Here is an 82,649-nt window from a genome sequence, read left to right as displayed (position 1 = left end):
GTGGGAGGAGGCATGGGAGTCTGAGCGTATGGAGGATGAGCGCCGCCGCGCCGCGCAGGCCGTGCTGGGGGGAGAGCATCGGATGTGTCCTTTTTGTGGTGGATGCGGCTGTCTGGAGTCCACGCAATTTGGCCGCCCTGTCATGTATTGGGTGGCGTGTGGGGGGTGCGGGGCGAGTGCAGGAGCCTACTCCTCTAGGGAGTCCGCGTGGGCTGCCTGGGATCATGGGAGTGCTGTATGACCGCGCGCCTCACCCCCCAGGCCCTGGAGGCCGAGCAGGCCGTGCTGGGCGGCGTGTTCCTTCGTCCGGACGCGCTCAACAGCCTGGTGGACCATGTGGGCCCGGAGGATTTCTATTCTCCGGCCCACGCGGCCATCTTCAAGAGCTTCCTGCGCCTGGCCGAGCAGAGCAAGCCAGTGGACCTGGTCACGGTCACGGAGGCCCTCAAGCAGTCCGGCGACCTGGATAAGGTGGGCGGCCCGGTGTACCTGGCGGAGCTTGCCGACTCCCCGGTGAGCGCGGCCAACGCCCTGTTCCATGCCCGCATCGTACGCGACAAGTCGGTCCTGCGCCGCCTCATCGACGTGTCCAGCGGGATCATCTCGGCCTGCTACGAGGCCCGGGACGTGGACGCCCTGCTGGACGCCTCGGAGAAGCAGATCTTCGAGATCGCCGAGGCGAAGGTCCAAAAGACTTATTGGGCGGCAAAGCCCCTGGTGGACCGGGTCTTTGACCAGTTGGAGGCGCGGTTCGCCTCCAAAAGCGCCGTAACCGGCATCCCGAGCGGCTACCACGCCCTGGACCATATGACCGCCGGGCTCCAACCCTCTGACCTCATCATCGTGGCCGGTCGGCCGAGCATGGGCAAGACGGCCTTCGCCCTGAACCTGGCCCTGCGCGCGGCGGTGAAGTCCGAGGTGGCCACGGCGGTCTTCTCCCTGGAAATGAGCATGGAACAGCTCATGACCCGCCTCCTGGCCTGCCAGGGCCGCGTGGAGTTGGGCCGGATGCGCAGCGGCTTCCTGGACGACGCGGACTGGGCCAAGCTCTCAGAGGCCGCCGACGTGCTCGGCAAGGCCCCCATCTTCATCGACGACACCCCGGCCCTGTCCACCCTGGAGCTGCGCGCCCGCTGCCGACGCCTCAAGGCCGAGCACAAGCTGGGGCTGGTGGTCGTGGACTACCTCCAGCTCATGCGCTCCAGCCGCAACATCGACTCGCGTGAGCAGGAGATTTCGGACATCTCGCGCAACCTGAAGGCCCTGGCCAAGGAGCTGAACATCCCGGTCATCGCCCTGTCGCAGCTCAACCGCAAGGTGGAGGAGCGCACGAACAAGCGCCCCATGCTCTCGGATTTGCGCGAGTCCGGGGCCATCGAACAGGACGCCGACGTGATCGTGTTCCTGTACCGGGACGAGTTCTACAATAAGAAAGACGACAACCCGAAGGCTGGGATCGCCGAGGTCATCATCGGCAAGCAGCGCAACGGCCCCGTGGGCGAGGTGGAGCTGGCCTTCCTGAAGAAGTACACCGCGTTTGAGAACTTGAGCCAAGGTGGGGCGGTGTGAGTGATAACACATCAAGATTATTGGCTTTTTGCCTTCTACTTGCTATAGTCCATGGTCAATGGTCGGTGGTGGCGCTGATCGCCGCGCTCGCGGTGGTTATTCCTGGGGAGTAGTTCGCGCACGCGCGCGTAGCAAAGCTGGTGCCAGAGGCGCGATGTGGGGGTGGGCTCATTCTCAAGTTACTTGCAACAAATTCTCATTTTGACTGTCTGCTCACACCTCCAGAGGAGAACCCTGGTTAGGAATAGGTTAGGAAAATGAAAAAGGGCTTGGAGAGATTTTCTCCAAGCCCTTCATCTTTCTGGTAGCGGGGGCAGGATTTGAACCTACGACCTTCGGGTTATGAGCCCGACGAGCTACCGTACTGCTCCACCCCGCGTCACGTGAGAAAGTGGTAATTAGGCGTGTCGGCCGAGTTTGTCAACTCCATATTTACATCCTGGGCGAAATTCCGTATCCCTGTCCGGTCATGCAGCCCCACATGCTCTCCATCGTCCTGCCGGTCTTCAATGAAGAGGACAACCTGGAACCGCTCCTGGCCGAGATCCGCCAGGCGGCTCCAGGCTTCGGCCGTCCCTGGGAGGTCGTCATGGTGGACGACGCCAGCACGGACGGCAGTCTGGGCGTCATCCAGCGTCTGGCCTCGGCCCAACCCGAGGTGCGCTATCTGGCCTTCGCCGAGAACCGGGGGCAGTCGGCGGCCTTCTGCGCGGGCTTCGACGCAGCCGTCGGCGAGATCATCGTGACCCTGGACGCCGACGGCCAGAACGACCCCGCGGACATCCCGAAGCTGCTCCAGCTGTTCGACGCCGGGGCCGACATGGCCATCGGCTGGCGGCTCAAGCGCCGCGACAGCTTCATGAAGCGCATCGCCTCCAGGATCGGCAATGGAGTGCGCAACCGTCTGACCCGGGAGACCGTGCGCGACACCGGCTGTTCGCTGAAGATCATGCGCGCGGAGATGGCCCGCCGCCTGCCGCGCTTCAAGGGCATGCACCGCTTCCTGCCCACCCTGATGAAGATGCAGGGCGCGCGGGTGGAGGAAGCCCCCGTGAACCACCGGCCGCGTCTCAAGGGCGTCTCCAAGTACGGCACCTGGGACCGGGCCGTGGCCGGACTCTACGACCTGTTCGGCGTACGCTGGCTCCAGAAGCGCAGCTTTCTTTACTCCATCCGCGAAAAGAGCGATTGATCCGGGAGGCCCGATGGCTCTGCCCGAATACTGGTGGCTCCTGGTTCCGGCCTGTCTGGGCCAGGCCCTCTTCTTTCTTCGGCCGGACGCGTTCCGGCGGACCCCCCTGAAGGCCCCGGTCTGGGCTCTCGCCGGACTCTGCTGCGGCGGGGCGGCTGGATTGGCCTATGGCCTGGTTCAGTCCGACCCCGTGCTTCTGGCCGGTCAGCTCATCGTCCTGGCGGGCGTGGCCGTGGGAACGCGCCGGACAGTCCGGCGGGCGGAGGATCGGAAATCGTGAGCGTCAACCGGCGGGATCGCCAGACTTTTCTCAAACCCCTGCTCAAGGGGTTGGCCATGCTGGCCCTCATGGGCCTCGCGGTCTGGGCCTTGCGCTGGGCGGGAGAGCAGGGCGTGCTCAGCGATCGGCAGTGGTTCGACGCCCACATCCGCGACCACGGCGCGGCCGGGGTGCTCCTATACGTGGCCGTCGCCGGGGTGCTCACGGCCCTGGGCGTGCCGCGCCAGTTCCTCTGCTTCATCGGCGGATACATCTACGGCTTCTGGTGGGGATTGGCCCTGGCCACCGTGGGCTCGGGCCTGGGCTGCGGCCTGGCCGTGGGCTTCGCGCGTTTTTTCGCCCGCGATTTCGTGGCCCACCGCTTCAAGGGGAGGGTGGCCAAGGTGGACGCCTTCCTGCGCCGCGACCCGTTGCGCATGGCCCTGATCATCCGGCTGCTGCCATTGGGCAGCAACCTCGTCACCAATCTTCTGGCCGGAGTGAGCAGCATCCCGGTCCGGCCGTTCCTCGCCGGATCGGTGCTGGGCTATCTGCCGCAAACCGCCGTGTTCGCGCTCTTCGGCAGCGGCGTGAACGTCAGCTCCATGGCCCAGATCGGACTCAGCGTGGCCCTGTTCCTGCTGGCCACGATCCTGGGCGTGAGCATGTACCGCCGCCATCGGAGCGAAGTCGCCGAGGCGGTGGAGGAGGGAGAGGGCTAGACGGCGGATGGCGGGCGCAGGCGCGCGGGCAGACGACTCCATACCTGCCAGACGATGAGCGCCACCACGACCCCCAGCAACCAGCCCGCCAGCACGTCGGTCGGATAGTGCTTGCCAAGGTAGACCCGCGACCAGCCCACCAGCAGCGGCAGCAGGCCGAGCCAGGGCCGGGTCCGAGGCCAGAGAAGCATGGCCAGCACGGCCAGGGTCATGGAGTTGGCGGCGTGGGCCGAAGGATAGGAAGAACCGTTTTCCTTGGTCTGGATGAAGTCCGGGGGGCGGGTTTTCCAGTCGCCGTTTTCCTGGTAGAAGGCCCCGGGAAGGGCGTTCAGGGGGCGGACTCGCAGCACACGGTCCTTGATCTGGCCGCAGGCAAGGTCGGAGAGCCCCATGCCCGCCAGGAGCACCAGAAAGAGCGCGATCTGCCGTGGCCCGGCGCGCCGCACGGCCCATGCCAGACAGACGGCCATGAGGACGAACAGCGCCGCCCGCGAGGAAAAGACCGGCAGCGCGACGTCCAGCGCGGGAGAGCGCAGGGTCTGGTTCAGAAGAACGAAAAGGTCCAGGTCGGCGGCCGTGGTATGGAAAAGCATGGTCCCTCGATCTCACGGATGGAATGTCTTTGTATACGGTGCAATGCCGCCGGGGGCAACCGGCTTTGGCGATGACTGAAACTCCCGCCCTCCTGCGGCGGGCCGTGATGCGTGGAGCATGAGCGTGGCGAACGCGCGGTTGGCCGTGGTCATGCCTCGGATGAGCTCCTACGGGGGGGCGGAAGGCTTCGGCCTGCGCCTGGCCGGGGCCCTGGCCGGGGCGGGCCATGCCGTGGACTTCATCTGCGCCCGCCAGGAAGTCGAGGCTCCGCAAGGGGTCCGCGTGATCCGCGTGGGCCGCTTCGGTCCGTTCAAGGCCCTCAAGACCCTCTGGTTCACCCTGGCCGCAGGAGCCGCAATCCGGCGCGGCCGCTACGATCTCGTCTTCGGGCTGGGCAAGACCCTCTCCCAGGACATCCTGCGCATCGGCGGCGGGCCGCTGCCCGTGTTCTGGCGTCTGTCCAAGCTGGCTTGGCGGCCGGGCTGGCCCCGGACCATGAAGATGCTCCGCCGCCGCCTCTCCCCGGCCAACTGGCTCTCCATGGCCATCGAGGCCCGGCAGGCCCGCTCGGCGCGGGTTGTCGTCTGTGTCTCGACCCTGGTGCGGGACTGGCTGCTGGAGGCCCACCCCGAACTGGCCCGAAGCGACGTGCGGGTCATCTACAACCGCCCCGATCTCTCCCGTTTCCACGTCCTGGACGAAGAGGGCCGCGCGCGGCTGCGGGCCCGCGAGGGCCTGGAGCCGGAACAGGTGGTGATCGCCACGGCGGCCACGAATTTCGCCCTCAAGGGCATCGCTCCCCTGTTGCGGGCTCTGGCCCTGTTGCCGGAACGCTTCGTCTTGCGCGTGGCCGGCGGCCGGGGCGCGGGACACTACCTGCAACTGGCCCGCGAACTTGGGGTGGAGGATCGGGTGCGCTTCCTGGGACGGGTGGAGGACATGCCCGGATTCTACAATGCCGCGGACGTCTTTTGCCTGGCCACCTATTACGACGCCTGCTCCAATGCCGTTCTGGAGGCCCTTGCCTGTGGTTGCCGCACGGTTTCCAGCCGTTTCAACGGCAGCGCGGCCTTTTTGCCGTCCGACAAGGTTTTCGATGACCCCGGCGATCACGCCGCCCTGGCCCGCCTGCTGGAGCGGGTGGCTGGGGAGCCCCGTCCCGGGGAGTTCGTCTGGCCCGACGACGTGGCCTGCGGCCTGGACCCCTATCTGGCCCTGACCGACGAATGCCTGCGGGGGAAAAGTCAACAAGGCGCCTGAGCGCCGGCACCCTATGACCCTGGACATCCTGTTTCTGACCCAATCGGGCGAGACGCTCCCCAGCGTCCGCTTCCGCGTCCTGCCGCTGGTGGCCGACGGCTCCGCCCGAGGCCTCGCCGTGGACTGGCGGCCTGTCCCGAAATTTTTCCTCCGCCGACTGTTCTGGCTCGCCCGCCTGCCCCGAAGTACGGTCGTGGTCGTACAGAAGAAGCTCTTCTCGACTCTCGAACTTGCCGTGCTCCGCAAGCGTTGCGACCGGCTGGCCTTCGATTACGACGACGCCCTCTGGGCCGCACATCCCGGCGAGAGCCCCAGCCCGGCCTCGACGCGCCGCCTGCGCAAGGCCCGCAAGCGTTTCGCCCGGATGATCCCGGCGGTGGACGTGGTCCTGGCCGCCAGTGCGCATCTGGCCGGGGAGGCGCGTAAGTTGCGGCCGGAAGTTGTCGTGGCTCCGACGCCCATCGACACCGAGGTCTACACTCCGCCCGCGTCCCGGCCGGCCCCGGCCGACGGCCGCCCCCTGGTGGGCTGGATGGGCGCGGCCTGGGAGCTTTCCGCCCTGGGCGAAGTCTTGAAGAGCCTGGAGCCGCATTCCGAGCGTCTGCGCCTGAACGTGGTGGCCGAACGCCGTTTCGCCGAGAAGTGCAGAACCTTGGCCGACCTTGTCGCCTGGTCACCGGAGGACGAGGTGGCCCTGCTCCGGGAGATGGACATCGGGCTTCACCCCCTGGACGCCGACGAGTACCGGCGGGGCAAGTGCGGCTTCCGGCTTCTCCGCTGCATGGCCTGCGGCGTGGTGCCCGTGGCCTCGGCCGTCGGGGTCAACCTGGAGATTGTGGAGCACGGCCGGGACGGCTTTCTGGTGGAGCGCCCCGAGCAGTGGGCCGAGTACGTGTTGCGCCTGGCCGACGACCCCGGCCTGCGCGCGGACATGGCCCGCCAAGCCCGGGAAAAGGTCGAGCGGCTCTATCGCCGCGGGGTTTTCGCCGAGCACTATTGGGCTGCGTTGGGATTCCTTGATGAGTGAACCAATGCTATTAGATTACAGTGTATTGTGTCGGCAGTGAAAGAATGGAGCGGCCCACGCCGCAGCCGGTTTTTGTTGATCTGATCGGTTTTGGCGGGTATGGCATCCCGGAACCGCTTCCCGGAGCGGGAAATACCGAAAGGAGAGACACCCATGGAACGTGCGCCCGTGGTCCTTCTGGACCGTGACGGCACCATCATCGTCGAGCGGCATTACCTCTCCGATCCCGCGCAGGTGGAGCTTCTGCCCCGCGCGGCCGAGGGTCTTCTGCGTCTCCGCCGGGCCGGGTGCAAGCTGGCCGTGATCACCAACCAGTCCGGCGTGGGCCGGGGCATGTTCAGTCTGGAGACGCTCCAGCGCATCCACGGCCGCATGCTGGAACTTCTCCTGGCCGAGGGCGTGGAGATCGAGGGGATCTTCTTCTGCCCGCATACCCCCGAAGACCGTTGCGACTGCCGCAAACCGCTGCCCGGGCTCATCGAGCAGGCCGCCGAGGCTCTGGGGTTCCGCCCGTCGGAATGCTTCGTCATCGGCGACAAGCCGTGCGACGTGGAGCTGGGACAGGCCGTGGGCGCGCGAACCATCCTGGTCAGGTCGGGATACGGCGCGGCCGTGGAGTCCGCCGGGCAGTGTTCGCCGGATCACGTGGCCGACGATTTGGCCAAGGCCGCGAGGATCATCGAGGAGAGCCTGATCGCCGGGGGCTGTCCCCAATCGTGACCCGAGGCGGGCCGCTTCTTCTCAGACGGCCAGCATTCGGCGGAAGTAGTCCACTGTCTTCACCAAGCCTCGCTCCAGGGGCACGCTCGGGCGCCAGCCCAGAACACCCTCGGCTAGGCCGATGTCCGGCTTGCGCTGCATGGGGTCGTCGTGGGGCAGGGGCTCGAAGACGACCTCCGAGCGCGAACCGGTCATCGAGATGACCTTGCGGGCCAGTTCCAGGATGGTGAACTCCCCGGGATTGCCCAGGTTCACCGGACCCGTGAATTCGTCGCCCGAGCCCATCAGCCGCACCAGTCCGTCCACGAGGTCGTCCACGTAGCAGAAGGAGCGTGTCTGGGAGCCGTCGCCGTAGACCGTGATGGGCTTCCCCTGAAGGGCCTGGACGATGAAGTTGGAGACCACCCGGCCGTCGTTGAGGGCCATGTTCGGGCCGTAGGTGTTGAATATGCGGGCCACCTTGATGCTCAGCCGGTGCTGGCGGTGGTAGTCGAAGAAGAGGGTCTCGGCGCAACGCTTGCCCTCGTCGTAGCAGGCCCGGGGTCCGATGGGGTTGACGTTGCCCCAGTAACTTTCGCGTTGGGGATGCTCGACGGGGTCGCCGTAGACCTCGGAGGTCGAGGCCTGGAGGATTTTGGCCTTGATGCGCTTCGCCAGGCCGAGCATGTTGATGGCCCCATGCACCGAGGTTTTGGTGGTCTGCACCGGGTCGAACTGGTAGTGGATGGGCGAGGCCGGGCAGGCCAAGTTGTAGATTTCGTCCACCTCCACGTAGAGCGGGAAGGTGATGTCGTGGCGCAGCAGCTCGAAGTAGGGGTTGTGCAGCAGCGGAACGACGTTTTCCTTACGCCCGGTGAAAAAGTTGTCCGCGCAAAGCACCTCGCAGCCTTCTTCCAAAAGGCGGGCGCAGAGATGGGATCCGATGAAGCCCGAGCCGCCGGTGACGAGAATCCGTTTGCGCATGGCCGTCCTTCCCATTCGATGGTTGACGCTTTTCGTCAGGCCCGCATATAGAGGAAATCCTTGGGCCGCGCAAGGCGCGCCGGTCTTGACGGTTTGTCTGTACAGGCTTAGACCCATGCCCAGATTGCTCCGCCGCTGAACGGTTTCCGCACGCCAGCGGGCCGGATGGCGAGCACGAGAGGTGAGCGTGAACGTATTCATCACCTACGGCCTGGAAGGGGCCCGGGAGGCCCGGGGCCTGACCGTGGTCATCGACGTGTTCCGTGCCTTCACCACGGCCTGCTTCGTGGCCGCCTCGGGCGGCGAGATCCTGGCCGTCGCCGGAGAGGACGACGCGCGGGCCCTGGCCAAGTCGTTGCCCGGTGCGGCGCTCATGGGCGAACGCGACTGCATCCCCCTGCCGGGGTTCGATTACGGCAACTCTCCGGCCCTGGTGGAAAACGAGGACTTCGGCGGACGCCGGGTGGTCTTCACCACCAGCGCGGGCACCCAGGGCCTGGCCGCCGCCGCGTCGGCCGACGAGATCGTCACCGGCTCCTTCGTCAACGCCCGGGCCGTGGTCGAGCACATCCGCGCGCGCGGGCCCGAGATCGTGACCCTGGTGGCTCTCGGGGAGGCCGGAGTTCTGCCGAGCCCCGAGGACAGCATGTGCGCCATCTACATCAAGAACGAGCTGGACGGCTTCCCCAACAGCTTCAAGACCCTGGCCGGCTATCTGCCGACCGTCCCGAGCGCGGCCAAGTTCCATGACCCGGCGAAGGACTACGCCCCGCCGCGCGACCTGGAACTCTGTCTGGATCTGGATCGCTTCGACTTCGTCCTGCGCGCCGAGCCCGATCCCCGGGGCGGCTTTCTGCTCGTCCGGTCCGCGCCGGGCGCTTCGGCCTGAGGCCGGAACCGGAGACCGCGTGTCCGACCATCCACTGGAAATTCTCATCGTCGACGACACCCCCATGAATCTGGTCGTGCTCGAGCACATGCTCAAGCGCGGGGACATCTCCATCCGCACGGCCCAGGACGGGCAGCAGGCGCTGGAGATGGTCGCGGCGCACGATTTCGCCCTGATCCTCCTGGACGTGCAGATGCCGGGCCTCAATGGCTACGACACCGCCAGGGCCATCAAGGAGTCGCCCCGGGGGGCCGGTGTGCCGATCATTTTCGTCACTTCCATCTTCCAGGACCCGGAGAACGTGCGCCGCGGCTACGAGGTGGGGGCCGTGGACTATCTCTTCCGGCCGGTGGACGCCCAGATGCTGCGGAGCAAGGTCAACGTGTTCATCGACCTGCATCGCCAGAAGGCCCTGCTGGAGGCCGAGATCGCTCAGCGCCGCCGCACCGAGGAAGCCCTTCGCCGGGCCGAGGAGAAATACCGGACCATTTTCGAACGGGCCGTGGAGGGCATCTTCCAGTGCGACATGGAGGGCACCTTCCTGGAGGTCAACCCTGCCACCGCGCGGCTTTTGGGCTACGACACGCCTTCCGAGCTGGTGGGGCGGCCGGGCATGGGCCTGGACATCCTCGTGGACAACGAGGAGCGCCGGACCTACCTGGAGAATCTGCTGCGCGACGGCGTAGTGGCCAACCGTGAGTATCAGATACGGCGCAGCGATGGGGAGCACCTCTGGGTCTCGGAGAGTTCCCGGCTGGTGGAGGGCCCCGATGGCGAACGACTCATCGAGGGTGTGCTCGAGGATACCACCGAGAGCAAGAAGAGCGCCCTGGACCTGCATTACCGGGCCACCTATGACGGTTTGACCAACATCCCCAACCGCCTGCTCTTTTTCGACCGCCTGGAACACGCCCTGGCGAGGGCCAAGCGCTACGGTTATGGTCTGGCCGTGCTCTTTTTGGACCTGGACGGATTCAAATCCGTGAACGACAACTTCGGCCACCGCGCGGGCGACGAACTGCTGCTTCAGACGGCGGGGCGCCTGCGCCGTCGCGTGCGGGCCTCGGACACCCTGGCGCGGCTGGGAGGCGACGAGTTCGGCGTTCTGTTGGAGCGGGTCACGGAGCTGGACAGCGTGACCCAGGCGGCCGAGAACATGATCGCCGCCCTGGCCGAACCCTTCCGGATCGGCGCCGCGGAGTTTCACATCGGCGTCTCCGTCGGGGTGAGCCTCTTCCCCGGCGACGCCGAGGACGCCAGCAGCTTGGTCAGCCGGGCCGACGCGGCCATGTATGCGGCGAAAAAGGGCGGCGGCAACCGTCCGGCGTTCGCCGGTTCGATCCCCTGTTGACGGCCGCATGAGGGAAAAGGGGCAACCCCTTGCCGCGTCCCCCGAATTTCCCCTGATTTCCCCCTCTGATTCTCTGTTTTTCTCCCGTCGTTTTTGAAAAAAAGGGGTTGACGTCCCCTTTGAATTGGGGCAAATAAAAAGCCACTTTTCCAACCACTGTGACTGTGTCTCTTTTCTGATACATTGATGCTACATCCGCAAGGAAGGGTGGCTTATGGTCTTTAATTGGCTGCATCTCGCCATTATTTTGTTCTTGATCGTCGGCATCCTTTTTGCCGCGGGCCCGTTGATTCTGGCGTCGCTTATTTCCCCGAGGGCCAGGGGGGGCGACATGGGCATGCCGTATGAGTGCGGCATGAAGCCTTTCGGCAGTTCCTGGACGCAGTTCGGCGTCAACTACTATGTCTACGCGCTCATTTTCCTGGCCTTCGACGTCGACGTGCTCTATCTCTTCCCGGTGGCCGTCCATTATCACTTGGCCGAGGGTTGGCTTGCCTTTGTCAAGGTCTTCATCTTTTTGACCTTCCTCGGTCTCTCCATCGTCTATTTCTGGGCAAAAGGGGTGTTCACATGGCCGCACAAGATTCGGCTGTAGTCGTCAAGCCGGAGTGCCTCACCGCCGGCGGAGCGCGCATCGATCCGCCGATCATCAAGGTGGAAGCCGTCCAGAACATTCTGGACGTCTGTCGGGCCATGTCCTTGTGGCCCATGACCTTCGGCCTTGCCTGCTGCGCCATTGAAATGATGGCCGTCGGCATGGCCCGCTTCGACATCTCCCGTTTCGGGGCCGAGGTCTTCCGCCCGTCCCCGCGTCAGTCCGACCTCATGATCGTGGCCGGCACCGTGACCAAGAAGATGGCCCCGGCCGTGGTCCGTCTCTATGAGCAGATGCCCGCGCCCAAATACGTCATGGCGCTCGGCAACTGCGCCATCTCCGGCGGCCCGTTCCGGTTCAAGGGCCAGTACGGCATCGTCGAGGGCGTGGACAACCTCATCCCGGTGGACGTCTACGTCCCGGGCTGCCCGCCCCGCCCCGAGGGGCTGCTGGAAGGCCTCTTCGAGATCCAGAAGAAGATGACCGGCCGCCGCTGGTGGCCCAATCCGGTTCAAGGAGCGGTCAAATGATGGAGACCGTGTTCGACCAGTTGTCCACCCAGTGCGTGGCCAAGTGCGACTACGCCAAGACCGGCCTTCACTGGTCCGTTTTCCTGTCCGCCTCCGAGATCGTCCGGGCCGCCAAGTGCCTCTATAAGGAAGAGTGCTTCCTGGAGGACATCACGGCCATCGACGTCAAGGAAGGCTACCTCGTCGTCTACCGCTTCAATCACATGGACCGTCCGTGCCGCGTGGCCCTGCGGGTGCTCGTGTCCCACGCGGACCCCAAGCTGCCGTCCATCGCGAACGTCTTCCATGGCGCGGAATGGCACGAGCGCGAAACCCATGATTTCTACGGCATCGAGTTCAGCGGCAACCCCAACTTGGTGCCCCTGCTTCTGCCCGCGGACCTGGACGCGCATCCCCTTCAGAAGGAGGAGGGAGCCCGCGCCGGGTTAGCGGATCTGCTGACCCCCTGCGAGGTGCTGCGGGCCGAACCGGGTTTCGACCTCCTGACCCCCAAGGCCGAGGAAGAAGGCAAGAAGGCCAAGACCGCCGGCGCCGAGGCGACCGGGGCCTGACAGGCCGAAAGGACCAACGGGAGCGACGATGCGTAACGAAAAACTGGATCTGGTGACGGGTGATTTCTACACCCAGAATTTCCAGAAGGGCGCCCGCGAGAACACGCTCATCCTGAACCTGGGGCCTCAGCACCCGTCCACCCACGGCGTGCTGCGGGTTCTGCTGGAACTGGACGGCGAGTATGTGCTGCGGGCCGAGCCGGTGCTAGGCTATCTGCACCGGATGCACGAGAAGATGGCCGAGGTGAAGACCCTGGTCCAGTACATGCCCAACATGGGGCGCGTGGACTACGGCCATCCCTTGGCCTGGAACTGGGCCTTCGCCGGGGCCGCCGAGCGCCTGGGCGGCATCGAGGTGCCCGAGCGGGCCGAGTTCATCCGGGTCATCTCCACGGAGCTCAACCGCATCACCTCGCACCTGCTCTGGTGGGGCGCCTACATCCTGGACCTCGGCGCGTTCTCTCCAATCATGTACGCCTTTGATGACCGCGAACGGCTCCTGGACATGCTCCAGATCCTCACCGGTTCGCGGTTGACCTACAGCTCCTTCCGCATCGGCGGTGTCTGCGCGGACATCAACGACAAGTTCATCGAGCTCTGCAAGGACTTCATCCCCTACATGCGCGGCCGCCTGCCCATGTACAAGGCGCTCGTCACCGACAACATCATCCTGCGCAAGCGCGTCGAGGAGATCGGCGTCTTCGACCAGGACATGATCCGCCGTTACGGCGCCACCGGCCCGGTGGCCCGCGGTTCGGGGATCGATTACGACGTGCGCCGGGCCGAGCCGTATTCCGTCTATGACCGCTTCGACTGGCAGGTGCCGGTGTACCAGAAGGGCGACGCTATGGCCCGCTACCTGGTGCGTCTGGACGAGATCGAACAGAGCTTGCGCATCGTGGAGCAGGCCCTGGCCCAGCTCCCCGAGGGCAAGATCATCGTGGACAAGGCGCCCAAGTACTCCTGGAAGGCGCCCAAGGGCGAGGCCTGTTTCCCCGTGGAGGGCGGACGCGGCCTGATCGCCGTGCACGTCATCAGCGACGGCGGCAAGACTCCCTACAAGATCAAGCTGCGGGCTCCGGGCTTCTCCAACCTGAGCCTGTTCGCCGAAGCCTCCCGGGGCACGCTGCTGGCCGACTCCGTGGCCATTCTCGGCAGCCTGGACCTGATCATTCCCGAGATCGACAGGTAGGAGCACATGAACGGAATCGCCGTAGAACTCATCCGCATCGTCGTGGGCCTGGTGGTTGTGGCCGCCTTCGTGGGCCTCAGCGCCATAGTGCTTGTCTACGCCGAGCGCAAGATCGCCGGTCATGTGCAGCGCCGCCCAGGCCCGTTCGAGGTCGGGCCGCACGGCATTCTCCAGGCCGTGGCGGACGCGCTCAAACTCATCGGCAAGCAACTCGTCATGCCGACGAACGCTGATCCATTCCTTTATTGGATGGCTCCGGTGCTCGCCTTTTTCCCGGTTCTCCTCCTTTACCTCCCCCTCCCGTTTGGTCCTGTACTTACGGTTTGGGAGGTGAACCTGGGCATCCTGCTCATCCTTGCATTCGCGGGTTTCAACGTCCTGGCCCTGCTTCTGGCCGGATGGGCCTCCAACAACAAATACGGTCTTCTGGGCGCCGGACGCGCCGTGGCCCAGTCCGTGGCCTACGAGATTCCCCTCCTGTTGTCGGTTTTGGCCATCGCTTTTCAGTTTGGCACCCTGAACCTCTCTACCCTTGTAGAACAGCAGGGCTCTTGGCCGTGGCAGTGGAACTTCGTCAAACAGCCTATCGCATTTTTGCTCTACGTGGTCTGCGCCTTTGCTGAAACGAACCGTGCTCCCTTCGACCTCCCCGAGGCCGAGTCCGAACTGACCGCCGGTTTCCATACTGAATATTCAGGTATGGGGTTCGGCATGTTCTTCCTGGCGGAATACGCCAACATGATTGTCGTTTCAGGCGTCTGCGCGGCGCTCTTTTTGGGCGGTTGGAAGGGCCCCGGGGCAGACGGCTTCTGGTGGTATCTGACGAAGGTCTTCGGCATGGTGGCCTTCATGATGTGGGTCCGCTGGACCTATCCCCGCATCCGTTTCGACCAGTTGCTGAACATCAACTGGAAGTGGCTCTTGCCCCTGGCGACCCTCAATCTTCTGGGCACCGCCTTCCTCATGAAGGTCTTCTAGGGCGGTGGAGGCGAAATGAATCCCATCAAGAAATTCTTCCGGTCCATCGCCGATCTCTGGAGCCTCATCGTGGGTCTTCAGATCACCGGCAAGTACTTCTGCCAGAAGCACGTGACCGTGCACTATCCCCGCAAGGAGATCGACCCGGAGATCAACAAGACCTACCGCGGGCACATCGAGCTGGTGGCCAGTCCCAAGGATCCCGCCAAGCCCAAGTGCATCTCCTGCCTGATGTGCGTCTCGGCCTGCCCGAGCGGCTGCATCACCGTGGTCAAGTCCAAGCCGCCCAAGCTCTCCCCCGAGGAGGAGCAGGCCATCAAGGACGCCGAGGCGAGGGGCGAGAAGGTCAAGAAGCCGTCGGCTCCCAAGGAGCCGTCCCAGTGGAAGTACGATTTCAGCCTGTGCAGCCTGTGCGGCACCTGCATCGAGGCCTGCGCGGTTGATTCCATCCGGTTCTCCCACGAGTTGTATGTGGTCGGCACCAGCAGGAACGACTTCAAGTACGATCTGCTGGCCCGGCTCAGGAGCCAGGCCGAGAAGAGCGGCCATCCGGCCGAGTCCAAGCCCGAAGCCGAGACCAAAGAGGCGTAAGATGGAAGTGTTGGCGAAAGTCGCGTTCGCGGTCTACGCCCTGATCATTCTGGGCGGAGCCGTGCTGGCCGTGGGCAGCAGCAGCCTCGTGCGGGCCCTGGTGGGGCTCGTCGTCACGCTCTTCGGCGTGGCGGGCATGTACCTGCTGCTGAACACCCCCTTCATGGCCTTCATGCAGTTGCTCATCTACGTGGGCGCGGTCTGCGTGCTCATCTTCTTCGCCGTGATGCTCACCCGGGCCCACGGCGAGGGCGAGGAGGCCGAACCCGCCCCCGTGAAGCAGTACCTCTATGCGCTGCTGGCCGGTCTGGCCCCGGCGGCGATCCTCTCCTGGCTGCTCATGAAGCATCCTGCGGCCTCCAAGGCCGTGCCGCTGGAGGTGCCCATCGTCGAACTGGGCAAGGGGCTCCTGGAACAGTACTTCCTGGCCTTTGAACTCATTTCCGTGGTGCTTCTGGTGGCCATGTCCGGGGCCGTGCTCCTGGCTTGGGAGAGGAGGGAGAAGAAATGAGCGCCCTGACGCTGTATCAACTTGTCGCCCTCATGCTCCTGGTGGCGGGCCTGTACGGCATCGTCCAGCGCCGGAGCCTAGTTGGCATGCTCATCGCGGTGGAGCTGATGCTCAACGGCGCGGGCCTGTCCATCGTGGCGGCGGCCCAGCTCACCGAGGCCAACGCGGTCCTGGGGCAGCTCGGTACGCTCCTGGTCATGGGTTTGGCGGCGGCCGAGGCCACTCTGGCCCTGGCCATCATCGTAGTGGTTTCGCGCCGCTTCGGCACGACCAAAACCAGCGCAGTCTCCAGCCTGAAGGAATAGCGCCATGACCGCGACAATCGAAAGCGCCAAGCTCCTCATTCCCCTTGCGGTGACCCTGGTGGCGCCCTTCGCCATCTGGTTCAACCGGCGCGACGTGAACAAGCGCGAGGCCATGTCCTTCATCGCCGCCGCGGTGGCCTTCCTGACCATCTGCACGTTCGTTCCCGGGGTGCTCAAGGGCAACATCTACACCTACACGCTGTTCACGATCCTGCCGGGCATCACGGTGAGCTTCGTGGCCGACGGCCTGGGCATGATCTTCGCGCTCATCGCCACGTTCCTCTGGGGCTTCGCCACCAGCTACAACGTGGGCTACATGCGCGGGCTCAACGAGCACGCCCAGACCCGCTACTACTTCTGCTTCGCGGTGGCCATCTTCGGCGCCGTGGGCGTGGCCTTCGCGGCCAACGTGTTCACGCTCTACCTCTTCTACGAGGTGATCACCGTCTTCACGTATCCCCTGGTCGCCCACCACCAGGACGCCGAGGGCTTCGCCGGGGCGCGCAAGTACTTGGTCTACCTCATGGGTACCTCCAAGCTCTTCCTGCTCCCGGCCATGATCATGACCTACGTGCTCTGCGGCACCCTGGACATGAGCCTGGGCAACGTGCTCACTGGCATGTTCCCCGCCGACGTGGTGGCGAAGCATCCGAACCTGGTGCGTCTGACCTACGCCCTGTATATCTGCGGCTTGGCCAAGGCGGCCCTGATGCCGTTCCACAACTGGCTGCCCTCGGCCATGGTCGCGCCCACGCCGGTCTCGGCCTTGCTGCACGCGGTGGCGGTGGTCAAGGCGGGCGTCTTCTCCGTGAGCCGGATCATCCTCTCCGGCTTCGGCGTGCAGACCATGGACGTCCTCGGCCTGGGCCTGCCCACGGCCTATCTGGCCGCGCTGACCATCGTGGCGGCCTCGTTCATCGCCCTGACCAAGGACGACATCAAGGCCCGGCTGGCCTACTCCACGGTGAGCCAGCTCTCCTACGTCATCATCGGCGTGGCCATGCTCACGCCCATGGCCGTGCAGGGCGGCGTCATGCACATCGCCCACCACGCCTTCTCCAAGATCACGCTGTTCTTCGGCGCGGGCGCCATCTACGTGGCCACGCACCTGAAGAAGATCAGCCTCATGAACGGCCTGGGGCGCAAGATGCCTTGGACCTTCGGGGCATTCGGCCTGGCCTCCCTGTCCATGATCGGCATGCCGCCCGTCTGCGGTTTCGTCTCCAAGTGGTATCTGGTCAACGGCACGCTCCAGACCGGGCAGATCGTGCTCCTGGTGGCGCTGCTGATGTCCACGGCGCTCAACGCCGGCTACTTCGTGCCGATCTTCTACCGGGCCTTCTTCAAGGCCCCGGTGGTGGACATCGAGAAATACAAGGAAGCGCCCCTGACCATGGTCGTGCCGCTGTGTTTCACGGCCCTCGTCTCCTTGGTCCTGGGCTTCTATCCGCAACTGTTCCAGGACTTCGTCCGCGTCTTCGGGAACTACTAGGGAGCGGCTATGAACGGTCTCGGCGCATTGTTCGAACGGCTCAAGACCCAGTACAAGGCCTGGCGGAATTTCTTTTTCGTCGTCCTTGCCGGGCTCGTGGGGCTGAACTTCGTGATCAACACCCATGAACCGCACTTCGGTCTGGACAAGTATCCCGGGTTTTTCGCCGGGTTCGGCCTGATCATCGGCCTGGTCATGGTGCTGGTCATGAAGAAGATCGTCCAGCCCCTCATCGCACGCAAAGAGGACCATTATGGCGACATCTAGCTTCATCCATCCCGCGCTGGGCTTCCTGGCCCTGGCCCTGATCCTGCCGGTCCTGCCCGGGCGGCAGTGGAAGTGGCTCCTGCTCCTTCCTCCGGTCATCGCGATCTGGAGCATCTTCACCGTGGAGCCGGGCGTCTACGGCATGGTCCCCTATCTGGGCCAGCAGATGATCTGGGGCCGGGTGGACAAACTCTCCATCGTCTTCGCCCAGGTCTTCGCCATCATGTCGCTCATCGGCATGTTCTACGCCCTGCACGTGGAGGACAAGGCCCAGCACATCGCGGCCTCGCTCTACGTGGCGGGCGGGTTCGGCTGCGTCTTCGCGGGCGACTACCTGACCGTGTTCCTCTTCTGGGAACTTATGAGCATCGGCTCCACGTTCCTGGTCTTCCTGAACCGCACCCGCGAGTCCGTGCTGGCCGGCTTCCGGTACTTCCTGTACCACACCATCGGCGGGCTCTTCCTCCTGGGCGGCATGCTCCTGCGCTACAAGGCCACGGGCACCTTCGCCTTCGAGCACATTCTGCCCACGGGTGCGGCCTACTACGACTGGCTCATCCTCATCGGCTTCTGCGTGAACGCCGCCGTGGTTCCGCTGCACGCCTGGCTGCCCGACGCCTACCCCCGCGGCACCGTCACCGGCTCGGTGTTCATGTGCGCCTTCACCACCAAGACGGCGGTCTACGTCCTGGCGCGCGGCTTCGCGGGCTGGGAGGTGCTGGCCGTGGCCGGTACGATCATGGCGGTCTACGGCGTGCTTTACGCCTGCATCGAGAACAACGCCCGGCGCATCCTCTCCTACCACATCGTTTCCCAGGTGGGATACATGGTGGCGGGCATCGGCATCGGCACGGCCATGACGCTCAACGGCGCGGTGGCCCACGCCTACGCTCACATCCTGTACAAGGGGCTGCTCTTCATGGGCACCGGCTGCCTCCTCTACGCCGCCGGAACGGCCAAGCTGGACAAACTGGGCGGCCTGGTGGCGCGCCTGCCCTGGGTCATGATCCTCTACATGGTGGCGGCCCTCTCGATCTCGGGCATGCCGCTGTTCAACGGCTTCATCTCCAAGACCATGACCATCGCGGGCGCCGCCGAGGCGCATCGCACCATCCTGGCCCTGGGCCTGGAGATCGCGGCGGTGGGCACGTTCATCTCGGTGGGCATCAAGCTGCCGTACTTCGCCTTCTGGGGCCGCAAGCCCACCAACTGGGAAATGAAGCTCAAGCCCATTCCGTGGAACATGTACGCGGGCATGGCGCTGGCCGCCGGTCTGTGCATCGCCCAGGGCCTCTACCCGGAGATGCTCTACCGCTACCTGCCGTACCACGTGGAGCACGCCTACGTGCCCTGGACCGCCTGGCACGTGCTTCAGTCGCTCCTGCTCCTCGGTTTCTCGGGGCTGGCCTTCTACTTCATGCGTGAGATCATCACGCCGCACGCCAAGCTCAACCTGGACCTCGACTACTTCTACCGACTCATCGGCCGGGGCGTCCTCCGGCTGGTGTGCCGCCCCGTGGCCTGGATCGACGACCGCTGGACCGAGGCCTACAGGGTCGCCGGTCTGCGCGGCCTGTTGCTTCTGGCGGCCGGCGCGGTCTGGTTCGACAAGAAGGGCATTGATACGGTGGTGGACGGCTCGGCCTACACGGTGCGCAACATCGGTCGCGCCGGGGCCAAGGTCCAGAACGGCAACCTCCAGGACTACTTGGCCCTGGCCGCCGTGCTGGCGCTGTGTGTGTTCGGACTGGTCTGGTACTTCGGTTAGACCGACAAACGTAACGGAGTCGCTGTGTTGGACTACGGCTATCCGGTTCTGAGCAGTCTGGTCGTCTTCCCGCTTCTGGCCGCCGCGGGCCTGTTCATCATCCGCGGCGAGACGGTTGTGCGGGGATACACATTGGCCGCCTCCCTCTTCGAGATCGTCCTGGCGATCCCGCTCCTGAGCTACAAGTTCAACGCGGACTTTCAGTTCGTGGAGCGCATTTCCTGGGTGTCCCGCTGGGGGCTGGAATACCACTTGGCGGTGGACGGCATCAGCATCCTCATGGTGTGGCTGACGCTCTTCACCCTGCCTCTGTGCGTACTCTGCTCGTGGACCTACATCTCCAAGCGGATCAAGGAATTCCACTTCTGCCTGCTGTTCATGACCGCGGCCTGCGTGGGCGTGTTCACGGCGATGGACCTGGTGCTCTTCTATGTCTTCTGGGAGGCCATGCTCATCCCCATGTACCTGCTCATCGCGGTCTGGGGCGGTGACGAGCGCAAGTACGCCTCGATCAAGTTCTTCCTGTACACCCTGGCGGGCTCGACTCTCCTTCTGGTGGCCATCGTGGCCTTCCGCATCGAGGGCGGCACCTTCTCCATCCCGGCCCTGATGCAGCAGACCTTCAGCTTCCGCTTCCAGTTCTGGTGCTTCCTGGCCATGGCCCTGGCCTTCGCCATCAAGGTGCCCATGTTCCCGTTCCATACCTGGCTCCCGGCGGCGCACGTGCAGGCGCCCTCGGCGGGCTCGGTCATCCTGGCGGCCATCCTGCTCAAGATGGGCACCTACGGCTTCCTGCGTTTCTGCCTGCCCCTGACCCCCGCGGCCAGCGAGTACTTCGCGCCGATGATGATCGCCATCTCCATCGCCTCCATCCTCTACGGCGGCGCGGTGGCCCTGGGGCAGACGGACATCAAGAAACTGGTGGCCTACTCCTCGGTGGGGCACATGGGCTTCGTGACCCTGGGCATCTTCCTCTTCAACCAGCGCGGCGTGGAAGGGGCCCTGTTTCAGATGCTCAACCACGGCATCATCACCGGCGGGCTGTTCATGATGATCGGCACGGTCTATGAGCGCAGCCACAGCCGCGACATCGGAAAGAACCTCGGCCTGGGCAAGTACATGCCGGCCTTCATGTTCTTCTGGGGTCTGTACTCCCTGGCCTCCTTCGGCTTCCCCGGAACCAACGGATTCGTGGGCGAGGCCCTGGTCTTCGTGGGCGCCTTCCAGGCCAGCCTGCCCATAGGCTTCCTGATCGTGCCCGGCGCGCTTCTGGGCGCGGCCTACATGTTCCGCGTCGGCCTCAAGCTGGCCTGGGGCGAACCGTCCTCGGCCAAGACCTGGAGCGACCTGCGCACCCGCGAGTGGATCTACCTGCTCATCCCGGCGGTGATGGTCTTCTACATCGGCTTGGCCCCGGGACTGTTCTTCCGGATGATCGATCCCTCCATCGAAAAGCTGCTGGCCGACTACCACTCGCGCAAGCAGGTGGCCCAGGTCCAGACGGAGCAACCGATGCAAACCGCGGCCCGCGAGCTGATGAACGGCATCGCGGAAGCGAAGAACTAGGGAGTGGCGGACGTGAACTTCAGCCCGACTCTGGTCGTACCGGAACTCTTCCAGTTCATGCTGATCATGGCTCTGTTCATCCAGAGCCTCGGCAACAGGGACTGGGAGCCCCATGTGGAGAAGTGGCTGCCCCTCTTCGCGGGACTGGGTTTCTTCGTGTCCATCGTCTCCTTCAAGGCGAGCGGCGTCATGTTCTATGGCGTCTACAAGCTGGACATGCTCTCCCAGTTCTTCAAGATCGCCATCGCGGCGGGCTTCTTCGTGGCCGTGCTCAACGCCACGCGCCAGCCCACCCTGGAAGGGGAGAAGAGGAGCGACTACTACATGTTCCTGGCCCTTTCGGCCTGGGGCCTGATGCTCCTGTCCTCGGCCACGGAACTCTTCACCATCTACCTGGCCCTGGAGCTTTCCTCCTACAGCCTGTACACGCTCATCCCCCTGCGGGCGACCGATAAGCGCGCCGCCGAGGCCGGCATCAAGTACATCCTCTTCGGAGCGGTGGCCACGGCCCTGGCACTCTACGGCCTGTCCTACGTCCTGGCCGCGCAGCACACCACCTACATCGCCGAACTGGCGGGCAAGTCCTGGGCCTGGGCCGATTCTCCCATGGCCGTCATCGGGCTCTCGCTCTTCCTGGCGGGCATGTTCTACAAGCTGGCCCTGTTCCCGTTCCACTTCTGGTGCCCGGACGTCTATCAGGGGGCCAGCAACGAGACCGCCGCCTTCGTCGCCACCCTGCCCAAGCTCGGCGCGGTGGTCGTCCTGGTGCGCCTGGCCACGCTGCTCAAGCCCGGCCTGGAGATCACCACGACCCTGGCCTGGCTCGGCGCCATCTCCATGACCTTCGGCAACCTCTGCGCCCTGGCCCAGCGGGACGTGAAGCGCATCCTCGGCTTCTCCTCCGTGGCCCACGCGGGCTACGTCATGGTCGGACTCGTGGCCGGCACGGCCCAGGGACTGGCCGCCGCGGCCTTCTATTCCCTGGCCTACGTGGCCATGAATCTGCTGGCCTTCTGGGTCGTCAGCCGGGTGGCCTCCGACGGCCGCAACCTCATGCTGGAAGATTTGAACGGCCTGTACAAGCGCGCCCCGTCCCTGGCCTTCTCCCTGGGCGTGGGAGCCTTCGCCCTGGTGGGCCTGCCGCCGACCGTGGGCTTCATCGGCAAGTTCTTCCTCATCACGGCGGCCTGGGACCACGGCTACAACTGGCTGGTCATCACCCTGGCCGTGAACAGCGCCTTCGCCATCTACTACTACCTCTCCCTGGTGCGCCACGCCTACACCGAGGAGACCGTGATCGAAGGCGCGGCCGTCCCGGACACGAGCGTGTTCAGCGTGGTGGGCGCGGGACTTCTGGCGGCCGTTGTCCTGGTGCTGGGCATGGTTCCGAGTCCGGTCTTCGAGTTCGCCATCGCCGCCGGCGAGGGGCTGCTCAAGTAGCTTCACCGGTACCGCAAACGAAGAGGGGGCCTCGCGGCCCCCTCTTTTTTCGTCCTTTGCCCGGTAGTCAGGCCGAGCGGGCGCAGAAGCGTTCCCAGCCCATGAGCGCGGCGGCTCCGGCGATGGTCGTGCCGTAGAAGATCACCGGCTTGCCGAGGAGAAAACCTCCCAGACTGTCGTTGGTCAGGGTCGAGCCCGTGACCAGGAGCAGGTCGGCCCGGTCCAACGCCTCCCGCGCCGTTTCGGGGCCCTCGATGCGCACGCCGTGGCGTTCCTGCCCCACGTTGTCCGGGTCCAGATCCAGGACGCGCAGGGCGAAGCTCCCGGCCACGGCCTGGACGATCTTGGGCTGATAGCCCACCTGGGTGATCCGCGCTCCGGGATATTTCGCCAGCAGATGGTCACGCAGCAGGGCGGCGCACTCGCCGGGGCCGGAGTCCTTGCAGTGGACCGTGCGGTCGCAACGGCCCAGGGCGCGCAGGGTGGCGTTGCAGGCCGCGATGAGGACCGCCCGCCTGAAATTGTTCTCCAGGGGCATGCGGGCCACGTCCGCCAGGGTGCCGGTGAAGTCGCCGAAACGGTCGGTGAAGGCTTGGCCCCGCGCCCCCCGGAACTCCGCCTCCATAAGCCGCTCCTTGCCCTTCTGCAGCGGGAAGTCGTCGCCCTCGGGATTGCCGATGGCCTCCTCCACGCTCAGGGTCCGGGCGCGTACGGTGATGGGTTCCTCCAGCAGGCCGTTTTCAGCCCAGACCGCCAGGGTCCGGGCGCGGATTTCCTCCAGCAGGCTTGATTTCATGCCTCGCTCCCTGCCGCCCGAACGCGCGGCGGCGTGTTTCCGGCCTTCGTGGCCGTTCCGATCATCGCCTTTGTTCTGGCGCTTTTCCCTGTCCCTGTCTAGGACCGGCCAGCCGCTGAGGCGTTGGTCTCCAAGTCGAAACGTGCTATTGACGGCCCAGGAAGGTGAGCTTCATGCACGAAACCAGTCTCGGCGGCACGCTGCGCGACTACCTCACCGGCGAGGAGATCGAGGAGACCACCTATGAGGAGTTCCGCCAGGCCCTGGCGCGGCTTCTCGTGGAGGAGCGGGGCTATCCCCGTGACCGGCTGCGGGCCAAGGTGGAACTGCCCTACGAGGTGGACGGCGAGGCCTATTCCCGGCGCGTGGATCTGGTGGCCTACGACCCCGAGGACCGTCCCGCGCTCCTGGTCTTCTTCAGCTCCGGCGACGTGGGCTCCTACGAGCGCGAGACCATGGTTGCGGCGCGGCTCTTTCCCGGCGGCCCGGTTCCGCTGGCCCTGGTCACGGACACCATGCAAGCCCAGCTCCTGGGCACGGCATCCGGCGAGGTTCTGGCCTCGGGCATGGCCTCGGTGCCCTCCTGGGGCGACCTTCTGGCCCATACCCGCGACGTGGTCCGCGTTCCACCGACCACGACTCAGCGGGCCAAACTCACGCGCATCTTTCACACCTACTGCGGCTTTCTGTTCGGCGCCTGCTGCTCCGAATCCTGTTCCCTGCCGCCCAAGCGCCGGAGCGGAAGCTGATCCGCCGCTCCCGTCGCCCCGCAAGGAGATCTTCCGCATGAAACGACCGCCCCTCGCCCTGGTTCTGGTCTGCGCCTTGGCTTTGATCTGCCTCCTGGCCGCCTGTTCCAAGGAGGAGCCCGAGAAGAAACCCGAGGTGGATTGGCTGCGGCGCGACTTTCCGGCCGCCGTGGAAGCCGCCCGGGAGACCACGGTGCGCTTGGCCCTGGAGGATGATTCCGAGGCCGCCGCTCATTGGGTGGACACATGGCTGGCCCCGGAACTCAAGCGCCGTCACGGCATCACCCTGGTGCGCGTGAGCGGCGGCGTCGCGCTGGCGCGGACCCTCGCGGCCGAGAAGGCGGCCGGAACCTCGACCGGCGGCGTGGATCTGTTCTGGACCGGCGGGGCGGGCTTCCGCGATCTGAAGCGGGCCGGGGCGCTGTTCGGACCCTTCTCGGACAAGTTGCCCAATGTCCAGGCCTACGTGAACCGCGAGGTGGCCGCCACGGACATGGGGCTGCCCACGGAGGGCTTCGAAGTTCCGGCCGGATGGAATCAGTTCGTCTTCGAGTACGACTCCGCCAGGGTCAAGAACCCGCCGGACACCTTCGCCGGGCTCCTGGACTGGTGCCGGGAGCATCCTGGCCGCTTCACCTACCCCGCGCCTCCGGACCCCGTCGGCTCGGCCTTCCTGCGTCAGACCCTGTGCGCCTTGTCCGGGGGAGGGGAGCAGTACGCCGGGCCGTTCAACGAAGGCTTGTATCGCGACCGCGCGGTCCTGCTCTGGGCCTATCTCGAGGAACTGCGGCCGTTGCTCTGGAACGCGGGCAAGACACAGCCCAAGGACGCTGCGGCCTTGGCCGCGCTTCTGGCCCAGGGGGAGGTGGACTTGGCCGTGTCCCTGAAACCCCTGCACGCCCAGCACGAAATCCTGGCCGGACGCTACAAGGACACGGTGCGCACCTTCGTCCCGCGCGAGGGGTCCGTGTTCGGCCTCAGCTCCACGCTCATTCCCTTCAACGCGCCCAATAAGCCGGGGGCCATGGTCACGGCCGACCTCATCCTTTCGCCCGAGGCCCAGCTCTCCAAGTTCGATCCACGCGTCTGGGGTGATTTTCCGGCGGTGGACGTGACGCTCCTGCCGCAGGAAACCCAGAGTCGGATCGTTGGCACCAAGCTGGGCAAGGCCACGCTGCCGTTCGGCGCGCTCGGCGTCTCGGCCGTGCCGGACATGGCCGGGGAATACGGCCGGGTGCTGGACCAGGATTGGGTCGCGAGGTTCGCGGCCGGAAACTAGTTGAAGATCCGGCGCATGGCCGTGAACAGCGTGCGCAGCCGGTGCGCGTAGGTGTGCTCGGCCAGAATCCTGGCTCGGGCCGCTCGTGCCACGCGCAGCCGCGCGGGTTCGTCAGTCAGCCAGCGTCGCGCCAGCTCGGCGATTTCCCCGGGCTCGCGGAAGAAGACCACCTCCCGTTCCGGCTCGAACAGGGCCGCCACCTGTTCCCGCATATCCGTGAGCAGGAAGCCGCCGCAGGCGGGCACGTCGAAGATCCGCTGGTTGGGTGCGCCCTTCATCTGGGCGCTGGTGCAGTTGAAGTTCACCCGACTGGCCCGGTACAGGGCGGGCAGATCCTCATAGTAGTCCAGGCGTTCGAGCCAGGTCCAGCCCGGGGCGTCGCCCAGGGCCCGTCGCCAGTGCCGGTCGCCGGCAACCGCCGGGTGCAAGGGCAGGAGGCCGCGCAGGCAGCGCAGGCGGTAGAGGCGGCCGGCCTCGCGCAGTACGAGACTCTCGAACCACATGCGCCGATCCGGCTCGGGCAGGGCGTCCACCTGGGCGGCCAGATCGGGGTGCCGGATCTCCAGGTGCCGTCGCACGTCGCCGCCCGGGGATTCCAGGAAGGTTTCCGCCGCGTGGCGGTATCCCAGCAGCAGAGGCCGGGGAAAGCGTCCGGTCTTCAGCCGTTCGCCCACCAGCACGGCCTTCGAGTCGCCCACGAAGGAGGCGTCGAAGTCCCAGCCCGGGCGATGCGGGGCTCCCGGGTGGAAGATGGTCGGGTCCGTGGCCAGGGGCAGCCGCAGGACGTGCGGGAAGCCCTGGGCTTCGAGACGTTCGGCGTCGTCGGAGTCGTGGGCGCAGATGAGCGTCCAGGGTGAGCGGGCCTGCTCGAAGAGCGCCAGGTTCAGGGCGGCGTTGTCCACGAACCAGGACGCGGCGGGCAGGCGCAGCCGTTCCAGCAGGTTGGCCAGGGTTCCGCCCCGGTCGAAGCCGAAGTGGTTCACCGTGAAGAGCATGTCCGGCCGGAACTCGGCGATCGCCGTGAGCAGATCGCGGCCGTAATCGGCCTCTTCCCGGCGGGCGTGCAGGTCGAAGAGCCGGAAGGGCGCGCCCAGGGCGGTCAGGGCGTTGAGCACCTCGCCCATGATGAAGTAACGGCTGCCGAGCACGAGCACCCGGGGCAGGGTGTCGCGGAACTTGGCGTAGGCCATGCGGGCGAAGAAGTCGCCCCCGGCTGGACGCTCCAGGGCCTGGAGCAGGCCGCCGTAGAAGGCGCGGTCCAGGCGCTGGTAGAAGGGCGGGGCCACCGGCAGCAGGGGAGCGCCGTTGTCCCGGCTCCAGGCCCGCAGGCGTTCCAGGATGCCCGACGGTTCGCCCTGGTCCAGCCAGAGCACGCGCGGATCGGCGGCGAAGCGTTCGCGGCAGCCCGTGGCCGCCAGGATGGGAGTCTCCCGGTCCACCACGGCCAAGGGCGCGCGGCCTACGGCCAGGGCCGCCTCGATGCCCACGCCCAGGCCCGCGCCGAGAAAAACCGGCAGTCCGTGGGCCTGAAGGGCCTTGAGGACGAAGGACCGCTCGGCCTCCGGCCCGCCCCGGCCCCAGAGATGCCGGGTCTTGCCGTCCTGGCGCACGGCCACGTCCGTCAGGCGGCCGTTCTGGAAGAGGGGAGTCGCGTCGTAGGGTCCGGGCATGGACGCATGCTAGGGCAAAGGCCGTCCGGGCTCAAGCCGCCCGGTCAGTTCTCCCGAAGCCAGGAGTCCCAGATGGCCGCCAATTCCCGTTCCTGGCGCTCGGGCGTGTAGGCCGCGGCGGTGCGGATTCCGGCCTCGATCATGGCCCCGGCGCGGGGATCGTCGCGTTGGAGCATGTCCACGGCCGCGCCGAGTTTGCGGACGCAGTCCGGCACATCCTCCTGGCCGCACCACAGCCCGTTGTCCGGCCGGGCGTATTCCCGGCCGCCCAGGCCGTGGAAGCCCGTCACCAGGCAGCCCGAGGCCAGGGCCTCCAGGCCCGGCAGCCCCAGTCCCTCCAGGCGGCCGAGACAGAGGAACAGGGCGGACTCGCTGAGCAGGGCGGCGGCTTCCTCTTCGCTTACGCCGTCGATCTCCAGCCATGGCACGTGGCGCAGCAGGGGATGGCGCAGGCGGAAGAGGTCGCGGATCAGGGCCGCCACCTCGGGCATGCGCCGGGGCATGCAGGCGATCCGGAGCTTCTTGGGCCGGGGATGGAAGAGCGGGTCCACGGCGTCGGGCGCGAGGCGGGCCTCGCTCAGGCCCAGAAAGTCCGTGGCGAACTCCAGGAGCAGTTCGGAGGCGCAGAGCGCCCGACGCACGGGCAGACGCTCCCAGGCCAGGGGGTCGGAGAGGCCCTGGAAGGCCAGGGACCAGCTTTGCAGGAAGACCACGCAGCGCAGGCCCGGAACCTGGGGCAGGTTCTCCAGGGGGAAGTTCTCCGGCACCACGAGCACGTCGTCCCGCCGCAGGGCCAGACCGGGCCGCTGGGCCAGCACGGGCGCGTCCGAGGTCGCGAAGGGATAGCGGTAGCCCGGCTCGGCGTGGACCACGAAGGCGTCCAGGCCGTGCTTCCGCAGGATGGAGACGTGGCGGTAGATGGTCCGCACGCCTCCCGAGGGTGTGGGCGTATCGTGGGCGAGGTAGAGAATCCGCGCCACGCCACGCGCCTAGACGTTGAAGCGGAATTCGATGATGTCGCCGTCGGCCACCACGTATTCCTTGCCTTCCAGGCGGGTCAGGCCCAGTTCCTTGGCTTTCTTGAAGTCCCCGGCCGTGAGGAAGTCGGCCCAGCCGAGCACCTCGGCCCGGATGAAGCCCTTCTGGAAGTCGGAGTGGATGACTCCGGCGGCCTCCGGGGCCTTGGCCCCGGCGCGCACGGCCCAGGACCGCACCTCGTCGGGACCGGCCGTGAGGAAGGAGATCAGGCCGAGAAGCTTGTAGGTGCGGGCGATGACGCGGTCGAGCACCGACTCGCTGATGCCCAGGTCGGTGAAGAACATCTCGCGTTCGGCCGGATCCGTGATCTGGGCCAGTTCGCGCTCCAGCTTGGCCGACACCGCCAGATGGGTCTGGCCGGTTTCGTCGGCCGGAACCTCGAAGGCGCCGAAGTCCGACTCGGTGCAGTTCCAGGCGTAGAGCACGGACTTGGCCGAAAGGAAGCGGAAACCGCGCAGCACCGGGTCTCCGGCCAGCTCCGGGTCGGCGCGCAGGGGCGTCTCGGCCTCGAGCATGGCCCGGCAGCGCTCCAGGAGTTCCTCCTCCTTGGGGTTCACCAGATCCTTGTTTTTCTTCTTGTCCGAGGCCAGGCGCTCCTGGCGCTTCTCCACCACGGCCAAGTCAGCGATGAGGAGATCGGCCTCGCAGGCCCGCCATTGCTGCTTGGGGTCGGAGAGGCCGGAGAAGGCGTCCAGCACCCCGAGCAGGCAGTCGTAGGGCCGGATTTCGTTGAGCACGCGCTCCCCGAGTCCCTGCCCCTTGCCACCGCCGCCGGGGATGTCCAGGTATTCGATCTCGCTGCAGGTGATCTTCTTGGGGCTGAACAAGGCGGCCAGGGGCTCCAGTCGGGGTTCGGGCACCTTGACCATGGCCCGGTTGCCCGCCTGGGCGGCCTTCTCACCGGCCAGGGCCGCGAAGAGGTCCGTCTTGCCGGACCCGGAAAAACCAAAAATGGCTGTTTTCATGGGCTCCTCGAATGCGTTCGGATTGGTTGCCTGTGTACCAGGGATCGGCGCGGAAGCAAAGCGCGGCCACAGGCGTTGCGCACGGCACCGGCTTGGCCTACATTCGCCGGACCATGCGGCTGAACATCTACCTTGTCGGCCCCCGCGCCGGGGGCAAGACCACCCTGGGCCGGGCCCTGGCCCGTGAGCTGGGGCGCGACTTCGCGGACACAGACGCCCTCTTCGTCCAGAAGTGGGGCCGGAGCATCGCGGATTTCGTGGCCGAACGCGGCTGGGACGCCTTCCGCGACGAGGAGACCCGAATCCTGGAGGCCGTGGACCGCGCTCCCGGCCGGGTGGTCGCCTGCGGCGGCGGCATGGTCCTGCGTCCGCGCAACCGCGAGCTGCTGTCCCGGGGACTGACCCTGGCGCTCCTGGCCGAGCCCTCCGTGTTGGCCGCGCGTCTGGCCCGCGACCCGGCCGAGGCGCAACGTCCTTCGCTCACCGGCAAGCCCCTGCTGGAGGAGGTGGCCGAGATTCTGGCCGAGCGCGAGCCCCTGTATCGGGCCTCGGCCCTGGCCGTTCTGGACGCCGCACTTCCATTGGAGGATATCCTGAAGAGGGCCCTGGCCGTTCTGGATTCCGTGTCGCATTCCTGAAACGCGCCGCCGGTGTGTGCCCCTTTGTTTTCCGCCCGTCTTGCCGGACGACGGGTCTCGGGGTACAAGGCCCGCATGCGCCGCACCAAGGCATCTCTTCCATTCTGGCTGCCGATCTGGCTCTTCGCCGGAGTCATCGGGGCAGGGGCGGTGACGCTCTCCACCCGCGCCAGCCTGAACGGCGTGGACATCTCCTGGGTGGACGCCCTGTTCACGGCGACATCGGCTGTCTGCGTCACGGGCCTGGGCGTGGTGGACACGGGCACGCACTTCACCCGTTTCGGGCAGTCGGCCATCCTCCTGCTCATCCAGCTCGGCGGCCTGGGCATCATGACCTACACGAGCCTGGCCGTGTACCTCATGGGCCGCCGCGTGACGCTCACGGACCGCATCGCCGTGGGCCAGAGCCTGCTGCACGACCCTTCCTTCCATCTGGGCCGTTTTCTCCTGCGCGTGGTTCTCGGGGCCGTGGCCGTGGAGGGCACGGGGGCCCTGCTTCTGCATCTGGCCGATCCCAATGGCTTTCCCCCCTTCCATGCCTTGTTTCATGCCGTCTCCGCCTTCTGTAACGCGGGCTTTTCGCTCTATCCGGACAGCCTCATGGCTTGGCGCGGCGACTGGGGCGTGAGCCTGACGATCATGCTCCTCATCACTCTGGGGGGACTGGGCTTCTATGTCATCAATGACTTGGCCTCGATGGTCAAGAAGCTCTTCGTGCTGCGTCGCAAGGATCTGCGACGGCGCTCTCATCTGCTCACCTGGCATTCGCGGCTGGTGCTGGAAACGAGCCTCATGCTTTCCCTGGGTGGCGGCCTGCTCATCTTCGGGGCCGAGATGCTCGGCGGCGAAGGGCACGGCACTTGGTCCGAGACCCTTCTGGCCAGCCTGTTTCAGTCCGTGACCTGTCGCACTGCGGGGTTCAACACTCTGGACATGGCCCGGATGACGAACATTTCCCTGGTGCTCATGCTCCTGCTCATGTTCATCGGCGGTTCCCCCGGCTCCTGCGCTGGCGGCGTGAAGACCACCACCTTCCGGGCCTGGATCGGCTTCATCCTGGCCCAGGTGAAGGGGCGTTCACAGACGCGGGTGGGCTGGTACGCCCTGAGCCCCGCCTCGCTGAACCGGGCCCTGACCCTGCTCATCTTTTCCTCTCTTCTGGTCCTGGGCGGGGCCTTGCTGCTCACCGTGACCGAGGGGGGCGACGTGCCCTACTTCCGGGCCCAGGGACAGTTTTTGGAAAACCTCTTCGAAGCGACCTCGGCCTTCGGCACGGTCGGCCTGTCCCTGGGGATCACCCCCCGGCTGACGACCGGAGGCAAGCTTGTTATCATCATGCTCATGTTCGTGGGACGCCTGGGGCCCATCTGGCTCCTCACCGCCCTGCAAAGCTGGCAGACGGACATCAGATACCGGGTGCCGGAGAACGACCTGCCCCTGGGCTAGGGGATTCGAGGAAAGGCATGGCCAAGAAGATCGAAATCGGCGTGGTGGGGCTGGGCAAGTTCGGATACGCCCTGGCCGAGTCCGTGAAGGAGCTGGGGCATGTGGCCGTTGGCGTGGACGCTGACGAGGCCATGGTGCGCCGCGCTCAGACCGTGCTGGATCAGGTGTTCCAGGCCGACGGCACGGACAAGAAGGTTCTGGAGCAGCTCGGCTTTCAGAATCTGGACTACGTGGTGGTTTCCATCGGCAAGTCCATGGAGGCCAGCATTCTTGTGGCCATGAACCTTCAGGAACTGGGGGTCAAGAACATCTGGGTCAAGGCCATCAGCCCGGAGCACGAAAAGGTGCTCAAGCGTCTGGGGGTGCACTTCGTGGTCTTTCCGGAGCAGTTCGTGGCCCGGCAGCTGGCCCATCGCATGGCCGTGCCCGGCATCCTCGACTATCTGCCCCTGGGCGAGGGCGTCCTGGTCCAGGAAATCAAGGTCGAGCGTTGGGCGGGCAAATCCCTGCGCGACCTGAATCTGCCCGCCACGCATCGGGTCCAGGTGGTGGCCGTGAAGCGCGAGGGCGAGTCGCGCTTCAGCTTCGTTCCCCGGCCCGATCAGGTGCTCAACGAGGGCGACGTCCTGGTCCTGCTCGGCCACGCCGAGGACGTCCTCGAACTGCCCCACTAGGAGATTCCATGAGCGGCAACACCTTCGGCGCGGTCCTGCGGCTGACCACTTTCGGCGAGTCCCACGGCGCGGCCCTGGGCGGCGTGCTGGACGGCTGCCCCTCGGGCCTGGAACTGGACGAGGCGGTGATCCAGGCTGAGTTGGACCGACGCAAGCCCGGCGGGGGCATCGCCTCCACGGCGCGCAAGGAGGCCGATCGGGTGCGCCTGCTCTCCGGCGTGTTCGAGGGTCGGACCACGGGCACGCCCATCGGCTTCGCCATTGAGAATTCGGACCAGCACTCCAAGGACTACGACGCGCTCAAGGACGTCTTCCGGCCGGGGCACGCCGATTTCGGCTACCAGGCCAAGTTCGGCCTGCGCGACCACCGGGGCGGCGGCCGTTCCTCGGGCCGGGAAACAGCGTCCCGGGTCGCCGGAGGGGCCATCGCCCAGGAAATTCTGCGCGCCGAGGGCGTGAGCGTGTTGGCCTACACCGTGGAACTGGGCGGGATCGAGGCCCGCGTGCTGGACCCCGAGGGGGCCCAGGCTCGGCCGTTCTTCAGTCCGGACCCCGAGGCCCCGGCGCGTTTCGAGGAGCGCATCCGCGAGGTCAAGGCCCAGGGCGACACCCTGGGCGGGGTGGTGGAGGTCCAGGTCCTGGGCCTGCCGCCGGGCATCGGCGAACCGGTCTTCGACAAGCTGGACGCCCGGCTGGCGTACGCCCTCATGGGCGTGGGCGCGGTCAAGGGCGTGGAGATCGGCGCGGGAACGGCGGCCGCGCGGCTCACCGGCAGCCGGAACAACGACCCCATGACCCCCGAGGGTTTCGCCTCCAACAACGCGGGCGGCATCCTGGGCGGCCTGTCCTCGGGCCAGCCCGTGGTGGCTCGGGCCTTCGTCAAGCCCATCCCGTCCATCGCCCTGGAGCAACACACCGTCACCGCCCAGGGCCAAGCCACGACCATCCGGGTGGGCGGTCGCCATGACATCTGCGCCATCCCGCGCATCGTGCCCGTGCTCAAGGCCATGACCGCCCTGGCCTGCGCCGACCTGCTCCTGCTGGACCGTCGGCTCGGCCGGGAACGCTGACGGGAGCGCCGAAGAAAAAAACGCCCCGGAGGTTGAGTTTCCGGGGCGTTTGTGTTTGCAGGGCCGGGACTACTTCTTGATCTTGAGCCGCACGGCGGTGCCGTAGCAGGAGTAGTAGCGGTCGCCCTCGGGGTGGAAGGCCACGGACTCGCGGTAGGCCACGATGGCGTCCGCGTTCACGTCCAAGGCCTGGGCGATGAGGCCGTGGAAGGCGTTATCGAAGACGAAGCCCCGGCAGACGATGAGGCCGAAGGTTCCGGCCACTTCCTGGTTGGGCACCATGTCCGTGGTCACGATCTTGATCTTGCCGGCCAGATAGGCTTCGCGGGCCTGGGCCAGCCGGACGTCCTGGCCGTCGTCGGTCTTGGAGAGCTTGCGGGTCGGTGCGCCGAAAAGAAGAGCCATTCGCCATTCCTCGGTTCGGGTTCGGGGCTTGCGGAGTTGTAGCCCAGCGGCCACTCCCCCGCAAGCCCCGGGGATTCCTTACGGCTCAACCCGCATTTCGTAGGCCCGGTCCCAGTTCAGCCAGCGGCGCGCCAGGTCACGCAGTTGCTCGGGCGTCACGGACTGGGCCGTCTGGATGAGCTTGCGCTCGCGATCCAGCTCGTAACCTTGGGCCAGGAGCCCGGCGGCCTCGCCGCCGCGCGAGGCCAGACTCTGATGTTCCTGGTAGTACTCGCCGGAGAGGATGTTCCGGGCCCGTTCCACCTCCTCGGCGGGCAGGGGGGCGGCGCGCAGCGCCTCCACCACCTTGTGGAAGCCCTGCCGGGCCTGGTCCAGCTTGTCCGGTTCCGTGCCGATGTAGAAGGCCATGAAACCGGCCTTGGGCGCCTGCCAGAGGAAGGCCGTGACGGTGTAACCCAGACCTTGTTTGTCGCGCAGGTCGCGGAAAAGCAGACCGCTTTGTCCGGCCAGGGCGGCCCGCAGCACCGAGAGGCCCGCGCCGGTCTCCAGGTCGTCGCGGCCTGGGGTCGGGAACACGGTCAGCAGATGGGCCTGGCTGCGGCCGGGCAAGCGCAGGGCCTTTTCCCGAATCCCGCCCCAGGTCGGAGTCGCGGTGTCCACGGCCGTGGCCTGTCCCTCCAGGGACTTGGCCAGGGTGGCGGCGAAGTCCCGCACCCGCTCCGCGTCGAATTGGCCGCAGAGGGCCAGGACGAAGGGTTGCCGCGACTGCTTGGCCCAGAAGCGCCGCAGATCCTGCACCGTGAAGGCGTCGAACTGCTCGGGCTTGCCCAGTTGATAATAGGAATAGGGCCCCGAGGCGAAGAGAAAGGGGTGCACGTTGCGGAAGAGCAGGCCGATGGGCTGGTCCTCGCCGCGATGGATGCGCGCGGCCTGATCCTGCTTGGCCAGAGCCAGTTCCTTGGCCGGCCAGGTGGGCCCGGTGAGCATCTCGCGCAGCAGCCCCAGGATGTCCTCGGAGAAGCGGCTGGGGTACTTGGCGCTCACCGCGAAGGTTCCGCGTCCAGCCGAGGCCGAAAGTTCGGCGGCCCGGTCCGAGAGGAAGTCCTCGATGCGCGTGGCGTTGCGTTTCTTGGTGCCGCGCGTGAGCACGCGGGCGGCCAGGGCGGGCAGGCCCTGGCGTTCGGCATCCACCAGCGAGTCGCCGCCCGGCCAGGCCAGGGAGAGTGAGGCGTAGGGCAGGGTGGGGTCCGGCAGGAGCACCAGCTTGGAGCCGCCGGGCAGGTCCAGGACTTCCTGCTTGTCCGCTTCCGCGTCGGCCAGGGCCTTGGCCTTGACCGGGGCGGGCCAGGCCTTGCGCGCGGCCTGTTCCAAGGATTCCGTCGAGAGACCGGAGTTTTCGGGGACGAGGAGCACGGCGGCCATGCGATCGGGACGCAGATAGTCGTGGGCCAGTTCCTTGAGCTGGTCCCGGCCCGTGTCGGCCAGGGCGCGGAGGTAGACATCCTCGGCGCGCAGCCCGCCGCCCTGGAATTGGAAGTACCCCAGCTTCGAGGCCAGCCCGGAGAGGGTTTCCTTGGTCAGCAGCAGGGAGCTTTCCAGGTTCAGCTTGGCTCGGGCCAGTTCGTCGTCGGTGAAGGTCGCCGGGTCCAAGGCCGCCAGAGAAGCGGCCAGGGCCTTCCAGAAGGGCTCCACCTTGTCCCGGTCAAGCGTGGCGGAGACGTAAAGGAAGCCGCCCCGGGCCAAGGTCATGGCCTGGCAGTCGATTTCGTCCACCATGCGGCGTTCGTACTTGAATTCGCGATAGAGCCGGGAGGTCTCGTCTCCGCCCAGAACCTGGGCCAGCAGCTCCAATCCCGGAGTCTGGGCCGAGTTCTGGTCCGGCAGGGGAAAGGCCACGCCCAGGTAGACCTTGTTCCACTTGCCGGGCACCAGGGTCACCTTGGGGCCCTGGATGTCGCGCAGGGGGAAGGGCTGGGCCTCGATCTCGGCGGTGGTGTTGGCCATGCCGCCGAACACGGCCTCGGCCCGGGCCAGAACGGCCTGGGGGTCGACCTTGCCGACCACGCTGAGGAGCATGGATTGCGGCTGGTAGTGCTCGGCCACGTAGCGGTGGATGTCCGCCTCGGTGATCTTGGATACCGTGTCGCGGAAGCCGATGATCGGCCACTCGTAGCTCGTGCCCTTGAAGAGCATGCCCTGGAAGCTCTCGAACAGGCGGGAGCCCGGCGTGTCCTCGCCCCGGGCCAACTCGGAGAGGACCACCTGTTTTTCCGAGGCCAGTTCCTTGGGGTCGATGCGGGCGTGCAGGGCCATGTCCGTGATCGTGTCCAGGCCCAGGCTCCAGTCCTTGTCCGGGACTTCCACGTAGTAGACCGTGTAGTCGAAACTGGTGGCGGCGTTCATGTCTCCGCCCGCGGACTCGATGCGCTTGGCCGCCTCGCCCGGACCGAGCTTCTCGGTGCCCTTGAAGACCATGTGTTCCAGCAGGTGGCTGATGCCCGCCTGGGCCGGATTTTCGTAGGCCGAGCCGGTGCGCACGTAAAGCCGCACATTGGCCAGGGGGAAACGGTCGTCGCGCTTGACGAGCACGGTCAGGCCGTTTTTCAGGCGGACCACATGAGGGCCGTCGCCGGTGAGCGGGGCGGACGGCGGAACATCGGCCGGTCGCGGGACGGAGTTTTGGGCGTGGACGCAGCCGAGGGTCATGAGCAGGACTCCGATACAGAGAAGGAAACGGCGCATGAGGTCACTCCTGTGTGCTCCTGAAGAAGCGTCTTCGGCGCTTCGGTTGGCGACGCCCTCCGGGCGGCGATCCGTAAGGATAATGCCGAGCGGGGAGAAGGCAAGTCTTTGGGGCCGTCCCGGGGATTGACAGTGTGAAAGTGATTGGATTATTGGTCCAACCAATATGGTCATTGATGAGGAGCACGACTTCGCCCGGAGTGGGGCGCCCTTCCGTCCGGCGGTGCGGCGCAAGCTTTCCGAGCAGATTCTCGGCCAATTTCGGGAACTGCTGGAATCCGGACGGCTGGGCTCTGGCGATCGCCTGCCGCCCGAGCGCGAACTGGCCCGGATTTTCGGCGTGTCCCGCAATTCCGTGCGTGAGGCCATCCGCGCGCTGGAGGATCAGGGGTGGGTGGTCAGCCGCCGGGGCGACGGCACCTATGTTTCGGACCCCGGGTCGGTGACCTTCGAACCTCCGCTGGCTGGAGCCGTGCGTTCGCGGCGCAAGAGGCTGGCGGACATCCTGGCTTTCCGTCGCGCCCTGGAGCCTGAAGTGGCGGCCCTGGCCGCGCGCAACGCCACGGAGTCCGAGTTGCGGCGCTTGGCCGCCGTGCTGGCCGAGCAGGCGGAGAGCGTGGAGCACGGCCGCGACGACGCCGACCTGGACGCGGAGTTCCATCGTCTTCTGGCCAGAGCCGGGCGCAACGGCGTGTTCCTGAGCGTCTTCACCGCCGTGCAGGATGTGCTGGCCGAATGCCGCGCGGAATCCTTGCGCGGCCCGTCGCGTCGCGCGGTCTCGCTGGTCTCCCACCGTCGAATCCTCAAGGCCCTGGAAGGCCGGAATCCGGAGGAGGCGCGGACGGCCATGCGTGAGCACCTCGACGCGGTGGAGGAGAATTTGTTCAGCCTCCCGGACCTGCCGGACGTCGACCAACCTTAACCGAGTCTGGAGCATCGTCATGTTGCTGGCCTGGATCATCTACGCGGCCCTGGGCCTGGTGGCCGGCGTCCTCGCCGGTCTGCTGGGCGTGGGCGGCGGCATCGTCATCGTGCCCATGCTGAGCATCGCCTTCGAATTGCAGGGGCTGCCGTCCCACTATATCCAGCACATGGCCCTGGGCACCTCCCTGGGGACCATCATGTTCACCTCCATCTCCAGCTTCCGGGCCCACCACAAGCACGGCGCCGTGAACTGGAGCGTGGTCCGCCGCGTCACTCTGGGCATCCTGGTGGGAACCCTGGCGGGCTCCTGGCTGGCGGCACAACTCTCCACCCGGTTCCTCAAGGGTTTCTTCGCCGTGTTCCTGTTCTACGTGGCCACCCAGATGCTCCTCAACTTCAAGCCCAAGGCCAGCCGCCACTTGCCCGGCATGGCCGGGATGTCCGGCGTGGGCGGCGTCATCGGCGTGGTCTCCAGCCTCGTGGGCATCGGCGGGGGGACGCTCTCGGTGCCCTTCATGGTCTGGTGCAACATGACCATGCACAACGCCGTGGGCACCTCGGCGGCCATCGGCTTTCCCATCGCCGTGGCCGGGGCTGCGGGTTATCTGATCAACGGCCTCAAGGTTTCCGCCGACCTGCCGTCCATGAGCCTGGGCTTCCTTTACATTCCGGCCCTGGTGGGCATCGCCGCCACCAGCATCCTGACCGCCCCGCTGGGAGCCTCCATCGCCCACAAGCTGCCCGTGGCCAAGCTCAAACGGGCCTTCGCCGTTCTGCTCTACGTCATGGGCGCGCGCATGGTCTGGACCCTGTTCTGATCGTCGTCCCGCTTCCGCGTCGTCCCGCGTGGAAGCCGCTTCCCGGCCCGGGCCGTCCTTCGGTCCGGGCGTTTTTTCTTCGCCGCGGGAATGGACCCCGCTTTCGCTCATCCTTTCCTCTAATGGTGGGAGTGAGTTAGCTGCCGGAGTTGAAAAAACTCTTTATTTCAACGTGCGTTAGAATGAAAACCTGATTGACAAAACAATTCGGGTGAGCGAAGAAGCGAGTACGTCTTTCCAGCCTGGGAAGGCCCTTTCCGCATCCGTTCCGAGGAGGGAACCATGGGCATCGACACCACAGTGTTCGCCGGCAGGCCGACCAAGTGGGATGGTCTTCTGGACTGGCTCCAGATGCTCTCTGGGGCGGCGCTCATCCTGTTCATATGGGCGCACATGCTCCTGGTCGCGAGCGTCATCATCGGTCCCGGCGTGATGAACGCCATCGCGGGCTTCTTCGAGGCCACGGGGCTGGCGCAGGTGGGCGGCCCGCTCATCTTCCTGCTCTTCCTGGGGCATTTCCTCCTGGCCGCGCGCAAGGTGCCCTTCCGTTTCGACCGCCAGAAGACCTTCTGGTCCCACGCCACCATGCTGCACCACCAGGACACTTGGCTCTGGCTCGTGCAGGTGGTCACGGCCATGCTCCTCCTGCTCATGGGCACGATCCACATGTGGGTGGTGCTCACCGATTTGCCCATCACAGCGGCCAAGAGCGCGGAGGTTCTGCAGAAGCGCAGCGGCTGGCTGCTGTTCTACCTGCTGTTCGGTCCCCTGGTGCATGTGCATCTCGGCATCGGCCTGTACCGCATCGGGGTGAAGTGGGGGTTCGTGGGCCAGGAGGGGCGCGCCCGGTTCAAGCGCTTCGTGACCATCCTGGTGCTCGTCTGTGTGGGCCTCAGCCTGCTGACGTTGTTGCGGTTCTCGTTCCTGGCGATCTAGGAGGACACCATGCAGACAGTCTACACGGATGTGCTCGTCATCGGCGCCGGCCTGGCCGGTGAACGCGCCGCGCTGGAGTGCGCCGACGCGGGGTTGTCCACCATCTGCCTGTCCGTCGTCCCGGCCCGCCGTTCGCACTCTTCGGCGGCCCAGGGCGGCATGCAGGCGGCCTTGGGCAACTGCGCCATGGGCGCGGGCGATGGTCCGGACGTGCACTTCGCCGACACGGTCAAGGGCTCTGACTGGGGCTGCGACCAGGAGGTGGCGCGGCTTTTCGTGGACACCGCGCCCGTGGAAATGCGCCGGCTGGCCTTCTGGGGCGTGCCCTGGAACCGGGTCGTCCCCGGCAAGTCGAGCTATTTCAAGGGCGGCCAGAAGTACGAGAAGGAGGAGAAGGAGGAGAACAAGGGCCTGATCACGGCCCGCGCCTTCGGCGGCACGGCCAAGTGGCGCACCTGCTACGTCTCCGACGGCACCGGCCACTCCGTGCTCTTCACCATGGACAACCGCTGCGCCCAACTCGGCGTGGAGGTCCACGACAAGACCGAGGCCGTCTCGCTCATCCATGACGGCGAGACCTGTTTCGGCGCGGTGGCCCGCTGCCTGAAGACCGGCGAACTGCGCGTCTACCTGGCCAAGGCCACCATGATCGCCACCGGCGGCTTCGGCCGCATCTATCCGAACACCACCAACGCGGTCATCTGCGACGGCGGAGGCCACATCCTGGCCGTGAACACCGGGGCGGTGCCCATGGGCAACATGGAGGCCGTGCAGTTCCATCCCACCGGCATCGTGCCCACGGACATCCTGGTCACGGAGGGCTGCCGGGGCGACGGCGGCACGCTCCTGGACGTGAACCAGGAGCGCTTCATGCACATCTACGAGCCGGAGAAGGCCGAGTTGGCCTCGCGCGACGTGGTCTCCCGCTGGATGACCCACCACATCCGCCAGGGCAAGGGCGTGCCCTCGCCCTACGGCGAGCACCTCTGGCTGGACATCCGCCACCTGGGCGAGAAGCACATCACCGGCAAGCTCCGCGAGGTCTACGAGATCTGCACCTCGTTCCTGGGCATCAATCCCATCCACCAGCTCATTCCCGTGCGGCCCACCCATCACTACAGCATGGGCGGCGTGCGCACGAACAAGGACGGCGCGGCCTACGGCCTCAAGGGCCTGTTCAGCGCGGGCGAGGCCGCCTGCTGGGACATGCACGGCTTCAACCGCCTGGGCGGCAACTCCCTGGCCGAGACCGTGGTGGCCGGGGGCATCGTGGGCCGCAAGATGGCCGAGTACGCCCTGGGCGCGGAGGTCATCTTCAAGTCCACGGTCATCGACGGCGAGGCCAGGGCCCAGGAGGAGCGCATCCAGGCGCTCATCTCCGGCAAGAACGGCTCACAGAGCGTCTACAAGGTCCGCGCGGCCATGCAGGAGGCCCTGAACAAGGGCGCGAACATCTTCCGCAACGCCGCGGACCTGGAGGCCTGCGTGGCCACCTTGCAGGACGTGCTCGGCCGCGCCCGCGAGGTGGGCCTCAAGTCCTCCGGCCTGGGGGCCAGCCCCGAGCTGGCCGCCGCGCTGAAGATCGAGGGCCAGGTCAAGATGGCCCTGATGGTGGCGCATGGCGCGCTCCAGCGCACCGAGTCGCGCGGCAGCCACAACCGCGAGGACTTCCCGGCGCGCAACGACCGCGACTGGCTCGTGCGCACCCTGGCCACCTGGAAGAGCCCGGAGGACACGCTGCCGACGCTGGCCTACGAGCCCGCCACCCAGGTCTTCGAGATTCCGCCCGGAGACCGGGGCTACGGCAAAACCGACGTCATCAGCGCCGAGAGCAAGAAGGAGTAACCCATGGGCCGACTGCTCCAGTTCAACATCTTCCGTTACAACCCCCAGGATCCGGAGTCCGTGCCGCATACCGACACCTTCGTCCTGGAGGAGACGGATTCCATGACCCTGTTCATCGCGCTCAACCGCATCCGCGAGGAACAGGACTCCTCCCTGCAATTCGATTTCTGCTGCCGGGCAGGCATCTGCGGCTCTTGCGGCATGGTCATCAACGGCCGTCCCGGTCTGGCCTGCCACACCAAGACCAAGGATCTGGCCACGGACGTGACGCTTCTGCCGCTGCCCGTATTCCGCCTGGTGGGCGATCTCTCGGTGGACACCGGCTCCTGGTTCCGCGAGATGTACAACACCGTGGAATCCTGGATCCACACCAAGAAGACCTTTGATCCCTCGGCCCTGGAAGAGCGCATGGACAACGCCACGGCTGAGGGCATCTACGAGCTGGACCGCTGCGTGGAGTGCGGCTGCTGCGTGTCCGCCTGCGGCACGGCTCGCATGCGCCAGGACTTTCTCGGCGCTGTGGCGCTGAACCGCATCGCCCGCTTCGTCATCGACCCCCGCGACGAGCGCACTGATCAGGAGTACTACGACATCATCGGCAACGATCACGGCATATTCGGCTGCATGGGCCTGCTGGCCTGCGAGGACGTCTGCCCCAAGCACCTGCCCTTGCAGAACCAACTCGGCTTCCTGCGCCGGAAGATGGGCATCACCGCCCTGAAGAACATCTTCAGGAAGTAGCGGGACGTCACTGGAAAAAGGAGATCCCATGCGAGAGGTCAAGGCGTCGGACATCGCGGCGGCCGTGGCGCGGATGTGCGTGTCGGCCAACACCCGACTGCCCGAGGACGTGCGCCGAAAGCTTGAGGAGTGTCATTCCCGGGAAACGGGTGCGGCCAAGGAGATATTTCGGCAGTTGCTGGAGAACGCGGATCTGGCCCTGGAGACCAGACTCCCCCTGTGCCAGGACACCGGCCTTGCCGTGTTTTTCGTGGAGTTGGGCGAGGATGTGAAGATCATCGGGGGCGGCCTGAACGAGGCCATCGAGGAGGGCATGCGTCGGGGCTACCGCGAGGGCTACCTGCGCAAGTCCTCCTGCGATCCGTTGAGCCGCGAGAATACCGGCGACAACTCCCCGGCCGTGATCAACCTGGATCTGACGCCCGGCGACCATCTCAGAATCGCCTTCATGGCCAAGGGCGGCGGCGCGGAGAACATGAGCCGGATGACCTTCCTGGCCCCGGCCCAGGGTTGGGAAGGGATCAAGAAGTTCGTGATCCAGCGCGTGGCCGAGGCCGGACCCAATCCCTGCCCGCCGACCATCCTGGGCATCGGCATCGGCGGAAACTTCGAGCTGGCGCCCAAGCTGGCCAAGAAGGCGCTCTTGCGCAAGCTCGACGACGTGCATCCGGATTCGAAGATCGCGGAAATGGAGAAGGAGCTGCTGGCCGAGGTGAACAAGCTCGGCATCGGCCCCATGGGCCTGGGTGGCGAGACCACGGTGCTGGCCGTGAAGATCGCCGTGGCCCCCTGCCACATCGCCAGTCTGCCGCTGGCCGTGAATGTGCAGTGCCACTCGGCCCGTCACGAGGAGGTGGAACTGTGAGCACGACGCACAGGCTCCAGACGCCGCTGAACGACGAGGACATCCTGAAGCTTCGGGCCGGGGACGTGGTGCTCCTGTCCGGGGTGATCTATTCCGCGCGCGACGCGGCGCACAAGAAGATCATGGAGGCCCTGGACCGGGGCGAGGAGTCGCCGTTCCCCATCGAGGGCGCGGCCATCTACTACGTGGGCCCCTCTCCCGCGCCTCCGGGCCGCCCCATCGGTTCGGCCGGTCCCACCACCAGCTACCGCATGGACTCCTACGCTCCCAGGCTGCATGCCCTGGGCCTCAAAGCCACGATAGGCAAGGGCAAGCGCAGCGAAGAGGTCAAGCAGGCCCTGCGTGAGCATAGAGCCGTGTATCTGGGGGCCACGGGCGGCGCCGGCGCGCTGTTGTCTCAGCGCATCGAGGCCTCCAGGGTCATCGCCTACGAAGATCTCGGGCCGGAAGCGGTGCGGGCCATGAAAGTGAAGGACTTTCCCCTGCTTGTGGTCAATGACGCCTTCGGGGGCGAACTCTACGCCAAACCGAAGCTTGACAGCGCGGGGTAAGCGCGACATGAAGAGGGCGGCCCGCCGGTTGGGTCGCCCTTTTTTTACGACATGCCTTGGTCCAGGAGTCTTCGAGGTTTCCGATGAACGACCGTCCAGATTGCGCCGCCGAACAGGAATCCCAGTCTTCCGAACATCGCGTCTACGTCCCTTTCCCGGGAGCCGACGAGAAGTACGAGGACAAGTCCGACTGGCGCCTCTACAATCCCGCCAAGTACCACGATCCCGACTGGTCCCCGGACAAGGAATAGCCCCCCGTCCAGGGCTTCAGGCCGCGCGGACCTTGTTGCGTCCGTCGGCCTTGGCCGCATAGAGCGCCGAGTCGGAACGCCGGAACAGGCTGTCCGGCGTGTCGCCCGTATGCAGGGTCGCCACGCCGATGCTCACGGTCAGGCCTTGGAAGGGGCCCGGTTCGTCCTCCCCGGCCTGTTGAATCCGGGCGCGGATGCTCTCCGCCAGAGTCAGTGCCTGTTCTCGGCCGCAGCCGCGTAGCGCCGCCAGGTATTCTTCGCCGCCCCAGCGGCAGAGAAGGTCGGATTCGCGCACGCACTGGCGGGCGATCTCGGCCACATGGCGGATGACGGCGTCTCCGGCCAAGTGCCCATGTTGGTCGTTGATGTCCTTGAAGTCGTCGATATCCACCAGCAGCAGGGACAGGGGCGTGCCGTCGCGCCGGGCCTCCTTGAAAGCCTGCTCCAGGAGGATGTCGAAAGCCTGCCGGTTGGCCAGGCCCGTGAGCTTGTCCACGGTGGCCATTTCCTCCAGGCGGCTCTGATAGCGGTTGATGGTCAGGCTCACGGCCAGGATCACCAAGGCCGTGATCACGGCGCACAACCCCAGGTTGACGACGAGGACGCGGCGGATGTCGGCCAGGGCTTCGTCCTCCCATTTCTCCACCAACAGGTACCAGTTCAGCTCGGGGATGAATCGCGCGTTGACCAGGTATTCCCGGCCGTTCTTCGTGTACTGGAAGCTGCCGCGTTTTTCCTTGAGAACGGAATCGGCGATGGAGGAAAATCCTTCGATCTTGTGCAGGTCCGCGCCGGCAGGCGGGCCGCCCCGCGTGGAGAGCATGACCTTGCCGTCGGGAGCCACGAAGAGGATGCCCCGGTTGTAGCGCAGCTGATAGACGTCGATGAGACGGCGGACGGAGTGGACGGTCAGGCCCACGCCCGTGGCGCCGATGAAATGCCCCTCGTAGTCCGCCACGCGGTGGTTGACGAAGATGGTCAGGGCGTCCCGGTTGGCCATATCCACATCCACGTTGATTTCATAGGGTTCACGCAGGGTGCGAACGCGGAAGTACCATTCGTCGCGCCATTCCCCCTGGCGCACGTGTTTGAGAACGCCGTCCGCGTGGTAGTAGACGTGGCTCTGATCCGAGACGAAGAAGCTGGTGATGGTTCCGTAGCGGGCGCGGACCTCCGCCAGGTAGCGGGTCATTCGATCCACGTCCTTTTCCCCGGCCAGAACCCAGTCGCGTACGAAGGTGTCATGAGCCATCATGGAGGAGACGAAGACGGGACGGATGAGATCCTTCTGAATCTCGGAATAGATGTTGTCCGAGGTCAACGGCAGTTCCGCGCCGACGATGGCCTCGCGGATGGCGGTTCGCGCGGTCTGATAGTTGATCAGGCTGATTCCGGCGTATCCGAATCCCAGCAACAGGCAGATCAGAGTGATGAGCCGCCGTTTATTTTGCATCTGCACTCCAAAGCTTGGATCGTGGTGGTGCGAAACGGGTGGCAGTTTCACAGCAGCCCGTTGAAAACGCAATGATTTTCGACAGCCGCCAGGCGAGCTGTTTTTTCTGCTTCTTTTGAGCTTGACATTTAATTAAGAACAGTTATTGATATTATCACGTGAACGAGAAAAGCCGCTTCGCAAGGGGCGGCAAGGGAGAAAGCCATGAACGCCCTGAACGAATACCGCAATCTCGAGATCGACTGGAACATGACTCCTTGGGATGCCGTGACGCTCTACCTGGAGTGGGGCAACAACTGCTGGAACGGCGACAGCGGCGTCCGGCAACCCGTGCGCTCCAAGGAGGACTACAGCAACTATTTCGTGGTTTACACCTGGGACGAGGTGCCGCGTGTGATACTGGTCCGACGCAACTCGGAGGAGGCCCGTGAGTTGTTGAGCATGGACCTTCCCGAGGGGCTGAGGGAGCGTTTCCTGGACGACGTCGGGCACCTCAAGGGTGTGTTCCCGCCCAACGAGGAAGTGAAGACTTGGCTGAAGAACCAACTTTCCAATTGATCCCTCCACTCCATCCACTCTCCTCGCGCGGGGGGCCGGTCGACCGGCCCCCCGTTCTCATTTCGCGAAGAGGGCCGGGAACCGTCCGTCGCATACGGTTCCCGGCGGGGGGAGGAGGCCATGTCCGCTGCCCGCGGGCGCATGGCGGGGAAACGCAGGCGAACGCCCGGAGGCTTCTACTTCTTCGCCTGGCGTTTCTTGACGCACTTGTTCACATAATCCGCCTTTTTGTCCTCGGGGATGTGTTTCTTGGCGGCCAGTTTCTCACAGGCGGCCGTGGGGTCGGCCTTCTTGGTGGCGGCGAAGGCCGGGGCGGCGCAGAGCAGGCTCAAGATCATGGCGAACACGATGGTCTTCTTCATGTTTTCGGACTCCTTCGCGCGGCGGGTGCGCGCATGTTTTCAACGCTTCTACTGCACACATATTGCAAGCGCCTTGCGCCAGGATTACACCTGGGTAAGTTCCCGTGCGCCGGATTGACGCCGTTGTTCGGCATGCTAGGTTTCGTCCGGGCGTCCGGCCCATGGAGGTTTGTCATGGAGTTGTTGCTCGTCGAGGACGACGCCAAGATCGCGGAATTCATCATCGCGGGCATGCGTGAGAGCGGATATGAGGTGGAGCACGCGACCACCGGGCCGGAGGGGCTGCGCCTGGCCAAGGCGAAAAATCATGACGCGGCCGTGATCGACATCATGCTGCCGGGCATGGACGGACTGCGGCTCATTGAGGAAATGCGGGCCGTTGGCCGCGAGACGCCGGTCATCATCCTTTCGGCCAAGCGTACCGTGGATGACCGTGTGCGGGGACTGCGCGCGGGGGGCGACGACTACCTGCCCAAGCCGTTCGCCTTCGCCGAGTTGCTGGCCCGGGTGCAAGCCCTGGTCCGTCGCTCCTCCCGTTCCAGCGCGGAGCCGGTGGAGATGTGTGTGGGCGAACTGCGCATGAATCGCCTGAGCCGCGAAGTGACCCGGGCCGGGACGCCCATCGTGCTGCAACCCCGGGAGTTCGCCTTGCTCGAATATCTCATGCGTCACAGCGGGGCGGTGCTCTCCAAGAGCATGATTCTGGAAAGCGTCTGGGACTATGACTTCGACCCCCAAACCAACGTGGTGGACGTCCTGATCTGCCGTCTGCGTTCCAAGCTGGACAAGGATTACGAGCACAAGATGCTGCACACCCTGCGGGGCGTGGGGTATGTCCTCAAGCCGTGAGGCGCGCTGGCGCTCCACGAGCCTTCGGCTGACCGCCTGGTACGCCGCGGTCTTCTTTTTCAGCTCCGTTCTGCTGTTCGGCCTGACCTTCTCCTTTCTTTCCGCCACGGTGCGGGAGCAGGAACGCCGCATCGTCAGCGGAAAGATCATGGATTATGCGGCCATCGCCCAGAACCAGGGTCTGGACGTGCTGTTGTACGTGATCCGCCAGGAGGCCGAATACGAGGTCTCCACGGACTTCTTTCTGCGCCTGCTCGATTCCCAGGGAAACGTCCTGGCCCAGGCCGCGCCGCTGTGGTGGGAGGACGTGCCCCCGGACATCGCCTCGGTGAACCTGGACGAGAGCGTGCATTGGTTTTCCTGGCGCTCCGACGAGCTGGAGAGCGAACTCGTGCTCGGCGCGCGGCGCATCGCCGGCGGGGCAGTGCTTCTGGTGGGCCGGGACCGTTCCGACACCGAGGAACTGCTGGGCACCTTCCAAACGGTCTTTTTGAGCATCATCCTCTTCACCGGCATCCTCGGCGTCATCGGGGGCACGCTCTTGGCCCGGCGTACCCTGCGCCCCGTCAGCGATCTCATTCGGACGCTCACGGCCATCGAGAAGGGCAAGCTGGATGCGCGGGTTCCCATGCGCGGCGGCGGCGACGAGCTGGACGGCCTGGTGCGGTTGTTCAACGCCATGCTCGACCGCATCCGCACACTGGTCACGGGCATGCGCGAGACCCTGGACAACGCGGCCCACGATCTGCGCACGCCCATCACCCGCATGCGCATGGGCATCGAGGCCGCCCTGCGTGACCGGGACGGCGGCAAGGGCGACAGGGAGGCTCTGGCGGACTGCGCCGAGGAGTGCGAACGGATCGCGACCATGCTGGACACGCTCATGGACATCTCCGAGGCGGAAACCGGCGTCATGCAGCTCACGTTGCGCGAGGTGGACCTGACGGCCCTGGTCGCCGAGGTGGCCGAGACCTACGGCTACATCGCCGAGGAGAAGGGGGTGGCCCTGAGCGCCCGGCTGCCGGAGCCGGTGAGCGTCACCGCCGACGCCGGACGCATCCGCCAGGCCTTGGCCAATCTGCTGGACAACGCCGTGAAATACACGCCGCCGGGCGGAAACGTCGAGATTTCCCTGGAGGGATTCACCGACCGGGCCGTAATCCGGGTGCGCGACGACGGTCCCGGCATCGCTTCGGCGGATCAGCCGCGCATCTTCGACCGCCTGTTCCGTTGCGACAAGAGCCGCTCCGTGCGCGGCCTGGGCCTGGGCCTGTCCCTGGTGCGGGCGGTGCTCACGGCCCACGGGGGAAGGGTGGAGGTGGAAAGCGCTCCCGAGCGGGGAACGATCTTCGTCGTGACCCTGCCTCTGGCCTCCCCGGCCCGGCTCGGGCCACCGCCGAAATCGCGCCGCGGGTGAGGACTTCGCCCTTGCCAGGGGCGGCCATTCGCGCTAGCAATTTCCGCTTACCCGGAGGAAATCCATGCCACAGTTCGCCACCCGCCTGGACGGGGTGCAGCCGTCTTTTATCCGTGAGATTCTCAAGGTCACCGCGAATCCCGAGATCATCTCCTTTGCCGGAGGGCTGCCCAATCCGGCCCTGTTCCCCGTTGAGGAGATGGCCGAAGTCGCCGCCGCGGTGCTCCGCGACCAGGGACGCTCCGCCCTGCAATACTCCACCACCGAGGGCGACCCCGAACTGCGGGCCCGCATCGCCGAACGCTACAAGGCTAAGAAGGGCCTGGACGTGGCCCCCGACGACATCCTCATCACCACGGGCTCACAGCAGTGCCTGGATCTGGTGGGCAAGGTGCTCATCGACCGGGGGTCGCCCATCATCCTGGAACGTCCGGGCTATCTCGGGGCCATTCAGGCCTTTTCCTTCTTCGGCCCAGTCTACCGCACCGTGGAGATGACCGACGACGGCCCGGACCTGGACGGGCTGGCCAGGGCCCTGCGAGGTGAAAAGCCGCGATTCTTCTACGCGGTGCCCAACTTCCAGAATCCCTCCGGCGTGACCTACAGCGCCGAGAAACGTCGCGCCGTGGCCGACCTTCTGCGCGAGAACAGGGTGACCCTGGTGGAGGACGACCCCTACGGAGAATTGCGTTTCCTGGGTCAGGACCAGCAGCCCGTGTCCGCGCTGATGCGCGACGGCGCTCTGCTCCTGGGCACCTTCTCCAAGATCGCGGCCCCGGGATTCCGCATCGGCTGGGTGGTGGCTCCCAAGCGCTACCGCGAAAAGCTCGTCATCGCCAAGCAGGCCGCGGATCTGCATACGAGCACCCTGGTGCAGCGGATTCTCGTGCGCTACCTGCGCGACTACGACATCGACGCGCACATCGCGCGCATCCGCAAGTGTTACGGCGAACAACGCCAGGTCATGGTCGAGGCCATCGAGCGGCACTTCCCGGAGGAGGTGCGCTGCACCCGGCCCGAGGGCGGCATGTTCCTCTGGGCCGCCTTGCCCGAGGGCTGCGTCTCCATGGAGCTTTTCGAGCGGGCCATTGCGCGGAAGGTCGCCTTCGTGCCGGGCCGGCCGTTCTATGTGGACGGGACGGGCGAGAACACCTTGCGCCTGAACTATTCCAATTCCGACGCCGAGCACATCGAGGAGGGCATCCGCCGCCTGGGCGAGAGCCTCAAGGAGTACCTGACTCCCCCTTGCCGTGCGGCCGCGGTCGGCGCCTGAGTCCGGCGCGTCGGGGGACCAACGCATGAAGATGACCGACCTGGCGACCCGGGAGGAGTGGGCCGCGCTGGAACGGGAGTTTCATGAGCGCTTCGGCATGAATCCCCGGGTCTATGACGAAACCGGGGCCGGAATCACCGACGAGCGGCTCTGGAGCAACCCCCTTTGTCCGGCGCTACGGGCCACGCCCGGCGGCGTGGGAGCGGTATGCTCGGTGGCCAACGCCGCCCTGACGGCCCAGGCCGCCCGCGAGGGGCGAACCGTGATCGACGCCTGCGACGCCGGACTCGTGGTCATCACCGTGCCCGTGATCGTGGACGGCGCGTTGATCGGCATCGTGGGCGGCTGCGGCCGCCTGCCCGCGGACGGCGAGGTGGAGTCCTTTCTCGTGTCCAAGGCTTCCGGCCTCGGCGAGGACGAGGTGGAGGGACTGGCGACCCGGGTGCCGGTCATGTCCCGGGCCGACGTGGAGGCCGCCGCCGCGTTCCTGGAAGGGAAGGTGGCCGACATCCTGGCGCGCGCGGGCGCGGCGGTTTGACGAAAACTCCCGCGCCGCGCTGTACCGGCGAATGCGCCCGCGCGGCCGGGATTCCGGACCGCGGTTGACAGCGTGCGGAAAAGGGGCTCTATCTTCGGAGGGAACAAGCCGAAGGGAGGGCTTTTCGTGAAGTACCTGCTGGTCGACGACGACGAGAGCATTCATCTCTATCTCAAGGATATCCTGGAGCCGTTCGCCGCGACGGATTCGGCGTTGGACGGGGCCAGGGCCATCGAGCTGTTCGAACATTCCCTGGCGCCTGGTGGGGAGCCTTACGACACCGTCTTTCTGGACATCCTCATGCCCGGCATGGATGGGCACGCCGTGGCCGCGCGTCTGCGGGAACTGGAGCGCGGGCGCGAAAACGGCGGAGAGTTCAAGCTGGTCATGATCACGGCCCTGTCCGACACCCGCAACTTGAGCAAGGCCTTCTTCAAGGGCTTCGCCTCCTGCTACATCGTCAAGCCCTTCGAACGCGAGGCGGTCCTGAACGAGTTGCGGGTCAACAAGATCATCCCCTGAGCATTCGTCCTCTTCCGGTGCGCGACGGGTCGCGCCGGAAGGATGCCGAGGAGGTTCCCGTGGGCCCCGCGCGTCTCGCCTCGATTCTGCTGATTCTGTTGTTTTTGTCCGGTTGCGGGCTGTTCTCCGGCGGTTCCGGGGGGGCCACGCGACACCTGGACCTGGATGGTGAGGGCGTCCCGGCCACCGCGCTCCTGCCCGGCGAAACCCTGCTTCTGGAGATGCGCCACCCCGGAGACGGGGGCTACCAGTTCAGCGGCGCGAGCTTCGACCCGGCCGTCCTCCGGCTGGACAAGTTCTGGACCGAGCCGCCGAGCGACCCGAAGCCCGGAGACTTCGGCCGGGCCTATTTCGTCTTCACCGCGCTCAAGGAGGGCTCCACCACAGTGGAGATCCGCATCCGTCGCCCTTGGGAGAAGAACAGCGCGCCGGAGATCTATCGCTCGGTGTCCGTTTCGGCGGGAGCGGCCGAATCTCCGGCCGCCGAGCCCTCGGCCGCCAAGTCGAATTCCTGAGCGATCTTGATCAGGCCGAATTCCGTCAGTTCACACGGGCCCATGACCGCCCGCGCCAGCGTCAGCGGGCTGATGTAGCCCGCAGTCCAGTCGAACCGCAGGACAAGGGCGTCTCCGTCCTCCCGAACCTCGGCCAGCAGCGGCCGAAGGTCGAAGGGCTTCAGGCCCCGTTTGGTCTTGCGCTCCACCAGGAATTCCTTCTTGCCCAGGAACTCCCGCCAGCGGGTGGCGCGTTCCGCCCGGACGGCCGCGTCGCCGCGCAGAACCAAACGGTAGGTTTCGTTGGCCGCCCGCATGGCCTTCTTTTTTCCCGGAGCCAGATGTTCCACCGAGGTCAGGGCCAATCCGTCGGGCATGTTCGGCCCCAGGGCCCCGGCCACGGCCTCGGCCGGAATATCCTCGCGCAGGCCCAGTACGAGCCATTCGCAGTGGCTCTCCACACCCACGGGCAGGGCCATGCCGAAGGACAGCCGGGGCAGGGGGTGGAATCCGGCGCTGAAGGACAGCGGCAGACGGGCGCGGCGCAGGGCCCGCTCGAACACGCTTTGCAGCTCAAGCTGGCTCAGCGCGGCGGCCGGGCCGGTCTTCTCGTACCAGATCCGGTAGCGCGCGGCCTGGGCGTGCAGGTCCGGCTTGTCCCCGGCCGGAGGCGGCAGAGGCGCGTCGGTCTGGTCCCGTTGGGCCAGAAGCACGCGGGGTCGGATGTCCTTGCCCGGCGACTGGGCGCTCAGGCGTGAGACGCGGCCGTCCAGGTTGCAGACACCGCAACCCGAGCAGCCCTCATAGCGGCAGTCCTCGGTGGTGCGGGCTTCCAGGGCGCGTTTGCGTTCGCGCAGCAGAAAGGCCCGGGACACGCCGCAGTCCAGATGATCCCAGGGCAGAGGCGCGTTCACGTCGCGTTCGGCCAGATAGTCCTCGGGCTTCAGGCCGTTGTCCCGCATGGCCTCCAGATACGGCTCCAGGTCGAGGTGGTCCTTCCAGCTGGAGAACAGGGCTCCGGCGCGGTAGGCCTCTTCGAGCACCGGGCCCAGGGCGCGGTCCCCGCGCGAGAAGATGCCTTCCAGGAAGCTCATCCTCGGCTCGTGGAACTTGAGCATGAGCCGCTTGTGGCGGCGCATGAGGTCGCGCAGCAGATTCACGCGCGCGCGGATCTCCTCCGGCCCGATCTGGCGCTCCCACTGGAACGGGGTGTGCGACTTGGGCACGAAGGGCGAGACCGCGGCCGTGACCTGCAGACGCTTGATCTGCCAGCCTGCGGCGTCGCGCACCTTGCGGCAGAGGTCCACGATGGCCTCCATATCCTCGGGTGTCTCCGTGGGCAGGCCGATCATGAAATAGAGCTTCACGTGCTGCCAGCCGTGCTCGAAGAGATGGCGCACGTGGTCCAGAAGCTGTTCCTCGGTGATGCCCTTGTTGATCACGTCGCGCAGGCGCTGGCTTCCGGCCTCCGGGGCCAGGGTCGCGCCGGTGCGCCGGATGCTGGCGATGCGTTCCATGATGGCCGGGGACACCGAACCCACGCGCAGCGAGGGCAGGGAGATGGCCACCTGCTCGGCGGCGCAGCGGTCGAAGGTCCGGGCGAAGAGGGTGTCCAGGGCCGAGAAATCGCCCGTGGACAGGGAGAGGAAGGAAACCTCCTCGTAGCCCGTGGCCGCCAGGGCATCGCCGAGCAGGGATTCGATGCGTTCCAGGCTGCGTTCGCGCACCGGGCGGTAGATGACGCCCGCCTGGCAGAAGCGGCAGCCGCGGGTGCAGCCCCGGGCGATCTCCAGGGTCAGGCGGTCATGCACGGCCTGGCCGAAGGCCACGGGCGAGAGGGTGGGGAAGGGCGTCCGGTCCAAGTCCTCCACCAGGGCCTTTTCCACGTGTTGGTAGCCCGGAACCAGGGGCAGGAGCGGTTCGCCCGGTCCCTGGGGGGCGAAGAAGGAAGGCACGTAGAGGCCTGGGATGTCCTTGAGCCGCAGAAGCAGGCCGCGCCGGTCCAGCCCCTCGTCGCGGGCGCGGGCCACTTCCTCCAGGATGCGCGGCAGGGCTTCCTCGCCGTCGCCCAGGAGCATGCAGTCCAGGAAGTCGGCCAGGGGTTCGGCGTTGAAGCAGGCTCCGCCTCCGGCCAGGACCAGGGGATGCTCCGGGCCGCGCTCGGAGGCGCGGGCGGGGATGCCCGCCAGGTCGAGCATGTACAGGACATTCGTGTAGCAGAGTTCGTGGGTCAGACTGAAGGCCAGCACGTCCATCTCCGCCAGGGGCGTGTCCGACTCCAGGGTGCACAGGGGCGCGTTGTGTTCACGCAGGACTCGGGCCGCGTCGTCGCAGGGGGCGTAGACCCGCTCGGCCAGGAATTCCGGCCGGCGGTCCACGCAGTGCAGGAGAATGCGCTGTCCCAGGTAGGACATGCCCACGTCGTAGAGATCGGGAAAGGCGAGGGCCACGCGCGCCCGGATTTTGGCCGGATCCTTGGTGGTCACGCCCCATTCGCGCCCGGCGTAGCGGCTGGGCTTGGGCAGAAGCGGAAGCAGTTCCCGCATGATCGGGGTATCCTCCGATGAAAAACGAAAAAAGGGAGTGGTTCCCAGCGAAACCACCCCCTGCGTGTACCGTTTCGCGTCCCGGACGGGAAGCTACTTTTTCAGCAGGCTGGAGATGTCCCCGCCCGCACCGCCCATCATGCCCTGGAGGTTCCGCAGGTCGCCGGGGGTGGACAGGGTCAGGTTGGTGGAGGCCTCCATGTACTTGGTCTTGAGTTCCTCAGGGAACTTCTTGTATTCGTACAGCACGTGGCGGGTGTCGATCACGCCGGTCATGTCGGTCTCGAAGGGATAGCCGAAGGGCAGAAGGACCATCTGCACGCCCTGCTGGGTGGGAATGGTCTGAAGCTGCGCCGGATCCTCGATCTTGCTGCCGTCCTGGCTCCACTTGCCGAGGACCAGGTCGCCGGTGATGAGTTTCACCAGCCGGATGTCGTAGGCCATGCTCGTCTCCTTGGGTTGGAATGAAGCCCCCTGTAAGTAGGGACTCGGTTCCGGCCTGTCAAGGGACGGAGCGGACCCGTACTTGCAAGACCGGCGCGAACAGGACAAGGTTTCCCGCGTGAACGTGCTCGTGCTCAGCCTGACCCGCTTCGGCGACCTGCTCCAGACCCAGCCGGTCTTCTCCGGCCTCAAGGCCTCGGGATGCCGCACCGGCTTGGTCTGCCTGGAGAATTTTTCCCAGGCCGCCGGACTGTTGCGCGACCTGGACCACGTCGCGCCCCTGCGCGGCGCCCGTCTCCTGGCCCGCCTGGAGGGCGAGGACTGGCGCGGCGGTCTGGGCGAACTGGACGGCTTCCTGGCGGATCTGCGCCGTGACTTCCCACCGGACGTGCTCGTCAACCTCACCCCCTCGCTCTCGGCCCGTCTCTTGACCCGTCTCATCGGCGCGCCGGAGGTGCGCGGCTTCGGCCTGGACTCCTTCGGCTTCAACGGCGATTCCTCGGACTGGGCGGCCTTCCTGCAACAGGCCTCGGCCTGTCGGGGCCAGAGCCCGTTCAACGTGGTCGACCTTTTCCGGCGCGTGGCCGGACTGGACGGCCCGGGCGCGCCCCTGGACCTCCTGCGGCCCTCGGACGGTGAGCGCGACGCGGCCCGAGCGCTGCTGGAGGAGGGCGGCGGGGTTCCCGGCGCGCGCGGTTTCGCGGCCCTGCAGCTGGGGGCCAGCGAAGACCGGCGGCGTTGGCCCGTGGCCTCCTTCGCGGTTTTGGCGCGGCGGCTATGGGCCGAACACGGCCGCCTGCCCGTACTCCTAGGCTCGCCCCAGGAACGGCCGCTGGCCGACCGTTTCCGGCAGGCCGCGCCGGATGTGCCCTGCCGCGACCTCTCCGGCCGCACTGAACTGCGGACATTGGCCGCCGCGCTCTCACTCTGCGACCTCCTGGTGACCAACGACACCGGCACCATGCATTTGGCGGCCGGACTGGGCGTGCCCGTGGCGGCCGTGTTTCTGGCCACGGCCCAGCCCGTGGACACGGGCCCCTATCGACCGGGCTGCCTCTGCCTGGAGCCGGACCTGCCGTGTCATCCCTGCGGCTTCGGCAAGGACTGCCCCCGTAACGAGGAATGCCGCCGGGTCGTGAGCCCGGAGGCCGTCCTGGCCTGCGTCCGTGCGCTGTTGGAGCCCGGAATGGACCCCGGCGCGCCGTCCGGAGTCCGCATCTGGCGCACAAACATGGGCGCGGACGGTTTTTTGGATCTGGAATCGCTTACCGGCCACGGGGGTTCCGACCGGGCCCGCTGGCTGGCGGCCCTGCGGCGCGTGTATCGTCGATTTCTTGACGGCGAGGATCCGGCCGTCGGAGAGCGGCCGCTGTCCTGGGACGACCGGGAGGGCGCCCACGCCACCCGCCAATCACTGGAGAGCGCTTCGGGACTTCTGCATCTGCTGGGTCAACAGGCCGCGCTGCTGCCCCGCGATCCCAGGCCTACGCTGAAGACCAAGTTCCTGGCCAATTGCGAGCGACTGCAAACGATTCTGGCCGAAGACCCCCGATTGAGCGTGCTCGGCGGGCTCTGGCGCTTCCAGTCCCAGGAGGCCGCCCGTGACTTGGCCTTCCTGCGCGCGCTCATCGCCCGCCACCATCAGCTCTGCGACGCCTTCCTGATCCTCTTTCGCTAGTCGGCATGTTTCTTGAATGCGGTTGATCGTGGACCCTAACCCGGAAATTTCAGCCGCAGCAGGAGGTTCGTTTTCATGATCGTCATCGACGGACGGCGCAGCGATCTGGCCGTGAAGAATTTCGAGAACCTGGAGCAGATTTTCAACAAGGTCATGGAAGACGGCGTCTTCACCGACCGCGTTGTCACCGACGTGCTCGTGAACAACGAGCCCTTCACCGAGATATACCCGCACCAGGCCGAGGACATCGAGACCGGCAACATAGAGAGCGTGGAGATCAAGTCCGTGCCGGTCAAGGAAATGGCCGTGGACATCACCCGTGAGCTCTACAAGGTGGTCAACCTGATGGGCGAGGGCGGATCCCGCGTGGCCGGACTCTTCCGTCAGGCCGACGACGCCGAGGCGCTGGATCTCTATCAGGATCTTCTGGACGTGACCCGGGACTTCCTGGGCATGATCGGCAGCCTGCGCGACGAATTTTCGCTCAAGGACCACGACACCTTCCGCGCCGCCGCCGACGAATTCAACGATCTTTTCGGCGAGATGTCCGAGGTGTTGGAGAACGAGGACTGGATTCTGCTTTCCGATCTGCTGGAGTATGAGTTCCTTCCGGCCGTGGACCGCTGGAAGAAGGTCATCGCCGAACTGCGCGAGGACATTCGCTTGGCGCGCAAGGAGTAAGATCATGTCCGACATGGTGACGCTGCTCGACCAGGCCATCGAGATGGGCCACAAGGAACTGGGCTTTCTCATCGCCGGGGACGTGTTCGAAGCCGAACAGCTGGCTCAGGATCGTGGACGCCTCACCGCCTCCATCGAAAACGGAAAGCGCGTGGATCTGGACAGCGTACTCGACAAGCTGACCCAGCTGAAGGCTCTCCAGGGGCAGATCACCCAGGAAGCCCGACGTCTGCATGCGGCCCTCAAAGCCGACCTCCAGCGGGTCCGTCTCGAGAACCAGCGTTTTTCCGCCTACAAGGACGGTTCGAGGGTGGCTCCTCCGGTCTCCAATCGCTTCATTTCCCGCCAAGGCTGATCATTCCGGGACGACAGGACGCGAACCGGCCGGGTATCCCGGCCGGTTTTTTTCGTCGCCGCCCGGATCGGGGCCTCCATTCGCGGCCGCTTCATTTTCCATCGGGATGGGACTATGCTGACGAAAGCGAAGGAGCGACCATGGGCAGGGACGTGGTGGAACGCATCGACGCGGATCTGGCCGAGTTGGTGGACCGGTTTCTGGAATGTTCCCGGCGGGACCAGGAGGCGCTGGAGCGGGCCCTGGACGCGGACGACCTGGATACCGCCCGGCGCATCGGACACAGCGCCAAAGGCGCCGGAGCCGCATACGGCTTCTTGGGCCTGCGCGACCTCGGCGGGGAATTGGAAACCGCAGCCGGACGCGGCGAGGCCTCGGCTGCCCGGGAACTGGCGCGGCGGCTGCGGGAATATTTGGATGCCGTCCGGGTGGAATACACCTGAACACGGCGGCGGGACGGAATATGAAATGAAGGCGGGGCCGTGCGGCCCCGCCTTTTCTATTTGCCGAAAATCTTGTCGATCTTCTGGGCCAGGGTCTCGGGGGTGAAGGGTTTGACGATGTAGTTGGAAACCTTGGCTTGGACAGCCTCGATGATGTTCTCCTGCTGGGCCTCGGCCGTGACCATGAGGAATGGCGTGGCCGCGTATTCCTCGCTGGCCCGGACCTTGCGCAGCAGTTCGATGCCGCTCATCTTGGGCATGTTCCAGTCCGAGACGATGAAATCGATGTTGTCCCGGTTGAGAACCTCCCAGGCCGTGGTGCCGTCGTCGGCTTCGACCACGTTGGTCAGTTCCAGCTGGCGCAGGATGTTCTTGATGATCTTGCGCATGGTGGAGAAGTCGTCCACCACCAGGATGCGCATGTTTTTGTCGTAAGGCATCGGCTCCCTCCCTGCTGGCGTGGTCCGCGCCATCGCCCTGATTGAACGGCAATCCTCGGGGATGGATACATATTTCCCGCTGGAAAGACAATCCGCCGGGAGAAAAAAATCAAACCGGCCCAGGCCAAGGGCTCAGGGGCGGCGACTGCGGGAATTCCCAGCGAGCCGCCGCCCGCTGAACAGCGTCAGGCCAGCAGCGCCATGGCCTGATCCACGCTCCAATCCTCATGCACCACCTTGCCCAGGGCCGCCAGCAGGCGGGCGGGCTGCTCGTGCTGGAAGATGTTGCGGCCCACGGAAAGCCCGGCGCCTCCGGCCCGCACCGAGTCGTGGACCATCTGGACCAGGCTGCGCGTGTCGTCCATCTTGGGCCCTCCGGCGATGACCACCGGTACGCAGCAGGCCTCAACCACGCGTTCGAAACTTTCGGGGTCGCCGGTGTAGGGCACCTTGACGATGTCCGCGCCCAGTTCCAGGGCCACCCGGGCGCAGTGGGCCACCAGATCCGGGTCGTAGGGGTTCTTGATGGCCGGTCCGCGCGCGTACATCATGGCCAGGAGCGGCATTCCCCATTCGTTGGCCTTGGCCGCCATCTGGCCCAGGTCGGCCAGCATGCGGCCCTCGGTTTCGTCGCCCATGTTGATATGCACGGAGACGCCGTCCGCGCCGAGCTTCAGTGCGTCCTCCACCGTGCCAACCAGGGCCTTGGCGTTGGGATGGGGCGAGAGGGTGGTGCTGGCCGAGAGGTGGATGATGAGGCCCACGTCGCGGCCGCGTCCGCGATGGGAGCAGCGTGGCAGCCCCTTGTGCATGAGCACGGCGTTGGCCCCGCCGTCGGCGATCTGGTCCACGGTGGCTCGAAGGTCCACGAGTCCGTACAGCGGGCCCACGGTGACGCCGTGGTCCAGGGGGACGATGATGGTCCGTCCGTTGTTGCGGTTGATGATGCGCTCGATGCGGATGGATTTGCCCAGTTGCATGTCGGCCTCCCAGGGGATTGTCCCGAATCCGCCGCGACCGAAACGACGAAGGCCGCGGGCGGTATGCCTGCGGCCTTCGGGAGCGTTTCGTGTTCGTTTTCGACCTTACTCGCGCACCCCCAGACCACAGGCGCTGCTAAAGAAAAAGAAGAAAAAGAAGCGGCTGTCGGTCCGGGTCTGCATGAGCAAGCGCTTACGCCTCTCGAGGCTCCCTTGTCAAGCGGCGGCGCGGATCAGGATCGGGGCAGCCGGGCCAGGAATTTGATCTCGACCTGCCCGTTTTTTGGCAGGGCGCTGACCGCCACCGTGGTCCGGGCCGGTTTGTGCTCCCGGAAATACTCGGCGTAGATGGCGTTGAACTCCGCGAAGCGGCCCATGTCCGTGAGGAAGACATCCGCCGCCAGCACGTCGGCGAAGCCCGCCCCTGCCTGGGACAGGACCGCGCCGAGGTTGTCCAGCACCTGCCGGACCTGCCCGGCGAAATCGGAAACGAGTTCGCCCGTGACCGGGTCCAGGCCGGTCTGGCCGCTCAGGACGAGCAGTCCGTTCCAGGCCAGGGCCTGGGAGTATGGTCCCAGGGCGGCCGGGGCCTTGTCGGTGTGGATGACCGTGATCTCGTCCATCGTTTTCCTCCGTGTCAGCGGGCCTCGGCCCAGAGGTAGCGGTTCTGCGCGGTGTTGGAGAGCCGCGCGCCGATACGTACGAGCAGGGCCGTGGCGACCAGGGAAAAGAGCAGTCGGCCCCAGAGGATGCCGGACAGGTGCGTGCCGATGAGCAGCATGAGCAGGGTGTCCTCGATGAGGCTGTGGCACAGGCCCATGAGGGTCAGGGAGGCGAAGACGTCCCGGCCTTCGACCTGGCCTTCGCGGGCTTCGTGGATGATGAGCCCGCCGCCGTACGCCAGCCCCATGACCAAACCGACGATGGTGATGGTGGCCGCCCGGGGGCCGATGCCCATGATCCGCAGCACGGGGCGCAGCAGCGCATTGCAGAGATCCAGCAGGCGCAGCGCCTGAAGCAGACGCATGAGTCCGATGAGGCTCGTGATGATGCAGAAGATGGAGGCCAGATTGCGGATTTCGCCGAGGGCCCATCGCCAGAGGGGCTCCGGCCCAGCGGCCGCCTGGAAGAGGATCGTGGCCGGCCCCTGGAGCGCGCCGGTGGCCGTATAGGTGAGGTTCAGGATCATGCCGAAGGCCAGGGCGCCCAGAACCCGGGTGAAGAACTGGAAGGGCAGGCGCGGGCCCGACTTGCGCACGATGGTCAGCTCGATGGGCAGGTTGTGGGCCACGAGCATGAGGCAGGCCAGCACCGTGACCTGGGCCTGGTTCAACGGCACGCCTTCGGCCAGGGAGGCGAGCACGATGAAGGCGGAGTAGATGTTGTTGAACATGGCCGTGGCCCAGACCAGGCCCATCTCGGCGGGGAGCCCCACCAGGGCCATGACCGGCTTCAGAGGCCAGGCCAGGTAGGCGATCAGTCCGAGTTCCTTGAGGATCTTCACACCCACGATGATCGGGATCATGATCTTGAAGAGATCGAGACTCAGACGGACGCCGCTGCGCAGAACGTCGCGCAGGGCGGTTAGGATGGCGGCGGCACGGCTCATGATCGGTGAATCCTCCAGGCAGCGGGCACCATAGGGATTTTCACGCTGAAAGGGAAGCCGCGCCGTGGGCGGAAAAAAAGGCCGGGAACGGCAACGCCGGTCCCGGCCTGGACGACGGGAATGGATCAGAAAGCCAGTCGGGAGGCCTGATAGAGCCCCACGGCCACCACGAAGGCCAGCAAGGTGTTGAAGACCATGCTGAATCCGGCCCACTTCCAGCTCGATTCCCGGGCCATGGCCACCACGGTCACGAAGCAGGGGGCGTAGAGCAGGGTGAAGGCCATGAGCGCGATGGCGGAAGCCTTGGAGAAGTCCGGGTCGTTGGCCAGGCTCTCGGAAAGCGGGGTCGCCTCCTCGGCGTCCACCTCGCCCAGGGAGTAGGCCGTGCCCAGGGTGGAAACGATGACTTCCTTGGCCGCGAAGCCGCCCACCAGGGAGATGTTCACGCGCCAGTTGAAGCCCGCCAGCCGGGAGATCGGCTCCAGGGCATGCCCCAGGCGTCCGGCCAGGGTGTGCTCCAGGGCGGCTTCGGCTTCAGCGGCGGCCACGGCGGTCTTTTCCTGTTCCAGGGCGGCCACCTGTTCCTCGGCGGCTCCCGCGGTCTTGGCCTCGGCCAAGCGCTGCTCCAGGACTGCCTGGCGGTCCTGGAAGACGGCCGCGGTCTCCTCGGGCAAAGCGGGGAAGGTCATGCCCGCCCATAGCAGGATGGAGATGGCCAGGATCACCGTGCCCGCCTTGCGGATGTATTCGTAGGTGCGCTCGAAGGTGTGGATGAGCACGCCGCGTAGGGTCGGGATGCGGTAGGGGGGCAGTTCCATGACGAAGGGCGTGGCCTCGCCCTTGATGATGGTCGAGCGCAGGAGCCGGGCCACGAGCAGGGCCGAGGCCCAGGCCGCGAGAGTGATGGCGAACATGACGTCGGCCTCGGCGCCGGGGAAGAAGGCCGCGGCCAGCATGAGGAAGACCGGGATCTTCGCGCCGCAGGTCATGAACGGGGAGACCAGCAGGGTGGCCAGCTTTTCCTTGGGACTGCGCAGGGTGCGCGTGGCCATGACGCCGGGCACGGCGCAGCCGCCCGCGATGCCGCCGGAGACGATGAAGGGCAGCACCGATGTGCCGTGCAGGCCGAAGATGCGGAAGACGCGGTCGAGCATGTAGGCCATGCGCGCGATGTAGCCGGAGTCCTCCAGGGCCGAGATGAGCAGGAACATGATCAGGATGAGCGGCACGAAGCCCATGACGCCGCCCACGCCGTCGATGACGCCGGAGACCACCAGTGAACGCAGCAGGCCCTCGGGCAGGATGGCCGTGGCCGTGTCGCCCAGCCAGCCGAAGAAGTTCTCCACCCAGCCCATGGGCACCTCGCCCAGGGTGAAGGTGATGGTGTAGATGAGGTAGACGATGCCGATCATGATGAGCGGCCCGGCCAGCCGGTGGGTCAGGACGCGGTCCATCTGGTCCGAGATGGACAGGCGCTGGGCGTCCACTCCGGGGCGACGCACGGCCTGACGCACGATGCCCGCGATCCAACCGTAACGGTAGTCGGCGATGATGGCGTCGGGGGTGGCGTCGAGCGTTTTCTGAAGGTGATCGGCCACCTTGGTCACCATGCCCTCCAGGCGCTCGGACAGGGCGGGGTTGGCGGCGCGGCCCATGGCCACGAGCTGGCTGTCGCCCTCCAAATACTTGAGCGCCACCCAACGGGCCGGGAGCTTGCCCGCGAACAGGCCCTTGCGCTCCACGAGGCATTCCATCTCGCCGAGCACGGGGTCCAGGTCGGAGCCGTAGGTGATGCGCAGGGGATGGTTCCAGGCCTCCCCCTTGCGGGAGGAGGAGAGGGCGCGGGCGGCCGTCAGCAGTTCCCGTGTGCCCTGGGCCGCGCGGGCCACGGTCTCCACCGCCGGACAGCCGGTGAGCTTTTCCAGAAGGGCCACGTCGATTTCCCTGCCCTCCTTGCGCACCTCGTCCATCATGTTCAGGGCCAGGACCACCGGCACCCCCAGCTCCAGGAACTGCACGGCGAGATAGAGGTTGCGCTCCAGGGCTCCGGCGTTGAGCACGTCCACCACCACGTCGGGGCGCTCATTCACCAGGAAGTTGCGGGCGACCACCTCTTCCTCGCTGTAGGCAGTGAGCGAGTAGGTTCCGGGCAGATCCACCACGGTCATGGCCGCATCGCCCAGATGGGGCACGCCGGTCTTCTTCTCCACGGTCACGCCGGGCCAGTTGCCCACGTGCTGCCGCGCGCCGGTGAGGGCGTTGAACATGGTGGTCTTGCCGCAGTTGGGGTTTCCGGCCAGGGCGATGACCATGTCGTCCTTCCCGGCGTGGACGGGCTGCTCGCCGCCTTGGGCGGACATCTGGAGCACGCGGGCTTCGCCTTTACTCATGGACGGTTTCCTCCTCGGCCAGGGGCTCGACGGTGATGTGGTCGGCCTCGCTGTTGCGCAGGGTCAGGGTGAAGTCCAACAGGCGCAGGGCCACCGGATCATGCAGGGGGGCCTTGCCGATGACCCGGATTTCCGTGTTGGGGATCAGCCCCATGTCGCGGATTCGCCGCCCCAGTTCGCCTTTGGCCGTGATGGTGCGGATGCGCAGCCGTTGATTCACCTGGGCCTGTCTCAAGCAGAAGTGCGTGCTCATGTCTCTCCTCGGTTCAGCAGTCGTTACCAGGGCCGCGTCGGTCGGCTGAAGGGCAGGAGCCCCGGCTGGAGCAGCCGCCGCACCCTGAGCCGGGCTTGCCCGTGCGGACGAAGCGGCTGACGACGTAAACCAGGGCTGCGGCCACGATGACGATGACGACGATGTTTTCCAGCATGGGTCTTTCATCCTTTCCGGGTGTCCCCGGCGAGTCAGGATTTAATGATAATGAATTTCATTGTCAAGTTGAAAAATGAAGAAATTGTCATCGGAATATGCTCGTCCCGGCGGAGTTTCCCAGGCCGCCTTGTTTCCGTCCGTATTCTGTGCGAGAAGAAACGCGCATGAGACGCCCGCCGGATATCGCCAGCCTCCGGGTTCTTCTCGTCGCTGAACCCGGCGACGCCCGTTCCGCCTATGAACAGGAGCTGGCGCGTCTCGGCGTGACCTTCGACGCCATCGACGGTCCCGGCGGCCGGCCTGCTGGTGCCGTGGGCCGGATTTACAACGGCATTCTGCTGGACTTGCCCACCTGGATCCGCTGCCCGGCCCGTGACCGGGAAAATCTTCAGGCCGTGCTGGAGCATTTTCCAGTGCTGCGGCTGCTGCACAATCAGGAGCAGGGAGGCATCCGGGGAGTGTCCCTGGGCGCCACGGTACGCCAGGCTCGGGACATGGACGGTTTCCTGCTCAAGGAATGCGCCGGCTTCCACCCCCGGCCGCTGCGCATGAGCGACCGCCATGACGTGAGCCACAGTGCCCTGATTCTGCGCGGCCCTGATCAGGCATCAGAACAAGGGGAGCGCGCCGTCACCACCAATGTCTCGGCCACGGGCTGTTTCATGGTGGCCTTCGGCGTGTTCGAGGTCGGGCAGAAACTGTGGTTGCTCTTCCCCGAGGAGAATTCGCCGGACCAGGGCGGCCCGGTGCGGTGCGTGGTGCGCTGGTTTCGACCCTGGGGCGTTTCGCGACGGTTGCCGGGAATCGGCGTGGCCTTCGAAGACTCCGCGCCCGTGTGGCTCCAGTCCGCGCGCGCGACTACCCGCTAGGAGACGAGATGCCCGACGACCGCGACAAGAACCTGGAACTCTGGCTCGAAGCCCTGGCCAAGGGCATTCTCGTGGGCGGCTCCCTGGGCTTGCTGGCGGGCTGGACCGGCATCATGAGCCTGGAGCGCGGGCTTCTCCTCGGCGCGCTGGTGGGCTGTCTGGCGGGCATTTCCTTCAAGAATCTCCGCGAACGAAAGAAGTAACTGTTTTTCCGCGTGGCCCGGTTGCTTGGGAACAAGTGATCTGGTGTCAAAATCGGCGCATATCCCCTTTTTCTGCCGTTCTGTCATTTTTGACATAACATGTCCGCATCGTGTCGAGCGTACGGGAGTCCGTGCGCCGAAGGGAGTGGACATGGACGAGGGTATGGCCCGGGAGCCGGAAGAGCGCGGCAGGCGCGAGAAGGCCAGGAAGGCGGAGCACGCTGCCCGGCCGATGGCGGGCCTCTCCGCGTCCGCATCCAGCCCCACCGTGCGGCTGCACTTATGGCTGGAGCGGGACGGCGACATGTGTTTCGGCGCGGGCCGCGCCCAACTCCTGTTCCAGGTCGAACGCCTCGGTTCGTTGAAGAAGGCCGCCGAGAGCCTGGGCATGTCCTATCGGGCCGCCTGGGGCAAGATCCAGCGGAGTGAAAAGGCCCTGGGCTTCAAGCTGGTGGAGTCGAGGGGCAGCCGCCGCCAGGGCATCGTGCTCACCCCGGAAGGGCGGGCCATGGCCGAATGGTTCCAGCGTTGGTTCGAACGTGTGGAGTCCGCTGCCGTGGATGCGGCTTCCGAAGTATTTCCTTTCCCGGCGCGTCGTTTCCAGGACGACGGGGGCGAATCGCCTCTTCGTTGATCCATTCCATTTGGCGCCGCCCGGTGCCAGACCTTCATTATGTTTGAAGTAATATTTTAAAATCATTGTATTTTTCGCCTCATTGAATTGACCACGTCTATGTATTGTGAAAAATAATATCAATACATAGAGCCGCGGTCGTGTTCATCCCTCCGGTCGTTCGGCGGCTCTTGGACCGGGCAGGAAGGGTGCAAGGAGGCATGCGCATGAGCATCACGAGGCGAACGTTCATCAAGGCGACCGGAGCGGGTCTGGCGGGTTTGGCCCTGGGGAGGTTGGGGCTGGACCTCGGCCCGGTTCGGGCCTACGCGGCTGGATTGAAGATCGAGGGGGCCAAGGAGGTCATCTCCATCTGTCCGTTCTGCTCCTGCGGCTGCAACACGCTGGTGCACGTCAAGGACGGCAAGATCATCAACATCGAGGGCGATCCGGACTTCCCCATCAGCGGCGGTGGCCTCTGCGCCAAGGGCGCCTCGCTCAAGTCCCTGCACATCAGCCCGGAGCGGCTGACCAAGCCCTTGTATCGGGCGCCCGGCAGCGACAAGTGGGAGGAGAAGGACTGGAACTGGATGATGGAGCGCATCGCCCGACGCATCAAGGACCAGCGCGACAAGGATTTCCTGCCGAAGAATGCCGCCGGCCAGCTGGTCAACCGCCTGGAGAGCGTCTTCCACCTGGGCTCCTCGCAGGTCTCCAACGAGGAGGCCGCGGTCCTGCACCAGATGATCCGCGCCTTCGGCATCGTGCACTTCGACCACCAGGCCCGCATCTGCCACAGTCCCTCGGTGCCGGCCCTGGCCGAGTGCTACGGCCGCGGGGCCATGACCAACCACTACAACGACCTGGCCAACGCCGACGCCGTGCTCATCATGGGCAGCAACTGCGCCGAGCACCACCCCATGACCTTCAAGTGGATTCTCAAGGCCAAGGAGAAGGGCGCGGTGGTCATCCACGTGGACCCCAAGTTCTCGCGCACCTCGGCCCGCAGCAGCTTCCATGTGCCGATCCGCAGCGGCACCGACATCGCCATGCTCGGCGGCATGGTCAAGTACATTCTGGAGAACAAGAAATACTTCGCCGAGTTCGTGCTGAACTACACCAACGCGAGCTTCCTGGTGGGCGAGAAGTACTCCTTCAAGGACGGCATGTTCGCCGGCTTCGACGCGGCCAAGGGCAAGTACGACAAGAGCGCCTGGGCCTTTGAGAAGGACGAGCAGGGTCTGGTCAAGCGCGACAAGACGCTCAAGCACCCGCGCTGCGTCATCAACGTGATGAAGGCCCACTACGACCGCTACAGCCTGGACCGCGTGTCCTCGGTCACCGGCGTGAGCAAGGAGAACCTGCTCAAGGTTTACGAGGCCTTCTGCGCCACGGGCAGGCCGGATCGGGCCGGCGTCTTCTGCTACGCCCTGGGCTGGACCCAGCACAGCGTGGGTGTGCAGAACATCCGTCTCTCGGGCATCATCCAGCAGTTGCTGGGCAACGTGGGCATCGCCGGCGGCGGCATCGCGGCCCTGCGCGGCGAGCCCAATGTCCAGGGCACCACGGACCACGCCCTGCTCTACGGCTATCTGCCCGGCTACCACAGCACGCCCACGGCCAACTACCAGACCCTGGACGAGTATCTCAAGGCCTACACCCCGGGCACCAAGGACCCCATGAGCGTGAACTGGTGGGGCAATCGGCCCAAGTACGTGGTCAGCCTGCTCAAGTCCTGGTACGGCGAGAACGCCACCAGGGAGAACGACTTCGGCTACTCCTGGGTGCCGAAGATGGACGTGGGCATGGACTGCTCGCACCTGTACATCTTCGACCGCATGTACAAGGGCGAGATCAAGGGCGGCTTCTGCTTCGGCCACAACCCCTGCCAGAGCATCCCCAACACCCACAAGGTGCGCAAGGCCTGGGACAAGCTGGACTGGCTCGTCATGGGCGACGTCTTCCACAACGAGACCACGGACAACTGGCGCAGGCCCGGCGTGGACCCCAAGACCGTCAAGACCGAGGTCTTCCTCCTGCCCTCGGCCTACCGGGCCGAGAAGGACGGGACCATCTCCAACTCGGGCCGCTGGCACATGTGGCACTACAAGGCCGTGGAGCCCCTGGGCAAGAGCCGCAACATGGGCGAGATGTTCGTGGAGATGATGAACCGGGTGCGCGGCCTCTACGTCAAGGAGGGCGGGATCTTCCCCGAGCCCATCACCAAGGCCGACTACCCGGACAGGTTCGACGCCGAGGCCGTGGCCCGGCGGGTCAACGGCTTCTTCACCCGCGACACCAAGATCGGGGACAAGGAATACAAGAAGGGCCAACTGGTGCCCGGCTTCCCCAATCTCAAGGACGACGGCTCCACCACGAGCATGTGCTGGGTGTACACCGGCGGTTACACCGAGGAGGGCGGCAACCTGGCCAAGCGCCGCGACCTGACCCAGACCCCCATGCAGGCCAGGATCGGCCTGTTCCCGGGCTTCGCCTGGGCCTGGCCCATGAACCGGCGCATCCTCTACAACCGCGCCTCGGTGGACCAGAACGGCAAGCCCTACAACCCGGACAAGGTGGTCATCGCCTGGGAGAACGGCAAGTGGGTGGGCGACGTGCCCGACGGCGGCTACCCGCCCATGGCCCAAGAGGGCGGCAAGTACCCCTTCATCATGACCACCGAGGGCCACTCCCAGCTCTTCGGCCCGGGCCGCGAGGACGGACCCTTCCCCGAGCACTATGAGCCGGCCGAGACCCCGCTCTCGGTGAATCCCTTCTCCAAACAGATGCACAACCCGGTGATGAAGGTCATCATGAGCGACATGGACGAGCTGGCCAAGAACGGCGACCCGCGCTTCCCCATCGTACTCACCACCTACAGCCTCACCGAGCACTGGTGTTCCGGCTCGGAGACCCGCAACGCCCCGCCCCTGCTGGAGGCCGAACCCCAGCAGTACGTGGAGATGAGCCCACAACTGGCCAAGGAAAAGGGCGTCAAGAACGGCGACGTGGTCATCATCGAGAGTCTGCGCGGCAAGACCGAGGCCGTGGCCATGGTCACGGTGCGCGTCAAGCCCTTCACCATCATGGGCAAGACCGTGCACCTGGTGGGCATGCCGTTCTGCTTCGGCTGGACCAAGCCCAAGTGCGGCGACTCCACCAACCGCGTCACCGTGTCCATCGGCGACCCCAACACCACGATCCCGGAATACAAGGCCTGCCTTGTGAATCTGCGCAAGGCCGACAAGGCGACCGAGCTGTAGCTTAAAGGAGCGACGACCATGCCCAAGGCGTTCTTCATCGATACGACGAAATGCACGGCCTGCCGAGGTTGCCAGGTAGCCTGCAAGGAGTGGAAGGGGCTGCCCGCCGTGCCCACGAAGCAGACGGGCACGCATCAGAATCCGCCGGACCTCAATCCGAACAACTTCAAGCTCGTGCGCTTCAGCGAGCACATGGACAAGAACGGAGTGGTTTCCTGGTACTTCTTCCCGGACCAGTGCCGCCATTGCCTGGAGGCTCCCTGCAAGCAGGCCTCCGGCGTGGAGGGGGCCATCATCCAGAATCCCGCCACTGGAGCGGTGATCTTCACGGAGAAGACGGCCCAGGAAGACTTCGAGGTGATTCACGGGGCCTGTCCCTACGACATCCCGAGGCTGGACCCGGCCACCAGGCGCATCGTCAAGTGCGACATGTGCATCGACCGCGTCCAGGCCAACCTGCTGCCCATGTGCGTGAAGTCCTGCGCCATGGGGGCCATGAACTTCGGCGAGCGCGCGGCCATGCTCAAGATGGCCGGAGACCGCCTGGCCGCGGTCAAGAAGAAGTTCCCCAAGGCCCAACTCTGCAACCCGGACGACGTCTCGGTCATCTACCTAGTGGAGGACGAGCCCAAGAAGTACCATGAATTCGCCGTGGCCGAAGCGCCAGGGCTCCTGACCCGCCAGCAGATGCTGGCCGGGCTGGCGTCGCCGTTGCGGCGCGTGGCCCGGGCCTTGCGCGGTTGAGCGCGCCGCGCTCGACGTGATCGGGCGGGGCCGCTTCCTCGGGAGCGGCCCCGCTGTTTTTCGGGATGCCGCGGCTGGTGCCAAAACGACTATATGTTTAAGATAATATTAATAACTTACTGTATTTTTTGACCATTCACGTTGACCTGCCGCCGCGTGACATGCCAGGATCGGGGGTGAAAAGGAGCCGCGTCTTCTGATCACTCCGGTCCCTTGCGGCTCCCGGGCCGGACAGACAACGTTCAAGGAGAGTGCGCATGGCCATTACACGGCGAACGTTCATGAAGGCCGCGGGGGCGGGCCTGGCGGGCCTGACCCTGGGCCGCTTCGGGCTCGATCTCGGGCCGGTCCGCGCCTACGCGGCCGGGCTGAAGATCGAGGGGGCGAAGGAGGTCATCTCCATCTGTCCGTTCTGCTCCTGCGGCTGCAACACGCTGGTGCATGTCAAGGACGGCAAGATCGTCAACATCGAGGGCGACCCGGACTATCCCATCAGCGGCGGCGGCTTGTGCGCCAAGGGCGCGGCGTTGCGCTCCCTGCACGTCAACGAGAACCGGCTGACCAAACCCCTCTATCGCGCCCCGGGCAGCGACAAGTGGGAGGAGAAGGACTGGAACTGGATGCTTGATCGCATCGCGACCAAGGTCAAGGAGACCCGCGATCGCGATTTCGTGCTCAAGAACGCCTCCGGCCAGGACGTGAACCGGCTCGAGTCGGTGTTCCATCTCGGCAGTTCCCAGATGTCCAATGAAGAATGCGCGGTGACCCACCAATTCGTGCGCGGCCTGGGAGTGGTCCATTTCGACCACCAGGCACGTGTCTGACACAGCCCCACTGTGCCGGCTCTGGCAGAGTCGGTCGGACGCGGAGCGATGACGAATCACTACACCGACATCGGCAACGCCGATGTGGTGTTCATCATGGGCAGCAACGCCGCCGAGCACCATCCCATCGCCTTCAAGTGGGTGCTCAAGGCCAAGGAGAAGGGCGCCGTGGTGATCCACGTCGACCCGAAGTTCTCGCGCACCTCGGCCCGGAGCACCTTCCACGTGCCTCTGCGCAGCGGCACGGACATCGCCTTCCTGGGCGGCATGGTCAAGTATCTCCTGGACAGCAAGAAGTATTTCTCGGAATACGTCAACAACTACACGAACGCGGCCTTCATCGTGGGCGAGAAGTTCGCCTTCAAGGACGGCATCTTCTCCGGCTACGATCCCACGAAACGCAAGTATGACAAGAGCGCCTGGGCTCTTGAGAAGGACGAGAACGGTCTGCCCAAGACCGATCCGACCTTCAAGCATCCCCGTTGTGTGCTGAACCTGCTCAAACAGCACTATTCACGCTACACCCTGGACAAGGTTTCCGACGTCACCGGCGTGGCCAAGGCCGACCTGCTCAAGGTCTATGATGCCTTCGCCGCCACTGGCAAACCGGACAAGGCGGGCACCATTCTCTATGCGTTGGGATGGACCCAGCACACCGTGGGCGTCCAGAACATCCGGCTCTCGGCCATCATCCAACTCCTGTTGGGGAACATCGGCGTGGCGGGAGGCGGCATCAACGCCCTGCGCGGCGAGCCCAACGTGCAGGGCTCCACGGACCACGCCCTGCTTTATGGCTACATCCCCGGCTACCACAACGCGCCCACGGCCAACTTCGCTACCCTGGACGAGTATATCAAGGCCAACACGCCCGTGAGCAAGGATCCCAAGAGCGTGAACTGGTGGGGTAACCGTCCCAAGTATATAGTCAGCTTGTTCAAGGCCTGGTACGGCGACAAGGCCACCAAGGAGAACGGGTTCGGCTACGCGTGGTTCCCCAAGTTGGAGCCGGGCGTGGACTACTCCCACCTGTTCATCTTCGACCGCATGTACAAGGGCCAGATCAAGGGCGGTTTCTGTTTCGGGCACAACCCGGCGCAGAGCTTCCCCAACAGCAACAAGGTGCGCAAGGCCCTGGGCAACCTGGATTGGCTCGTGTTGGCCGACGTCTACCACAACGAGACCACGGACTTCTGGCGCAAGCCCGGTGCCGATCCGGCCTCCATCCAGACCGAGGTCTTCCTGCTGCCCTCGGCCTACCGAGCCGAGAAGGAGGGCACCATCTCCAACTCGGGCCGCTGGCACATGTGGCACTACAAGGCCGTGGAGCCCCTGGGCCAAAGCCGGAGCATGGGCGACATGATCGTGGAGATCAACAACCGCATGCGCGCCCTTTACTCCAAGAACGGCGGCGTCTTCCCCGAGGGAGTCCTGAACATGGACTGCCCGGAGAAGTTCGACGCCGAGACCATGACCAAGAAGATCAACGGTTACTTCACCCAGGACGTGAAGATCGGGGACAAGGAGTACAAGAAGGGCCAGCTCGTGCCCGGTTTCGCCAACCTCAAGGATGACGGTTCTACTTCGAGTCTATGCTGGGTCTACTGCGGCGGCTACACCGAGGCCGAGGGCAACCTGGCCAAGCGCCGGGATTTGACCCAGACGCCCATGCAGGCCAAGATCGGCCTGTATCCCAAGTTCGCCTGGGCTTGGCCCATGAACCGCCGGGTGCTCTACAACCGCGCCTCGGTGGATATGAACGGCAAGCCCTACAATCCGGACAAGGCGGTCATCGTCTGGGAGGAGGGCAAGTGGGTGGGCGACGTTCCGGACGGTCCGGCCTCCCCCATGTCCATGGAAGGCGGCAAGTATCCCTTCATCATGTGCACCGAGGGACGGGCGCAGCTTTACGGCCCCGGCCGCGAGGACGGGCCGTTCCCCGAGCACTATGAGCCGGTGGAGACGCCGCTCAAGGCCAATCCGTTCTCCAAACAGATGAACAACCCCTGCTTCAAGTCCGTGACCAGCGACATGGACGCCCTGGCCGCCAACGGCGACCCGCGCTATCCCATCGTGCTCACCACCTACTGCCTGACCGAGCACTGGTGCTCGGGTTCGGAAACCCGCAACGGCCCGGCGCTGCTGGAGGCTGAGCCTCAGCAGTACGTGGAGATGAGCCCGCAACTGGCCAAGGAAAAGGGCATCAAGAACGGCGATGTGGTCATCGTCGAGAGCCTGCGCGGCAAGGTCGAGGCCGTGGCCATGGTCACGGTGCGCATCAAGCCCTTCAAGGTGGCGGGCAAGACCGTGCACTTGGTGGGCATGCCGTTCTGCTTCGGCTGGACCAAGCCGAAGTGCGGCGACGCGGCGAACCGGCTGATTCCCTCGGTGGGCGATCCCAACTCGACCATTCCTGAGTACAAGGCCAGCCTGGTCAATCTGCGCAAGGCCGACAAGGTGACCGAGTTGTAAGGCGAACCAGGGGCGGACGTTCCGTCGTCCGCCCCTGGAACAAGCAAGGAGAACGAAGATGCCCAAGGCGTTTTTCATCGACACCACGAAGTGCACGGCCTGCCGGGGTTGCCAGGTGGCCTGCAAGGAGTGGAAGGGATTCCCTCCGGTGCCCACGAAGCAGACGGGCACACACCAGAATCCCCCGGACCTCAATCCGTACAACGTGAAGCTCGTGCGTTTCAGCGAGCACATGGATAAAACCGGCAAGGTCTCCTGGTACTTCTTCCCGGACCAGTGCCGCCATTGCCTGGAGGCCCCCTGCAAGATGGCCTCCAGCGTGGAAGGGGCCATCATCCAGGATCCCGCCACCGGTGCGGTGATCTACACGGAGAAGACGGCTCAGGAGGACTTCGACGTCATTCGCGGGGCCTGTCCCTACGACATCCCCCGCCAGGATCCGGACACCAAGCGCATCGTCAAGTGTGATATGTGCATCGACCGCGTCCAGGCCAACCTGCTGCCCATGTGCGTCAAGAGCTGCGCCATGGGGGCCATGAGCTTCGGTGAGCGCGAGGAGATCCTCAAGCAGGCCGAGGCCCGGTTGGCGGCGGTCAAGAAGGAGTGGCCCAAGGCCCAGTTGCTGAACCCGGCCGATCTGGCCGTGGTCTATCTGGTGACGGACGAACCGGCGATGTACCACAAGTTCGCTGTGGCCCAGGCTCCGCAACTCTTCACCCGGGGCCAGCTCCTGGCGAATGTGGCGGCGCCCTTCAGGCGCATGGCGAGAAGCATTCAAGGTTGATTCCCCGGGGGCACCTCCGGTTCCCGGTTGTCGCGAGGCCGCCCCGCCCCGGCGCGGGCGGCCTCGCCCACTTCGATCACAATGAGGAGACAGCAGATGCACGGCGGTGAGCAGACGACCGAGGAAGGACGGCGCATTCTGAACGATGCACGGCGGTTCGCGAGTCAGGCCCCGGCCCTGGAGACCTTGTTTTCGGCCTTCGGTCCGGTTCTGGCCGCCCAGGCCGAGATTCGTGAACAGGCTCCGGGGTGGCGCGGCGCGACGCCGGAGCCGGACCTCGCGCGGTTCGGCCAGGGAGTCTGGCTTCTGGCGGATTCGGGATTCCAGAATCCTGGTCCCGCGCTGGGCGGGGCCGCCGCGACGCTCCTGCCGGTCATGGAGCGGGCTTTTCCCGCCCTGGCGGGAGAATTGGCGATATTGCGCCGGAGTCTGGCCGACGGCTCAATGCCGCCGGACGCGTTGTTCGCCCTGGCGTTCGAGGCCAAGGTTCAGCCCCCGGCGGGAGTTTCGGAGGATGTCTTGGGCTTCGCCGCCGCCCAGATCGCCAAACCGTTCGTGGAGCGCCAGGCGCGGGATCTGGCCGAGCGGATCAAGGGATTGCCCTGGCTGCGCGGTTCTTGCCCGATCTGCGGCGGCGCGCCGAACTATTCTCAACTCGTGCGGGTGCGTGACGAGTCGGATTTCATCCAGGCCCACGGCGGCCAGCGCTGGATGCGGTGTGCCACTTGTTCGACCCAATGGCGTTGCAAGCGGGTCTTCTGCCCGGCCTGCGGCGTCGAGGAACCGGATCAGTTGTTCCATCTGCATGTGGCCGAGCGCCCCTTCGAGCGGGTGGACGTCTGCCGGTCCTGCAAGACCTATTGCCTGTGCCTGGACACGGGGGAGTTGGTGGACGTCCCGGAACCGGACATGGCCGCCCTGGCCATGCTGCCCCTGGAGGTGCTGGCCCGCGAACAGGGCTACGCGCCCCTGGCGGGGCACGCCTGGAATGCGGTGCTTTGAGTTTGTTGAAAGAAGGAGAAAGGAGCGGCGGGGCGCGATGTCCCGCCGCTCCTTTTTCGTCGCTAAAGAATCTGGCTGAGGAAGAGCTTGGCCCGGTCGTGCCGGGGCGCGGTGAAGAAGTGCTCCGGGGTGCCCTCCTCGATGATCGTGCCCGCGTCCATGAAGACCACGCGGTCGGCCACTTCCCGGGCGAAACCCATTTCGTGCGTGACGACCACCATGGTCATGCCCTCGCGGGCCAGCTTGACCATGACGTCCAGAACCTCGCCGATCATCTCCGGGTCCAGGGCGCTGGTGGGCTCGTCGAAGAGCATGATCTTGGGCTGCATGGCCAGGGCCCGGGCGATGGCCACGCGCTGCTGCTGGCCGCCGGAGAGCATGGTGGGGTAGACGTGGGCCTTCTCCTGGATGCCGACCTTCTTGAGCAGGCCCATGGCCCGGCTCTCGGCCTCCAGCTTGGGCACGTTCTTGAGCTTGATCGGGGCCATGGTCAGGTTTTCCAACACGGTCTTGTGTGGGAACAGGTTGAAGGACTGGAAAACCATGCCCAGTTCCATGCGCACCCTGTTGATGTCGGTGTCGGGCGAGGTGACTTCCTGGCCGTCCACGAGGATCGTGCCCTGGTCCACCTGCTCCAACTGGTTGATGGTGCGCAGGAGCGTGCTCTTGCCCGAGCCCGAGGGGCCGATGATGACCACCTTCTCGCTGGGGCGGATGGACAGGGAGACGTTGTTCAGGGCGCGCAGGCTGCCGAAAAGCTTGCTGACGTTCCTGATGTCGATGATGGGGTTAATGTCGGTCATAGTAGTTGAGCCTTGATTCCATGTGGCTGACGCCCTTGGACAGAACCAGCGTGATGACCAGATAGACCAGGGCCACGATGGTGTAGGCCTCGAAGTAGAAGAAGGTCTCTCCGGCGAACTCCCGTCCCCGGCGCAGCAGGTCGGCCACGGCCAGGATGGAGACCAGGGAGCTGTCCTTGAGCAGGGCGATGAATTCGTTGCCCACCGGCGGCAGGATGGTGCGCCAGGCCTGGGGCAGGATGACCAGCAGCATGGTCTGGCGGCGGTTGAAGCCCAGTGAGCGGGCCGCCTCGGTCTGGCCCTTGTCGATGGACTCGATGCCCGCCCGGAAGACTTCGCCCATGTAGGCGCCGTAGCAGAAGCCCATGGCGATGACGGCCGAGGCCAGGGGGGGCAGCTTGCTTACGTAGGGAATGGCGGCCAGGGCGTAGTAGATGTAGAAAAGCTGCACCAACAGGGGGATGCCGCGGATCACCTCCACATAGGTGGAGGCGATGAGGTTCAGGGCCCGGTTGCGCGAGATGCGCCCGAGCCCCGTGATCAGTCCCAGGACCAGGGCCAGGAGAATGGACAGGGTGGTCACCTGGAAGGTCACCAGGATGCCGTCCGGGACGAAGGCCAGGATGCGCAGATAGGGGTCCGGCCGGGTGATGCAGAGAAAGGCCGTGATGGCCAGCGCGCCGATGAAGGACAGCCACCAGGCCGAGAAGAGCCCTCGGTCTTTCTTGCGAGGAATGGCCGCGCCGTCGCTGACGTCTAGGGAGAGGGGAGTTGTGCTCATGGCTAGTGCTGGTTGAAGGTCATGAAAAAGGGGGCCCGGGATCGCCCGGGCCCCCGGGATTGACTGCCGATGGGGCCTACTTCTTGAACCACTTGGCGTAGATCTTGTCGTACTCGCCGCTGGCCTTGACGGCCGCGAGGCCCTTGTTGATCAGGTCCAGGGTCGCCTTGTCGCCCTTCTGCACGGCGAAGCCCAGGTATTCGGGAGAATCCGGCTTGACCAGGAAGCCCACGGTCAGGGTCTTGGAGTAGTCGGGATTGCTCAGCGCGTAGTCGGTGGCCACGGCGTCGTCGCAGATGACGGCGTCGAGGCGGCCGTTGACCAGGTCCTTCATGGCCAGACCCACTTCGTCGTAGCCCTTCACTTCCTTGGCGCCCTCAACCTTCTTGGCGGTGAAGTGGCCGGTGGTGTTGATCTGCGCGCCGATGGTCTTGCCCTTCAGGTCGGCCAGACTCGTCACGGTGGCCGTCTTGGGCACCACGACACCCTGCTGGACCTCGAAGTAGGGATCGGTGAAATCCATGGTCTTCTTGCGTTCGTCGGTGATGGACACCGAGGAGGAAATGGCCTGGTACTTGCCCGCGGCCAGACCGGCGAAGATGCCGTCCCAGGCGGTGTTCTCGACCTTCACGTCGAAGCCGCCGGCCTTGGCGATGGCGGCGACCAGGTCGGGGCCGAAGCCCTTGCACTGCTTGGTGGCCTCGTCGACCATCTCCATGGGAGGCCAGGTGCAGTCCGAGGCGAAGACGATGAGCTTCTTGGGAGCGGCCTCGGCGGCGGCGGGCTTCTGCTCGGCGGCGGGCTTCTGCTCGGCCTTCTGCTCACAGGCGGCCAGGGACAGGGCAAGCAACGCAAAGAGCAAAGGCAGGCAAAGTTTTTTCAGCATGGCGTCCTCCATATCGCGGTTGGAAAACTTTGGATACGGTTCCCGGTCTTGTGGCGGTGAAGACCTTCCACTACAACCAAGACGCGGGAAGCGTCAACTATCCGCGCCTTGAAGTGGCAAGCTTTTCCCCTCCGGGGAAGCCGCCGTGTCTTGACCTGCGCGGAGGTTGGGGCGTAAGAATGGAATATTCCTGTATTTGACCCGCACGAAGGAATCACCAGGCGTGGAACGCGACGGCATGGCCCAGAACGGCGGCGGACGCCCCCCCAGCATTCTCGTCGTGGACGACGAGCGCGTCATCGGCATGGCCCTGGCGGCTTCCCTTGCGCGGCTCGGCTATTCCTCGGCGGGGCTGGCCGACAACGGAGAGGACGCGGTTCGACTATGCGGCGAAAAGCGGCCCGACCTCGTACTCATGGATGTTCGGCTCAAGGGGCGGATGGACGGAGTCGAGGCCGCCGAGAACATCAGCCGCCAGTTCCACACCCCGATCATCTTCCTCACGGCCTTTTGGGACGAGGACACCGTGGCCCGGGCCAAACAGTCCGGGCCCTACGCTTTTCTGGTGAAACCATATGAGGATAGGGATCTCCAGACCGCCATCGAGCTGGCCCTGTACAAGTCGCGCATGGAGCGGGAGCTGCTGCGGGCCATGCGCGCCGCCGAGGCCGCCAACGAGGCCAAGACCTCCTTCCTGGCCACCATCAGCCACGAACTGCGCACCCCGCTCAACGGCATCCTCGGCATGACCGACCTCATGCTCCTCTCCGGGCTGCCGGAGGAGCACCAGGAGAACCTGGAACTCATCAAGGATTCGGCCCTCTCCCTGCTCACGGTCATCAACCAGATTCTGGACTACTCCAAGATCGAGGCCCGAATTCTGGAACTGCGGGAAGGCGATTTCGAACTGTCGGACGTGCTCGACTCCGTGGTCGCGCCCCATCGGCTGCCGGCCGGCCGCAAGGGATTGAGCCTCTCGGTGGAGATCGACGATGGCGTGCCCCATGCCTTGCGTGGGGATCACGGCCGCCTGCGCCAGATATTGGGACATTTGCTGCATAACGCCGTGCGCTACACCGCCGAGGGACGTGTGCTCGTGAAGGCTGCGCTGTGTGACGCCTCGGCTTCGGAGCGCTGCCCAGAAACCGGGCGGGAGCGGGCCCGGCTGCATTTCACGGTTTCCGACACCGGCCCCGGCATCCCGGCCGACCGCCTGGGGGACATTTTCGAAAGCTTTACCCAGGTAGAGGACTACATGACCCGCCGCCATGGCGGTCTGGGCCTGGGTCTGGCCACCTGCCGCAAGCTGGTGGCCCTCATGGGCGGGGCCATGTGGGCCGAGAGCGTGGTCGGGCGGGGCAGCTCTTTCCATTTCACGGCTCCTTTTCTCCTGCGCCCGGACGGCAGCGCGCGGCCGCAACCGGCAACCGACCAGGCCAGGCCCGCCACGGGCTCCCTCCAGGGGCGGCACGTGGTCATGGCCGAGGACAACTTGGTCAACCGCCGGTTCGTGATTCGCGGCCTGGAACGTCGGGGCTGCCGGGTCACGGCCGTGGAGAACGGCCGGGAACTCCTGGATCTCCTGGCCGGAACGCCCTGCGATCTCGTGATCATGGACGTGCAGATGCCTGTGCTGGACGGCATCGAGGCCACGCGGCGCATCAGGGCGGGGCTGCCCGGGGTGGACCCGGCCCTGCCCATCGTCGCGCTCACGGCGCACGCCCTGGCCGGGGACGAGCAGTGGTGCCTGGACGCGGGCATGGACGCCTATGTGGCCAAACCCGTGGACATCGATCGCCTGGAGGGCGTTCTTCTGAACACCCTTGCCGGGAAACGCCCGGCGCAACATTCCGGAGACACGGCATGAGCGGTCCCACGCGTACGGACAAGATATACATCTACTTCCTCCTGACGATGCTTCTGTTCGCCCTTTACCTGACCTACGTCATCGCCGGGCCGTTTCTGCACACCATCGTCTTTTCCGGGGTCGTCTCACTCATCTTTTCACCCCTGTTCAACCGCATCCAGCGCCGAACCGGAGGGAGGCGCACGCTCGCGGCCCTGATCACGGTACTGATCATCGTGGTCTGCATCGGCCTGCCGCTGTTCTTCCTGACCTTCGGGCTGGTGATTCAGGCCCGCGACACCTTCCAGGCCCTGAACGTTTGGGCCCGCGAGACCGATTTCGCCAAGCTCCTGGACGCCCATCAACTGGACCAGCACCTCGTCTGGCTGCGTGAGCAGCTGCCCTTCGTGCAGCTCGACGCCTCGGACATCCAGGCCCGGCTTCTGGAGTTCTCCCGCAACCTCGGCCAGATCGCCGTGGAGGCCGGGCGCCAACTGTTCACCAACACGGCCCGGCTCATCTTTCACCTCCTGCTCCTCGTCTTCATCGTTTTCTATTTCCTGCGCGACGGGCGGGACATGGTCGAGAAGCTGCGCTATCTCTGCCCGCTTCGCACGGAGCAGGAGGATCTGATCATCGAGAACATCCAGCGTGTGGCCCGTTCCGTGCTGGTGGGCACGCTCTTCATCGCCGCGCTGCAGGGCCTCCTCGGCGGCATCGGCCTGGCCATCGTGGGTCTCCCGGCCCTGTTCTGGGGCGGGGTCATGGCTCTGGCGGCCTTGGTGCCGGTGGTCGGCACCGGCCTCGTCTGGGTTCCTGCGGCAGGCTGGCTGCTTATCCAGGGGCAGACCGGTTGGGCCGTCTTCCTGGCCCTCTGGTGCGGCGTCCTGGTCACCAGCGTGGACACGGTGCTCCGACCGCTGCTGCTGCGCGAGGCGTCCCAGGTTTCGACCTTCTTCGTCTTCCTGGCCGTGCTCGGCGGCATCTCGGCCTTCGGCATCGCGGGCATCCTCTACGGCCCGTTGACGTTGACCTTCGTGATGGTCATGCTGCGCATCTACGGCGAGGAGTACCGCGACATGCTTTCCGACCGCTGCAACTGTCAGCCCCCCTCATCCGATTCGGAGTCCTGATTTGCGACAGCTTCACCGTGCGCCTCTTTCGTGCGCGGCGCTGGCTCTGGCGCTGCTCGTCATCATCTTCGGCTGCGCCCCCCGCGCCCCCAAAGTCCCCTCGGGCCCGCCCGCGCTCCCCGCGCCCGTGCTGGAAGCCCCAGGCTACCAGCCACTGCCCAGCAGCGAGGCCGCTTCTTTGTCCCTCGGCCTGACGCCCTCGGCCCAGGGCTTATCCTCCTGGCGTGAGCTGGCGCCCGGGCTGCGCCGCAGTCTGGCCTACGTCTCCTCCCGACCCGCCGAGGCGACGGCCGTGGACCGTCCCGGCCTGCGCCTGACCTGGGCGGATCTGCGCGCCACCCTGGAAGACCTGTTGCGCCTGTTGCCCGAACTGGACCGCGACCCGGCGGTCCTGGCCCGGGAGTTCGTCTGGTTCCAACTGGCTCCCGAGACGCTGCTCAGCGGCTACTATGAGCCCTGGCTGAAGGCCTCTCTGACCCCGGCGCCCGGCTATCCCGTGCCGCTGTATGGCCCTCCCGACGACCTTCAGGTGGTCGACCTGGGACGTTTCCATCCCAAGTGGCAGGGACAGCAGCTGACCTACCGATTGGTGAACGGCCGCTTGGAGCCGTATCACGATCGCGCGGCCATCGACGGACGAGGCGCGTTGAACGGGCGAGGACTCGAGATCGCCTGGACCCGTGATCCCGTGGACGTGTTCTTTCTCCAGATCCAGGGCTCCGGCAGGCTCGTGCTCCCGGACGGCCGGGTCAAGCACGTGCTCTACGCCGGAAAGAACGGTCGGGAATATGTCTCCCTGGCCAAGATCATGGATCAGCGGGGGCTGTTGCCCCGCGAGGCGGCCAGCATGCCCGCCATCCGGAGCCTTTTGGCCGAGCGGCCGGATCTGCGGCGGGAACTGCTGGACACCAACCCGAGCTACGTCTTTTTCCGCTTGGCCGACGACGGTCCCTACGGCTCGGCGGGCCAAGTGCTGACCCCCTTCGTCTCGGCCGCCGTGGATCGGGGCGTGATGCCCCTGGGGGCGGTCTTCGCCCTGGATACCCGGTTGCCCGTTCCCGCCGGGGGCGAGGAACGCTTCCGGGGCCTCATGCTGGCCCAGGACACGGGCGGCGCCATCAAGCAGACCCGGGTGGACCTCTTCTGCGGTTCGGACGAACGGGGTGAGTTCGTGGCCGGCCGGCTCAAGTCCCAGGCCCGGGTCATGGTTGTGGTGAGCAAGCGGGTTCTGGGCCTCGGCAAGTGAATTTTTCCTGCGTCGGAGGAGTGTTCACGACATGCATGAAGTTGAATCAGCAACCATCGAAATGGTCAGGGAGCGCCTGCGGACGTTCGTGGCCGAACGTGGCTGGCAGCGTTTCCAGACGCCCAAGAATTTGGTCATGGCCCTGGCCGCTGAATGCGGTGAGCTGGTGGAGCAGTTCCAATGGTTGGAGCAGGAGGAGAGCCGCTTCCTGGCCGGAGAGAAACGGGCGGCCGTGGAGTCCGAGATGGCCGACGTGTTCATCTATCTGCTGCGGCTGGCCGACGAACTGGATGTGGACCTGACGCGCGCGGCCTGGGCCAAGATGGCCCGCAACGAAGCCAAGTATCCCCGGGAATCGTTCAAGAACAAGCCACCCAAGCCCTGACCGTCTGATTTTCCTCGCCGACCGGCCGTTTCCCGGCCGACAGGGCCGCCTCGCTTGACCCGGCGGGCCTTTTTCGTGCATACTGCCAGATAGGGAAAAGCCGCTGATCGGGCCCGTCGAGGCCCATCGGTCTTCAGCCGTCGTTCACCCGCCCACCGCAAACCACTATCCAAGGAGCTGCCGATGCAAGCCTATCCTCGTTTCATCACAAAAATCGAGCATCTTGACTGGCTGGCGCCGGGGGAGCGTGACGCCTTGCGGGACGTCGCCGACAAGTATCCCTTCCGCGCCAACGATTATTACCTCTCCCTCATCGACTGGGATGATCCAGAAGACCCCATACGACGCATCGTGGTGCCCCACCCGGACGAGTTGGAAGAGTGGGGCGACCTCGACGCCTCGGAAGAGCATCGCTACACCCTGGTCCCGGGGTTGCAGCACAAGTACGGCGAGACGGCCCTGCTCCTGGCCAGCGAAGTCTGCGGGGCCATTTGTCGTTTCTGCTTCCGCAAGCGCGGGTTCATGAAACGTGACCCCGGCAAGGGGCGCGACCTGGACGCGGCCGTGGAATATGTGCGCACGCACCCCGAACTGACCAACGTATTGCTCACCGGCGGCGACCCTCTTTTCCTGCCCACGCCTCGTCTGGAATCGCTGGTGCGGAGACTGCGCGAGATTCCCCATGTGAAGATCCTGCGCATCGGCAGCAAGATGCTGGCCTACAATCCCTATCGGGTGCTCGGAGACCCGTCGCTGCTGGAGATGTTCAGCCGTTACAGCCGTCCAGGCCGCAAGATGTACGTCATGAGCCATTTCAATCATCCGCGCGAACTCACCGAACAGGCCGTGGCCGCCATCGATCTGCTGGGACGGGCCGGAGTCGTGGTGGCCAATCAGACGCCCATCCTGCGCGGGATCAACGACGACTCGGCCGTGCTCACCGAGCTGTTCCGCAAGCTGTCCTTCGCCGGGGCCGCGCCCTATTACGTCTTCATTTGCCGCCCCACGGCCGGAAACCTGCGTTTCACCGTGCCCGTGGAGCGTGCCTACGACCTCTTCCAGCGGGCCATAATGGACTGCTCGGGTCTGGCCAAGCGGGCCAAGCTCGTCATGTCGCACTCGTCTGGAAAGATCGAAGTGGCGGGGCGCACCGAGGATCAGATTTTCTTCCGCTACCACCGCGCGGCCGATCCCCAGCGCGAGAGCGGTTTCATGGTTTTTCGCGGCAACCCCGAGGCACTCTGGTTCGACGACTACGTGGAACGGGAGGTGGCCCACTGGCCTGGGCGCGGCTACCATTGCTACGGCCCGGAATGAACGGTCGCCGAGAAAAAAAGGCCGACGGTGCGACCGTCGGCCTTTTTCATTGCGGGAAATCGTCGTCTTCGTTCAGGAGCCGATGCTCACTTCCGCGAAGTGGACGCTGAGTATCTCGTATTCGACCTTGCCGCGCGGGGCGTCCACCACCGCGTCGTCCCCTTCCTCCTTGCCCAGCAGGGCCCGTCCCATGGGCGAGAGCACGGAGATGCTGCCCGGCACGAAAGCGGTCTCGTCCGGGCCAAGCAGGGTGTAGCGGCGGCGCTCACCGGTCTCGACTTCCTCGATTTCCACCGTGGCACCGTAGCTGATCTTGCTGCCGCCCAGGCTCTTCAGGTCGATGACCGTGAAGCGCGCCATGCGCGACTCGATGTAATTGATCTTGGCCTCCAGCATGCCCTGGCGCTCACGGGCGGCGTCGTAACCCGCGTTTTCCCGCAGGTCGCCTTCCTCGCGCGCTTCCTTGATGGCCTGGATGACCGCCGGGCGCTCCTTCTTGAGCCGCTCCAGTTCCTTTTTGAGCAATTCGAAGCCTTCCACGGAAATCGGGATGCTTTCCATGTCCACACCTGATCCAATTTCGGGGGGTTACAAAAAAGCGCCGCGGCGGTCACATGTCCCGCGCGGCACAAGACTGGGGTAGACCAGACCGCGCGTTCCGTCAAGTCCATGCGGCTGCTAACAACGTGGTGCCCAGGGCGGGAGTCGAAATTAAACCGCAATATGCTGTTATAGTTAAAGAAAATATGAGAGCGTCATAGCTGCTACCCCCATAGCTACCCCCATTCGGGGAGGGCTTCCCCCACCCTGCCGGAGGGTGAACAGGCCCGCCTCCTGCCCGGTTCCAGCCTATGCGGCGTACTTCTCCGGCAGGCCAGGAAGAGGGGCAACGTCCTTCAAGCCCGGCGTCTCCCGCTCGGCCTCCCACAGGTCGCGCTTGCGCTGGAGATTCAGCCACAATTCCGGCGTGGTGTTGAAGGCTCGGGCAAGGCGTAGGGCCATGCCCGACGTGATGCAGGCCCGTTCATGTATCACCTGGGAAAGATGCTTGCGGCTGATTCCCAGGTGCGCGGCAAGGGCGGTTACGGTCAGGTTCAGCGGCTCCATGTAGTCCCGAAGGATGATAGCCCCGGGATGGGTCGGCTTGCGGGTTTTGGCGCTCATGGCGAGGCTCCTAGTGGTAGTCCTGATAGTTCACAACGTGGGCGTCTCCGTTCTCGAAGCGGAAGGTCAGCCGCCAGTTGCCGGACACCTTCACGGACCAATGCCCGGAAAGCGCACCCT

The 82,649-nt window shown here is 65.7% G+C and carries 86 protein-coding genes and 1 tRNA gene; 61 read left to right on the top strand and 26 right to left on the bottom strand.

All coding sequences use genetic code 11. The features are described from left to right. The first annotated feature begins 28 nt into the window (after nucleotides 1–28). Together H587_RS21400 and dnaB are read left to right on the top strand one after the other, a co-directional pair. A complete protein-coding gene (locus tag H587_RS21400; protein ID WP_156904531.1) occupies nucleotides 29–241 on the top strand; it encodes a Lar family restriction alleviation protein in 213 nt (70 codons plus the stop codon). After that, nucleotides 238–1,569 (top strand): replicative DNA helicase, encoded by a 1,332-nt coding sequence (gene dnaB, locus H587_RS18340; protein WP_051202710.1) that lies wholly within the window; start codon nucleotides 238–240, stop codon nucleotides 1,567–1,569. The genes H587_RS21400 and dnaB overlap by 4 nt, the downstream gene beginning before the upstream one ends. A 302-nt stretch (nucleotides 1,570–1,871) precedes the next feature. On the opposite strand, the gene H587_RS0111460 is transcribed toward dnaB, so the two are convergent. Next, nucleotides 1,872–1,948 (bottom strand) — tRNA-Met (locus H587_RS0111460). Between the two features lie 102 nt (nucleotides 1,949–2,050). Here H587_RS0111460 and H587_RS0111455 point away from each other — a divergent pair. The 3 genes from H587_RS0111455 to H587_RS0111445 are packed head-to-tail and all read left to right on the top strand — an operon-like array spanning nucleotide 2,051 to nucleotide 3,742. Beyond that, nucleotides 2,051–2,761: a glycosyltransferase family 2 protein gene (locus H587_RS0111455; RefSeq protein WP_245560872.1), complete on the top strand. Its 711-nt coding sequence runs from the start codon at nucleotides 2,051–2,053 to the stop codon at nucleotides 2,759–2,761. A gap of 13 nt (nucleotides 2,762–2,774) precedes the next feature. Further along, nucleotides 2,775–3,041 carry a hypothetical protein gene (locus tag H587_RS18335; protein ID WP_034609264.1) on the top strand — a complete coding sequence of 89 codons (267 nt, stop codon included), beginning with the start codon at nucleotides 2,775–2,777 and terminating at the stop codon, nucleotides 3,039–3,041. After that, nucleotides 3,038–3,742: a TVP38/TMEM64 family protein gene (locus H587_RS0111445; RefSeq protein ID WP_027176395.1), complete on the top strand. Its 705-nt coding sequence runs from the start codon at nucleotides 3,038–3,040 to the stop codon at nucleotides 3,740–3,742. Before H587_RS18335 ends, H587_RS0111445 begins: the two co-directional genes overlap by 4 nt. Here H587_RS0111445 and H587_RS0111440 read toward each other — a convergent pair. Further along, the gene (locus tag H587_RS0111440; RefSeq protein ID WP_027176394.1) at nucleotides 3,739–4,335 is read right to left on the bottom strand and encodes a phosphatase PAP2 family protein; all 597 of its coding nucleotides are present in this window, start codon (nucleotides 4,333–4,335) and stop codon (nucleotides 3,739–3,741) included. The two genes, H587_RS0111445 and H587_RS0111440, sit on opposite strands and share 4 nt — an antisense overlap. A gap of 118 nt (nucleotides 4,336–4,453) precedes the next feature. Between H587_RS0111440 and H587_RS0111435 the strand changes: the two genes are divergently transcribed. The 3 genes from H587_RS0111435 to H587_RS0111425 all read left to right on the top strand — a co-directional run bounded on the left by H587_RS0111435 (nucleotide 4,454) and on the right by H587_RS0111425 (nucleotide 7,343). Then, nucleotides 4,454–5,596 carry a glycosyltransferase family 4 protein gene (locus H587_RS0111435; protein WP_027176393.1) on the top strand — a complete coding sequence of 381 codons (1,143 nt, stop codon included), beginning with the start codon at nucleotides 4,454–4,456 and terminating at the stop codon, nucleotides 5,594–5,596. A 13-nt stretch (nucleotides 5,597–5,609) separates the two neighbouring features. Further along, nucleotides 5,610–6,623, top strand: a complete 1,014-nt coding sequence (locus H587_RS0111430; RefSeq protein WP_027176392.1) for a glycosyltransferase family 4 protein — start codon at nucleotides 5,610–5,612, stop codon at nucleotides 6,621–6,623. 153 nt (nucleotides 6,624–6,776) lie between these two features. Further along, nucleotides 6,777–7,343, top strand: a complete 567-nt coding sequence (locus H587_RS0111425; protein ID WP_027176391.1) for a D-glycero-alpha-D-manno-heptose-1,7-bisphosphate 7-phosphatase — start codon at nucleotides 6,777–6,779, stop codon at nucleotides 7,341–7,343. Nucleotides 7,344–7,364: 21 nt separating this feature from the next. Here H587_RS0111425 and H587_RS0111420 read toward each other — a convergent pair whose 3' ends face one another. Continuing rightward, a complete protein-coding gene (locus H587_RS0111420; RefSeq protein ID WP_027176390.1) occupies nucleotides 7,365–8,306 on the bottom strand; it encodes a UDP-glucuronic acid decarboxylase family protein in 942 nt (313 codons plus the stop codon). 187 nt (nucleotides 8,307–8,493) lie between these two features. On the opposite strand from H587_RS0111420, the gene H587_RS0111415 reads away from it, so the two are divergent. From H587_RS0111415 to H587_RS0111340, 15 genes are all read left to right on the top strand, one after another. Further along, complete coding sequence (locus H587_RS0111415) at nucleotides 8,494–9,195, top strand: 2-phosphosulfolactate phosphatase (RefSeq protein WP_027176389.1); 702 nt, start codon at nucleotides 8,494–8,496, stop codon at nucleotides 9,193–9,195. 19 nt (nucleotides 9,196–9,214) lie between these two features. Further along, nucleotides 9,215–10,546: a GGDEF domain-containing response regulator gene (locus tag H587_RS0111410; RefSeq protein WP_027176388.1), complete on the top strand. Its 1,332-nt coding sequence runs from the start codon at nucleotides 9,215–9,217 to the stop codon at nucleotides 10,544–10,546. Between the two features lie 214 nt (nucleotides 10,547–10,760). Next, a complete protein-coding gene (locus H587_RS0111400; RefSeq protein ID WP_027176387.1) occupies nucleotides 10,761–11,141 on the top strand; it encodes an NADH-quinone oxidoreductase subunit A in 381 nt (126 codons plus the stop codon). After that, entirely contained in the window at nucleotides 11,117–11,671 is a 555-nt protein-coding gene (locus H587_RS0111395) for an NADH-quinone oxidoreductase subunit B (RefSeq protein WP_027176386.1), read from the top strand. The genes H587_RS0111400 and H587_RS0111395 overlap by 25 nt, the downstream gene beginning before the upstream one ends. Next, complete coding sequence (locus H587_RS18330) at nucleotides 11,668–12,222, top strand: NADH-quinone oxidoreductase subunit C (RefSeq protein ID WP_034609262.1); 555 nt, start codon at nucleotides 11,668–11,670, stop codon at nucleotides 12,220–12,222. The genes H587_RS0111395 and H587_RS18330 overlap by 4 nt, the downstream gene beginning before the upstream one ends. Before the next feature lie 28 nt (nucleotides 12,223–12,250). Next, nucleotides 12,251–13,414, top strand: coding sequence for an NADH-quinone oxidoreductase subunit D (locus tag H587_RS0111385; protein ID WP_027176385.1), 1,164 nt, complete (start codon nucleotides 12,251–12,253; stop codon nucleotides 13,412–13,414). A 6-nt stretch (nucleotides 13,415–13,420) separates the two neighbouring features. Then, the gene (gene nuoH / locus H587_RS0111380; RefSeq protein ID WP_027176384.1) at nucleotides 13,421–14,392 is read left to right on the top strand and encodes an NADH-quinone oxidoreductase subunit NuoH; all 972 of its coding nucleotides are present in this window, start codon (nucleotides 13,421–13,423) and stop codon (nucleotides 14,390–14,392) included. A 15-nt stretch (nucleotides 14,393–14,407) separates the two neighbouring features. Then, complete coding sequence (locus tag H587_RS0111375; RefSeq protein ID WP_027176383.1) at nucleotides 14,408–14,983, top strand: 4Fe-4S dicluster domain-containing protein; 576 nt, start codon at nucleotides 14,408–14,410, stop codon at nucleotides 14,981–14,983. 1 nt (nucleotide 14,984) lies between these two features. Then, nucleotides 14,985–15,494, top strand: a complete 510-nt coding sequence (locus H587_RS0111370; RefSeq protein ID WP_027176382.1) for an NADH-quinone oxidoreductase subunit J family protein — start codon at nucleotides 14,985–14,987, stop codon at nucleotides 15,492–15,494. Beyond that, nucleotides 15,491–15,799, top strand: coding sequence for an NADH-quinone oxidoreductase subunit NuoK (gene nuoK / locus H587_RS0111365; protein ID WP_027176381.1), 309 nt, complete (start codon nucleotides 15,491–15,493; stop codon nucleotides 15,797–15,799). Before H587_RS0111370 ends, nuoK begins: the two co-directional genes overlap by 4 nt. A gap of 4 nt (nucleotides 15,800–15,803) precedes the next feature. Beyond that, nucleotides 15,804–17,291 carry a monovalent cation/H+ antiporter subunit D family protein gene (locus H587_RS0111360; RefSeq protein ID WP_027176380.1) on the top strand — a complete coding sequence of 496 codons (1,488 nt, stop codon included), beginning with the start codon at nucleotides 15,804–15,806 and terminating at the stop codon, nucleotides 17,289–17,291. Nucleotides 17,292–17,300: 9 nt separating this feature from the next. Continuing rightward, a complete protein-coding gene (locus H587_RS0111355) occupies nucleotides 17,301–17,558 on the top strand; it encodes a hypothetical protein (RefSeq protein WP_027176379.1) in 258 nt (85 codons plus the stop codon). Beyond that, complete coding sequence (locus H587_RS0111350; protein ID WP_027176378.1) at nucleotides 17,545–19,326, top strand: Na(+)/H(+) antiporter subunit D; 1,782 nt, start codon at nucleotides 17,545–17,547, stop codon at nucleotides 19,324–19,326. The genes H587_RS0111355 and H587_RS0111350 overlap by 14 nt, the downstream gene beginning before the upstream one ends. Nucleotides 19,327–19,350: 24 nt before the next feature. Then, nucleotides 19,351–20,892 (top strand): complex I subunit 4 family protein, encoded by a 1,542-nt coding sequence (locus H587_RS0111345; protein ID WP_027176377.1) that lies wholly within the window; start codon nucleotides 19,351–19,353, stop codon nucleotides 20,890–20,892. Between the two features lie 12 nt (nucleotides 20,893–20,904). Further along, a complete protein-coding gene (locus tag H587_RS0111340) occupies nucleotides 20,905–22,332 on the top strand; it encodes an NADH-quinone oxidoreductase subunit N (protein WP_027176376.1) in 1,428 nt (475 codons plus the stop codon). A gap of 67 nt (nucleotides 22,333–22,399) precedes the next feature. On the opposite strand, the gene H587_RS0111335 is transcribed toward H587_RS0111340, so the two are convergent. After that, nucleotides 22,400–23,128 (bottom strand): Rossmann-like domain-containing protein, encoded by a 729-nt coding sequence (locus H587_RS0111335; RefSeq protein WP_027176375.1) that lies wholly within the window; start codon nucleotides 23,126–23,128, stop codon nucleotides 22,400–22,402. 173 nt (nucleotides 23,129–23,301) lie between these two features. Here H587_RS0111335 and H587_RS0111330 point away from each other — a divergent pair, with 173 nt between their 5' ends. Further along, nucleotides 23,302–23,877 (top strand): type I restriction enzyme HsdR N-terminal domain-containing protein, encoded by a 576-nt coding sequence (locus H587_RS0111330; RefSeq protein WP_027176374.1) that lies wholly within the window; start codon nucleotides 23,302–23,304, stop codon nucleotides 23,875–23,877. A 37-nt stretch (nucleotides 23,878–23,914) separates the two neighbouring features. Then, nucleotides 23,915–25,156 (top strand): ABC transporter substrate-binding protein, encoded by a 1,242-nt coding sequence (locus tag H587_RS18325; RefSeq protein ID WP_034609261.1) that lies wholly within the window; start codon nucleotides 23,915–23,917, stop codon nucleotides 25,154–25,156. Here the strand turns inward: H587_RS18325 and H587_RS0111320 are convergent. Genes H587_RS0111320 through H587_RS0111310 form a run of 3 tightly spaced genes read right to left on the bottom strand, consistent with a single transcriptional unit; the run spans nucleotide 25,153 to nucleotide 28,829 of the window. Then, the gene (locus H587_RS0111320; protein ID WP_027176373.1) at nucleotides 25,153–26,826 is read right to left on the bottom strand and encodes a CgeB family protein; all 1,674 of its coding nucleotides are present in this window, start codon (nucleotides 26,824–26,826) and stop codon (nucleotides 25,153–25,155) included. The two genes, H587_RS18325 and H587_RS0111320, sit on opposite strands and share 4 nt — an antisense overlap. Nucleotides 26,827–26,870: 44 nt before the next feature. Next, nucleotides 26,871–27,806 carry a glycosyltransferase family protein gene (locus H587_RS0111315; RefSeq protein ID WP_156904529.1) on the bottom strand — a complete coding sequence of 312 codons (936 nt, stop codon included), beginning with the start codon at nucleotides 27,804–27,806 and terminating at the stop codon, nucleotides 26,871–26,873. 9 nt (nucleotides 27,807–27,815) lie between these two features. Then, a complete protein-coding gene (locus H587_RS0111310; protein ID WP_027176371.1) occupies nucleotides 27,816–28,829 on the bottom strand; it encodes a DUF933 domain-containing protein in 1,014 nt (337 codons plus the stop codon). A 92-nt stretch (nucleotides 28,830–28,921) separates the two neighbouring features. Here H587_RS0111310 and aroL point away from each other — a divergent pair, with 92 nt between their 5' ends. From aroL to aroC, 4 genes are all read left to right on the top strand, one after another. Further along, nucleotides 28,922–29,467, top strand: a complete 546-nt coding sequence (gene aroL / locus H587_RS0111305; protein ID WP_342662373.1) for a shikimate kinase AroL — start codon at nucleotides 28,922–28,924, stop codon at nucleotides 29,465–29,467. A 75-nt stretch (nucleotides 29,468–29,542) separates the two neighbouring features. After that, entirely contained in the window at nucleotides 29,543–30,913 is a 1,371-nt protein-coding gene (locus H587_RS0111300; RefSeq protein ID WP_027176369.1) for a TrkH family potassium uptake protein, read from the top strand. A 17-nt stretch (nucleotides 30,914–30,930) separates the two neighbouring features. Next, nucleotides 30,931–31,587 (top strand): potassium channel family protein, encoded by a 657-nt coding sequence (locus tag H587_RS0111295; RefSeq protein ID WP_027176368.1) that lies wholly within the window; start codon nucleotides 30,931–30,933, stop codon nucleotides 31,585–31,587. An 8-nt stretch (nucleotides 31,588–31,595) separates the two neighbouring features. Then, nucleotides 31,596–32,657 (top strand): chorismate synthase, encoded by a 1,062-nt coding sequence (aroC, locus tag H587_RS0111290; RefSeq protein WP_027176367.1) that lies wholly within the window; start codon nucleotides 31,596–31,598, stop codon nucleotides 32,655–32,657. A gap of 69 nt (nucleotides 32,658–32,726) precedes the next feature. Here aroC and H587_RS0111285 read toward each other — a convergent pair whose 3' ends face one another. Beyond that, on the bottom strand, nucleotides 32,727–33,062 hold the full coding sequence (locus H587_RS0111285; RefSeq protein ID WP_027176366.1) for a hypothetical protein: 336 nt from the start codon (nucleotides 33,060–33,062) through the stop codon (nucleotides 32,727–32,729). A gap of 78 nt (nucleotides 33,063–33,140) precedes the next feature. Further along, the gene (locus tag H587_RS0111280) at nucleotides 33,141–35,804 is read right to left on the bottom strand and encodes a M16 family metallopeptidase (RefSeq protein ID WP_027176365.1); all 2,664 of its coding nucleotides are present in this window, start codon (nucleotides 35,802–35,804) and stop codon (nucleotides 33,141–33,143) included. A 166-nt stretch (nucleotides 35,805–35,970) separates the two neighbouring features. Between H587_RS0111280 and H587_RS0111275 the strand changes: the two genes are divergently transcribed. The 8 genes from H587_RS0111275 to H587_RS20850 all read left to right on the top strand — a co-directional run bounded on the left by H587_RS0111275 (nucleotide 35,971) and on the right by H587_RS20850 (nucleotide 42,735). Then, complete coding sequence (locus H587_RS0111275; protein WP_051202708.1) at nucleotides 35,971–36,726, top strand: FadR/GntR family transcriptional regulator; 756 nt, start codon at nucleotides 35,971–35,973, stop codon at nucleotides 36,724–36,726. A 19-nt stretch (nucleotides 36,727–36,745) separates the two neighbouring features. Continuing rightward, nucleotides 36,746–37,546 (top strand): sulfite exporter TauE/SafE family protein, encoded by an 801-nt coding sequence (locus H587_RS0111270; protein ID WP_027176363.1) that lies wholly within the window; start codon nucleotides 36,746–36,748, stop codon nucleotides 37,544–37,546. A 282-nt stretch (nucleotides 37,547–37,828) separates the two neighbouring features. Next, nucleotides 37,829–38,482, top strand: a complete 654-nt coding sequence (locus H587_RS0111265) for a succinate dehydrogenase/fumarate reductase transmembrane subunit (RefSeq protein ID WP_027176362.1) — start codon at nucleotides 37,829–37,831, stop codon at nucleotides 38,480–38,482. 9 nt (nucleotides 38,483–38,491) lie between these two features. Continuing rightward, nucleotides 38,492–40,327: a fumarate reductase flavoprotein subunit gene (locus H587_RS0111260; protein WP_027176361.1), complete on the top strand. Its 1,836-nt coding sequence runs from the start codon at nucleotides 38,492–38,494 to the stop codon at nucleotides 40,325–40,327. Nucleotides 40,328–40,330: 3 nt separating this feature from the next. Next, the gene (locus H587_RS0111255) at nucleotides 40,331–41,068 is read left to right on the top strand and encodes a fumarate reductase iron-sulfur subunit (RefSeq protein ID WP_027176360.1); all 738 of its coding nucleotides are present in this window, start codon (nucleotides 40,331–40,333) and stop codon (nucleotides 41,066–41,068) included. Between the two features lie 28 nt (nucleotides 41,069–41,096). Further along, nucleotides 41,097–41,933 (top strand): fumarate hydratase, encoded by an 837-nt coding sequence (locus H587_RS0111250; protein ID WP_027176359.1) that lies wholly within the window; start codon nucleotides 41,097–41,099, stop codon nucleotides 41,931–41,933. Beyond that, nucleotides 41,930–42,484: a Fe-S-containing hydro-lyase gene (locus H587_RS0111245; protein ID WP_027176358.1), complete on the top strand. Its 555-nt coding sequence runs from the start codon at nucleotides 41,930–41,932 to the stop codon at nucleotides 42,482–42,484. The genes H587_RS0111250 and H587_RS0111245 overlap by 4 nt, the downstream gene beginning before the upstream one ends. A gap of 83 nt (nucleotides 42,485–42,567) precedes the next feature. Beyond that, on the top strand, nucleotides 42,568–42,735 hold the full coding sequence (locus H587_RS20850) for a hypothetical protein (protein WP_027176357.1): 168 nt from the start codon (nucleotides 42,568–42,570) through the stop codon (nucleotides 42,733–42,735). A 16-nt stretch (nucleotides 42,736–42,751) separates the two neighbouring features. On the opposite strand, the gene H587_RS0111235 is transcribed toward H587_RS20850, so the two are convergent. Next, on the bottom strand, nucleotides 42,752–44,188 hold the full coding sequence (locus H587_RS0111235) for a sensor domain-containing diguanylate cyclase (RefSeq protein ID WP_034609260.1): 1,437 nt from the start codon (nucleotides 44,186–44,188) through the stop codon (nucleotides 42,752–42,754). 204 nt (nucleotides 44,189–44,392) lie between these two features. Between H587_RS0111235 and H587_RS0111230 the strand changes: the two genes are divergently transcribed. Continuing rightward, nucleotides 44,393–44,746: a DVU0772 family protein gene (locus H587_RS0111230; RefSeq protein WP_027176355.1), complete on the top strand. Its 354-nt coding sequence runs from the start codon at nucleotides 44,393–44,395 to the stop codon at nucleotides 44,744–44,746. Nucleotides 44,747–44,922: 176 nt separating this feature from the next. On the opposite strand, the gene H587_RS0111225 is transcribed toward H587_RS0111230, so the two are convergent. Next, nucleotides 44,923–45,108: a hypothetical protein gene (locus H587_RS0111225; RefSeq protein ID WP_027176354.1), complete on the bottom strand. Its 186-nt coding sequence runs from the start codon at nucleotides 45,106–45,108 to the stop codon at nucleotides 44,923–44,925. A 174-nt stretch (nucleotides 45,109–45,282) separates the two neighbouring features. Between H587_RS0111225 and H587_RS0111220 the strand changes: the two genes are divergently transcribed. The 6 genes from H587_RS0111220 to H587_RS0111195 all read left to right on the top strand — a co-directional run bounded on the left by H587_RS0111220 (nucleotide 45,283) and on the right by H587_RS0111195 (nucleotide 50,222). Continuing rightward, complete coding sequence (locus tag H587_RS0111220; protein ID WP_027176353.1) at nucleotides 45,283–45,957, top strand: winged helix-turn-helix domain-containing protein; 675 nt, start codon at nucleotides 45,283–45,285, stop codon at nucleotides 45,955–45,957. Next, complete coding sequence (locus tag H587_RS0111215; RefSeq protein WP_027176352.1) at nucleotides 45,941–47,374, top strand: HAMP domain-containing sensor histidine kinase; 1,434 nt, start codon at nucleotides 45,941–45,943, stop codon at nucleotides 47,372–47,374. The genes H587_RS0111220 and H587_RS0111215 overlap by 17 nt, the downstream gene beginning before the upstream one ends. A 64-nt stretch (nucleotides 47,375–47,438) precedes the next feature. Continuing rightward, the gene (locus tag H587_RS0111210) at nucleotides 47,439–48,647 is read left to right on the top strand and encodes an aminotransferase-like domain-containing protein (RefSeq protein ID WP_027176351.1); all 1,209 of its coding nucleotides are present in this window, start codon (nucleotides 47,439–47,441) and stop codon (nucleotides 48,645–48,647) included. Nucleotides 48,648–48,672: 25 nt separating this feature from the next. Beyond that, nucleotides 48,673–49,185 carry a PocR ligand-binding domain-containing protein gene (locus tag H587_RS0111205; protein WP_027176350.1) on the top strand — a complete coding sequence of 171 codons (513 nt, stop codon included), beginning with the start codon at nucleotides 48,673–48,675 and terminating at the stop codon, nucleotides 49,183–49,185. Between the two features lie 126 nt (nucleotides 49,186–49,311). Further along, on the top strand, nucleotides 49,312–49,707 hold the full coding sequence (locus H587_RS0111200) for a response regulator (RefSeq protein WP_027176349.1): 396 nt from the start codon (nucleotides 49,312–49,314) through the stop codon (nucleotides 49,705–49,707). A 59-nt stretch (nucleotides 49,708–49,766) separates the two neighbouring features. Beyond that, nucleotides 49,767–50,222 carry a protease inhibitor I42 family protein gene (locus H587_RS0111195; protein WP_027176348.1) on the top strand — a complete coding sequence of 152 codons (456 nt, stop codon included), beginning with the start codon at nucleotides 49,767–49,769 and terminating at the stop codon, nucleotides 50,220–50,222. Here H587_RS0111195 and H587_RS18320 read toward each other — a convergent pair. Both H587_RS18320 and H587_RS0111185 read right to left on the bottom strand, forming a co-directional pair. After that, a complete protein-coding gene (locus tag H587_RS18320) occupies nucleotides 50,144–52,747 on the bottom strand; it encodes a TIGR03960 family B12-binding radical SAM protein (RefSeq protein WP_051202704.1) in 2,604 nt (867 codons plus the stop codon). The two genes, H587_RS0111195 and H587_RS18320, sit on opposite strands and share 79 nt — an antisense overlap. A 93-nt stretch (nucleotides 52,748–52,840) precedes the next feature. Continuing rightward, complete coding sequence (locus H587_RS0111185) at nucleotides 52,841–53,191, bottom strand: hypothetical protein (RefSeq protein WP_027176347.1); 351 nt, start codon at nucleotides 53,189–53,191, stop codon at nucleotides 52,841–52,843. 82 nt (nucleotides 53,192–53,273) lie between these two features. Here H587_RS0111185 and H587_RS0111180 point away from each other — a divergent pair, with 82 nt between their 5' ends. The 4 genes from H587_RS0111180 to H587_RS0111165 all read left to right on the top strand — a co-directional run bounded on the left by H587_RS0111180 (nucleotide 53,274) and on the right by H587_RS0111165 (nucleotide 56,348). Beyond that, nucleotides 53,274–54,869 (top strand): glycosyltransferase family 9 protein, encoded by a 1,596-nt coding sequence (locus tag H587_RS0111180; RefSeq protein ID WP_245560871.1) that lies wholly within the window; start codon nucleotides 53,274–53,276, stop codon nucleotides 54,867–54,869. Between the two features lie 75 nt (nucleotides 54,870–54,944). Next, the gene (locus H587_RS0111175; RefSeq protein WP_027176345.1) at nucleotides 54,945–55,550 is read left to right on the top strand and encodes a DUF8043 domain-containing protein; all 606 of its coding nucleotides are present in this window, start codon (nucleotides 54,945–54,947) and stop codon (nucleotides 55,548–55,550) included. Nucleotides 55,551–55,554: 4 nt separating this feature from the next. Beyond that, nucleotides 55,555–55,905, top strand: coding sequence for a hypothetical protein (locus H587_RS0111170; protein ID WP_027176344.1), 351 nt, complete (start codon nucleotides 55,555–55,557; stop codon nucleotides 55,903–55,905). Nucleotides 55,906–56,045: 140 nt separating this feature from the next. Beyond that, entirely contained in the window at nucleotides 56,046–56,348 is a 303-nt protein-coding gene (locus tag H587_RS0111165) for an Hpt domain-containing protein (RefSeq protein WP_027176343.1), read from the top strand. A 56-nt stretch (nucleotides 56,349–56,404) separates the two neighbouring features. Here the strand turns inward: H587_RS0111165 and H587_RS0111160 are convergent, their stop codons facing one another. The 7 genes from H587_RS0111160 to H587_RS20290 form a co-directional block, all read right to left on the bottom strand. After that, nucleotides 56,405–56,788 carry a chemotaxis response regulator CheY gene (locus H587_RS0111160; RefSeq protein ID WP_027176342.1) on the bottom strand — a complete coding sequence of 128 codons (384 nt, stop codon included), beginning with the start codon at nucleotides 56,786–56,788 and terminating at the stop codon, nucleotides 56,405–56,407. 185 nt (nucleotides 56,789–56,973) lie between these two features. Then, nucleotides 56,974–57,768, bottom strand: coding sequence for a 2-amino-3,7-dideoxy-D-threo-hept-6-ulosonate synthase (locus H587_RS0111155; RefSeq protein ID WP_027176341.1), 795 nt, complete (start codon nucleotides 57,766–57,768; stop codon nucleotides 56,974–56,976). A 233-nt stretch (nucleotides 57,769–58,001) separates the two neighbouring features. Next, nucleotides 58,002–58,391 (bottom strand): Rid family detoxifying hydrolase, encoded by a 390-nt coding sequence (locus H587_RS0111145; RefSeq protein WP_027176340.1) that lies wholly within the window; start codon nucleotides 58,389–58,391, stop codon nucleotides 58,002–58,004. A 14-nt stretch (nucleotides 58,392–58,405) separates the two neighbouring features. Then, nucleotides 58,406–59,377, bottom strand: coding sequence for a nucleoside recognition domain-containing protein (locus H587_RS0111140; protein ID WP_027176339.1), 972 nt, complete (start codon nucleotides 59,375–59,377; stop codon nucleotides 58,406–58,408). Nucleotides 59,378–59,502: 125 nt separating this feature from the next. Next, nucleotides 59,503–61,689, bottom strand: a complete 2,187-nt coding sequence (feoB, locus tag H587_RS0111135) for a ferrous iron transport protein B (protein WP_027176338.1) — start codon at nucleotides 61,687–61,689, stop codon at nucleotides 59,503–59,505. 70 nt (nucleotides 61,690–61,759) lie between these two features. Continuing rightward, complete coding sequence (locus H587_RS0111130) at nucleotides 61,760–62,020, bottom strand: FeoA family protein (protein ID WP_027176337.1); 261 nt, start codon at nucleotides 62,018–62,020, stop codon at nucleotides 61,760–61,762. Between the two features lie 13 nt (nucleotides 62,021–62,033). Then, the gene (locus H587_RS20290; protein ID WP_084630648.1) at nucleotides 62,034–62,195 is read right to left on the bottom strand and encodes a FeoB-associated Cys-rich membrane protein; all 162 of its coding nucleotides are present in this window, start codon (nucleotides 62,193–62,195) and stop codon (nucleotides 62,034–62,036) included. A gap of 166 nt (nucleotides 62,196–62,361) precedes the next feature. Between H587_RS20290 and H587_RS0111120 the strand changes: the two genes are divergently transcribed. From H587_RS0111120 to H587_RS0111080, 8 genes are all read left to right on the top strand, one after another. Beyond that, nucleotides 62,362–63,066, top strand: a complete 705-nt coding sequence (locus H587_RS0111120) for a PilZ domain-containing protein (protein ID WP_027176336.1) — start codon at nucleotides 62,362–62,364, stop codon at nucleotides 63,064–63,066. 8 nt (nucleotides 63,067–63,074) lie between these two features. Next, nucleotides 63,075–63,269, top strand: a complete 195-nt coding sequence (locus H587_RS0111115) for a hypothetical protein (RefSeq protein WP_027176335.1) — start codon at nucleotides 63,075–63,077, stop codon at nucleotides 63,267–63,269. A gap of 151 nt (nucleotides 63,270–63,420) precedes the next feature. After that, nucleotides 63,421–63,903 carry a winged helix-turn-helix domain-containing protein gene (locus H587_RS0111110; protein ID WP_245560870.1) on the top strand — a complete coding sequence of 161 codons (483 nt, stop codon included), beginning with the start codon at nucleotides 63,421–63,423 and terminating at the stop codon, nucleotides 63,901–63,903. 206 nt (nucleotides 63,904–64,109) lie between these two features. Beyond that, on the top strand, nucleotides 64,110–67,145 hold the full coding sequence (gene fdnG / locus H587_RS0111105) for a formate dehydrogenase-N subunit alpha (protein ID WP_027176333.1): 3,036 nt from the start codon (nucleotides 64,110–64,112) through the stop codon (nucleotides 67,143–67,145). 18 nt (nucleotides 67,146–67,163) lie between these two features. Further along, on the top strand, nucleotides 67,164–67,889 hold the full coding sequence (locus tag H587_RS0111100; RefSeq protein WP_027176332.1) for a 4Fe-4S dicluster domain-containing protein: 726 nt from the start codon (nucleotides 67,164–67,166) through the stop codon (nucleotides 67,887–67,889). Nucleotides 67,890–68,146: 257 nt separating this feature from the next. After that, on the top strand, nucleotides 68,147–71,182 hold the full coding sequence (fdnG, locus tag H587_RS0111090; RefSeq protein ID WP_084630641.1) for a formate dehydrogenase-N subunit alpha: 3,036 nt from the start codon (nucleotides 68,147–68,149) through the stop codon (nucleotides 71,180–71,182). Between the two features lie 58 nt (nucleotides 71,183–71,240). Then, complete coding sequence (locus tag H587_RS0111085; RefSeq protein WP_027176329.1) at nucleotides 71,241–71,966, top strand: 4Fe-4S dicluster domain-containing protein; 726 nt, start codon at nucleotides 71,241–71,243, stop codon at nucleotides 71,964–71,966. A gap of 96 nt (nucleotides 71,967–72,062) precedes the next feature. Then, a complete protein-coding gene (locus tag H587_RS0111080) occupies nucleotides 72,063–72,968 on the top strand; it encodes a formate dehydrogenase accessory protein FdhE (protein WP_027176328.1) in 906 nt (301 codons plus the stop codon). A 62-nt stretch (nucleotides 72,969–73,030) separates the two neighbouring features. On the opposite strand, the gene H587_RS0111075 is transcribed toward H587_RS0111080, so the two are convergent. From H587_RS0111075 to H587_RS0111065, 3 genes are all read right to left on the bottom strand, one after another. Then, complete coding sequence (locus H587_RS0111075; protein ID WP_027176327.1) at nucleotides 73,031–73,771, bottom strand: amino acid ABC transporter ATP-binding protein; 741 nt, start codon at nucleotides 73,769–73,771, stop codon at nucleotides 73,031–73,033. After that, nucleotides 73,758–74,552, bottom strand: a complete 795-nt coding sequence (locus H587_RS0111070; protein ID WP_027176326.1) for an amino acid ABC transporter permease — start codon at nucleotides 74,550–74,552, stop codon at nucleotides 73,758–73,760. Before H587_RS0111070 ends, H587_RS0111075 begins: the two co-directional genes overlap by 14 nt. A 76-nt stretch (nucleotides 74,553–74,628) precedes the next feature. Next, a complete protein-coding gene (locus H587_RS0111065; RefSeq protein ID WP_027176325.1) occupies nucleotides 74,629–75,438 on the bottom strand; it encodes a basic amino acid ABC transporter substrate-binding protein in 810 nt (269 codons plus the stop codon). Between the two features lie 223 nt (nucleotides 75,439–75,661). On the opposite strand from H587_RS0111065, the gene H587_RS0111060 reads away from it, so the two are divergent. The 5 genes from H587_RS0111060 to H587_RS18310 all read left to right on the top strand — a co-directional run bounded on the left by H587_RS0111060 (nucleotide 75,662) and on the right by H587_RS18310 (nucleotide 81,365). Next, nucleotides 75,662–77,305: a hybrid sensor histidine kinase/response regulator gene (locus H587_RS0111060; protein ID WP_245560869.1), complete on the top strand. Its 1,644-nt coding sequence runs from the start codon at nucleotides 75,662–75,664 to the stop codon at nucleotides 77,303–77,305. Beyond that, nucleotides 77,302–78,417, top strand: a complete 1,116-nt coding sequence (locus H587_RS0111055) for an AI-2E family transporter (RefSeq protein WP_027176323.1) — start codon at nucleotides 77,302–77,304, stop codon at nucleotides 78,415–78,417. The genes H587_RS0111060 and H587_RS0111055 overlap by 4 nt, the downstream gene beginning before the upstream one ends. Nucleotide 78,418: 1 nt before the next feature. Continuing rightward, complete coding sequence (gene mltA / locus H587_RS18315) at nucleotides 78,419–79,663, top strand: murein transglycosylase A (protein ID WP_051202702.1); 1,245 nt, start codon at nucleotides 78,419–78,421, stop codon at nucleotides 79,661–79,663. A 31-nt stretch (nucleotides 79,664–79,694) separates the two neighbouring features. Then, on the top strand, nucleotides 79,695–80,048 hold the full coding sequence (locus H587_RS0111045) for a nucleotide pyrophosphohydrolase (protein WP_027176322.1): 354 nt from the start codon (nucleotides 79,695–79,697) through the stop codon (nucleotides 80,046–80,048). Between the two features lie 183 nt (nucleotides 80,049–80,231). Then, nucleotides 80,232–81,365 (top strand): KamA family radical SAM protein, encoded by a 1,134-nt coding sequence (locus H587_RS18310; RefSeq protein ID WP_051202700.1) that lies wholly within the window; start codon nucleotides 80,232–80,234, stop codon nucleotides 81,363–81,365. Nucleotides 81,366–81,437: 72 nt separating this feature from the next. On the opposite strand, the gene greA is transcribed toward H587_RS18310, so the two are convergent. From greA to H587_RS20285, 3 genes are all read right to left on the bottom strand, one after another. Continuing rightward, the gene (greA, locus tag H587_RS0111035) at nucleotides 81,438–81,926 is read right to left on the bottom strand and encodes a transcription elongation factor GreA (RefSeq protein ID WP_027176321.1); all 489 of its coding nucleotides are present in this window, start codon (nucleotides 81,924–81,926) and stop codon (nucleotides 81,438–81,440) included. Nucleotides 81,927–82,214: 288 nt separating this feature from the next. Further along, nucleotides 82,215–82,529 (bottom strand): HigA family addiction module antitoxin, encoded by a 315-nt coding sequence (locus H587_RS0111030; RefSeq protein WP_027176320.1) that lies wholly within the window; start codon nucleotides 82,527–82,529, stop codon nucleotides 82,215–82,217. A gap of 10 nt (nucleotides 82,530–82,539) precedes the next feature. Then, nucleotides 82,540–82,649, bottom strand: a 110-nt coding sequence (locus H587_RS20285) for a type II toxin-antitoxin system RelE/ParE family toxin (RefSeq protein ID WP_211219505.1), incomplete at its 5' end; no start/stop codon positions are given.

Origin of the sequence: Desulfovibrio aminophilus DSM 12254 (assembly GCF_000422565.1) — a bacterium.
Classification (GTDB): Bacteria; Desulfobacterota; Desulfovibrionia; order Desulfovibrionales; family Desulfovibrionaceae; genus Aminidesulfovibrio; species Aminidesulfovibrio aminophilus.
The sequence above is the reverse complement of the archived record's forward strand: the minus strand, read 5'-3'. Positions and strand labels throughout refer to the sequence as shown.

What these genes read in the sequence shown, in the direction of transcription:
- H587_RS0111080 (WP_027176328.1), top strand. Translation starts at nt 72,063, where the DNA reads ATGCACGGCGGTGAGCAGACGACCGAGGAAGGACGGCGCATTCTGAAC.
- H587_RS0111420 (WP_027176390.1), bottom strand. Translation starts at nt 8,306, where the DNA reads ATGCGCAAACGGATTCTCGTCACCGGCGGCTCGGGCTTCATCGGATCC.
- H587_RS0111375 (WP_027176383.1), top strand. Translation starts at nt 14,408, where the DNA reads ATGAATCCCATCAAGAAATTCTTCCGGTCCATCGCCGATCTCTGGAGC.
- H587_RS0111285 (WP_027176366.1), bottom strand. Translation starts at nt 33,062, where the DNA reads ATGGCTCTTCTTTTCGGCGCACCGACCCGCAAGCTCTCCAAGACCGAC.
- H587_RS18330 (WP_034609262.1), top strand. Translation starts at nt 11,668, where the DNA reads ATGATGGAGACCGTGTTCGACCAGTTGTCCACCCAGTGCGTGGCCAAG.
- H587_RS0111270 (WP_027176363.1), top strand. Translation starts at nt 36,746, where the DNA reads ATGTTGCTGGCCTGGATCATCTACGCGGCCCTGGGCCTGGTGGCCGGC.
- H587_RS18310 (WP_051202700.1), top strand. Translation starts at nt 80,232, where the DNA reads ATGCAAGCCTATCCTCGTTTCATCACAAAAATCGAGCATCTTGACTGG.
- H587_RS0111350 (WP_027176378.1), top strand. Translation starts at nt 17,545, where the DNA reads ATGGCGACATCTAGCTTCATCCATCCCGCGCTGGGCTTCCTGGCCCTG.
- H587_RS0111120 (WP_027176336.1), top strand. Translation starts at nt 62,362, where the DNA reads ATGAGACGCCCGCCGGATATCGCCAGCCTCCGGGTTCTTCTCGTCGCT.
- H587_RS0111310 (WP_027176371.1), bottom strand. Translation starts at nt 28,829, where the DNA reads ATGAAAACAGCCATTTTTGGTTTTTCCGGGTCCGGCAAGACGGACCTC.
- fdnG (WP_027176333.1), top strand. Translation starts at nt 64,110, where the DNA reads ATGAGCATCACGAGGCGAACGTTCATCAAGGCGACCGGAGCGGGTCTG.
- H587_RS20850 (WP_027176357.1), top strand. Translation starts at nt 42,568, where the DNA reads ATGAACGACCGTCCAGATTGCGCCGCCGAACAGGAATCCCAGTCTTCC.
- H587_RS0111215 (WP_027176352.1), top strand. Translation starts at nt 45,941, where the DNA reads ATGTCCTCAAGCCGTGAGGCGCGCTGGCGCTCCACGAGCCTTCGGCTG.
- H587_RS0111210 (WP_027176351.1), top strand. Translation starts at nt 47,439, where the DNA reads ATGCCACAGTTCGCCACCCGCCTGGACGGGGTGCAGCCGTCTTTTATC.
- H587_RS0111385 (WP_027176385.1), top strand. Translation starts at nt 12,251, where the DNA reads ATGCGTAACGAAAAACTGGATCTGGTGACGGGTGATTTCTACACCCAG.
- H587_RS0111360 (WP_027176380.1), top strand. Translation starts at nt 15,804, where the DNA reads ATGACCGCGACAATCGAAAGCGCCAAGCTCCTCATTCCCCTTGCGGTG.
- H587_RS0111100 (WP_027176332.1), top strand. Translation starts at nt 67,164, where the DNA reads ATGCCCAAGGCGTTCTTCATCGATACGACGAAATGCACGGCCTGCCGA.
- H587_RS0111255 (WP_027176360.1), top strand. Translation starts at nt 40,331, where the DNA reads ATGGGCCGACTGCTCCAGTTCAACATCTTCCGTTACAACCCCCAGGAT.
- H587_RS0111295 (WP_027176368.1), top strand. Translation starts at nt 30,931, where the DNA reads ATGGCCAAGAAGATCGAAATCGGCGTGGTGGGGCTGGGCAAGTTCGGA.
- H587_RS0111230 (WP_027176355.1), top strand. Translation starts at nt 44,393, where the DNA reads ATGAACGCCCTGAACGAATACCGCAATCTCGAGATCGACTGGAACATG.
- H587_RS0111075 (WP_027176327.1), bottom strand. Translation starts at nt 73,771, where the DNA reads ATGACCGACATTAACCCCATCATCGACATCAGGAACGTCAGCAAGCTT.
- H587_RS0111235 (WP_034609260.1), bottom strand. Translation starts at nt 44,188, where the DNA reads ATGCAAAATAAACGGCGGCTCATCACTCTGATCTGCCTGTTGCTGGGA.
- H587_RS0111170 (WP_027176344.1), top strand. Translation starts at nt 55,555, where the DNA reads ATGTCCGACATGGTGACGCTGCTCGACCAGGCCATCGAGATGGGCCAC.
- H587_RS0111085 (WP_027176329.1), top strand. Translation starts at nt 71,241, where the DNA reads ATGCCCAAGGCGTTTTTCATCGACACCACGAAGTGCACGGCCTGCCGG.
- H587_RS0111045 (WP_027176322.1), top strand. Translation starts at nt 79,695, where the DNA reads ATGCATGAAGTTGAATCAGCAACCATCGAAATGGTCAGGGAGCGCCTG.
- H587_RS0111435 (WP_027176393.1), top strand. Translation starts at nt 4,454, where the DNA reads ATGAGCGTGGCGAACGCGCGGTTGGCCGTGGTCATGCCTCGGATGAGC.
- H587_RS0111250 (WP_027176359.1), top strand. Translation starts at nt 41,097, where the DNA reads ATGCGAGAGGTCAAGGCGTCGGACATCGCGGCGGCCGTGGCGCGGATG.
- H587_RS0111440 (WP_027176394.1), bottom strand. Translation starts at nt 4,335, where the DNA reads ATGCTTTTCCATACCACGGCCGCCGACCTGGACCTTTTCGTTCTTCTG.
- H587_RS0111185 (WP_027176347.1), bottom strand. Translation starts at nt 53,191, where the DNA reads ATGGCCTACGACATCCGGCTGGTGAAACTCATCACCGGCGACCTGGTC.
- H587_RS0111425 (WP_027176391.1), top strand. Translation starts at nt 6,777, where the DNA reads ATGGAACGTGCGCCCGTGGTCCTTCTGGACCGTGACGGCACCATCATC.
- H587_RS0111130 (WP_027176337.1), bottom strand. Translation starts at nt 62,020, where the DNA reads ATGAGCACGCACTTCTGCTTGAGACAGGCCCAGGTGAATCAACGGCTG.
- H587_RS0111070 (WP_027176326.1), bottom strand. Translation starts at nt 74,552, where the DNA reads ATGAGCACAACTCCCCTCTCCCTAGACGTCAGCGACGGCGCGGCCATT.
- H587_RS0111065 (WP_027176325.1), bottom strand. Translation starts at nt 75,438, where the DNA reads ATGCTGAAAAAACTTTGCCTGCCTTTGCTCTTTGCGTTGCTTGCCCTG.
- H587_RS0111320 (WP_027176373.1), bottom strand. Translation starts at nt 26,826, where the DNA reads ATGCCCGGACCCTACGACGCGACTCCCCTCTTCCAGAACGGCCGCCTG.
- H587_RS21400 (WP_156904531.1), top strand. Translation starts at nt 29, where the DNA reads ATGGAGGATGAGCGCCGCCGCGCCGCGCAGGCCGTGCTGGGGGGAGAG.
- H587_RS0111335 (WP_027176375.1), bottom strand. Translation starts at nt 23,128, where the DNA reads ATGAAATCAAGCCTGCTGGAGGAAATCCGCGCCCGGACCCTGGCGGTC.
- nuoK (WP_027176381.1), top strand. Translation starts at nt 15,491, where the DNA reads ATGAGCGCCCTGACGCTGTATCAACTTGTCGCCCTCATGCTCCTGGTG.
- H587_RS0111140 (WP_027176339.1), bottom strand. Translation starts at nt 59,377, where the DNA reads ATGAGCCGTGCCGCCGCCATCCTAACCGCCCTGCGCGACGTTCTGCGC.
- H587_RS0111225 (WP_027176354.1), bottom strand. Translation starts at nt 45,108, where the DNA reads ATGAAGAAGACCATCGTGTTCGCCATGATCTTGAGCCTGCTCTGCGCC.
- H587_RS0111110 (WP_245560870.1), top strand. Translation starts at nt 63,421, where the DNA reads ATGGACGAGGGTATGGCCCGGGAGCCGGAAGAGCGCGGCAGGCGCGAG.
- H587_RS0111330 (WP_027176374.1), top strand. Translation starts at nt 23,302, where the DNA reads ATGCACGAAACCAGTCTCGGCGGCACGCTGCGCGACTACCTCACCGGC.
- H587_RS0111055 (WP_027176323.1), top strand. Translation starts at nt 77,302, where the DNA reads ATGAGCGGTCCCACGCGTACGGACAAGATATACATCTACTTCCTCCTG.
- H587_RS0111155 (WP_027176341.1), bottom strand. Translation starts at nt 57,768, where the DNA reads ATGCAACTGGGCAAATCCATCCGCATCGAGCGCATCATCAACCGCAAC.
- H587_RS0111300 (WP_027176369.1), top strand. Translation starts at nt 29,543, where the DNA reads ATGCGCCGCACCAAGGCATCTCTTCCATTCTGGCTGCCGATCTGGCTC.
- greA (WP_027176321.1), bottom strand. Translation starts at nt 81,926, where the DNA reads ATGGAAAGCATCCCGATTTCCGTGGAAGGCTTCGAATTGCTCAAAAAG.
- H587_RS0111205 (WP_027176350.1), top strand. Translation starts at nt 48,673, where the DNA reads ATGAAGATGACCGACCTGGCGACCCGGGAGGAGTGGGCCGCGCTGGAA.
- H587_RS0111275 (WP_051202708.1), top strand. Translation starts at nt 35,971, where the DNA reads ATGGTCATTGATGAGGAGCACGACTTCGCCCGGAGTGGGGCGCCCTTC.
- dnaB (WP_051202710.1), top strand. Translation starts at nt 238, where the DNA reads ATGACCGCGCGCCTCACCCCCCAGGCCCTGGAGGCCGAGCAGGCCGTG.
- H587_RS18325 (WP_034609261.1), top strand. Translation starts at nt 23,915, where the DNA reads ATGAAACGACCGCCCCTCGCCCTGGTTCTGGTCTGCGCCTTGGCTTTG.
- H587_RS0111175 (WP_027176345.1), top strand. Translation starts at nt 54,945, where the DNA reads ATGATCGTCATCGACGGACGGCGCAGCGATCTGGCCGTGAAGAATTTC.
- H587_RS0111370 (WP_027176382.1), top strand. Translation starts at nt 14,985, where the DNA reads ATGGAAGTGTTGGCGAAAGTCGCGTTCGCGGTCTACGCCCTGATCATT.
- H587_RS0111400 (WP_027176387.1), top strand. Translation starts at nt 10,761, where the DNA reads ATGGTCTTTAATTGGCTGCATCTCGCCATTATTTTGTTCTTGATCGTC.
- H587_RS0111455 (WP_245560872.1), top strand. Translation starts at nt 2,051, where the DNA reads ATGCTCTCCATCGTCCTGCCGGTCTTCAATGAAGAGGACAACCTGGAA.
- H587_RS0111355 (WP_027176379.1), top strand. Translation starts at nt 17,301, where the DNA reads ATGAACGGTCTCGGCGCATTGTTCGAACGGCTCAAGACCCAGTACAAG.
- H587_RS20290 (WP_084630648.1), bottom strand. Translation starts at nt 62,195, where the DNA reads ATGCTGGAAAACATCGTCGTCATCGTCATCGTGGCCGCAGCCCTGGTT.
- H587_RS0111160 (WP_027176342.1), bottom strand. Translation starts at nt 56,788, where the DNA reads ATGCCTTACGACAAAAACATGCGCATCCTGGTGGTGGACGACTTCTCC.
- H587_RS0111165 (WP_027176343.1), top strand. Translation starts at nt 56,046, where the DNA reads ATGGGCAGGGACGTGGTGGAACGCATCGACGCGGATCTGGCCGAGTTG.
- H587_RS0111265 (WP_027176362.1), top strand. Translation starts at nt 37,829, where the DNA reads ATGGGCATCGACACCACAGTGTTCGCCGGCAGGCCGACCAAGTGGGAT.
- H587_RS0111395 (WP_027176386.1), top strand. Translation starts at nt 11,117, where the DNA reads ATGGCCGCACAAGATTCGGCTGTAGTCGTCAAGCCGGAGTGCCTCACC.
- H587_RS0111030 (WP_027176320.1), bottom strand. Translation starts at nt 82,529, where the DNA reads ATGAGCGCCAAAACCCGCAAGCCGACCCATCCCGGGGCTATCATCCTT.
- H587_RS0111145 (WP_027176340.1), bottom strand. Translation starts at nt 58,391, where the DNA reads ATGGACGAGATCACGGTCATCCACACCGACAAGGCCCCGGCCGCCCTG.
- aroC (WP_027176367.1), top strand. Translation starts at nt 31,596, where the DNA reads ATGAGCGGCAACACCTTCGGCGCGGTCCTGCGGCTGACCACTTTCGGC.
- H587_RS18335 (WP_034609264.1), top strand. Translation starts at nt 2,775, where the DNA reads ATGGCTCTGCCCGAATACTGGTGGCTCCTGGTTCCGGCCTGTCTGGGC.
- H587_RS0111220 (WP_027176353.1), top strand. Translation starts at nt 45,283, where the DNA reads ATGGAGTTGTTGCTCGTCGAGGACGACGCCAAGATCGCGGAATTCATC.
- H587_RS0111280 (WP_027176365.1), bottom strand. Translation starts at nt 35,804, where the DNA reads ATGCGCCGTTTCCTTCTCTGTATCGGAGTCCTGCTCATGACCCTCGGC.
- H587_RS0111115 (WP_027176335.1), top strand. Translation starts at nt 63,075, where the DNA reads ATGCCCGACGACCGCGACAAGAACCTGGAACTCTGGCTCGAAGCCCTG.
- feoB (WP_027176338.1), bottom strand. Translation starts at nt 61,689, where the DNA reads ATGGTCATCGCCCTGGCCGGAAACCCCAACTGCGGCAAGACCACCATG.
- H587_RS0111260 (WP_027176361.1), top strand. Translation starts at nt 38,492, where the DNA reads ATGCAGACAGTCTACACGGATGTGCTCGTCATCGGCGCCGGCCTGGCC.
- nuoH (WP_027176384.1), top strand. Translation starts at nt 13,421, where the DNA reads ATGAACGGAATCGCCGTAGAACTCATCCGCATCGTCGTGGGCCTGGTG.
- H587_RS18320 (WP_051202704.1), bottom strand. Translation starts at nt 52,747, where the DNA reads ATGCGGGAACTGCTTCCGCTTCTGCCCAAGCCCAGCCGCTACGCCGGG.
- H587_RS0111430 (WP_027176392.1), top strand. Translation starts at nt 5,610, where the DNA reads ATGACCCTGGACATCCTGTTTCTGACCCAATCGGGCGAGACGCTCCCC.